Genomic DNA, 114,160 nt, shown 5'->3' on the forward strand with positions numbered 1-114,160 from the left:
AAAGTCCAGCGTGAACTTCAGCGGTGTCAGCGCCTTGCCCTGGGCGAAGGCCCCGGGCATCACGGCACTGGCAGCGGGAAGGGCGGCGGCGGCAAGGAAATGGCGGCGTTGCATGGTGGAACTCTCAGTCGCTATCAACATGGGGACCGGCCGCTGGCATGGGGCCGGGCGGCTGGCGTGACATGAGCAATTTCCGGGCAACGCGCACTGGGCGCGTGCTGAACGCTTCTACTCGTTCGTCCTTGTATGCAAAGTGCGTACCACCCCCTGAGTCGCTTCGCGCCTTCCCCCTCTCTCGCTGCGCGGGAGGGGGACGACACCCTCGGTGCGGGGCGGCCCTTCCTCGGCGTCACTGGGCTGGGCCGCGCCGGTTTTCGACGCGGCGGGCATGCATCAGATTGGTGCCAGATGGTTCCGATGCGGCGCGTGCACCAAGCTGCCCGGCCCTCTTGCACCACGATGGAACGCAGGCGGCCATGAACCGGCCTTCGCGGGCTGGCGCGCTGTTTGCTTGGGTGGTTGGCAAGAGTAGAAGCGTTCAGCTTGCCGGCCTGTGCCGGCGCGGGTCATTGCTCTTGAAGCGGGTGCGGGAGCGGCGTGGCTGCGACCTGTGCCCTGTCAGCCACTTCAAGAGCGACGGGCGGGACCGGTGTTTTTTTGCGCCGGCCGCTGCGTGCCTTGCCACTGCCTTTGCGGCAAAGGAAACAGACCATGAACATGCTTGCCAACTCCACCCTGCCTTCGGCACCGGCGTCAGATTACGCGCTGGGTGAACTCGCCAAGGAGGCCCGCATGGGCGGCCAGGGGCAGGAGACGCGCGCACGGGAGGTGCGCGTGATCGACATCTCCGACTTCGACCGCCGCAAGGCCGAGATCGCCGATGCGATCTGGCAGGCCTCGGTGGAGATCGGCTTCTTCCAGGTGTCGGGCCACGGTATTCCCCAGCCCGATATCGATGCGGCCTTCGGGCGTGCCGAGCAGTTGTTCGCGCTGCCGCGCGAGGTGAAGGCGCAGTGGCCGCTGTCGCGCAATGCGGGCTGGGAGCACAAGGCGCAGATCCGGCCTTCCACGCGCACGCCCGACCAGAAGGAGTCCTACCAGGTGACGCGCCCGCGCATGGCCGGCCTGTGGCCCACGCAGCAGGAGCTGCCGGGCTTTCAGCAGGCCACGCTGGACTTTGAGCGCCAGTGCTGGCAGGTGGGCATGCAGCTGCTGTCGTGCTTTGCGCACAAGCTGGGCTTTGATGCGGACTTCTTCACGCGCGCCCACGACCCTTCGGTGCCCGCCTACCAGAGCACGCTGCGCATGCTGCACTACTTCGCGGTCGATCCCGCGCTCAAGGATGAGCTGGGCCTGTGGCGCGCAGGCGCCCACACCGACTTCGACTGCCTGACCCTGCTGTTCCAGCGCGCGGGCCAGGGCGGCCTGCAGGTGCTGCCGGGCAAGGAGATGGAGGGCCAGCAATGGACGCCCGTGGACCCCGTGGAGGGCGTGATCACCTGCAACATCGGCGACATGCTCACGCGCTGGAGCGACGACCAGCTGCCCAGCAACTTCCACCGCGTGCGCAATCCCCTGCCCCATGAATACCAGGGCGCGCGCTACAGCCTGGCCTTCTTCTGCCAGGCCAACGAGGACGCGGTGATCGAGGGCCCGCAAAAGAAGTACCCGCCCATCACGGGCGCGGAGTACCTGCGCCAGCGCATCAGCGCGAACTTTTCCAACAAGTACTGAGCCCGGCCGGGGCCGTGGCCGTGGCCGGAAACGACAAGGCCCCGGAGTCCGGGGCCTTGCCTGTGTCTGCGATCGGTGGTGGTGTTGATCAGCGCAGCGATTCGATCAGGTCGATGTACTGCTGCTTGGCATCGTCGGCCGAGGTGTCCTTGAGCTTTTCCCAGGCGTCCCACTTGGCGCGGCCGACCATGTCGGTGAAGCTGGGCTTCTTGGCCTCGTTGTCGCCTTCGGTGGCCTGCTTGTACAGCGCGTAGAGCTTGAGCAGCGTGGCGTTGTCGGGGCGCTCGCTGATCGAGGTGGAGTTCTTGACGGCGGCCTCGAAGGCGGCGTTCAGATCGGACATGGCGGGTCTCCTGGTGGGCGTTTCGTGTAGCGGCACAGTGTAGCCAAAAAAGCAGGAATTTAGAACGACCGTGCTTTTTTCACTGTCATCCGAACCGAGACCGGCTACGCCCCTCCTATGCTGCGCTGCACAGGTGCCCGGCCATGGGCCATAGGTCTGCCTCGCAAGGCACGGGGGCCGGCGCCTGGCCCCGGGCGCTGTCCGGTTGCAGGATGCGGCCGTGCTCCATCACGACCACGCGGTCGGCGACGGCGAAGGACTGCTGGCGGTCTTGCGTCGCATAGACGGCCGTACAACCCAGGCTGCGCAGCAGCCGGGGAATTTCCTCGCACAGGCGCTCGCGCAGGTTGCCGTCGAGGCCGGACAGGGGTTCGTCCAGCAGCACCAGGCGCGGGCGCTCCACCACGGCGCAGGCCAGCGCCGCGCGCTGCTGCTGGCCGCCCGACAGGCTGCCGGGAAGGCGCTCGCCCATGCCCTGCAGCCCGACCAGGCCCAGGGTCTGCTGCACCCGCTCGTGGATCTGCGCGCGAGGCAAGCCGCGCATCTCCAATGGGAAGGCCACGTTGGCCTGCAGGCTCATATGGGGCCAGAGCGCATGGTCCTGGAGCACCAGGCCCAGGTCGCGCCGCTCGGGCGGCAGGGACTGCGAGGCGCTGGCCACGCACTGCCCGCCCATCCAGACTTCGCCGCGGCTGGGCTGCTCCAGCCCGGCCAGGATCTTGAGCAGGGCGGTCTTGCCGCAGCCCGAAGGACCCAGCAGGGCCAGCACCTCGCCGGGCGCGATCTTCAGGCTGATGTCCTGGAGCACGGCACGCCCGCCGTGGATGCGCTTGAGCTGCCGGGCTTGGACGGCCACGCCCTGCGCGGCGGCCGTGGAGGATTCGATGGAGGTCACAGGGACCGCATGCTAGGTGCGGTGTGTGACATGCCGGTGTCAGCGCTCTACCGCCTTGCACATCACTCACGGCCGTCGAAACTGGCGCCACCAAGCGAGGGACACCAAGGAAGGGCCGCCCCGCACCGAGGGTGTCGTCCCCCTCCCGCGAAGCGAGAGAGGGGGAAGGCGCAAAGCGCCTCAGGGGGTGTGTTGCGTAGCCTCGCTCAGCCAGCGCTGGGCCAGCTTCACCCAGAACGTGGCGCCCTGCGGGATCAGCTGGTCGTTGAAGTCGTAGCTGGGGTTGTGCAGCGTGCAGGGACCGCCGCCGTGGCCGATGGCGCGGTGGTCGCCGTCGCCATTGGCGATGAAGCAGTAGGCGCCGGGCTTTTCCAGCAGCATGAAGGCGAAGTCCTCGGCGCCCATGGACGGCTCCTGAGGCAGCACGTTGGCCTCGCCCACGACCTCGGCCATGACGCGGCGTGCGAACTCGGCCTCGGGGGCGGAGTTGATGGTGGGCGGGTAGTTGCGCACGAACTCGAACTCGCAGCGCGTGTCATGCGCCGCGCAGATGCTCTCGGCCAGGGTCTTCATGCGCCGCTCGATCAGGTCCAGCACCTCCAGCGTGAAGGTGCGCACCGTGCCCTGCAGCTCCACGCTGTCGGGCACCACGTTCGTGGCCTCGCCCGCATGGACCATGGTCACCGAGACCACGCCCGCCTCGATGGGCTTGACGTTGCGGCTGACGATGGTCTGCAGGCCCAGGATGAGCTGGGCCGCCACGGGCAGCGGGTCGATCACCATGTGCGGCATGGCCGCGTGGCCGCCCTTGCCGCGCACGACGATGCGGAACTCGTTGCTCGACGCCATGGCCGGGCCTGGGCCCACGGCCATGGTGCCGGCCTTCATGCCCGGCCAGTTGTGCATGCCGAACACGGCCTGCATGGGGAACTGGGTGAACAGGCCGTCCTCGACCATCTCGCGCGCCCCGCCGCCGCCCTCTTCGGCCGGCTGGAAGATCAGGTGCACCGTGCCCTCGAAGCTGTCGCGGTGCGCGGCCAGGTACTGCGCGGCGGCCAGCAGCATGGCCACGTGGCCGTCATGCCCGCAGGCATGCATTTTTCCGGCATGGCGGCTGGCGTGCTCGAAGGTGTTGAACTCCTGCATGGGCAGGGCGTCCATGTCGGCGCGCAGGCCGACGGCCCGGCCGCTGGCGCCGCCGTCACGGCCGTGGATGGTGCCCACCACGCCCGTGCGGCCCAGGCCGCGGTGCACGGCAATGCCCCAGCCTTCGAGCTGCCGGGCCACCAGGTCGGCGGTGCGCAGTTCCTCGAAGCACAGTTCGGGATGGGCATGTATGTCGCGGCGCAGCGCGGTGATCTCGGGTGCGTGGTCCAGCAGTTCCTGCAGCAAGGCCATGGGGTTCTCCTTCTAGAGCGTGTTATGCAGCAAGCCTAAACCCGGACCTTGCCGTCGCCGGTCAGCATGGACAACTCCACGAAGCGCGGCTTGGCCGATTGCGGCTTGAAGGCCAGCGGGAAGCCGGCCACTTGCTGGCCGTGCATGGCGTCGAGCGCGGCCACCAGGCCGTCGCGCGTGGGCTTGCCCGAGGCCGAGGCCTGGCGCAGCGCATCGGCGAACACGCGTGCCGCCAGATAGCCTTCCATGCTGGAGTAGTTGGGCGTCAGCTTGCCGCCGCCCTTCTGGATGGCCGCCAGGAAATCGCGCGTGATCTGGCGCGAGGTCTGGAAGGGCGAGGGCACGACCTGGGTGACGACCACCCCTTCGGCATCCTTGCCCAGCGTCTGCGCCAGTGCCTGCGAGCCGACGAAGGAGACGTTGTAGAACTGCCCGCCAAAGCCCGCCTGGCGCGCCGCGCGCACAAAGGCCGCGCTGGCCGAGTAGGTGACGATCTGCACGATCACATCGGCGCCCAGCGGCACCAGCGTCTTGACGGCCGCCGCCACATTGTTCGAGTTGCGCTCCACCGTGGCCGCGCCCACGGGCTCCAGCCCCTTGGCGGCCAGCGCCGCCTTGACGCCGGCCAGGCCCGATTCGCCATAGGCATCGTTCTGGTGCAGCACGGCCACCTTCTTCAGGCCCAGGCCCGTGAGGTGCCGCACCATCAGCGCCGTCTCGTCGGCATAGGAGGCGCGCACGTTGAAGACCAGTTGGGCCAGCTGGGGCTGGCGCAGCGCGTCGGCGCCCGTCAGCGGCGCGAACAGGGGCACGCGCGCCTTTTGCAGCAGCGGCAGCGCGGCCATGCTGGTGGAGGTGCCCACGTAGCCGAACAGCGCGAACACGTCGTCGGACAGGAAGCGCTGGGTATTGGCCGCGCAGCGCTCGGGCTCGTAGCCGTCGTCCATCACGCGCAGTTCGATGTTGCGCCGGGCAATGCCCCCCTGCGCGTTGAGCTGTTCGAAGTACAGCTTGGCGCCTTCATGGAAGGGCTGGCCGATCTGTGCCGCGGGGCCCGTCATCGGGCAGGACTGGCCCAGCACGATGGTGCCTCCCGCGTCCTGGGCGCGCACTGCGCCGGTCCAGGTGGCGGCAGCCGCCGTGCTGGCTGCGATGAACTGTCTGCGGCTGAACGCCGTCTTGGGTCGGAGCATGAACTTGCCTGTTTTTGTCACTGGAATCGGCGCCGTTGCTGCGTGCAGCCGGCTGCAAGGGTCCGCATAATAAAGACAAGCGGCGATTGCGGCATGCAAGACCGGCACCGCCCCTTGCCCGTGACGGCCTTTTTCTGTTTTTCCGGCTTTCACGGTTCTTTCGCAAAGTCCCCACCCTGTCCGAGACCGCTGCCACCATGTCCTCCGCCACGCCCCCACTCCAGGCCACCTCACAGGTCCTGGGCGCCTGCCCCCATGACTGCCCCGATACCTGCTCGCTGGTGACCACAGTCGAAGACGGCATCGCCAAAAGAGTCCAGGGCAACCCCGACCATCCGCACACGGGCGGCGTGCTCTGCGCCAAGGTCAGCAAATACACCGAGCGCAGCTACCACCCCGAGCGTGTGCTCACCCCGCTGCGCCGCGTGGGACCCAAGGGCTCCGGGCAGTTCGAGCCCGTGGGCTGGGACGAGGCGCTGGCCGACATCGCCGCCCGGCTGCACGCGCTGGCGGCGCGCGATCCCGAAACCATCCTGCCCTACAGCTACGCAGGCACCATGGGCCTGGTGCAGGGCGAGAGCATGGACCGGCGCTTCTTCCACCAGCTCGGCGCCTCGCTGCTGGACCGCACCATCTGCTCCAGCGCCGGGGGCGAGGCCCTGAACCTGACCTACGGCGGCAAGCTGGGCATGCGCGTGGAGCATTTCACCGAAAGCCGGCTCATCCTCATCTGGGGCAGCAACAGCATCGGCAGCAGCCTGCATTTCTGGCGCTATGCGCTGGAGGCCAAGCGCAACGGCGCGCGCCTGGTGTGCATAGACCCGCGCAAGACCGAGACCGCCGACAAATGCCACGAGCACCTGCAGCTGCTGCCCGGCACGGACGCGGCCCTGGCGCTGGCCCTGATGCACGAGCTGATCACGCACGGCTGGCTGGACCATGACTACATCGCGCGCCACACGCTGGGCTGGGAGGAACTCAAGGCCCGCGCCCTGCAGTGGCCGCCCGAGCGCGCGGCCCAGGTCTGCGGCCTGCCCGTGGAGCAGATCCGCCAGCTGGCGCGCGACTACGGCACCACCACGCCCGCCGCCATCCGCCTGAACTACGGCGTGCAGCGCGCGCGCGGCGGCGGCAATGCCGTGCGCGCCATCGCCTGCCTGCCGGCCCTGGTGGGCGCCTGGCGCCACCGTGCGGGCGGCCTGCTGCTGTCCGCCTCGGGCGCCCTGCCCGCGCAGCGCACCCGACTGCAGATGCCGCACCTGCTGGGCGAGCGCCGCCCGCGCACCATCAACATGAGCACCATCGGCGACGCCTTGCTGCACGAAGGCGGCAACGGCTTCGGCCCGCGCGTGGACGCCATCGTGGTCTACAACAGCAATCCCGTGGCCGTGGCGCCCGAGTCGGCCAAGGTCGTGGCCGGCTTTGCGCGCGAGAACCTTTTCACCGTGGTGCTGGAGCAGTTCATGACCGACACGGCCGACCTGGCCGACTACGTGCTGCCGGCCACCACGCAGATCGAGCACTGGGACATCCACGGCAGCTACGGCCATACCGACGTGCTGCTCAACCGCCCCGCCATCGCGCCGCTGGGCCAGGCGCGCAGCAACGGCCAGATCTTCCGCGACCTGGCCGCGCACATGGCGCGGCATGACGACGCCTTTGCCGCTGCCCATTTCCAGACGGGAGACGAGCAACTGTGCCGCGAGGCGTTCGAGGGCCGCGGCGTGGACTTCGACGAGCTGCTGGACAAGGGCTTTGCCACCCTGGCCCTGCCCGAGGCCCCCTTTGCCGAGGGCGGCTTCGCCACGCCCTCGGGCCGCTGCGAATTCACCAGCGCCGAGCTGGCGCGGCGCGGCATGGACCCGCTGCCCGACTACCTGCCCAACTACGAAACCGCCGAAACGGATGCGCGCTACCCGCTGGCCATGATCTCGCCGCCGGCACGCAACTTTCTCAACAGCAGCTTCGTCAACGTCAAGAGCCTGCGCACCATGGAAGGCCGCCCGCTGGTGGAGCTGCACCCCGACGACGCCGCCCCGCGCGGCGTGGCCGAGGGCGACCGCGTGCGCGTCTTCAACGACCGGGGCAGCTACGAATGCCACGCCACCCTCAACGGCCGCGCGCGCCGTGGCGTGGTCAACGGCCTGGGCATCTGGTGGCGCAAGCACGGCGACAACGGCACCAATGTCAACGAGCTCACCCACCAGCGCCTGACCGACCTGGGCCGCGCGCCCAGCTTCTACGACTGCGCGGTACAGGTGCAGCGGCTGGCCTGAGCCCCGCCCCGGAGGCGGGCGATTCCTGCGCAATGGCGTCTGGCGCATCGGCACAATGGACCGCATTGCCACCACCGACAGGAGATGCCCATGCTGCAAACCGCCGTGGTCGCCGTGCGCGACCGTGCCCGGCTGCAGGAAATCGTCGGCGTGCTGCTGCGCTTCGGGCTGGCCGACCTGGTCGACACGCTGGGCCTGGCCCGCTTCGCGCCGCGCGGCAGCCAGCCCCATCCCGAGCATCCGCTGGATGCCAGCCGCCCCGAGCGCCTGCGCATGGCCCTCGAACACCTGGGCCCCAGCTTCGTCAAGCTGGGCCAGATCATGGCCACGCGCTCGGACCTGCTCGCGCCCGAATGGACGGCCGCGCTGCAGCAACTGCACAGCCACGCCGCCCCGCTGCCCTGGGAGACGGCCCAGCCATTGATCGAGCAGTCGCTGGGCCTGCCCGTGGAGCAGGTGTTCACGCATTTCGATCCCGTGCCGCTGGCCTCGGCCTCCATGGCCCAGGTTTACCGTGCGCGGCTGCCTGCGGCCGAAGACCGGGATGACCGGGATGACCGGCAAGACCAGGAAGACTGCAGCGGCAGCGACAGCCCCCCTGCGGCCAGCGCTGCCGACATCGAAGTCGTGGTCAAGGTCCAGCGCCCCGGCCTGCGCCCCCAGATCGAAGCCGACCTGCGCCTGCTAGAGCACCTGGCGCTGCTGGCCCAGGAACAATGGCCGCAGCTGGCACGCTACCGCCCGCGCGAGGTCACGCGCCAGCTGGGCCAGGCGCTGCGCGAGGAACTGGATTTCACCGTCGAAGCCCACAATGGCGACGCCGTGGCACGGCACTTCGCGGCCCAGCCCGAGATCGTCGTGCCGGCCATCCACTGGGCATTGAGCGGGCCGCGCCTGCTGGTGCAGGACTTCGTGCCGGGCGTGCCGGCCTCGGCCGTGGGTGCGGACCCCTCGCTGGACGGCCCGCTGCTGGCGCGCCGTGGCGCCTGCGCGTTTTTGCAGATGGTGCTGCGCGACGGCCTGTTCCACGCCGACCCGCACCCCGGCAACCTGCTGGCCCTGCCCGGCAACCGCGTCGGCTTCATCGACTTCGGCATGGTCGGGCGGCTGTCGCCCCAGCGCCGCCGCCAGGTGCTGGGCCTGATGCGCGCCCTGGTCGAGGGCCAGGGCCGCAGCCTCTCGGGCGTGCTGCTGGAATGGGCGGCCGAAAGCGAAATGCCCGGCCGCGCCCCGCCCTCGGCCGCGCGCATCGAGGCCGCTGTGGACCGCTTCGTGACCCGCCATGGCCCCGGCGCCAGCAACGGCCGCCTGGTGATGTCCCGCGCCCTGCAGGACTTCATGGCCCTGGCCCGCGAAACCGGCGTGGCCCTGCCCGCCGACATGGCGCTGCTGCTCAAGGCCCTGATCACGGCCGACCAGGTGCTGCTGCAGCTGGACCCGCAATTCGACGTGGTGCAGACGGCCACGCCCCTGGTCAAGGCCCAGCTGCTGCAGCGCTACTCCCTGCGCAGCCTGGCGCGCCAGCGCCGCGCCGCCATGGCGCAGTGGCTGGAACTGGCCGACGACGCGCCGCACACCCTGCGGCTGGTGATGCAAAGACTGCGCTCGGGCCGGCTGCAGGCCGACCTGGACATACGCCACATCGACCGGCTTTCCCTGGCACTGGAACGCGCCGCTACCCGCCTGGCCCTGGCCGTGGTCTCCGGCGCCTTCATCCTGGGCCTGGCCCCCGGCCTGCTGACCATGGGCCCGCGCCTGTGGGGCATCCCCCTCTTCGCCGCCCTGGGCGTGGCCGGCGCCGCCGCCAGCCTGGCTGTTCTTTTCACCACCATGCGCAGGCAGAAGGCGCTGGATTGATCGCTGGATTGGCGATGAGCAACGCCCAAAGGCACCGCCAGCACACCAGCGCCCAAACCCGCCACGGCCCAACCCAGAGACACCGAGGAAGGGCATACGCCGGCCGCGCCGCCCCGCACCGAGGGTGTCGCCGGCTGCCCGTACGCCCCCTCCGCGAAGCGAGAAGGGGCGCCGTGCAACGGGAAGCGGCGCAGCCGCTCAGGGGGTCAGTCCAATTTGACGCCCGCGCTCTTGATGATCGCCCCCCAGCGCTTGGACTCCGCGCGCGACATGGCCAGGAACTGCTCGGGCGTGCCGGGCAGCGCCTCCATGCCGAAGTCCTGCATGCGCTTGACCACGGCGGGGTTGGCCAGGGCCTTGTTGAGCTCGGCGTTCAGGCGCTGCACCACGGCCGGGGGCATCTTGGCCGGGCCCAGGATGCCCTGGAAGGCATAGACCTCGGTGTCGGGCACGCCGACCTCGGCCAGCGTGGGCAGCTCGGGCAGGCTGGGCACGCGCTTGCCCGTGCCGATGGCCAGGGCGCGCACCTTGCCCGACTGGATCACGGGCAGGCCCGAGGCCAGGTCCAGGAACATGCAGGGCACCTGGCCACCCATCACGTCGGCCAGCGCAGGCGCCGCGCCACGGTAGGGGATGTGCGTCAGGAAGGTGCCCGTGCGGTTCTTGAACATCTCCATGGCCAGGTGGTGGGGCGAGCCGTTGCCGGGCGAGGCGTAGTTGACCTGGCCCGGATGCGCCTTCACGTAGGCCAGGAATTCCTTGAAGGTCTTGGCCTCGAAGTTCGGGTTCACCACCAGCGCCATCGGGAAGCGGCTGATGCCGCCGATGTAGGTGAAGTCCTTTTCGGGGTTGAAGGACAGCTTGCTGAACAGGTGCTCGTTGTAGGCCAGCACGGCGTTGTCGGCCGACATGATGGTGTAGCCGTCGGGCTTGGCCGTGGCCACGATCTGTGCGCCGATGTTGGTGGAGGCGCCGGGGCGGTTGTCCACCACGATGGTCTGGTTCAGCGTCTGGCGCATGGCCTCGGCCACGGTGCGCGCCAGCACGTCGGTGCCGCCGCCGGGCGGATAGGGCACGACCCAGCGGATGTTGCTGGCGGGCCAGTCCTGCGCCTGTGCAAAAGGCGCGGCCATGCCGGCGGATGAGGCCGCCACGGCGGCCAGGAATTGTCTACGGTCCATTGTTGTCTCCTGTGGGATGGGTGTGGATGGGTCCTGGCCGCGCCCTGTTGCTCTTGTTCATGGAGGCGGCGGCCGTGTGTTTCAGGGCGGGCTGGCTGCGGGGAACTCCACGCGCTGCACCTTGAAGCCCTGGGCCGCCAGCAGCGCCGGCAGGCCGTGCGTGCCCACCATGTGCAGGGCGCCCACGGCGGCGAACACGCTGCGGCCGGAACGGATCTGCCGCGCCACTTCGCGCGCCAGGCCGGGGTTGCGGCCATAGACCATGCGGTCGTAGTCGGCGCGCTCGGCGGCATTGGCCATGCAGTCGCACCAGTCGGGCAGGCTCTCCAGCAGGTGGATGCGGCCATCGGCCCAGACGCGTGCGATCAGTCCCAGCTTCTGGGAGGCGATGCCGCTTTCCAGCTGGCGCAGGCCGGACGCCACCGTCTCGGCCACGCGCGCGGGGTCGTCCGAGACCAGTTCGCGCAATTGCAGCTCGGGCGTCTCCAGGGACAGCACGGGCTTGTCCAGAGCGCGTGCCATCCCGGCCAGAGAGAAATCGATGCCATAGGACGCGTCCAGCCCCTCGCTGCGGCCGGCCAGCGACAACAGGGAGATCACCTGGGCGTCGGGGCGCAGCAGGGCCAGCTCGGGGCCGGCGCAGGCCAGGCGCCTTTGCTCCTCAAGCCGGCGCTGGAGATCGCCGCGCAGCGGCGGCGCTTCGGGCCGCGCCTGCATGCCTGCGAACAGGACCTTCATGACCTCGGGATCGAGGATGTTCAGCTCCAGCGCCAGGCTGTCGGAGGCGCGCAGCGCGTCCGCCACCGTGGGGCCGGGCACGCTCCAGTCGAGCTTGGCCGCATGCATGGTGCCGTAGAGCCAGCTGGTGCGGCCCCGGTGCTCGATGCGCCAAAGCAGCCCACGGTCCTGCGCCTTGCACTGCATGGCGCGGATCTCGTCCGGGCCGGGCATGCGCGCCTCGGGCGGGCAGGTGACGGGGGCTGCGGCCGGGGGCACCGCGAATGCCGCGGCCAGCGGCGACAGCGCCAGCGCGGCCAGGCCGGCGCGCAGCGACCTGCCCGCCAGGCGCCACCAGGGTGCGCAGACGCGGCTCATTCGGCAGGCTCGACGATGTTCTGGTCGATGGCGCCGAAGATGCTCTGGCCGTCCTTGCCCTTCATCTCGATGCGGATGGTGTCGCCAAAGCGCATGAACTCGGTCTTGGGCGCGCCGTCCTGGATGGTCTCTATGCAGCGCTTTTCGGCGATGCAGCTGTAGCCCTTGGGCCACTCCATGCGCCGGTTCTTGCCCTTGCCGCTTTCCACGCCCTTGTTGCTCACGGTGCCGCTGCCCACGATGGAGCCGGCGCGCACATTGCGCGTCTTGCAGATATGGGCGATGAGCTGGCCGAAGTGAAAGCTCATGTCCTCGCCCGCATCGCACATGCCGACCTTGCGGCCGTTCCAGGTGGACTGCAGCGTCAGGTGCAGGCGGCCGCCCTTCCAGGCGTCGCCCAGCTCGTCCAGCGTCACGGCCACGGGGCTGAAGGAGGTGGCGGGCTTGGACTGGAAGAAGCCGAAGCCCTTGGACAGCTCATTGGGGATCAGGTTGCGCAGGCTCACGTCGTTGGCCAGCATGACCAGGCGCACGCCGCCCAGCGCACGCTCGGGCGTGGCGCCCATGGGCACGTCGGCGGTGATGACGGCGATCTCGGCCTCGAAGTCGATGCCCATGGACTCGCTGGGCACCACCACGTCGTCGCAGGGGCCCAGGAAATCGTCGCTGCCGCCCTGGTACATCAGCGGGTCGGTGTAGAAATTGGCGGGCACCTCGGCGCCGCGCGCCTGGCGCACCAGCTCCACATGGTTGATGTAGGCCGAGCCGTCGGCCCACTGGTAGGCGCGCGGCAGCGGCGCCATGCACTGGCGCGGATCGAAGGCAAAGGCATGGACCGCCTTGCCGCTGTTGAGCAGGTGGTACAGGTCCTGAAGCTGGGGCGCCATGTAGCTCCAGTCGTCGAGCACCTGCTGCATGCGGCTCGCTATGCCGGTCGCATAATGGGCCTGGCTCAGGTCGCGTGACACCACGACCAGTTGCCCGTCCCGCGATCCGTCCTTGTATGTGGCAAGTTTCATGCTGCTCCCCCGTGCCGCCGCCGCGCGCCACGGCATCCGGGCAGCGGCCTGGATACCCATGGCGACGCAGCCACGAATTACGATAAGTTAAATTGATTTAACTAAACAAAACCAAATTCTATTGCAATGGACAAGGAACGCGCAGGGATTCAATCGGTCGAGGTCGGTTTTACATTGCTGGAGGCGCTGACGCGCGCCCGGGGCCCGCAGATGCTCAAGGACTTGGCGTCCGACGCCGGCATGAGCGCCGCCAAGGCGCACCGCTACCTCGTGAGCTTCCAGCGCATCGGCCTGGTCACCCAGGACGCGCGCACCTCCCGCTACGACCTGGGCCCGGCCTCGCTCAAGCTGGGCCTGGCCTCGCTGGCGCGGCTGGACCCCGTGCGGCTGGCGCGCGAACGCATGCCCGCGCTCATGGAGCGCATCCACCACACGGCGGCCATCGCCGTCTGGGGCAACCACGGGCCGACCATCGTGCACTGGGAGGAAAGCGCGCAGTCGGTCACCGCCAACCTGCGCCTGGGCGACGTCATGCCCATGCTGGCCTCGGCCACCGGGCGCTGCTTCGCGGCCTGGCTGCCGCGCGAGGTCACGGCCCCGCTGCTGGAGCCCGAGGTGGACAAGGCCCGCCGCATCCAGCGCAAGGACCTGCCGCTCACCCCCGAGGCCATAGATGCCATGCTGGCCGAGGTGCGCGAGCGCGGCACCGCCCGCGTGGTCGATACCGTGCTGCCCGGCATCGTGGCCTTTTGCACGCCGGTCTTCGACTCCTCGGGCCATATCGTGCTGGGCCTGACCACGCTGGGCTCGATTGCCACCTTCGACCCCGAATACGGCGGCGCCATCGATGCACCCCTGCGCGAGGCCTGCGTGCAGCTGTCCCAGGACCTGGGCTGGAATGCCTGAAATGCACCTGCGCCAGCGCGCCCTGCCCGCCCTCACCGCCGTGGTGCTGGGCGTGCACGCCCTGGCCCTGCTGGGCCTGCCGCTGTGGAGCCAGGTATCGGCGCCGCACACCGAGGTGGCGGCCATGCAGACGCGGGCGCTGTCCCTGCCCGAGCCACCCGCCCCCCCGCCTGCAGCGCCCGTACCCGCACCGAAGGCGCCTGCGCCCAAGCCGCAGCAGCCTCGCCCCAAGGTCCAGCGCCCGGCACCCGCCGCGCCCACCGCACCTGCGCCCGAGCCGCTGGACACGCCCATCCGCGAAACCGTGGAGCCCTTGCCGATGGCCGCAGCGCAGGAGCCTGCTGCATCGGAAGCCTCTGAAACCGCCGATGCCGGCAGCGGGGCAACCCCGGCCACGCCGCCGGCGCCGCCCGCTCCCAAGCCCGAACCCGAAACACCGCCCACTCCCTCGGCCGGCCCGGCCCAGGACATGGCCATCACCTCGCCCGACGGCACGCCGCTGGCCTCCGACGCCCCCGTTCCCGTGCAACTGCCCGATCCTGCGCGGCTGTCGTTCGCCGTCACCGGCCAGGCCAAGCGCTTCAACTATTCGGCCAATGCCGAGCTGGTCTGGCGCCATGCCAACGGCCAGTACCAGGCCAGCCAGGAAGTCAGCCTGTTCCTGCTGGGCTCGCGCTCGCAGACCAGCGAGGGCCGCATCACCGACAGGGGCCTGGAGCCCAGCCGCTTCAACGACAAGGCGCGCAAGGAGCAATCGGCGCAGCTGGCGTTCGACCAGAACCTGGCGCGCTTCAGCACGGGCGCGCCCGACGCGCCCATCGCGCCCGGCGCGCAGGACCGGCTCAGCGTGTTCCTGCAGCTGTCGGCCCTGCTGGCGGCGGCGCCGCAGCGCTACCCGGCGGGCACGCAGATCAGCTTCATCACCGTCAGCGCACGGCGCGCCGACCGCTGGACCTTCCGCGTGGGCGAGACCGAGACGCTGGACCTGCCCTCGGGCAGCACGCAGGCGCTGCGGCTGGACAAGATCGCGGCGGCCGGCGATGACCAGCAGGCCTCGCTGTGGCTGGCGCCGTCCATGCAATACCTGCCCGTGCGCATCCGGCTGGCGCAGGACAACGGCGACTTCGCCGATCTGCAGCTCAAGAGCCGCCAGGCGCCATGACACACGGGACACCGGTGGGACACCGGTGATTTCCCGGTAGTCCTGCACTTGCAGCCACCGCCACCGCCCGCCTACCACAGCGCGGCCTGCGGCACACGCCGCAGCGCATGCCAATCCGTGGAATACTGCATGCAAGTGCCTGCGATAGATCGGGACCCCCACGGTCCTTGAAATCCGGCGCTTCGCAGCCATGTAGGCTGTGCGACGCCCGGCAACGGGCCAGAAAGGGAACACCATGCAAATGCTTTACGACTCCGAATCTTTTGTGGTGCTCCATCTGCGTCCCGACATGGATCCGGATGCAGCGGCCGGCGAAGCTGAGGTCGATGCCGCCCGCCAGCTGCCACGCCACGGCTTCGAAATCGTGGACAAGCGCTCGGGCAAGGAGGTCTATCTGGACGGCTCCTGGGCCGAGATGTTCCAGAAGCAGATCATCGCCTGGCAGCAGGACGCCCCCACCGAGGAAGAGGTCGAGGACGCCCTGGAGCGCTACGCCGGCCTGGCCCAGCAGCCTGTCGTGGTCCACTGACAGCACACAGCGCACGGTCCCGTGAAGGGACTTCGCGCCAGGCCCGCCGCAGGTTCTCTGCGGCGGGCCTTTTCTTTGGGCGCGGCCATTGCGCGCACCCTGGTGCTTTCACCGATCCGCAGGCTGCGCCTGCTGCCTAGAATCGCCGCACAGGTTCAAGATTTGAAGACCATCTGTGAGATGGTCTTGTCGCGCCTGTACGGTTTGCCGGCCTCTTGCAGAAACACAGGAGGCCAGCATGCAGACCAGCATCCACAGGGTTCGCGGCGTTCAGGATGTCATCGCCTACATCGACGCACGCCAGGGCATTTCAGGCCGCGCCGGCACCATCTGGTGGCTGGCCCTCGGCGGACTTTTCCTCGACGCATTCTCCAACTCCGCACTCAGCGTGGGCCTGGGCCCCATGACGCGCGACCAGCAGCTGACGCCGGCCGAAGTGGCCTGGATGACGTCGCTGGCCTCCTGGGTGTCCATCGCCTTCAATCCCATCGGCGGCTGGATGGCCGACCGCTGGGGCCGCATGCGCCCGCTGGTCATCGCCAAGGTGCTGGCCGTGGCCGGCGCGCTGCTGGTCAGCATGGCGCCCGACTACGCCACCATCCTCTTCGGACGCTTCTTCGTGGGCGCGGCGTATGGCATCGACTTCGCCATCGCCATGGCGGTGCTGGCCGAATTCACGCCCGCCCGCCTCAAGAGCCGGCTCAATGTCTGGCAGGGCATGTGGTACATGGCCGTGTGCAGCAACCTGGTGCTGGCGCTGTGGTTCCATTCCTGGGATGTGGGCGATTCGCTGTGGCGCTATTCGGTGGCTGCCACGGCGGTGTTCGGCCTGTTCATCCTGGGCATGCAGGCCGCGCTGCTGGTGGAAAGCCCGACCTGGCTGGCACGCAAGGAGCGGCTGGATGACGCCGCCCGCGCCATGACGCGCATCTACGGCGCACACGGCCAGCGCTTCGAGGCCGCGCCGCCCGCCGAACGCCTTCCCGTGCTCAACCCGGCCCGGCGCGGGCTGGCCAATGTGCTGCTGATCTTTCGCGGCATCTACCTGCCGCGCACGCTGCTGGCGGCCACGGTGCAGATAGGCCAGTCCATCCAGTACTTTGCCGTGGGCTGGTACCTGCCGCTGATCAGCGCCTCGCTGTTCGGCAAGGACTTCCGCGAGGCCACGCTGGGCGCGCTGGTGTTCAACGTGTTCGGCATCGTCGGCGGCTTCCTGTCGCCCGTCATCGGGCGCAGGCTGGGCCTGCGGCGGGCCTCGGCCTTCGGCTTTGCGCTGGTGTTCCTGATGCTGCTGGTGCTGGGCCTGTTCAACGGCCGCATGCCGATCTGGCTGGCCGTGGCCGTGCCCTCGCTGTTCATCCTCTTTCATTCGGGCGGGCCCGGCGCCAACGGCAAGAGCCTGTCCACGCTGTCGTTCCGCAGCGAGCTTCGCGCGGGCGCCAACGGCGTGATCGGCGCGCTGGGCGCCATGGGCGCGGCGCTGGGGCTGCTGGTGTTCCCGCTGTTCCGCCAGCAGTACGGGCTGGAGAACACCTTCCTCATCCTGTCCGTGGTGCCGCTGCTGGCCAGCATCGTCTGCTTTTCCATCCGCTGGGACCCCACGCGCACCACGGTGAACCCCGACGACGAGCCCGGCGCGCCCCAGTTCGCGGACGGCGCCGCCCCGCCCGCCAAGATCGCTCAAACCACCGCCTGAAAGAGAACACTCCATGCACCATGAAGCCGTGATCCTTTGCATCGACGAAGGCACCTCGGGCACGCGCGCCGCCGTCGTGGGGCGCGACGGGCAGGTGTCCGCCCAGGACTATCTGCCGCTGGAAATCCACTGCCCGCGCCCCGGCGTGGTCGAGCAGGACGCCGACCTGCTGCTGGAGCGCACGCTGGACGTGTGCCGCCGCGCCATCGCCCGCGCCCAGGGCAGCGGCCAGCAGATCGTGGCCCTGGCCATTGCCAACCAGCGCTGCTCGGCCGTGCTCTGGGACACGGCCACGGGCCGTTCGCTGGCGCCCATCATGGTCTGGCAGGACTCGCGCCACCGCGACGAACTGGCCCTGCTGGCCGGCGACTGGGATGCCCGGCTGATCCGTCACGCGGGCCGGCCCGTGGGCGTGCGTTCGCCCTACCTGTGGGCCGCGCGCAAGCTGCGCGAATGCCCGGCCGTGGCCCAGGCCTGGCAGCAGCGCCGCTTGGCCTTCGGCACCATCGACTCCTGGCTGCTGTGGCATCTGTCGGATGCGCGCGCCGTGGTCACCACGCCCACCAATGTGACCTCGGGCAACGCCTATGCGCTGGGCGATCACCGCTACCTGCAGGACTGGCTGGACGCGCTGGAGTTTCCCGCCGAGTTGCTGCCCCGCCTGTGCGAGGACGTGCAGGACTTCGGCCGCACGCGCACCGAGCTGCTGGGCCTGGCCGTGCCCATCCTGGCCTGTGCGGGCGACCAGCATGCGGCCGCCGTGGGCCTGGGCTGCCTGGAGCGGGGCCAGGCGCTGTGCGTGCATGGCACGGGCAGCTTCGTCGATGTGCTCACGGGAACAAAGCTGCCCGCGCATGACGCGGCCCATGAAAGCTCGCTGACCATGACGGCGCGGCGCATGGACGGTGTCTCGCGCTATGCCATCGAGACCTATGTGCCCACCACGGGATCGGCGCTCAACTGGATCTGCGAGAAGCTGCAGTGGTTCGACAACCCGCAGCAGATCAGCACCCTGGCCCGCGAGGCCGAGACGCCGGCCGACCTGGTCTTCATCCCCGCGCTCACCGGCCTGCGCCTGCCGGCCATGGAGCCGGGCGCGCGGGCCTCGATCTCGGGCGTGTCCATGGCCACCTCGCGGCCGCAGCTGGCGCGCTCCATCCTCGAAGGCATTGCGCATTCCGTGGCCTCCTGCGTGCAGGCCGACGAGGCGGCCGCAGGCACCGAGGTGGGCGAGCTGCTGGTGGGCGGCGGCCTGTCGGGCAGCGATGCGCTGCTGCAGATCCAGGCCGACCTGGGCGGCCTGCCCGTGCGCCGCCTGGCCGATACCGACAAGGCCAGCCTGCGCGGCATCGCCTTCATGGCCGGCAGCGCAGGCCTGCTGTGGGACGGGCTGGAGCAGGCTTGCGCCACGCTGCGCACCGAAGCGGTCTTCACCCCGCGCATGGCCGCCGACGAGCGCGGCGAGCGCCGCCGCATCTGGCGCGCCCGCGTGGGCGACGAACTGGCCCGCGCCCGGGCCCCCGGCCGCAGCGCCGCCCTGGAGGGCTGCGCATGATGCAATGGCCCTTTGGCAAGGAGCGCAGGGACAGCGCCATGCTGACCCAGACCGCGCCGCTGCAGCTGCAGCGCGCGGACCAGCTGGCTCGGCTGGGCGACGAGGCCTTCGACCTGCTGGTCATCGGCGGCGGCATCACCGGCGCCTACGCGGCGCTGGACGCCAGCCTGCGCGGCCTGCGCGTGGCCCTGGTGGAGAAGGACGACTTCGCCTCGGGCACCTCGTCCAAGTCCTCCAAGATGGTGCACGGCGGCCTGCGCTACATCGAGCAGGGCAACCTGGGACTGGTGCGGCACTCGCTGCTGGAGCGCCAGCGCCTGCGCCGCAATGCGCGCCACCTGGTGCAGCGCCTGCCCTTCCTGTTTCCCGTGATGGAGCGCGACGGCGTCTTCGACGCCCGCCTGGCCAAGGCCTTCGGCAGCCTGCTGTGGACCTACGACCTGGCCGGCGGCTGGCGCGAAGGCATCCTGCACCGCAAGCTCGGCAAGGCCGAGGTGCTGTCGCACTGCCCGACCTTCCGCGAAGAGCAGCTCCTGGGCGGCTACATGTACTTCGACGCGCGCGTGGACGATGCGCGGCTCACGCTGGCCGTGGCGCGCACGGCGGCCTTCCATGGCGCGGCCGTGCTCAACCATGCCCGGGCCACCGCCATCACGCGCAACGCCCACGGCGGCGTGGACGGCGCCATCGTCCAGGCCGATGGCCGCGAGATCACGGTGCGCGCGCGCAGCGTGGTCATGGCCACGGGCGTCTGGCTGCGCGACTGGGATGGCCGCAGGCCCGACCAGCAGGCGCAGCTGCACGTGCGCCCCGCCAAGGGCGTGCACGTGGCCATTCCCTGGCTGCGCATACGCAACGACTGCACCGTCACCATCCCCGTGCCGGGCCGCAGCCGGCGCGCCACCATCACGCGCTGGGGCGATGTCTCCTACCTGGGCACCACCGACGAGGACTATGCGGGCAGCCTGGACGATGTGCACTGCACGCGCGCCGAGCTGGACTTCCTGCTCGAAGGCGCGCGATCGGCGCTCAAGGTGGACCTGTCGCCCGAGGACGTGGTCGGCTCCATCGCCGGCTGCCGCCCCCTGGTCGGCCCGCCCGGCGGCAAGACCGTGGAGATGAAGCGCAACCACGAGATCCATGTGGCAGCCGACGGCCTGGTCACCATCGTCGGCGGCAAGCTCACCACCTCGCGCCACATGGCCGAGCAGACCGTGGACGCCGTGGAGAAACTGCTGGGCCGGCGCACGCACTGCACCACCGCCTCCGCCTTCCTGCTGGGCGCGGCCGGCTACGACGCCCAGGCCATCACGGCCACGGGCGGACTGTCGGCCCACCTGGGCGAGCGCTACGGCACGGAAGCGCGCTTCGTCAGCGACATCCTCGACGCGCATCCCGCGCTGGCCCGGCCCATCGTCGAGGGACTGCCCCACACCGAGGCCGAAGTCCTCTACGCCGCGCGCCACGAAATGGCGCGCACGGTGGAAGACGTGCTCTCGCGCCGCATGCGCGCACGCCTCATGGCGCGCGATGCATCGGCCCGCGCCGCAGCGCGCGTGGGCGACATCCTGGCCCAGGAACTGGGGCTGGCACCTGCGCAGATAGCGCAGCAGATCCACGACTACCGCCGCGCCATGGAGCGCGAGAAACAGATTTTGATGGGAGACATCCAATGCTGAGCAAAGACGCAATCGCCCGCGGCTACAACCGCCGCAACTACGTGGTGGGCGCCCCCACGACCCCGGGCTGGGCGGCGCAGGCCGCACCCGCAGCCGACCGCCCTGCCTCCGAAGGTCCTGCCTGCGGCCTGCAGCACGAACCCGTGGCCGTGTCCGAGGCCGTGCTCGCCGCGCTGCGCGCCGCCTGCGACCGCGTGCAGACCGAGCGCGCCGACATCGTTGCCGGCACGCGCGACTGGTGGGCCCGCACCATGGTGGCCGAGACCTCGGGCCACCCGGCCACGCCGCAGGCCGTCATCGCCCATGCATCCACCGTGGAGCAGGTGCAGGCCGTGATGCGCATTGCCGACGCGCACGCCATTCCCGTCACCGTCTCGGCCGGGCGCAGCAACGTCACGGGCGCGGCCCTGCCCCTGCGCGGCGGCATCGTGCTGGACCTGTGCGAACTCAATCGCTTCATCGCCATGGACGAGCAAAGCCAGATCGTCGAGGTCGAGGCCGGCATGTTCGGCGACGTGTTCGAGGAAACCATCCAGCGCCGCCACGGCATGACCATGGGCCACTGGCCCTCGTCCTTCGGCATCAGCACCGTGGGCGGCTGGGTGGCCTGCCGGGGCGCGGGCCAGCTGTCCACGCGCTACGGAAAGATCGAGGACATGGTCCACGGCATGGACGTGGTGCTGGCCGATGGCCGCCTCGTCACCGTGGGCGGCTACGCGCGCGCGGCCATCGGGCCGGACCTGCAGCAGCTGTTCATCGGCTCGGAAGGCACGCTGGGCGTGATCGTGCGCATCCGCTTCAAGCTGCACCGCCTGCCCGACCACGGCCGCGCCATCGCCTATGGCTTCGCCAGCTTTGCCCAGGGCCTGGAAGCCTGCCGCCAGATCCTGCAGCAAGGCGCCAACCCCGCCGCGCTGCGGCTGTACGACGCGCTGGAAAGCGGCGTGCAATTCGGCCGCAGCGACCTCAACGTGCTGCTGATCGCCGACGAAGGCGCGCCCGAGATCGTCGATGCCGTCATGGCCATCTGCGAACGTGTGTGCGCACCCTTGGGAGAACGGCTGGACGGTGCCGCCACCCTGGAGCGCTGGCTGGACACGCGCTACCTGACCGGCAAGAGCGCCGAGGGCTTCAAGAAAGGCCCGGGCTTCGTCGCCGACACGCTGGAGATGTGCGGCCCCTGGAAAGACCTGCCGGCCATCTACGAGGAAGTGGTCTCCGCCCTGCAGGCCATCCCCGGCACCCTGGCCGGCTCGGCCCACCAGTCGCATGCCTATGTGGATGGCGCCTGCCTGTACTTTTCGCTGCGCGGCGAGGTGGCCGTGGACCAGCGCGCCCAGTGGTACCGCGCGGCCTGGGACGCGGCCAACGCCGTGCTGCTGCGCCACGGCGCCACGCTCAGCCACCACCACGGCGTGGGCCTGCTGCGCGCGCCCTACATGCGGCAGTCGCTGGGCCCGGCCTTTGCCCTGCTGGAGGCCACCAAGCGCATGCTGGACCCCAAGAACCTGCTCAACCCCGGCAAGCTGGGGCTGGACCTCTGACATGGGCCGCCCGGACAACTCCCTGGGCGCGCGGCTGGCGCGCCGCCCCGTCATCGCCACCCTGTACGGGGCCGAGCAGATGGACGCGCTGCTGGCCAGCCAGGCCGAGGTCGCCATCGTCGCCAACATCGAACTGCGCCGCCTGCGCTCGGTGATCTCCACCATCACCGGGGCGGGCAAGATCGCCATCGTCAATATCGACAGCTGCGACGGCATCTCGCCCGACAAGGGCGGCGTGGACTACCTTGTGGACCTGGGCGCCAGCAGCCTGCTGTCCACGCGCGTGGCCACCATCCAGCGCGCCAACAAGGCCGGGCTGCTGACCATGCAAAAAGTCTTCGTCACCGACCGCTCCACCTGGCCGCGCAGCATCAAGGCCGTGGAGCAGAGCGACCCCAACCTCGTGCAGATCATGCCCGCCCCCATGCTGGCCCATATCACCGAGGCCGAGCGCCGCATCCTGCCGCCGCTCGTGGCCTCGGGCTTCGTCTGCAGCCAGGAGCAGGTCCAGCAGGCGCTGGCCGGTGGTGCGATTGCGGTATCGACCAGCGACAGTGGGCTGTGGTGAGGTGGGCCCTAGGCCGTGCGCGACGCGGCCGGCCCGCGCGCCTCCACCCAGCGGAACAGCGGCGCCACCAGCAGCAGCACGGCGATCAGCCGGCAGACCTGGAAGGCCGTGACCACGGGCACGCCCAGCTGCAGCACCTTGGCGGTGATGGCCATCTCGGTGATGCCGCCCGGCGAGGTGCCCAGCAGCAGCGTGACCCAGGGCAGGTCCACGGCCAGGTGCAGCAGCCAGGCAAAGCCCGCGCAGATCGCCATGAGCCCCACGGTGCCCACGGCCACGGAGCCCAGCCAGCGCGGCGCGGTGTGCAGGAATTCGCGCTTGAAGCGCACGCCCAGGCTGATGCCGATCACCAGCTGCGCCGCATTGACCAGGGCCTGAGGCACGGCCGACAGTTCCTGGCCGCACATGGTCAGCAGCATGGACACCAGCAGCGCTCCCAGGAACCAGGGGTTGGCGCGCCTGAGCCGGTCCATGGCCCAGGCGCCCAGGCCCGTGAGCACGGCCAGCAGCGCCAGCCCCGGCCATTCGACGATGCGGATGCTGGGCGGCGTCAGCCCCTCCAGCCCGTGCAGGCCACTCCACTGCAGCGCGAATGGAATGCTCACGGTGACGATGACCAGGCGCAGGCTGTGGCTGGCCGCCACCAGGTCGGTGCGCGCGTTCTCGCGCTCGGCCAGCAGCGTCATTTCAGAGGCCGCACCAATGGCGCCAGCGAAATAGGTGGTGGCGCGCATCTCGCCCGCCGGTATCTGCGGCATGCGCGGCGCATGCACGCGGTACAGCCAGGCGCCGAAGCCCCAGCCCAGCAGCAGCGCCCAGACAATGGCCACGGCAATCGCCCACCACAGCCCCGCGATCAACTGCACCACGGCCGGCGTGAAGTACAGGCCCAGCGAGGCGCCGATGATCCACTGCCCGCCGTTGCGCAGCCGGCCCGAACTGGCCGTGGGCGCGCCCAGGATGGAGGCCAGCGAGGTGGCGATCAGCGGCCCCAGCATCCAGGGCAGCGGCGTGCGCAGCCACAGGCACAGCTGGGCGGCGGCAAGGGCGCCCAGCAGGGTCAGTGCGATGCGAAGCAGGAAAATGGGGCGGCGCTCGGGCATGGCAGGCGAGGCAGGGGCAGGTCCAAAGCCTGCGAGTATCGCCGCGCCGGCTCCCGCGCGCTGCCGGCGGCGCTATCTCCGTGACAGGTCAGCGCCCCGCCGCACCGCCATCTCGCGGCCCATGGCCGCCTGCGCTGCCTCTGGCAGCATGCCGCGCGCCTGCGGGTAGGCCAGCCGCTCTTCATTCTCGACATGGCTGGCATAGCAGGCCGCGAAGCGTTCGAACACCGCCTCGTCAGCCGCGCCAAAGCCCTGGCAACGGTCCTCGGCCATGTCCAGCAGCGGCTGGCGCGCCAGCGCCCAGTCGGCGCTCATCAGGCCATGCTCGTGCTGCAGGCGCTGCACCAGGGCCACGGTCTGCGCATCGCCCTGCTCCAGCAGCGGCGGGAAGACATGCAGCTCTTCGTCCTCATGGTGCAGCGGCGCCGCCTGGTCGAAGTAGCGCAGGATGTCGCGCGCCGCCTGGCGTGCGCTGTCGTCGCAACCTTTGGTCTGGAGATGCACGCGCAGCCGGTCCAGCAGCGCCAGCATGCGCAGCACGCGCTCGTGGCAGGCTTCGAGCATCTCGAAGGGCTGGTCGAAGCCCGTGCCGGGCGCGCGCCAGCCGGGCACGGCATCGCCCTGCGGGCGTGGGGCCACGGCAACTTTCACCCGCAACTCCCCAGATGGCCGCAGGCCGTGCAGTACTCGCAGCCGTCCTTCCGGATCACGGCATGGGCGCCGCATTCCTCGCATTTGCGGCCGGCCATGACCATGGGGTCGGTGGCCAGGGCCTCGGGCTCGGGCAGCGGCGATGGGGCGGGCGGCGCGCCGCTGCCGCGCCGGGCCAGGATGTTCTGCACCGCATAGGCGATGGCGGCCACCTCGGAGTCGTGCCACATGGGCACGCGTGTGCCGTCGTCGCGCTGGTGGGTGCCCAGGCGCACGGGGCCCCGGTCCCAGGCCACCTTGCGCATGTCGCTGAGGGCGCGCTCCAGGAAGCCGCCGCGCGCGGCCAGTGACAGCAGGCGCATGCTGGAGGTCACCCACTGCTGGGATTCGCCGCTCTGGCCCACGGGCATGAAGAATTCGATGGCGCGGTCCACCGTGCGGCCATCGGGCAGGACCACGGGCAGGAAGGAGACGACCAGGTACAGGCGCTTGGGGCCTTGCTGGGTCCAGTACTCGATCTTCTCGGCCACGGCGTCCAGCGCGCCCTGCGGGCGGCTTTCTATCACGGTGCGCAGCGGGTCGGGTGCGGAAGCCGCCGCTCCCGCCGGCGCGGGGGAGGCCGGCTGTTCAGCAGATTCGGGCGCATGGGTCTCGAGCACGGCGCCCAGGATGGTGTTGGGCCGGTAGGTGGCCAGGCCCTTGAGACCTGCCTTCCAGGCCTGGCGGTACAGGTCCTTGAAGTCCTCGTAGGGGTAGTCGGCCGCCACGTTGACGGTCTTGGAGATCGCCGTGTCCACGAAGGGCTGCACGGCCTGCATCATGGCGATGTGGCCGGCCGCAGGCATCTGCAGCGCGCTGACGAAGTACTCGGGCAGCTGCTGCACGTCGCCCCCCAGCGAGCGGTACAGGCGCCAGGCATGGTCCTCGACCGCGTACTCGGCGCTGCCGCCATCGGCCGTGCGTTTCTTGCGCTTGTAGGTCCAGGAGAACGGCGGCTCTATACCGTTGGAGGCGTTGTCGGCAAAGGCCAGGCTGACCGTGCCCGTAGGCGCGATGGACAGCAGGTGGCTGTTGCGTATGCCGTGCGTGCGTATGCGCTGGCGCAGCGCATCGGGCAGGCGGCTGGCGAAGGTGCCTTCGGCCAGGTAGCCATCGGCGTCGAACTTGGGGAAGGCCCCCTTCTCGCGCGCCAGCTCCACCGAGGCGCCATAGGCCGCATCGCGCATGCGCTCGGCAATGCGCGCGGCCATGGCCCGGCCCTCGGGCGCGTCGTAGCGCAGGCGCAGCATGGCCAGCGCATTGCCCATGCCGGTGAAGCCCACGCCGATGCGCCGCTTGGCCTCGCTTTCCTCGCGCTGCTGCGGCAGCGGCCACCAGGTCAGCTCCAGCACGTTGTCCAGCGCACGCACCTGCACGCCCACGGCGCGCTCGAAGGCCTCGAAGTCGAACGCAGGCTCGCCCGCGAAGCCGAACGGATGGCGCACGAAGCGCGTGAGGATGACGGGGCCGAGGTCGCAGCAGCCGTAGGAGGGAAGCGGCTGTTCGCCGCAAGGATTCGTCGCCGCGATCTCCTCGCAGTAGCGCAGGTTGTTGTCGTCGTTGATGTGGTCCAGAAAGAGGATGCCGGGCTCGGCGAAGTCGTAGGCCGAGCGCATGATGGTGTCCCACAGCGTGCGGGCGGGCAGGGTCTGGTAGACCCACTGGCCGTCGGTGCGCTGGTGGGCACCCTGCTCCAGCAGGGCGGTGCCGGGGCGGGCGCGGTGCACCAGGTGCCAAGGCTGGTCTTCGGCCACGGCCTGCATGAAGGCGTCGCTGACGCCGACCGAGACGTTGAAGTTGTTCCAGCGGCCCGGCGTGCGCTTGGCGGTGATGAATTCGAGCACGTCGGGGTGGTCGATGCGCAGCACGCCCATCTGGGCGCCGCGCCGCGCGCCCGCGCTTTCCACGGTGGCGCAGGACTGGTCGAAGACGTTGATGTAGCTGCACGGGCCCGAGGCCAGCGAGGCGGTGGCGCGCACCTCGGCGCCACGCGGGCGGATGCGCGAGAAGTCGTAGCCCACGCCGCCGCCGCGGCGCATGGTTTCGGCGGCTTCGCGCAGGGCTTCGTAGATGCCGGGGTAGCCGCCGTCGTCCACGCCCTGGATGCAGTCGCCCACGGGCTGCACGAAGCAGTTGATCAGCGTGGCCTGCAGGTCGGTGCCGGCCGCGCTCATGATGCGCCCCGCGCCTATGGCGCCGGCCTGCAGGTTGGCCAGGAACAGGGCCTCGCATTCGGCGCGGCGCGCCTCGGGCTCGACCGAGGCCAGGGCGCGGGCCACGCGGGCGTAGAGCTCACCCACACCGGTCTCGCCGTCCTTGAGGTATTTCTCGCGCAGCACATCGAGGCTGATGGGCTGCAGATCCGCCGCGTCCTGCGCGCGGCCCAGGTTTTCGCGATGCATTGGCATGGCTCCCGTGTTGACTTGCCTGCCGCCGTCCCTGGCACTTGCTCGGGCCTCAGTCGACAAGCACTTGTCCATCATGCTCCACGTAGGGCGGGTACGGCCCGGTGCCGCTGTGCGGAGCTTGAGATGCCGCAACAAAGCGGCCGGTCTGGACATCGAAGACATGGACTTCGCCGTCTTCGATGACATAGTGCCATCCGTGCAGGCTGAGCTGCCCGGCCTCTACCCGCGATCGCACCATGGGATAGTCCATCAGCCGTTCGAGCTGCAGCACGACGGCGCGCTGCTCGGTGCGGCGCAGCGCCTCGGGGCCGGCCTGCACGGGCAGCACGGCCTCGCGGCCCAGGTCCAGCCAGCGCTGCAGGTTGCGCGCCTCGGGCGAGACTTCTCCATACAGGGCCTTGATGGCTCCGCAGTGGCTGTGGCCGCAGACCACGATGCGGCTGACCTGCAGGTTGAGCACGGCGAATTCGATGGCCGCCGCCGTGCCGTGGTGGCCGTGCGATCCGTCGTACGGCGGCACGAAGGCGCCCACGTTGCGCACCAGGAACAGCTCGCCCGGCGGCGCCCCCGTGAGCAGGTAGGGCACGAGGCGCGAGTCCGAGCAGCCGATGAACAGCGTAGTGGGATGTCAGGGCCTGCCCGCCCTCATCTGGGGTCGCGAAGCTGCATGCCAGCGTGCCAATCAAGGCGCGCGACGCCGTGCGTGTGTCCACACGCACAAGGAGTGCAACGCGGAGTGGCGCGCTGGCATGCAGCTTCCCTTCGGGTTGCCCCGCTCCAGGGCCGTCTGCGGCGTTGCCCGCGCTTGCAAGGCACATGCCTTGCGGCGCACGTGCGCCTTGCATACGACCCTGGAGCGGGGCAACGCGATCCCCAGATGAGGGCGGGCAGGCCCTCGCCTCTTCGACCAGGGTGCGGAACTGCGCGCGGTACTGCGGGAAGGCGTGCTCGTGGAAGCGCCGCAGGCGCAGCAGCAGTTCGTCGTCGGGCATGGGCACTGCGCCTTTGCCCGGCTATTGCACCAGCGGCGAGTCGGCCGCAGCGATGCGCACGCCCACCACTTCGGACTGGCCGGCCAGCAGCTGCAGGTACTGGTGGAGCGCGCTCACCCAGGTCTGCTGGTGCAGGGCCTGGGCGACGGCCGGGCGCGCCTGCTGCCAGTCGGGCAGAACGCCCGCCTCGCGCGCGCAGACCTCGACCACGTGCAGGCCGAAGCGGCTGTGCACCAGGCGCGGCAGCACGCCGATTTCCTGGGAGGCAAAGACATCGCGCGCGAATTCGGGCGCGCAATCGCTGCGGCCCAGCCAGCCCAGTTCGCCGCCATGTTGGCCGCTGGGGCAGTTGGACCATTGGCGCGCGGCCTCGGCAAAGCGCAGGCCGGCGTCGTCGGCGCAGCGCAGCTCGATCAGCAGGGCCTCGGCCCGCTGGGTGAGGGCGCGCACGTCCACGCCGGGCGTGACGGCAAACAGCACGTGGCGCAGGCGCACGCGCTCGCCCTGGGCGAAGCGCGCGGGGTTGGCATCGAAGTGGCGGCGGCAGGCGTCCTCGCCGGGCTCGGGCAGGTGCAGCGATCGCTCCAGCAGCTGCTCTATGGCCTGGGAGGCGCGCTCGCTGATGACGCCGTCGTCGCCGGCCGCATCATCGGCGCCCAGCAGGCCTTCGCGCTGGGCCGCCTGGCGCAGCAGCTCGGTGCAGGCGCGCTGGCGCAGTTCGCGCTCGGGCGGGCGCTGTCCGGGTGCGTGCAGCGGCGTGGCGTTGATGCGGGCCACCTCGGCACCGGCCTCGCCCACGGGCTGGAAGGCCGGCACTTCGGGAATCGCCGGGAGATCCCCCATCGGGGCAGAAGAAGTAGAAGAAGAAGGGGTTGAAGACGCGCAGCCGCAGTGGCCGCCGCCCGATCCGTTGCATCCATGTTCCATGTCGATCTCCTCAATGGCCGGGCTTGGCGTCACGGCGTGCCGACGATGCGGGCAGGCCCAGGCGGCGCGAGCGCACCAGCTGGTAGGGACGCAGCAGGTAGACCAGGGTGCCGAAGCCGCTCCAGACGTGGACCAGGCGCGTGAAGGGGAAGACCAGGAAGATGCTCATGCCCAGGAACATGTGGGCCTTGAACACCCAGCCGGCCTCGGCCAGCAGTTCGGCCGCGCCGCCACGGAAGGTGACGATGCGCTGCGCCCATTCGGCCAGGGCCATCATCATGGAGCCGTCCATGTGCTTTGCAGACAGCGGGATGGTGGCCAGGCCCAGCAGCAGCTGCAGCCACAGCAGCCAGAGGATGGCGATGTCGCTGAACCTGGAGTGGGCGCGGATGCGCACGTCCGACAGCCGGCGGTGCAGCAAGATGGTGAGGCCGATGAAGCCCAGCGTGCCCGCGATGCCGCCGCTGACCATGGCCAGCAGCTGCTTGGCGCCTGCGGCCATGAAGGGCTCGTAGACGAAGTGCGGCGTGAGCATGCCCACGGTGTGGCCGAAGAACAGGAACAGCACGCCGATGTGGAACAGGTTGCTGCCCCAGCGCAGGCTGCCGCTGCGCAGCAGCTGCGAGGAGTCGCTCTTCCAGGTGTACTGGTCGCGGTCGAATCGCAGCCAGCTGCCGATGAAGAACACGGCCAGGCAGATGTAGGGGTAGAGGCCGAAGAGCAGGTGGTCTATCCAGGAGGGGGTCATGTCAGGCTCCTTTGGCGGGGTCCTTGGGCTTGGGGCGCCGCCGTGCGGCGCACGAAATGCACGGGCTGCTCGGCGCCGGGGCGCGATTGGCCCTGGCTGCTGCAGCCGTCGAAGGCGGCGGGTTCAGCCCAGGCCTCGTCCATGGCGGGCTCGGGGCGGATTTCCACGCGCTCGGCCCTGTGGCCGGTGATCTCCAGCACGGCCGCGATCACGCTGGCGTAGGGGCTGTCGCGCCGCGCCAGCGCCGTGAACAGGGCGTTGAGGATGTGGGCCATCTCGCCCAGGAATTCACGGGCGATGGCCGGCGGCTGGGTGGAGGCGAACTCCAGCACCACGGCCAGGTGGTCGGGCAGTTCGTCGGCCTCGAAGGCCAGGCCCGCGCGCTCGTAGGTCTGCTGCAGGTCGATCAGCGCCGGGCCCCGGTCGGCCGAGTCGCCGTGCACATGCTCGAACAGGTGCAGCGAGGTCTGGTGGCCCCGGTCGAAGGTGTCCACGTAGCGGGCCTCGGCCTCGAAGGGGTCCATGGCCTGCAGCTGCTCGGCCAGCTGCTGCAACTCGCGCAGCCGCGCCGGCGCCACGGATTGCTCCAGGCGCAGGGCGTCGATCAGGCCCGGCAGCAGGGCGCGCAGCTCGGCGCCCGGGTAGCCGATGAGGCAGGCCAGCGCGCGCAGCGTCAGGCGCACGGGGGTGGAGGTGTTGTGATTGAACATGGCGGCAGTCCTCACATTTGCGCGCGGATGGGGATGGTTCGCGGCTTCTTGCCGCCGAACAGGCTGGCGTCGGTGTTGCCGTCAGAACAGCCGTTGCCGAACGAGAAGCCGCAGCCGCCGCGCAAATCGAACGCGCTTTCGGCGTATTCGCGGTGGGCCGAGGGGATGACGAAGCGGTCCTCGTAGTTGGCGATCGCCATGGTCTGGTACATGTCCTCGACCTCGTGCACCGTCAGTCCCGCGTACTGGAGCACGGCCAGGTTCTGTTCCTGGTCCACGTGCTTGCTGCGCTGGTACGCGCGCATGGCCAGCATGCGCTCCAGCGCGCGCACCACGGGCGTGGTGTCGCCGGCGGTGAGCAGGTTGGCCAGGTACTGCACGGGGATGCGCAGCTGCGAGACATCGGGCAGGTCGCCATTGATGGGGCTGCGGCCGACACTGTCGAGATGCCCGGCGTTCGCCGCCGAGGTGATGGGCGACAGCGGCGGCACATACCAGACCATGGGCAGGGTGCGGTACTCGGGGTGCAGCGGCAGGGCCACCTTCCAGTCCACGGCCATCTTGTAGACGGGGCTGGACTGGGCGGCCTCGATCCAGGCGTCGGGGATGCCGTCGATGCGGGCCTGGCGGATGACCTCGGGGTCATTGGGGTCCAGGAAGATGTCCAGCTGCGCCTGGTAGAGGTCGCGGTCGCGCTCCACGCTGGCCGCTTCCTCGATGCGGTCGGCGTCGTACAGCAGCACGCCCAGGTAGCGGATGCGGCCCACGCAGGTTTCGGAGCAGACGGTGGGCTGGCCGGCCTCGATGCGCGGGTAGCAGAAGATGCATTTTTCGGCCTTGCCGCTTTGCCAGTTGTAGTAGATCTTCTTGTAGGGGCAGCCCGAGACGCACATGCGCCAGCCGCGGCACTTGTCCTGGTCGATGAGGACGATGCCGTCCTCCTCGCGCTTGTAGATCGAGCCCGAGGGGCAGGACGCCACGCAGGCCGGGTTCAGGCAGTGCTCGCACAGGCGCGGCAGGTACATCATGAAGGTGTTCTCGAACTGGCCGTAGATGTCCTTCTGGATCTGCTCGAAGTTCACGTCATGGCTGCGCTTGCTGAATTCGCCGCCCAGGATTTCCTCCCAGTTCGGACCCCATTCGATCTTCTCCATGCGCTGGCCCGAGATCAGGCTGCGTGCGCGCGCCGTGGGCGCGGCCTTGCTTTCCCTGGCCGACTGCAGGTGCTCGTAGTCGTAGGTGAAGGGTTCGTAGTAGTCGTCGATCTGGGGCAGGTTGGGGTTGGCGAAGATGCGCATCAACAGGCTCCACTTGCCGCCCTGGCGGGGCGCGATGGAGCCGTCCGTGCGGCGCATCCAGCCGCCGTTCCACTTGGCCTGGTTTTCCCACTCGCGCGGGTAGCCGATGCCGGGCTTGGTCTCGACGTTGTTGAACCAGGCGTATTCGACGCCGGGGCGGCTGGTCCAGACGTTCTTGCAGGTGACGGAGCAGGTGTGGCAGCCGATGCACTTGTCCAGGTTCAGCACCATGCCGATCTGTGCGCGGATTTTCATCGTGTTTCTCCTTGTTGTTCAGGCATGGGCGGCCGCGCCGGCCTCGGCTTCGTCATCCAGCCAGTCGATGCGGCGCATCTTTCGGACCAGGACGAACTCGTCGCGGTTGGTGCCGATGGTTCCGTAGTAGTTGAAGCCGTAGCTGTACTGCGCGTAGCCGCCGATCATGTGGGTGGGCTTGAGCACGATGCGCGTGACCGAGTTGTGGATGCCGCCGCGCGTGCCGGTGATCTCCGAGCCCGGCGTGTTGATGGTCTTCTCCTGCGCGTGGTACATCATCACCATGCCCGGCTTGACGCGCTGGCTGACCACGGCCCGCGCCGCGATGGCGCCGTTGGCGTTGTACAGCTCCACCCAGTCGTTGTCGGCGATGCCGGCGCTCTTGGCGTCGTCCTCGCTGAGCCAGACGATGGGGCCGCCACGCGCCAGCGTGAGCATCATCAGGTTGTCGCCGTAGGTGGAGTGGATGCCCCACTTCTGGTGCGGCGTGATGAAGTTCAGCGCGATCTCGGGGTGGCCGTTGGGCTTTTGGCCCTGCACTTCCTGCAGCGCCTTCATGTGCACGGGCGGGCGGTAGCTGACGAAGCCTTCGCCGAAGTCGCGCATCCACGGATGGTCCTGGTAGAACTGCTGGCGGCCGGTGAGGGTGCGCCATGGGATCAGCTCATGCACGTTGGTATAGCAGGCGTTGTAGCTGACCTTCTCGCTTTCCAGGCCCGACCAGGTGGGCGAGCTGATGATCTTGCGCGGCTGGGCCTGGATGTCGCGAAAGCGGATCTTCTCGTCCTCGCGGTGCAGGGCCAGGTGGGCGTGCTCGCGCCCCGTCTGCTTCGACAGCGCCTCCCAGGCCTTGACGGCCACGTGGCCGTTGGTCTCGGGCGCCAGCATCATCACCACCTCGGTGGCGTCGATGTCGGTGACGATGCGCGGGCGGCCCTGGCTCACGCCTTCCTCGCGCACCAGGCCGTTGAGCTCGCCCAGCTGCTCCACCTCGGTCTCGGTGTTCCAGGCTATGCCCTTGCCGCCGTTGCCCAGCCTGTCCATCAGCGGGCCCAGGGCCGTGAAGCGCTTGTAGAGGTTGGGATAGTCGCGCTCGACCACGGCAATCTGCGGCGCGGTCTTGCCGGGGATCAGGGCGCACTCGCCCTTCTTCCAGTCGCGCACGCCATCGGGCTGGGCCAGCTCGGCGGGGGTGTCGTGCATCAGCGGCGTGAGCACCACGTCCTTTTCCACGCCCAGGTGGCCCACGCAGACCTCGCTGAAGGACTTGGCGAAGCCCTTGTAGATCTCCCAGTCGCTCCTGGCCTGCCAGGCCGGGTCCACGGCCGCCGACAGCGGATGTATGAAGGGGTGCATGTCGCTGGTGTTGAGGTCGTTCTTCTCATACCAGGTGGCCGTGGGCAGGACGATGTCCGAGTACAGGCAGGTGGTGCTCATGCGGAAGTCCAGCGTGACCAGCAGGTCCAGCTTGCCCTCGGGTGCCTTGTCGTGCCAGCGCACCTCCTGCGGCTTGGCTTCATCGTGGCCGAGGTCCTTGCCCTGCACGCCGTGCGTGGTGCCCAGCAGGTGCTTGAGGAAGTACTCGTGGCCCTTGCCCGAGCTGCCCAGGATGTTGGAGCGCCACACGAACATGTTGCGCGGCCAGTTGGCCGGGTGGTCGGGGTCCTCGCAGCTCATGGACAGCGAGCCGTCCTGCAGGGACTGCACCACGTGGTCCTTCACGTCCAGGCCCTGGGCCTGGGCGTCGCGCACCAGCTGCAGCGGGTTGGCCTGCAGCTGCGGCGCGCTGGGCAGCCAGCCCATGCGCTCGGCGCGCACGTTGTAGTCGATCATGGCGCCGCCGTACTGGCTGCGGTCGGCCAGCGGGGACAGCACCTCCTCCACGCCCAGCTTCTCGTAGCGCCACTGGTCGGTGTGGGCGTAGAAGAAGCTGGTGGAGTTCATCTGGCGCGGCGGGCGCAGCCAGTCCAGCGCAAAGGCCAGCGCAGTCCAGCCGGTCTGCGGGCGCAGCTTTTCCTGGCCCACGTAGTGCGCCCAGCCGCCGCCGCTCTGGCCTATGCAGCCGCACAGCATCAGCATGTTGATGATGCCGCGGTAGTTCATGTCGCAGTGGTACCAGTGGTTCATGGCCGCGCCGATGATGACCATGGACTTGCCGCGCGTCTTCTCGGCGTTGTCGGCGAACTGGCGCGCAATGGCGATCACCTGGTCACGCGGCACGCCGGTGATCTTTTCCTGCCAGGCCGGGGTGTAGGGCGCATCGGCGTCATAGCCGCCATCAGCGCCCTCGGTGGCCTCACCCTCCAGGCCACGGTGGATGCCGTAGTTGCCCGCCAGCAGGTCGAACACGGTGGCCACGATGGCCTCCTCGCCGTCCAGCACCATGCGCGAGACGGGCACGCGGCGCAGCAGCACGTCCGTGCCCTGCTCGTTGGCGTCGAACCCCGGCGACTGCAGGCCGCCGAAGTAGGGGAAGGCCACGTCGGCCACTTCACTGTCCACGCCCTGGCCGTCCAGCACCGAGAGCTTGAGCTGCACGTCGTTGCCCGTGCGCGCCTCCTTGGATTCGAGGTTCCACAGGCCCTCGTCGGCACGGCCGGCCTCGCCCCAGCGAAAGCCGATGGAGCCGTTGGGCAGGGCCACGCCGCCGTCCTCGCCGTAGGCCACGGTCTTCCATTCGGGGTTGCTGTCCTGGCCCAGGTCGCCTTCGAAGTCGCTGGCGCGCACATAGCGCTCGGGAACCAGGGCCGTGCGGCCGTCGGGCAGTTGCTGGCGCTTGAGGCGGATCAGCAGCGGCAGGTCGGTGTAGCGGCGCGCATAGTCCTCGAAATAGGCCGGGCGGCCGCGCTCGCCGAAGTAGAACTCCTTGAGGATGACGTGGCCCATGGCCATGGCCACGGCCGCGTCCGTGCCCTGCTTGGGGTGCATCCACAGGTCGGCCAGCTTGGCGACCTCGGAGTAGTCGGGCGTGACGGCCACGACCTTGGCGCCCTTGTAGCGGACCTCGGTGAAGAAGTGGGCGTCGGGGGTGCGCGTCTGGGGCACGTTGGAGCCCCAGGCGATGATGAAGTTGGAGTTGTACCAGTCGGCGCTCTCTGGCACGTCGGTCTGCTCGCCCCATGTCTGGGGGCTGGCCGGCGGCAGGTCGCAGTACCAGTCGTAGAAGCTCATGCACACGCCGCCGATCAGGCTCAGGTAGCGGCTGCCTGCGGCATACGAGATCATGGACATGGCCGGAATCGGCGAGAAGCCGATGATGCGGTCCGGCCCGTGCTTCTTGATGGTGTAGACGTTGGCCGCCGCGATCATGCGGTTGACCTCGTCCCAGCTGCTGCGCACGAAGCCGCCCAGGCCGCGCTGCTTTTGCCACTCGCTGCGCGCATCCTCGTTCTCGACGATGGCGGCCCAGGCATCGACCGGGCTCCTGGCCACGGCCAGGGCAGCGCGCCAGTGCTTGAGCAGCCGGCCGCGCACCATGGGGTATTTGACGCGGTTGGCGCTGTACAGGTACCAGCTGTAGCTGGCGCCGCGCGCGCAGCCGCGCGGCTCGTGGTTGGGCAGGTCGGCGCGCGTGCGCGGGTAGTCGGTCTGCTGGGTCTCCCAGGTCACGATGCCGCCCTTGACGTAGATCTTCCACGAGCACGAGCCCGTGCAGTTCACGCCGTGCGTGGAGCGCACCACCTTGTCATGCGCCCAGCGGTCGCGGTAGGCGTCTTCCCAGGTGCGGTCCTCGCCCGTCACCTGGCCATGGCCGTTGGAGAATTCCTGCCGGGGCAGGGAGAAGTAGGAAAGCTTGTCCAGAAAATGGCTCATCGCGGGACTCCTTGTTGTTCGTTGCGGTGCGTTGCTGTTAGGTGCGGTAGTGCCTTAGGCGCGCAGCTCAGCAGGGCATCTCGGCGTTCCTGCGCGCGTAGTACCACCAGGTCACGCCCACGCACAGCACATAGAAGGCGGCAAACACCCACAGCGCCAGCTCGGGCCCGCCCGTGGCGGCGATGGAGCTGCCGTAGCTCTTGGGGATGAAGAAGCCGCCGTAGGCTCCCAGCGCGCCCGCAAAGCCCAGGGCGGCCGCGCCTTCGGTGTTGCCTTCCTTGAGGGCATGGGCCTGGGCTTCCTCGCTGGGATGGGCGCCGAGCTCGCGCTGCTTGAGCGCCAGGAAAATCGCCGGGATCATGCTGAAGGTCGATCCGTTGCCGATGCCCGTGGTCAGGAACAGCACCAGGAACATCAGGAAGAAGCCCATGAAGCTGCCCTCGGCAGGGCCGAAGCCCAGCGCGTAGCCGCCGCTGCCCTTGGGCAGGAAATACAGCACGCCCACCACGGCCACGGCCATGACCAGGAAGTTCCAGAACGTCACGCGCGCGCCGCCCGCCTTGTCGGCCAGCCAGCCGCCAAAGGGCCGCGACAGCGCGCCCAGCAGCGGGCCCAGCCAGGCATAGGCCAGCGGATTGACGGCCGGGAACTGGCTCTTGATCAGCAGCGGAAAGCCGGCGGCAAAGCCGATGAACGATCCGAAGGTGCCCAGGTACAGCAGGCACATCACCCAGTTGTGCTTGCGCCGGAAGATGGCGGCCTGGGCCGCGAAGCTGGCCTTGGCGTCGGCGATGTCGTTCATGCCGGACCAGGCGGCCAGCGAGGCGATGGCGATCCACGGCACCCAGATGAAGGCCGCGTTCTGCGCCCAGATCTTCGTGGCCTCGCCGGCCTTGGTGATGGTTTGCGCATCGCCGCCGAAGACACCGAAGATGCCGGCCGTGATCACCAGCGGGCTCAGGAACTGCACCACCGACACGCCCAGATTGCCCAGGCCCGCGTTCACGCCCAGCGCCGAGCCCTTGCGTTCCTTGGGAAAGAAGAAGCTGATGTTGGCCATGCTGGAGCTGAAATTGCCCCCGCCCAGGCCGCACAGCAGGGCCAGGATCAGCATGGTCGGATAGTCGGTCGCCGGGTCCTGCACCGCGTAGCCGATGCCGATGGCCGGGATCAGCAGCGAGGCCGTGGACAGCGCCGTCCAGCGGCGCCCGCCCATCAGCGGCACCATGAAGGAATAGAAGATGCGCAGCGTGGCGCCCGACAGCGCGGGCGCCGCCGCCAGCCAGAACAGCTGGTTGGTGGAGTAGGTGAAGCCCAGCGCGGGCAGGTTCACGGCCACCACGCTCCAGACCTGCCAGATGGCAAAGGCCAGGAACAGGGCGGGCACCGAGATCCAGAGGTTGATCCTGGCGATGGCCTCGCCCTCGCGCTCCCAGAACTGCCTGTCCTCGGGGCGCCAGAGGGTCAGCACGCTGCCGGGGCGGCTGCGGCGGGGCGCGTTGGTTGGGGTGTTCGCATGCATGTGCAACTCCTGCGGTTCAGCGCGCGGCCGGCTGCACATCGCTGCGGCCGCCGTGGCTGTTGAGCACGTCGGTGCGGCGCACCTCGGTGAAATACATCCAGATCAGCGACACCCAGACCACGCCGTACAGCAGCATGAAGGCGCTGGAGCGTATGCCCGTCCAGTCCAGCAGCACGCCGAACAGGATGGGCAGGATGAAGCCGCCCATGCCGCCGGCCAGGCCCACGATGCCGCTGATGGCGCCGATGTTTGCGGGGTAGTCGTCGCTGATGTACTTGAAGACGCTGGCCTTGCCGAAGGCCATGGCAATGCCCAGCAAGAACATCAGCGCGGTGAAGGCATGGACGTTCAGGCCCAGGTGCAGCGTTGTGCTGCCGTCCACCGTGGAGATGGTGAAATCCGTCTGCGGATAGGACAGCAGGAACAGGCAGATCCAGCACACCCACAGCACCCACCAGGTCACGCTGTGCGCGCCGTACCTGTCCGACAGCCAGCCGCCGATGGCGCGCAACACGCCGCCCGGCAGCGAAAAGCAGGCCGCCAGCAGGGCCGCCACGCGGATGTCCAGGCCGTACTCGCCCACGTAGTACTGCACCATCCACAGGCTCAGCGCCACATAGCCGCCGAAGACGATGCTGTAGTACTGGCAGTACTTGAGCACGCGCGGGTCCTTGAGCGCCTTCAACTGATCGCTGAAGCGCACATTGCTGGGCACCCGATGGGCCGGGTCGCTGTGGCTGAACAGCCAGAACAGCACCAGCGCGCCCAGCATGATGGCCGCGTAGGCATGCGGCACGGCGGCCCAGCCGAAGGCCACCAGGATCACCGGCGCCACGAACTTGTTGACCGCCGCACCCGAGTTGCCCGCGCCGTAGATGCCCATGGCCATGCCCTGGCGCTCCTTGGGAAACCAGCGCGCCACATAGGGCGTGCCCACCGAGAACGAGCCGCCCGACAGGCCCACGAACAGGCCGATGGTCAGGAAGTGCCAGTACTCGGTGGCATAGCCCATCATCCAGATCGCGGGCACGGTGACGGCCATCAGCACCGCCATCACGATGCGCCCGCCGTAGCGGTCGGTCCAGATACCCAACGGCACGCGCACCAGCGAGCCCGTGAGCACGGGCATGGCCGTGAGCAGGCCGAACTGCGTGGCGTTCAGATCCAGCATCTTCTTGATGGGGATGCCGATGATGCCGAACATCATCCAGACCATGAAGCAGACGGTGAAGGCCAGGGTGCTGACGGCCAGGACCGACCAGGCCTGGCGGTCGCGGCGTGTGCTTGTTCCCGGACTTTTTCGGGGATGGCCCTGTGCGGCGGGCGCTTGGTTTGCCATTTTGTTTTCCTCGTGGGGGCTATGGTTCCCATGGTCCCGCGCGAGGGCCGCGCCGCACATCCGCCAGCCGTACGCTCGGACAATGCGGAAGAACTAGGCGCGCGCAGGCAGGCCTAGTTCCAAAGAACTATGGCCGTTGCAATTCCACGGGAATGCACCCCGGCTACGCAGAGGGTCTGCCCACCCTTCGGATAGGCTTGCCGCATGCGACGCTTTCTCACCTTCAGGTTCTGGCGCTGGCCCCTGGCAGTGGCCCTGGCTTTGCCGTTGCTTGGCGTGCTGGTGCTGTGGGTGGCCAACCGGCATGACGACGAGCTGCTGCCCGAGGCCGCCGAGGCCCGGCGCTTCGTACCGCCTGACGCACAGGCCATGCGGCGCAACAGTTACTTCCTCCTGCTGGGGCTGGGTGCGCCTGCTGGCGAAGACCCGCAGCAGGCCGGAGAACAGGTCTTCATGCGTGATCTGGAGCGCTATCACCACCGCTTCGAGCACGACCAGGAATGGGCAGACCACGTGCAGGCAGCCTTCCAGACGGACGACCGCAAAAAACTGCGCTGTCCCGCTGCCGCGAACTGCATGGAACACTACGACGCAAGGCGCACGGCCATCGAAGAGGCTCTACGACGCCATTCGGAGACCCTCTCACGCTACCGGGCCTTGGGGGAGTCACCTGCATATGAAGAGGTTCCGGTGCCCTACGCGGGCTTTCAAATGCCCCGCTACGACGACCTGTTCTTCGCTTCCGAACTGGTGGGCATGCAAGCGGCGCTGCTGCTTCAATCGAATCAACCGCGTGAAGCGCTCGAATGCATGCGGCGCAACACCCAACTGCACCAGCGTCTGCTGGAGGGATCCCGCACCCTGATCGGCGCCATGGTCGTGCTGGCAGCAGCCTACAGGCATCAGCGGCTGCTCAGCGAGATGGCCCGTGCTTTTCCCGCGCTGGTAGCCCGCGACCACGACGCCTGGGAAACCGCGCTGGGCTCCTGGCCGCTGTCGCTGGCCCCTGCTGCTGAAGGAGAGATACGCTGGAGCATGGCCCTGGGTGCAGGCATGGTGGAGGCGTCGCCCTCCCTCATTCCTGCCTTCCGTGGCACATGGTCCGAGTTCATCGAGGAGTGGCTGAGCAATGCACTGGTGCGGCTGGCCTATCTGCCCCATCAGAGAGCCAATCTGGTTTGGCAACGCTGGGAGGACATGTCAGTCCTCGCACGCCTGCCCGCCCATGCGCTTGATGCAGCCATCGCGCAGCCGCAGCAACGCGTCTCGGACCTGGAGGGCCGGTGGACCTACTGGCCGCGCAATCTGATGGGCAGGAGCATGCTGGGTCTCGCGCAAGACATTGCGCTGCCCGCCAGACGGAAATACTTCCAGCGCACCCACGATATCGAAGGCCACCGACGTCTGGTGCGCCTGCAGTTGCAGGCCTATCGCCAGGGCATCACCTCGGCCGACATGGCCCATTGGCTGGAGCAGAGCCCTCAGGCATTGCGCTCGCCCTACACCCCGCAGCAGCCCATGCTGTGGGACAAGGAGCAGCAATCCCTGGTGTTCCAAGGCCGTGAACCACAGCCGCAAAACGCAGAGCCAAACAATGTCTACAGGGCGCGGCTGTTCTGAGTGCGCCGAGCGTTCCTCTTGGAACGGCAGCTTGCACGGGCTCAGGCCCATACGGAGCACCTCAAGCATGCACTCATCCCGTTGCAGACCAACCCAATCCACCGAAAGCCTCTTCTTACGAACGACGCCCGAAGACTGATTTCGGGCTGCGTCCGTAGAACCGCGTGAACGCGGCACTGAAGTTCGACGGATGGGCATAGCCCACCTGCCAGCCGGCCTGGGCGACCTGGCAGCCGGTCTCCAGCAGCGCCCAGGCGCGGCGCATGCGCAGCTCCAGCAGCAGGGCCTGGGGCGTGGTGCCGAAGACGGCGCGAAAGCCCTGCTTGAGCCGGTGCTCGCCCAGGCCCACGGCGGCGCTCAGGTAGGTCAGGGTCAGCGCGCGGTCCATCTGGGTGGACAGCAGTTCGCGCGCCTGCTCCAGCCGGGCCAGTTCGTCGGCCGACCAGCGCAGTGCCGCCTTGGCCGGCTGCGGCGCAGGCGCGAGATGCCGCAGCTCCAGCGCCGCCAGGCTCAGCATGGCGATGTGGCGGTCCAGCGCATCGGTGGGCTGGTGCCCGGGCGGCTGGGCCAGGCGCCGCGCCAGCGCCAGGCTGGCCGGCAGGCTGGCGCGGTGGTCCAAGGGCCGCACGCCGGCCGCGCCGTCCACCTGCGTCAGGCGCTGTGAGAGTTCAGGCCCCAGATAGCGGTCCAGCGCCGCGCCCGACAGCAGCAGGCGCAACTGGCGCACGGTCTGCCCGGCCGCATAGCGGCGCTCGCCCTGGCTGCCGCGAAAGGCTGCCAGCGTGGTCTGCCCCGCGCCGAAGCGCAGTGCCGCACCCGTACGCGCCACAAAGCCCGATTGCCCGGCCAGCCCCAGCGTGATGACCAGGGTGCGGCCCTGGTCCGAGGCATCGGCCTGCACGCTGTCCTCCACCAGGTCGTGCAGCGGGCAGTAGTGCGAGCGCGCCAGCACGATGCCGTCGCCCAGCGTGAAGCGCTCCGCATGGCAGTCGCCCAGCTCGGCGGGCAGGGCATGCCGCGTCCAGCCCGGCGCACAGGGCTGGGGCAAGGCAAGCGAGGAAGGGATGCGGGAGGTCATGGGAGAGGAATGGATGCGCGCTTCGCATAGGAAATGCTCCGGCGCGCATACGTTTTCAAATGATAGCGATTCTCATCTTCCCTAGCATCGGTCTCCAACGAGATTCCCTTTTGGAGAGGACGAGAAAACCATGGCATTCCCCCTTCGCTGGCCGGCCGCGCTGGCCCTGGCCCCCTTCACGGTGGCGGCCCAGGGCCAGGCGCCCGAAGCCACCCTGCCCGAGATCACGGTCACGGTGAACAAGCAGGCCGAGAGCCTGGACGCCGTGCCCGCCAGCGTCTCCGTTTTCGACGGCGCGGCGCTGGAGGCGGCTGGCGTGCGCGGGCTGGACGCGCTGTCCGCCCAGGTGCCGGGCTTTGTGTTCCAGGCCTTCGGCCAGTCAGGCGTGCAGCCGCCCGTGATGCGGGGGCTGACGGCCAACTTCGTGTCGTTCTCCTCGTCCACGCTGCTGCTGGTCGATGGCGTGCCCACGCTGATGGCCCAGGGCTTCGAGCACAACCTGCAGGGCGTGGACCGCGTGGAAGTGCTGCGCGGCCCGCAATCGACGCTGTACGGCCGCAATGCCGAAGCGGGCGTGGTCAGCATCGTCACGCGCCAGCCCGGCGACACGCCCTATGCATCGATCAGCGCCGAGGCCGGCAACCACGGCCAGCGCGCGGGCAGCTTCGAGCTGGGCCGCGCGCTGGTGCCGGGCCAGCTCTATATCGGCCTGTCGGGCGAGTGGCGCGCGCAGGACGGTTTCATACGCCAGCAGGCGACGGGAGCGCGCGTGGACGACCGCGAGCGCGCCAGCGGCCGCCTGGCCCTGCGCTGGACGCCCACGGCCGAGACCGAGGCCACGCTGCGCTACGCCCAGCAGCGCTGGGACGACGGCGCCGCGCAATGGGGCAGCATTGCCGCGCCGCGCGCCACGGTGAACTCGGGCACGGACAGCTGGAACCGCTCGCGCGGGCAGACGCTGTCGCTCGATGTCTCGCACCGCTTTGCCTCGGGCCTGCGGCTGCGCTCCATCACCGCGCGCAATGTCTTCGACGACCGCGTGCTGCAGGACACGGACTTCCAGCGCGCCGACCTGCTCCATGTGCGGCGCGACTACCGCCTGGCCACGACCTCGCAGGAACTGCGCCTGGAGGGCGAGGCCGCAGGCCTGTGGAACGCGCGCTGGCTGGCCGGCCTGTACCTGGACCGCGACGACCATGACCTGCGCTACGAGCAAAAGCTGCCCGCCGCGCTGATGCGGCCCACGGCCGGACTCAAGGGCAGCACGGCGGCGCTGTTCACGCACTGGACCGTCCCGCTGTCCGAGCGCTGGACGCTGGCGGCCGGCGCGCGCGTGGAGCGCAACCGCGTGGAACTGGCCCCCGTGGGCGCGGCGGCGCGCAGCGACGACTGGTCGCGCTTGAGCCCCAAGCTCTCGCTGCAATACCAGTGGTCGCCCCAGGGCCAGGTCTACACCAGCCTCAGCGAGGGCTACCGCGCGGGCGGCTTCAACGTGTTCTCTCCGGCCATGGGCTATGCGGCCTACGAGCCAGAGACCGTGCGCGCCTGGGAGATCGGCACCAAGGGCCGGCTGCTGGGGCAGCGCCTGCGCTATGCGGCCTCGGTCTACACCCAGCAGGTGCGCGACATGCAGGTGCAGCAGATGGGCCTGCCGGGCGTGGTCTACATCACCAATGCGGCGCGGGCGCGCTCCACGGGTGCGGACTTCGAGCTGGACTATGTGTTCGGCGGCGGCTGGCAACTGCAGACCGCCCTGGGCCTGAACCGCACGCGCTTCGGCACGTTCCGCGACGGCGGCGCCGTCTACGACGGCCACCGCAACCCGTTTGCGCCCGACATGACGGCCCATGTGGCGCTGCGCTACGACGCGCCCGGCCGCTGGTGGGCGCAGGCCGCCGTGCAGGGCACGGGCAAGGTCTACCTGGACGCCGCCAACGCCTACCGCCGCCCCGGCTACGGGCTGCTCAACCTGTCGGCCGGCTATGCCCAGGGGTCCTGGGAAATCGCCGCCTACCTGCGCAACGCCGCCAACCGCCGCTACGACGCCGTGGGCTACCTCAACGGCCAGGTCGTGGTCTACAGCCCGCCGCGCGAGTTCGGCGTGCGGCTGACCTGGCGCATGTGACTCCCTTTCGTGAAAAGGACCTTCCGATGAATACACCCCGCTGTGAATCCCCTACCCACGCCCCCTCCCACGCCCTGCAGCCGCTGTGGGACCTGGCCGCCGCCCAGGTCCAGGCCGAGGCCCTGGTGCTGGCGCTCGAATCGGGGGCACTGGACCGGCTGGCCACGCCACAGACGCCGGCCGAGCTGGCCCAGGCCCAGGGCTGGAACGAGGCCAATACCTCCCATTGGCTGGAATTGCTGTGGAGCATGCGCCTGCTGCGGCGCGGCCAGCACGCGCCCGTGAGCTACCTGCTGGCCACCGATGCGCTGCGCTACCTGCACAGCGCATCGCCCGAGTCCTGCGGCGCGGCCTGGCTGTTCCGCCTGCGCTCGCTGCGCCACTCCGCCACGCTGCTGCGCGGCCTGGTCGAGCACGGCCCAGCGGGCGACGGCACGGCCTCCAGCGCGCCCATGGCCACGGGCAATGCCGAAGGCTGGGCCGCCGCCGCGCGCGCCCAGATCGGCCAGGAGCAGCGCGCCGTCAGCGTGCCCGCCGCGCTGCAGGTGCTGGGCCAGGTGCCTGAAGCCAGTGCCGCGCGCCGCATGCTGGACCTGGGCGGCGGCCCCGGCTGGATCGCGCTGGCCCTGCTGCGCCGGCAGCCCGCGCTGCAGGCCAGCGTCTTCGACTGGCCCGAGGCCGTGGCCGTGGCGGCAGACAACGCCCGCCAGTCCCGCCTGTCCGACCGCTTCACCGCCCTGGGCGGCAACCTGGCCACGGACGGCATAGGCAGCGGCTACGACCTGGTCTGGTGCTCGTCCGTGCTGCACTTCGTGCCCGATGCGGCAGCCGTGGTCGCCAAGGTGTTCGACGCGCTGGCGCCCGGCGGCGTCTTCGTCTGCGCCCATGCCGAGGTGGATGAGACGCCCGAAGCCGCCCTGCGCACCCTGCCCTACTACCTGCCCATGCGCCTGCTGGGCCGCAGCGTGACCCGGCGCGGCGAGCTGCAGGCGCTGCTGGCGCAGGCGGGTTTCGAGCGCATCGAACGCATCGAGTCGCGCGAGTTTCCGATGGCACCGCTGGCCGTGCTCATTGCCCGCAAGGCCGCGCCATGAAGGCCGCAGCTCCCCGCCCTGTCTGGCTGCTCCAGGCACTTTTCGGCTGGCTGCACCTGGCGCTCACCGCGCCCAGCGTCTACCTCTGGCTGGGCCTGCCCCTGGTCATGCGCCAGCATGGCTGGTCGGGCACGGCCATCGGCCTGTTCCAGCTGGCGGGCCTGCCCGCGCTGATCAAGTTCGCGCTGGCCGCGCCCGTGGAAGCGCGCAGCGCGAACGGCCGGCCGCGCTACCGCGCCTGGGCGCTGGCCCTGTGCCTGGCTTATGCGGCCGTGCTGCTGGCCCTGGGCTGGCAGCAGTTGCTGGCCGAGCGCCTGTGGCTGTTCGGCCTGGCCTTCGCGGCCGCGCTGGCCGCCACCTGGGCCGACATTCCCGTCAGCGCCCTGGCCATCCGCCTGCTGCCCGCGTCCGAGCGCATGCGCGCCGGGGGCGTGCGCGCAGCGGCGCTGTCGCTGGGCGCCATCGTGGGCGGCGGGATGATGCTGCTCATGCAGGCGAAATGGGGCTGGCACGCGCCCTTCCTCTGCCTGGCCGGCGCGCTGGCCCTGGGCGCCCTGCTGCTGGCCTGGGTGGTGCGCCATGAGCCGGGGGATGCGCCCTCACCCCTGCTGCTGCCTGCGCCCAAAGCTGGACTGGCCGCCATGGTCCGCGGCTATGGCGCCCAGCCCGGCGCCTGGCGCTGGACCCTGGTGCTGGTCAGCTACTTCCCCTTCATCGGCGCGGCCTGGTTCTACCTCAAGCCGCTGATGCTGGACCATGGCTTCGCGCCCGCCCAGGCCGCCCTGCTGGCCGGCATGGGCGGCGGCGTGGTGGCTGCGCTGGCGGGCGCGGCCTCGCCCCTGCTCACGCACCGCCTGGGCACCCGGCGCGCCCTGCCCCTGTATGCGGGCGGCAACGTGGCGGCGCTGGCGCTGCTGGCGGCCGTCATCGCAGCCGGCGCCCCGGCCCCGGGCCTGGTCGCGGCCGTGGCCTGCGTGGCAGCAGCCATGGGCGCCTCCTCGGCCTGCGTCTTCGGACTGATGATGCAATTCGCCCGCCCGCGCTGGCAGGCCTTCGACTACGGCCTGCAGGCCAGCCTGTTCGCCGCCAGCCGCATGCTGGTGCCGCTGGCCGCCGGCGTGGCGCTGGACGCCGTGGGCGCGGCAGCCATGCTCACCGGGCTGACCGTAGCGGCCGCGCTGGCCTGGGTGTGGGCGATGCGGTGTGCGGGGGATGGTTGGGCTTCAGCCACAGCGTAGGCCGCTAATCCCGCTGCCGCTCCGACGCATACACCGCCGCCTGCACGCGCGAGCTCAGGCCCAGCTTGCGCAGGATGTGTTGCACATGGATCTTGACCGTGGTCTCGGCAATGTCCAGCGTGCGGGCGATTTCCTTGTTGCTGGCGCCTCGGGCGATCTGGACCAGCACCTCTTCCTCGCGCGGGGACAGCGGCGAGGCCGGGGCCTCGTCCGGCTCGGGCGCCTGGGGCTCGGGCGCGCCCTGGGACTGGAAGGCGGCCACCAGCTTGCCCATCATCTCGGGGCTGACCACAGGCTCGCCGCGCGCGGCGCGGCGCAGGGCCTCGGACAGCAGGTCGCCGTCGATGGTCTTGAGCAGATAGCCCTGGGCGCCGTTGCGCAGCGCGGCCGCCAGGTCCTGGCCGTCCTCGCTCACGGTGAGCATGACGACGCGGCTGCCGGGCGATGCGGCCCGCAGGCCCGCGATGGCATCGACGCCCGGCACGCCGGGCAGGTGGTTGTCCAGCAGGATGACCTGGGGCGCAAGCGCGGGTACCAGGCGCAGGGCCTCGCCCGCGTCGCCGGCCTCGCCGACCACGCGCAGGCCTGCGTCCTGGGCGATGAGGGCGATCAGGCCGCGGCGGAACAGCGTGTGGTCGTCGATGACGAAGACGGAGATGGGGCTGGAGAAGGACATGGGGCGGTCTTTTTCTTGCGGGAGCGTGTCACGCGTTCGAGGGGAGGGCCTGCGCCGGCGCCCCGGCCGAGGCCGACGGCGGCAGCTCGATGAGCACGCGCGTGCCCTCGCCGGGGCGGGAGTGGACATGGACCAGCGCCTGCGCCAGCAGGGCGCGCTCGCGCATGATGCCCAGGCCCACATGCAGCGAGTCCGGCGCCACGTCGGCGGGGACGAAGCCGCAGCCGTCGTCGCAGACTTCGAAGCGCCAGGGGTGGCGCCCCACGCGCAGCTCCACATGCCTGGCACCCGCGTGCTTGCGCACGTTGGACAGCGCCTCCTGCACCATGTGCAGCACCTGGATCTGCACGTCGGGCGCCAGCGGCAGGCCCTGGCCCGACATGCTCAGCGAGGTGGCAATGCCCGTCTGGTGCTCGAACTTGGACAGCGTGGCGCGCAGCGCGGCCTCGATGTCCTCGGCGCTGGTGCGCGTGCGGAAATGCACCAGCAGCTCGCGCACGTCGGCATAGCATTCGCGCACGCCCACTTCCAGCTCGCCCAGGCTGCGGTCGCGCGCCTCGTCGCGGCCCTTGGCCACGGCGTCGCGCAGCAGCTGGGTCTGTATCTTGAGAAAGGCCAGCGACTGGGCAATGGAGTCATGCAGCTCGCGCGCGATCAGGCCGCGCTCCTCGGCCACGGCGGCCTCCCTCTCCAGCGCCGTGGCGCGCAGGCTTTCCATGGCGCTGGCCAGGTGGCGCGCCATGGCGGACAGCAGGTCGCGCATGTCGTCCGTGAGCACCACGGTGGAGCGAAAGAACAGGTTGACCTCGCCCAGCAGGCGCTGCTGCAGTTGCACGGGGATGCTGACCACGGTCTCGAAGCCGGCCTCGCGGCAGTGGGGCAGCTGCAGGTCGCTGGCCGGGGTGATGGGGATCACGCGCAGCCGCGCCTGCTCGCGCGGCTGGCCGCACAGGCAGGCGCCCGTGTGCAGGCAGTGCTCCTGCACCGACATGGACTGGGGCAGGCCGTCGCCGGCCAGCAGCACGTAGCGCTCGTTGGCCTCGTCGGACCAGCGCACCGTGGCCGCATCGGCCTGGGCTGCCACACGGATCTGGCGCACGAACCCTTCGGCCAGGGCCTGGAGGCAGGCCGCCTCGGAGGCCTGCACGCTGACCGCGTACAGCGCCTGCAGCTGCTGGTGCTGCACGTTGAGGCTGGCGGTCTTCTCGCGCACCTTGTCTTCCAATTCGGCGTGCGAGCTCTGCAGCGACTGGGCCATCAGGTTGAAGCCTGCGGCCAGCTGGCCGAACTCGTCGTCCACCTCCACGCTCATGCGCGTGTCCAGGTGTCCGCGCCGCATGCGCTCCAGCGCCGAGCGCAACTGGCCCACGGGATGCAGCACCAGCCAGTAGCTGGTGGCCATGAAGCTCACGGCCGCGATGATGGCCAGCGCCATCAGACACATCTGAAACAGGTGCAGGATGGCCGTCCAGCGCGAGAGCCGGTCCTCGATGGCTTCGACAAAGCCGTCCACCTCGCGCACGAAGGCGTCGGCGCTGCCCATGATGGCCTGCGCATCAGCCTGGTCCTCGGCCTGCCAGCGCGCGTGCAGCGCGCTCCAGTCGCGGCGTATGCGCTCGTAGCGCGCCCTGACCTCGTCGCTCCAGGGCACGAACAGCGGGCGCGACATGTCGCCGCTGCGCAGCAGGTCCAGGCTGGCGTCGAACTGCTGCGCGCGCGCCTGCCACTGCGCAGGCGCCTCGTTCTGGCGCGCCATGGCCATGCGCACCATGCTCATGCGCAGCCGCCCGGCCTCGTTCACGGCGGCCGCGCCGCCTTCCAGCTGCCAGGCCACCCACAGCGTGAAGCCGATCGATGCCACGGCCGCCAGCAGGCAGGCCGCGCCCATGAGCAGCAGCTTGGTCGAAAGCGAGGGCTTGCCATGCATGGTTGCACTGTAGCCACGGCACATTTGCGCGTCTTGACCTGAATCAAGCGCCGCCCGTTTGCGCCGTGCCCCGCCCCGATTCCTAGGATCCTTTCAACTGCCCCCAATGCCCACAGGGCCTATGGGGCCCCCGGGCGAGGCCAGTGTTTAGCATGGGGCCATGCAAGTCCGCTCCCACCTCCGCCCCTTCATCCGCACCCCGCGCCTTGCCGGCCTGGCTGCGGCCGCATGGCTGGCGGCAGCCCTTGCCGGCTGCGCCAGCTCCTCCACACCGGCGCGGGACTGGACGCAGCAGCTGCAGCGCTGGTCCGACGCGCCCATCGTGCTGCTGGGCGAGCAGCACGATGCGGCGGCCCACCAGGCCTGGCAGCAGGCCACGGTGGAGCAGTTGGCAAAACAGGAGCGCCTGGCCGCGCTGGTGATCGAGATGGCGCCGCGCACGGGCTCCACGGCCAGCCTGGCGCGCGACGCCTCCGAGGACGCTGTGCAGCAGGCCCTGCAATGGCAGGACGCCGCCTGGCCCTGGCCGCGCTACCGCGGCGTGGTCATGGCCGCCGTGCGCGCAGGCGTGCCCGTGCTGGGCGGCAACCTGCCCCGCGCCGACATGAAGCAGGCCATGCGCAACCAGAACCTGGACACCCACCTGCCGCCCGAAGCCTGGCAGCGCCAGCTCGACGCCATCCGCGAAGGCCACTGCGGCCTGCTGCCCGACACACAGCTGCCGCCCATGGCCCGCATCCAGCTGGCCCGCGATGCCAGCATGGCCGAGGTGGCCAAGGCGGCGATCAGGCCCGGCAAGACCGTGGTGCTGGTGGCCGGGCGGGGCCATGTCCTGCGCGGGGTGGGCATCCCGACCTGGCTGCCGGAGTCCGCAGCAGCCAAAGTGGCCGTGGCGCAGGCAGGCGAGACATCGGTGGCGCACGAATCCGATGTGGACTGGCTGCAGAAGACGGACGCCTTGCCGGCCAAGGACCACTGCGCAGAGCTGCGCGAGAAGTTCAGGAACCCGCCGGCACCGCGGGCGGATGCGGGTCGGGTGGACTGAGCTTCACCCCTGCACGGCCCACATTCCCTCGTTGCCCGAGACCCACTCGCCGAACGCCTGCGCAGGCATGGGCTTGCTGCACAGATAGCCCTGGAAGAAGTCGCACCCCTTGCCGCGCAGGAATGCCAGCTGCTCGGCCGTCTCCACGCCCTCGGCCAGCACCTTCAGCCCCATGGCATGCCCCAGCGCGATCACCGACCCGCTGATGGCCATGTCGTCGGCGCTGTGCGGGATGTCGCGGATGAAGCCCTGGTCGATCTTGAGCAGGTCCAGCGGGAAGCGCTTGAGGTGGGCCAGCGAGGAATAACCGGTGCCGAAGTCGTCGATGGCCAGCCGCAGGCCCTGGGCGCGCAGACGGCGCATGACGGCCAGGGCCTCCTCGGGGCGCTCGGCCAGGGCGCTTTCGGTGATCTCCAGCTCCAGGCAGTGCGGGGCGAAGCCCGTGGCGGCCAGCGCGTCGGCGGTGGCACCGGCGATGTCGGTCAGCAGGAACTGGTGCAGCGAGACATTGACCGCGATGGTCATCTCGGGCAGGCCCTGATCGCGCCAGCGCTGGCCCTGGGCGCAGGCCTCGCGCAGCACCCACAGGCCCAGCGCGCCGATGACGCCCGAGCTTTCGGCCACAGGGATGAAGCGGGCCGGGGAGATGAGGCCCTCGTCCGGGTCCAGCCAGCGCACCAGGGCCTCGGCGCCCACCAGGCGGCCAGTGGCCAGGTCGATCTGGGGCTGGAAGTACAGGCGCAGGTGGCCCAGGTCTATGGCCTGCCGCAGCCGTGCCTCCATGGCCAGGCGCTCGCGCGCGGCCGAGGTCATGTCTTCCTCGAAGAAGCACCAGGCACGGCCGCTGCGCGACTTGGCGCCGTAGACGGCCGCATGCGCGCCCTGCAGCAGGTCCTGGGCATTGCCGGCATGGGAGGGGTACATGCAGATGCCCACGCTGACGCCGGCCATGACGGACAGGCCGTCCGGCGAGCTCCAGGGCTGGCCGGCCGCCGCGATCAGTTGCCGTGCGCGGGCGATGGCGTCGCCGCGCTCGCTCATGCCCTTGCACAGCACGGCCAGTTCGTCACCGGCCATGCGACCTATGAGGTCCTGGGGGCCCAGGGAATCGTGCACACGGGCGGCGATGTGGCGCAGTACCTGGTCGCCGATGGCGTGGCCGTAGCTGTCGTTGACGTCCTTGAAGCGATCGATGTTCAGCAGCATCACGGCCAGCGTGCCCTGCTCGGCGGCCGCCTCGGCCACGGCGTCTTCCAGCAGCGCTGTGAAGCGCACGCTGTTGGGCAGGCCGGTGAGCATGTCGCGGTGGGCCAGGAATTCGAGCTGGGCCTCGCGCGCCTTCTCGGCCGAGATGTCGGTGAACATGCACACGTAGTGCGTGACCTTGCCTTGTGCGTCCTTGACAGCGCTGAGCGACATGCGCTCGGGAAAGACCTCGCCGTTCTTGCGGCGGTTCCAGATTTCGCCCTGCCAGTGGCCCGTGGCCTGCATGCTGTCCCACATGGCCTCGTAGAAGGCCTTGTCGTGGCGGCCGGACTTGAACATGCGCGGGGTCTTGCCCAGCATCTCCTGCTCGGTATAGCCCAGCAGCCGCGTGAAGGCGCTGTTGACCGAGAGGATGCGGCTGCGCGCATCGGTGACGACCACGCCCTCCATGGTGTTGTCCACCACGGCGGCGGCCAGGCGCTGGCGTTCGTCGGCCTCCCGCCCGGCAGCCATCGCGGCATGGGCAGTGCGCTCTCCACGGCGCATGCGCCACAGCAGCCAGCCGCCGCCCACGGCCGTGACCAGCACCAGGGCCACCGAGGACAGCATGCGCCGCTGCGCTGCCGGCCCGGGCGGTATCTGCAGGTGCGCCAGCAGCCATTCCACGCCCCAGAGCCACAGCAGACCTGCGCACACATACAGGGTCAATGCGCCCCAGAGCGGTATTCGGGGCTGCTCTCCCTGATCTTGCATGTGGTTCCTCAGAACGTTCCCAGAACGTGTGACTTGCGCAGGGTCGTGTGCATGCTGCGACAATTGCGCCGCTATGACCCAAGCCTATATTCTTACCCTTTCGTGCCCCGACCGGCTCGGTCTGGTACATGCCGTCTCGGGCTTTCTGCTCGAGCAAGGCGGCAACATCGAAGAGGCCGCGCAGTATAACGACCCGGCCACCGGACTGTTCTTCATGCGCGTGCAATTTGCCTGCAACGGCTGCGATCCCGCGGCTCTGAGGGCGGCCCTGGCCGACCTGGGCGGCCAGTACCAGATGAAGTGGCGCCTGCACACCAAGGCCGAAGCCATGAAGACCGTGCTCATGGTCAGCAAGGAAGGCCACTGCCTCAACGACCTGCTGTTTCGCTGGAAGAGCGGCCTGCTGCCGGTGGACATCCGCGCCATCATCAGCAACCACCGCGAGTTCTACCAGCTGGCGGCCAGCTACAACATCCCCTTCCACCACATCCCCGTCACGGCTGCCACCAAGGCCCAGGCCGAGGCAAAGCAGTTCGAGATCATCGAGGCCGAAGGCGCCGAACTCGTGGTGCTGGCACGCTACATGCAGGTGCTGTCCAACGACCTGTGCACCAAGCTGGCCGGCCGCGCGATCAACATCCACCACAGCTTCCTGCCCAGCTTCAAGGGCGCCAAGCCCTACTACCAGGCCCATGACCGCGGCGTGAAGCTGATCGGCGCCACGGCCCACTATGTGACGGCCGACCTGGACGAAGGCCCGATCATCGAGCAGGACGTGGCCCGCGCCGACCACACCGACACCGTGGAAGACCTCACGGCCCGCGGCCGCGACACCGAGAGCCAGGTGCTGGCCCGCGCCGTCAAGTGGCACAGCGAGCACCGCGTCATCCTCAACGGCCACAAGACCGTGGTCTTCCGCTGAAGCCGGCTCCCGGCCGCCCATGGCGAACGTGACCCTTGCCGCCGGCAGCGGCTTTGCCCCGCCCGGCAGCGGCGCCCGCCGCATCCCGCCCATACAGTGCCTGCTCACTTTCGAGGCGCTGGCGCGGCTGCGCAGCGTGACGCAGACGGCCGAGGAGCTGTGCGTCACGCCCAGCGCCGTCAGCCACCGCGTGCGCCAGCTCGAGCAGATCCTGGGCACGCGGCTGTTCGGCCGCTCGGACTTTTCGCTCACCACCGAAGGCAGCGCCTACCTGTCCCACGTGCGCGAGGGCCTGGGCGCGCTGCAGCGCTTTCCGGGCGAGGTCACGGCACCGGGCCGCCGCAGGCTCAAGCTCGCCGTCACGCCCACCTTTGCGCGCGTGATCCTGATCCCGCGCCTGCGCCAGTTCACGGAAACCTATCCCGAGATCGACATCGCCCTGCAGGTCTCCATCCCGCTGCTGGACGTGGTGGCCGAGGATGCCGACCTGATGGTGCGCTTCGGCCCCGGCCACTACGCCGACGTGGAGCACATCGAACTGGCGCGCGACGTGGTCACGCCGCTGGCCTCGCCGGCCTTCATCCGCGAGCATGGCCCCTTCGAGCAGCCCCAGGACCTGGAAGGCATGCCCCTGCTGCGCAGCCCGCTGGAGCCCTGGCGCACCTGGTTCGGCGCCACCGGCCTGGACTGGCCCGAGCCGCACGAGGGCTCGCAGTTCAACGACATCGGCCTGATGTGCGACGCGGCCTCGGCCGGCATGGGCATTGCCCTGGTGCGCCACAAGCTGGGCGCACCCTGGATGGACAACGGCACCCTGGTGCGCCTGTTCGACATGGACACGGCCAGCCCCCATGCCCACTACCTGTGCTGGCGCACCGGCACCATGGACCGCTGGGAATGCGCGGCCTTTGCTGAATGGTTGAAGAGGGCGATGGCCTGCTGAGGCGCCCACAACGGAATTCACGGATTTCGCGGATTTCACGCGCCGTTGCAATAAACATCAGCGCAGTCCCGCTGCACAAAGACGGCGGCATCGCCTAAAGTCAGGCCCCATGACTTCCGCCAGCTCCCCAGCCAGCCCTGCCCCCGGCGCCATGGCGTCGGCCGCCGCCGATGCCGCCCACCAGCAGCCCACGGCCTCCGAACGCGCACGGCGCCAGGCCGAGGTCGTGGCCGCGCTGGCCCGCCATGTGCCCGCGCATGCCCTGCTGTGGAACGCCGAGGACACCACCCCCTATGAATGCGACGGACTCACTGCCTACCGCCAGCGCCCCCTGGTGGTCTGCCTGCCCGAGACCGAGGCCCAGGTCCAGGCCGTGCTGCGCGCCTGCCACGCCATCCAGGTGCCCGTGATCGCACGCGGCGCAGGCACCGGGCTGTCGGGCGGCGCCCTGCCCCATCCCATGGGCGTGACGCTGTCGCTGGCCAAGTTCAACAAGATCCTCCAGGTCGATGCCGCCAGCCGCACGGCCGTGGTGCAGTGCGGCGTGCGCAACCTGGCCATCAGCGAGGCCGCCGCGCCCCTGGGCCTGTACTACGCGCCCGATCCCAGCAGCCAGATCGCCTGCACCATCGGTGGCAACGTGGCCGAGAACTCGGGCGGCGTGCACTGCCTCAAGTACGGGCTGACCGTACACAACGTGCTGAAGGTGCGCGGCTTCACGGTGGAGGGCGAGCCGGTGGAGTTCGGCTCCACGGCACTGGACACGCCGGGCTTCGACCTGCTGGCCATCCTGGTCGGCAGCGAAGGCATGCTGGCCGTGACCACCGAAGTCACCGTGCGCCTGATCCCCAAGCCCCAGCTGGCGCGCTGCATCATGGCCAGCTTCGACGACGTGCGCAAGGCCGGCGACGCCGTGGCCGCCGTGATCGCGGCCGGCATCATCCCGGCCGGGCTGGAGATGATGGACAAGCCCATGACGGCCGCCGTCGAGGACTTCGTCAAGGCCGGCTACGACCTCACGGCCGAGGCCATCCTGCTGTGCGAGAGCGACGGCACGCCCGAGGAAGTCGAGGAAGAGATCGCCCACATGAGCGAGGTGCTGCGCGGCGCCGGGGCCACGGCCATCACGGTGAGTGAAAGCGAGGCCGAGCGCCTGCGCTTCTGGAGCGGGCGCAAGAACGCCTTTCCCGCCAGCGGGCGCATCAGCCCCGACTACATGTGCATGGACTCCACCATCCCGCGCAAGCGCCTGGCCGACATCCTGCTGGCCATCCAGGAGATGGAAAAGAAATACGGCCTGCGCTGCGCCAACGTCTTCCACGCGGGCGACGGCAACCTGCACCCGCTGATCCTGTTCGATGCCAACGACCCCGACGAGCTGCACCGCTGCGAGCTGTTCGGCGCCGACATCCTGGAGACCAGCGTGGCCATGGGCGGCACGGTCACGGGCGAGCATGGCGTGGGCGTGGAAAAGCTCAACTCCATGTGCACCCAGTTCACCACGGCCGAGAACGACCAGATGTTCGCACTCAAGGCCGCCTTCGACCCGCAGGCCCTGCTCAACCCCGGCAAGGTGATTCCCACGCTCAACCGCTGTGCCGAATACGGAAAGATGCTGGTGCGCGGCGGCCAGATCTCCCACCCGGACCTGCCGAGATTCTGAGGCGTGGTGCAACCGGCGTGGTGCAACGGGCGCGGTGCAACCGGCGACGTGCGGCGTGCAACAGGCGCCGTGCAGTCCTTCCCGCCCTCAGGGCTGCTGCAGGCAGCGCGCCCACAGTCCGTCAAGCGCCCGGGCCAATGCGCCTCCCTGGCGGGGCACGGCCTGGCCCTCGCCCAGGTCTTCGACCAGGGTGTCCAGCGGCATGGCTTCGGTCAGCGTGCGCACGCCGCACTCCATGGCCAGGGCCGTGTCCAGGTAGACCACGCGTGCGCCGGCCACGCTCCAGCGCGTGAACTCGCGCACGCGGCCCACCTGGCCCAGCCGCAGGCGCATGGCCTCCATGCGCGCGGCCAATGAGCGGCGTATGCGCTCGCCCGCCTCGGGGCGGTCTTCCTCCAGCCGGCGCAGCGCCGCCTCCTGCTGCTCCAGGGTGCGGTCCATCGCCTGCAAGGCCGCCTCGCGGCCCAGCCGGGCCTCGTCGTAGCGCGGCAGGGCCGCGCGCAGCCGCACCAGCGTCCGCTCCCGCTCGCGCGCATAGACATGCCCGGCCGCGCGCCCGGCCTGCGCACAGGCCTGGGCTGCCAGCACCAGGCGCTGCGGCGCGGCCTCGGCACTGAGGCTTTGCGGGCGGAAGCTGCCGCACTCCTTCATGTCCCCCAGCACACGCAGATCCTCCAGGTGCCGCTGCCTGTGGTCGGCATCCCTTTGCGCCTCCTGCGCGTGGCGCCGCAGCATCTCCTGCCGCTGCCGCTCCAGCAAGAGCAGCTCACGCCATTCGCCACGCAACCGCGCCTCGAACCGGGCCTGTTCGCTTTCGGCGGCGCGCTGCAGTGGCCCGACCTCCTGGCGCAGACTGGCCTGCAGGTAGTCACGCACGCCTGCGCGCTCGCAGGCGTACTCGACGATGCGCCCGCCGCTGCCGTCTCCCACGCTGCGCCAGCTGCTGCGCGCGCAGGCCGACCTGTCCTGCAGCACCTGCCCTATCGACACGCCCGAGGCGGCGCCCCAGGGCGCAGCCCGCACGGTCAGCACCTCGCCATCGTCACCGCCGCAACCGCCCAGCAGCAGGGCCAGGCCCGCAGGCAGCAGCCACACTCCTTGCCAGCGCATGGGCCCTCCTGTGCTTGTGATTTCTGGTTGAGTCCTTGATGTTAACTATCAATCACATCGGATATGTGATTTTTCACAATACTCACTGCACAATCAGACTTATCCCATAGCGTGCCCGCATGCAGGATGCGAAGCAGCGGTTTGCGCAGAAATTACGTGATTCCCTGGAGGCCCGTGGCTATGAAGCCAAGCCCTCGGTGCTGGAGCGCGAATTCAACACACGCTTCTGGGGCAAGCCCATGTCGCAGCACGGCGTGCGTCTGTGGCTGCTGGGCAAGACCATGCCCAACACCAAGAAACTTGCTGCGCTGGCCGACTGGCTGCAGGTGCCGCTGGAGGAGTTCCTGCGCGCGCCGCAGCCGGCGCGCGAGGTGCGTGAGCCCAAGGGCAGCTGGTCCGCCGGCCTGGGCTACGAGGACAACGAGCTGTTCAAGATCTACCTGCGCCTTCCCGTACCCAAGCGCCGCCTGGCGCGCGACGTGATCCTGGCCATCGCACGCGCCCATGAGGCCGAGGAAGCGGAACGCGCCGCAGGCTCGTAGCCGCGCGGCGCGTCGATCATCCCTTGATACGGCTGCTGCGGGGCAGCACTGCATCGCCCCGCACGTGCATCAACCACCCATGGCACGCTGGCGTGCATCGCGCTGGGCAGGCGTTTCGTTGATCAGTTCATTGATCACTTCCTGCCGCGTCTTGCCGCCACCGGTCTGCGGTGCAGGCGCCGGGTAGACGCCGGCATTGAAGCGCGAGGTGCCGCCCTGGCGCACGGCCGCCTCGGCCTCGGCCGTCACCTGGGCGCGCGTCTTGCTGCTCTTGAAATGTTCGGGATGGACGACGGCACCCGCCTCGTTGTTGGCCGGGTGGATGTACCCGGCCGCCGATGCCATGCCCGGCAGCAGCAGCGCTGCCGATGCGACCAGGCCGGCGATCAGGGTAGCGGGGGTGAAACGACGTTGCGACATGGTGTGATTCCTTTCAGGGCACGTTGGTGATTCGTTCTCCCCACGCCCCGCGAAGCGGAACGCCGGGGAGAGGACTCCAATGTAGAAATCGCGCCCCCACACCAGCCCCACAGGATGGTGACATTGCTGTCATACAACCGACACAGATGACCGCGCCACGGTGGCGCCTCGGCGCTCGTCAGCCCCGGTACTGCGCACGCGCGCGGCCGGGCGCCAGAGGGTCCAGGCGCACGTCCAGCAGGCCCTCGGCATCGCCCGCGATGCGCGCCAGCGTCTGGCCGAAGGGATCGGCGAACTGACTGCCTCCGCTGAAAGCGTAGCTGTCGCCAGGGCCCACGCGGTTGGCCATGGCGATGTAGCACTGGTTGTCCATCGCACGCACGGGCACGGCATGGCGATGGATGTGGCCGTGGGGGTGCATCATCCCGTCCATCAGCACGATCAGGTCCACGCCCTGCGCACCCAGCGCGCGGGCCGGTGCCGCAAACTCGATGTCGAAGCAGATCAGCATTCCCAGCCGCAGGCCGCGCCATTCGCAGGTGGGCCAGCGGTCGCCTGCATCGAACACGCCCTGGTCCGAGTCGTAGAGCATGGTCTTGCGGTAGTGCAGCAGCACCTGTCCATCGGCATCGATCAGCAGGCCGGCATTGAAGTGGCGGCCCTGGTCCGCCTCGGCCAGGCCGATGGCGACGGCCACGCCGGCTTGCCGCGCGGCCTCGCGCAGCGCGGTGGTCGAGGGGCCGTCCAGCGGCTCGGCCAGCTGCGCCACGTTGTCGGGCCGGGGAAATCCGCTGATGCAGGTTTCGGGAAAGACCAGCAGGTCGGCCTGCCCCGCGCTGGCCCTGATCGTCTTCAGCGTCATCGCCAGGTTGCCGGCAATGTCGCCGTCACGCAGACGGGGCTGGATGATGCGGATGCGGTGCTCCGTCATGGTGTGCGCTCCTTGGGATGCAAAGGGTGGCTGTCCTGCCGCGGCTGGCAACGGGCTGCCTCCTCGGCCTGCAGATCCAGGGTGCGGGCCAGCCCCCAGTAAAGGCTGCCGGCGACGAGAATGCCCGGCAGCCAGGCGAAGTCCACGCCGCCCAGCCGCTGCGCAGCCCAGCCGACGAAGACCGCATGGCCGTCCGTGGCGTCGTGGATGTGGAAGAAGGGCACCATGGCCGCAAAGCCGCCCAGATAGGCGCAGATGCCGCGCCAGCCCCAGGCGCCGTAGATGCCCTGTGGCGTGAAGAAATCGGCGATGGCGTAGCGGCCCTTGCGCACCAGGAAGTAGTCCACGAGGTTGACCGCCGTCCATGGCACCAGGAAGTACAGCAGCAGCGCCAGGAAGGAGTGCAGCAGTGCCACGCCGCTGCCCTGGATGGACAGCACGCACGCGAGGATGCCGACGCTGATCGCCGCGATGGCAAAAATACGGGCGGCGCGCGTGGGCCGCATGCCGCCCAGCGAATCCGCCGCCGTGAGCACGGTCAGCGCCGCGCTGTACGTGTTCAACGCGATGATGGGCAGGAAGGCCACGACGGCCAGGGCAGGCAGCAGCCGGTCCGCGCCCGGGAACAGGCCGGTGCCGATCCGTCCCAGCGCCGCCAGCGCGTCCCCGGCCTGCAGCCGCTGCGCCATCCATGCGCCCAGCCCGATCATCCAGGCCCCGGACAGCGAGGCGCCCAGGAAGATGGCCGCGATCAGGCGCCGGGGCGCAGTGTGGCGCGGCAGGTAGCGCGAATAGTCGGACACATAGGGCGCATAGGAGATGTTGTAGCTGGCCGCGATGGTGAACTGCGCGGCAAAGGCGCTCCATGCGAATCCTGGCAATGGCTCCGACCGACCGTGCAAGGCGGGCTCGCCCACGCCTGCCAGCAACGCCAGCGTGGCCAGCGCATACAGGGGCAGCGCCAGCATCAGCGCGCAGCGGAAGGCCCTGTGCATCACATCGTGGCCGCAGACCGCCAGCAGCGCGCCCACGGCCACGGCCACGCACGCGGTGGGCACGGGCGGCAGGCCGAACACGGCCTGCATGCCCTGCATGATGAGCGAGACGTTGACGACGTTGAACCCCGTGAACACCAGCAGCGTGGCGCACAGCGGCAGGGTGACGCCGCGAAAGCCGAACTGCGCGCGCGACTGGATCATCTGCGGCAGCCCCAGCTGCGGCCCCTGCGCGCCGTGCAACGCCATGAACAGCGTGCCGAACATGATGCCCAGCGTCCCGGCCAGGGCGCTCCAGGGCGCCGAAAGCCCCAGCGACGGGCCGACGAAGCCGATGGAAAGCGTGAAGAAGTGGAAGTTGCCCAGGAACCAGAACGGGCCCTGGTCGGCGAGCCGCGCGTGGCGCTCGCTGTCGGGAATGCAGTCGATGGACCGGCTCTCCACGGCGATGCGGGCACGGCCGTGCTGTCCGCTGGCGGGGCTGTTCATGGCCTTGTCCCTCCCGTTGTCCTTGCTGTTGTGGGACGAATTCTAGGCAGGGGTTCGCAGCCGCTCCATGCCAAATGCGCGAGGTTCACATCGATGGGCAAAGATGTGTGGCCCGGGATATCCCGGGCAGGAAGAAACCCGCTGCAGCCAGGCTGCAGCGGGTTCCAAAGTGGCTGCCCGGGTGCTGCCCGGGCGCCGCGTCACACGGCAGGTGCCGGCGCGGCGGGCACGGGGTCTGTGCCGCTGGCCTCCGACGGATCGTTGCGATGCACCAGGCGGTACAGCAGCGGCAGCACCAGCAGGGTCAGCAGCGTGGATGACAGGATGCCGCCGATCACCACCGTGGCCAGCGGCCGCTGCACCTCGGCACCCGTGCCCGTGGCAATGGCCATGGGAACGAAGCCCAGCGAGGCCACCAGGGCCGTCATCAGCACGGGGCGCAGGCGGGTGAGCGCGCCCTCGGTCACGGCGTCGGGCACGCTGGCGCCCTGTTCGCGCAGGCTCCTGATCCAGGAAATCATGACCAGGCCGTTGAGCACGGCCACGCCCGACAGCGCGATGAAGCCCACCGCCGCCGAGATGGACAGCGGTATGTCGCGCAGCCACAGCGCCAGGATGCCGCCCGTGAGCGCGAACGGAATGCCCGTGAAGACCACCAGCCCGTCGCGCACATTGCCGAACATGGCGAACAGCAGCACGAAGACCATGAGCAGGGCCACGGGAACCACGATCTGCAGGCGGCGCGTGGCCGACTCCAGGTTCTCGAAGGTGCCGCCCCAGCGCGTCCAGTAGCCGGGCGGCAGCGACAGGCCCTGCAGCTTCTGCTGTGCCTCGCCCACGAAGGAGCCCATGTCGCGCCCGCGCACATTGGCGCTGACCACGATGCGGCGCTTGCCGTCTTCGCGGCTGACCTGGTTGGGGCCGGGCGCGGTCTCGAACGTGGCCACGGCCGACAGCGGCACGAAGCCGATGCGCCCGTCCGCCCCGCGCGGCAGGGCGATGGGCAGGCGGCTCAGGGCCTGCAGGTCGTTGCGCACGGCGTCCGGCAGGCGCACCTGGATGTCGAAGCGCCGGTCGCCCTGGAATACCGTGCCGGCCTCGGTGCCGCCCATGGCGGTGCTGATGGCGTCCTGCACATCGCCCATGTTCAGACCGTAGCGCGAGGCCTTTTCGCGGTCGATCTGCACGGTGAGCATGGGCAGGCCCGTGGTCTGCTCGACCTTGACCTCGGAGGCGCCCGCGATCTGCTGCAGCATGCCGGCCACGGTCTGGGCGCTTTTCTCCAGCACGGCCATGTCGTCGCCGAAGATCTTCACGGCCACGTCGCTGCGCACGCCCGAGATCAGCTCGTTGAAGCGCAGCTGGATCGGCTGGGAGAACTCGTAGTTGTTGCCCGGGATGCGGTCCACCGACGCCTGCACGGCGGCCAGCAGCTCATCGCGCGGGCGCGCCGGGTCGGGCCACTCGCTGCGGGCTTTCAGCATGATGTAGCCGTCGGAGATGTTGGGCGGCATGGGGTCGGAGGCGATCTCGGCCGTGCCGGTGCGCGCGAACACGCGGTCGATCTCGGGGAACTCCTTCTTGAGCGCCTTCTCGATCTGCATCTGCATTTCCAGCGACTGCGTGAGGCTGGTGCCGGGGATGCGCAGCGCCTGGATGGCGAAGTCCCCCTCGTTGAGGTTGGGCGCGAACTCGCTGCCCAGGCGCGTGGCCAGCAGCAGGCTCAGCGCCACGGCCACGGCGGCGGCCGTGAGCACCACGGCGGGCGCGGCCATGACGCGCGCCAGCACGGGCGCATAGGCGCGGCGCGCCCAGCCCATGAGGCGGTTTTCCTTCTCGGCCACCTTGTCGCCCATGAACAGCGCAATCGCCGCCGGGATGAAGGTGATGGACAGCAGCATGGCGCCGGCCAGCGCGATGACCACCGTGAGCGCCATGGGGTGGAACATCTTGCCCTCCACACCCGTGAGCGCGAAGATGGGCAGGTAGACCACCATGATGATGAGCTGGCCGAACAGCAGCGGGCGGCGCGCTTCCTTCGCGGCGGCGAAGACTTCATGGAAGCGTTCGCTGCGCGTCAGCGACCGTCCGCGCGCCTCCTGCGCATGCGCCAGGCGGCGCACGCAGTTCTCCACGATGACCACGGCGCCGTCGATGATGATGCCGAAGTCCAGCGCCCCCAGGCTCATGAGGTTGGCGCTGACCTTGTAGTGCACCATGCCCGTGAAGGTGAACAGCATGGACAGCGGGATGATCAGCGCCGTGATCAGCGCCGCGCGCAGATTGCCCAGGAACAGGAAGAGGATGACCACCACCAGGGCCGCGCCCTCCACCAGGTTCTTCTTGACCGTGGCGATGGCCTTGTCCACCAGGTTGGTGCGGTCGTAGACGGTGATGGCCTTGACGCCCGGGGGCAGGCCCCGGTTGATCTCGGCCATGCGCTGGTCCACGGCGCGCGAGACGGTTCGGCTGTTCTCGCCGATCAGCATGAACACCGTGCCCAGCACCACCTCGCGGCCGTTGTCGGTGGCCGCGCCCGTGCGCAGCTCCTGGCCCAGGCCGACCTCGGCCAGATCGCGGATGCGGATGGGCTGGCCCTGGGCCGAGCCCACGATGACCTCGCGGATGTCGGCGATGCCGCCGACCTGGCCCGGCGCGCGGATCAGGTACTGCTCGCCCTGGCGCTCGATGTAGCCCGCACCCACATTGGCGTTGTTGCGCTGCAGGGCGGTGACGATGTCGGCCAGCGTGAAGCCGTAGGCGGCCAGCTTCTCGGGCGCGGGCGCCACCAGGTACTCCTTGGCGTAGCCGCCGATGGAGTTGATCTCGGTGACGCCGGGCACGTTGCGCAGCTGCGGCTTGATGACCCAGTCCTGGATCTCGCGCAGGTCCATGGGCGTGTAGGGCGTGCCGTCGGGCTTTTTCGCACCGTCCTCGGCCTCCACGGTCCACAGGTAGATCTCGCCCAGGCCCGTGGAGATGGGGCCCAGCGTGGGCGTGATGCCCGCAGGCAGGCTGTCGCGCGCCTGCTGTATGCGCTCGCCCACCAGTTGCCGTGCGAAGTAGATGTCCGTGCCGTCCTTGAACACCACGGTGACCTGGGACAGGCCGTAGCGCGACAGCGAGCGCGTCTGCTCCAGGTGGGGCAGGCCGGCCATCACCGTCTCTATGGGATAGGTGACGCGCTGCTCGGTCTCCAGCGGCGAGTAGCCGCTGGCCTGGGTGTTGATCTGCACCTGGACATTGGTGATGTCGGGCACGGCGTCGATGGGCAGGCGCTGGTAGTTGTAGATGCCCAGCCCGGCCATGGCCAGCACGGCCAGCAGGACCAGCCAGCGCTGCTCTATGGCGAATCGGATGATGCGTTCAAACATGGACTCTCCGATCAGTGGCTGTGTTCGGCGCTGGCCTTGCCCAGCTCGGCCTTGAGCATGAAGCTGCCCTCGGCCACGTAGGATTGGCCGGGCTTGAGGCCTTCGAGCACCTCGGTGGCCTTGCCATCGCTGCGGCCCACGCGCACGGGCTGGGCGCGGAAACCGCCCTGCACGGGCACGAAGACCACGGTCTGCTGCTCCATCTTCTGCAGTGCCTGCGTGGCCACGGCCAGCGGCGCCTGCCGGGACGATGCCGTCAGCTCCACATTCACGAACAGGCCCGGGCGCCACACGCCGTCGGGGTTGGGCAGGGTGATGCGCGCGGGGGCCGTGCGCGTGTCCTGGCCGATCAGGGCGCCCACATAGGCCACCTCGCCCGTGGCCGAGGAGTCGAAGGCCGTGGCGCGCACCGTGGCCTTCTCGCCCACGCGCACGGCGGGCAGGTCGGGCGCGGCCACGCGCATCTCGGCCCAGACGCTGCGCAGGTCGGAGATGGTGAAGACCTGGGTGGTGTCCTGCACGGCCTCGCCCACGGACAGGTGCTTTTCCACGATCACGCCGTCAAACGGCGCGCGCAGCTCGAAGCGGTTGAGCCCGCCCGCACCACCGCCGGCACCGGCGCCCGTGGCGGCCAGCTTCTGCTGGGCGTTGGAGACGGCGATCTCGGCCTCGCGCAGCGCCTGGCGCGCCTGCAGGTAGTCCTGCTCGGCCGAGACCTTTTCCTCCCACAGCTGCTTTTCACGTGCGTAGGTGGTGCGGGCCAGCTCCAGGCGCTTGCTGGCGGCCAGCAGTTCGCTGCGCTGCTCGGAGACGGCGGCGCTGCTGAGCACGGCCAGCAGCTGGCCCTTCTTCACGTTCTGGCCCAGGTTGGCGGGAACGCTCTCGGCAATGCCGGCCACGCGCGGCACGACGTGGGCCGTGCGGTCTTCGTTGAAGCGGATCTCCCCGGGCAGCTGCAGCACGGAGCGCACGGTGGCCGGGCCGGCCTCGGCCAGGCGCACGCCGGCCGCCTGCATGCGCTGGGCGTCCATGGCGATCAGGCCTTCGTCGTCGCCATGGCCGGCTTCTGCAGCCGGTTTGGCGGCAGGTTGGGCGGCAGGCTTGGCCTCGGCTTTTTCCGCCTTGGAATCTTCATGGTGTTCATCGTCGGCATGGCCTTCATCGTGCTTGTGGCCATCTCCGGCTGCAGCGCCGTGGTGCTCGCCATCGGCATGGCCTGCGGCCTCGCTGTGGCCGTGGCCATGGCTGTCGGCCTTGGCGGCACCCGGCGGGCCGCTGCGCAGGATCAGCGTAGCGGCCAGCGCACCCACGGCCAGGATGACGGCAATGGCCACAAGGGTGCGGCGCGGTGCCAGGGGGGAGGAGGAGGGCTTGTTGTTCATGGTCTGGATGCAATCAGGTGGCTATCGGGGTCAGAGGCCGGCTTCTGTGCCGAGCAGGCGGTCGATGTCGGCGGCGGCGCGGTGCGTGGCCAGCAGCTGGTCCAGGTACTGGCTACGCGCCTCGGACCAGGTGCGTTGTGCGTCCAGCACGTCGAGGTAGCCGAACTTGCCCAGCGCAAAGCCGCGCGAGGCCAGCTCGTAGGCCGTGCGCGCCGTGGGCAGCACCTCCTCGGCCAGCTGGCGCGCCTGCTCGCGGCTGGACTGCAGCAGCTCGCGCGCCTCGAACAGCTGGGCCTGCAGCTGAACGCGCGTGGCCAGCAACTGCTCCTCGGCCTGGTCGGCCAGGCGCAGGGCCTGCAGCTGGTTGCCCCGGTTGCTGTCGAGCACGGGCAGGGGCACGGAGACGCCGACCACGAGCTGGTTGCGCCCGACCTCGGTGGCGCGCTTGACGCCCAGGCTGACGGTGGGATCGGGCAGGCGGCGCGCACGCTCCAGGTCGGCCGTGGCGCGGCTTTGCTCCAGCGCCTGGCGCGCACGCAGCACGGCGGGAGCCTGTTCGATGCGCTGCTGCAGGGCTGCCAGTTCCGGCAGCTGGGGCAGCGCGTCCACGGCGCCCTCGGCCTGGCCGAAGGGGCGTACGCTCTCGCCCCACAGCGCCTGCAGTTGGCCGCGCGCCACGCGCAGGGCAGAGCGGGCCCGGGCCTGCTCCAGCAGGGCGCCGGACTCGGCCACGCGGGCCCGGGTCTCCTCCAGCGGCGCCACCTTGCCGGCCGCCACGCGCCGGGCCGCCGCTTCGCGCGCGCTGCTGGCGATCTCCAGCGTCTGCCCGGCCAGGACCACGCGCTGCTGCGCGGCCAGCACGCCGAAAAAGGCCGCGCCCACATCGGCGCGCAGCGCGGCCTCGGCCCCTGCCAGTTCGGCGCGGGCCAGGTCGCGGCCGCGCTCGGCCACGCGCATGCGGGCCTCGCGCTTGCCGCCCACTTCCAGGGTCTGGTTCAGCTGCACGGTCAGCGTGCGGGTGCTGCGGCGCGTGTCCTCCTGCGACCAGGCCAGCTCGGGATTGGGCCGGGCCTGGCTTTGCAGCACGGCCCCCTCCGTGGCGGCCAGCGCCTGGCGGGCCGCGCGCAGGCCGGGATTGCCGTCCAGCGCCAGGGCCAGTGCCTGCTGCAGGTCCAGCGGCGGGCCATCAGGAAGGGATGCGCCTGCAAAGGCGGGTGGCGCCACGGAATCGGCCGGTGGCTCGGCGGCCTGCACGACGCCGCAGGCGGCCAGCGCCGCCAGCACCCACGGTGCGAAGGCTGTCCTCGACGGAAAGGACGAAGGAAAAGACATACACGGGCTCCTTGCCCGCAGCGCGGATCAGGCGTGATCGCTTGGTCGATCAGGCCCCACGCCACAGGGCGCGCACGGACGAGGGCCGCTGCGCGCGAAGGGATTTCTGGAAAATGCCGGTCCGGGGCGAAACAGGGCGATGAACGCCGAATGCCCGGCCGGCGGCTGCAGGAGCGTCAGCCCTGCCAGCGGGGCCGGTCGGGGCGCAGCAGCACGGCCGAGGCATGCCGGCGCAGCGGCTCGGCGAATTGCGCGGGCGGCGGGGCCGCCGGCGCCGCCTGCCAGTGCTGTGTGGCAGCGGCCACCCAGGCGTGGCACATGGAGCAGTCCACGCTGAGCGAGGACTGCAGGCCCTGGTCGGCCTTTTGCGCAGGCGGGCCGGACTCGGCATCCGTGCCCGTGCCCGCATGGCGCTCGGCGCCCATGCCGTGCAGGCTCACGCCATGGACATGGTGGCCGAAGTGCCGGGTCTCATGCCCGTCGTGGCGGCACAGCGCAGCGGCCGCCATCCAGGTCCACTGGAACAGCAGCGCGATCACGAGGATGGCAAGGGCGGCAAGACGGGGCCGGGTCATGGAAGAGGGCATGGCAGAAGTGCGGGATTGTCGGGCATGGCGTTTGACCCCAATCGCGACTGCCCCATGCCGGCGAGTCTAGGGCGGCGCAGCGACCCGGCGCTGTCGGGCACATGACAAATTTGTCATCTCCGGAAACCCTTGCCTGCCCCGACAATGCTCGGCATGAAAGTCCTGGTCATCGAAGACGAAACCAAGCTGGCCGACTACCTCCGCAAGGGCCTGACCGAGGAGGGGTTCGTGGTCGATGTCGCGCACAACGGCATCGACGGCCTGCACCTGGCCACCGAGCTGGCCTACGACCTCATCGTGCTCGACGGCATGCTGCCCGGCATCGACGGCCTGGCCGTGCTGGCGGCGCTGCGCCAATCGCGCCAGACGCCGGTGCTGATGCTGACGGCGCGCGGCCAGGTGGAGGACCGCGTGCGCGGCCTGCAAGGCGGCGCCGACGACTACCTGGTCAAGCCCTTCGCGTTCTCCGAGCTGGTGGCGCGCATGCATGTGCTGCTGCGCCGCGGCGGCGGCACGGCCCAGCCTGCGGCCGAGGCCACCACGCTGCGCATGGCCGACCTGGAGCTGGACCTGATACGCCGCCGCGCCACGCGCGCCGGCCAGCGCCTGGACCTGACGGCCAAGGAATTCAACCTGCTGAGCCTGCTTCTGCGCCGCCAGGGCGAGGTGCTGTCGCGCACCGAGCTGGCCTCCCAGGTCTGGGACATGAATTTCGACAGCGAGACCAATGTGGTCGAGGTGGCCGTGCGCCGCCTGCGCCTGAAGCTGGACCAGCCCTTCGCGCAGCCCCTGCTGCACACGGTGCGCGGCATGGGCTATGTGCTGGAGTCGCGCGCACCGTGAGCGTTGCCCCTGCCGACATTCCCCACCTGGGCCGGCGCCTGTCGCGCTGGCTGGCCCTGCAGACCATGCTGGGCCTGGGCCTGGTGTGCGCGGCCGTCTACGGGGTGGCATCGATGACGCTGGAGCAGCACCAGCACGAGACGCTGGACCTCAAGCAGCAGGCCGTGCTGCACCTGATGACCGAAAGCCGCAGCGCCCACAACGAAGCCGGGCTGGCCCACATGCTGGACGACTTTCTCACGGGCCTGGACGAGATGTCGCTGCGCATCACCGACCTGCAGGGCCGCGTGCTCTACGAACGCCTGCGCACGCCCAAGAATCCCGGCCGCACGCTGCAGCGCAGCTTCGAGGTCGTGCTGGCCGACTCCGGCCAGCAGGCCCGTGCCCAGCTCACGCTGGACCGGGCCGAAGACGACCGGCAACTGTCCCTGCTGGCCTGGACGCTGGCCCTGGCTGCCGTGGGCGGCGCCCTGCTGGTGTCGCTGACCGGCATCTGGCTGGTGCGCCTGGGCCTGGCGCCGCTGCGACAGCTGACCGAGCAGACGCGCCAGCTGTCGGCCCAGGACCTGCAGCGGCGCCTGGACGACAGCGGGCAGCCGCAGGAGCTGCGGCCGCTGATCGCACAGTTCAACGCCCTGCTGGAGCGGCTGTCCGTGGCCTACCGGCAGATGGAGGCCTTCAACGCCGACGTGGCCCATGAGCTGAACACGCCGCTGACCACGCTGATCAGCAGCTGCGAGCTGGCCCTGCGCAAGCCGCGCAGCGAGGCCGAGCTGCGCGAGGTGCTGGCTTCCAACCTGGAGGACCTGCGGCGCATGGCCGGCATCGTGGCCGACATGCTGTTTCTCTCCCAGGCCGACCGCGGCCAGGGCGCGCGCCTGGCGCCCTGGGCCAGCCTGGCCGCGCTGGCCCATGAGGTCATCGACTTCCACGAGGCCGCGCTGCAGGAGGCCGACCTGCAGGTCGTCGTCCAGGGCGACGCGGCCGCCGAGGTCGATGCGCGGCTGCTGCGCCGGGCGCTGTCCAACCTGCTGGGCAATGCCACACGCTATGCACAGCGCGGCTCCACCATCACCGTGCAGATCGGCGCCCGGCCCTGTACCCACCACGGGGGCGCCGGCGATGTGGCGCTGGCGGTGCTCAACCGGGGCCCGGCCATCGATCCCGTCCACCTGCCACGCCTGTTCGACCGCTTCTACCGCGCCGACGCCGCGCGCAGCCAGGCCGACCGCAACCATGGCCTGGGCCTGGCCATCGTGGCCGCCATCGCGCGCATGCACGGCGGGCGCTGCTTTGCCGAGTCCGAGGGCGGCTTCACGCGCATCGGCCTGGAACTGCCCGACAGCCCGAGCCCGCCGCGCGATTCCCCGGCCTGAACACAGGCACCGGAGCGGCGGCACAATGGCGCCCCATGACGCAAGACGCCCCCTCCTCCTACGCAACGCTGCTGGCCGAAGGCAATGCCCTGGTGGCCCAGGCGCAGCGGGCCGCCACCCAGGATTTCGCCCAGGCCCGGGCGCTGTGGCAGCAGGCCGGCAAGCATTTCTATCTGGCCCACAAGGCCGACCCGGACCAGGCGGAAGCCGCGTTTCGCCTGGCCCAGGCCTGGATGGCCGAAGCCCATGCGCTGCAAAAGGAAGACTCGCCAGACGCCGTGGTGATGTGGCGCAACGCCGCCGCGCAATGCGAGCTGGCGTTCGACCTGGAGCCCGAGAACGGCCGCCTGGCCATGACGGCCGCCAGCTGCCACATGTTCGGCGGCCAGCATGACGCGGCCAAGGCCTGGCAGCAGATCGGCCAGCATCTGCTGCCGCCGGCGCCCGAAGGCGACGGCGCCTGAAGCCAGGCTACAGCGCGATCAGCTTGAACACGGCCCGCGCCGTGCACACGGCCTGGCCCGCGCTGTCCAGCACATCGCCCTCGCAGAACACGGTGCGCGCGCCTGCGCGCAGCACGCGGGCCTCGATCAGCAGGTCGGTGGTGGCCGATGCCAGGAAATGCGTGCTCATCTCGATGGTCACCACGCCCAGCCGCAGCGGGTTGGACGAGCGCGCGGCCGCGCTCAGCGTGAAGTCCAGCGCGCTCATCAGCGCGCCGCCATGGCCATGCCCCCGGCTGTTGGCCAGGTGCGGGCGCATGGGCAGCCGCGTGCGCGCCAGGCCGGGCGCCAGGCTCACGGGCTCCAGGCCGATATGGGACATGAAGGGCACGTCGATGCCGAAGTAGCCGCGCGCCAGCGCGGCGGCCTCCAGGTCCGGGGTGGTGGAGATTCCAACGGCGTTCATCCGATCTCCGCAATCGCCTGGCCTTCGGCCACCAGCTCGCCCACGGCCACGAGCATGCGGCGCACGACGCCTGCCACCTCGCTTTCCACGGGAATCTCCATCTTCATGGACTCCACGATGATGAGGGTGTCGCCCAGGGCGACGGTGCCGCCTTCGGCGGCTTCCACAGCGGCCACGAGGCCGGCGATGGGGCTTGTGATCATGTTCGGGATGGTGGTCATGGGTAGGGCTTTCAAAGGGGGGCCAGTACGCGCTGGGCGATGCCGGTGTCGATGCGCAGGTCCAGGAAATCGGCGTGGCCCAGGATGCGTTCGATGAAGGGGATGTTGGTCTTCACGCCCTCGATGCGGGTCTGCGCCAGCGCCTGGCGCAGCCGTGCGATGGCCTGGGCGCGGTCGCTGCCATGGGCCACGAGCTTGGCGACCATGGGGTCGTAGAAGGGCGTGACGCTGCAGCCCTGGGCATAGCCGGTCTCCACGCGCAGGCCTTCGCCCTGGGGCATCTCGAATCGGTCCAGGCGCCCCGGCGAGGGCAGGAAGCGCACGGGGTCCTCGGCATAGATGCGCGCCTCGATGGCATGGCCGCGGGCCACGGGTTCGGCGGGCAGCACCTCCCGCATGCGCTCGCCGGCGGCCAGGCGGATCTGGGCCTCGACGATGTCGATGCCCGTGATCTCCTCGGTCACCGCATGCTCGACCTGCAGCCGCGTGTTCATCTCCAGGAAGACAAAGCCGTGCTGCGGCGTGTAGAGCATCTCCACGGTGCCGATCACGTCATAGCCCGTGCGCGCCAGCAGGCCAGCCAGCAGTTGCCGCATGTCGGCCAGGGCCTGCGCGGGAATGCCTGCGGGGCGGGCCTCTTCCACCACCTTCTGGTGGCGGCGCTGCACCGAGCAGTCGCGCTCGAACAGCACGCGCACCTCGCCATGGCGGTCGGCCAGCACCTGGAACTCGATGTGGCGCGGCGCCTCGATCAGCTTTTCCAGGTACAGCTCGGCCGTGCCGAAGTACTTGGCGGCCATGCCGCTGGCCTTGGACCAGGCGGCCTCCAGCTGCGGTGCATCGTGCGCGGGCAGCATGCCGATGCCGCCGCCCCCGCCTGCGGGCTTGACCAGCACGGGAAAGCCGATGCGCGCCGCCTCGGCCTGCGCCTCCTGCACGCTGTGCAGCACGGCCGAGCTGGCCGCCTGCGGCATGCCCTGGGCGGCCATGAAGGCCCGCGCCTGGGTCTTGTGGCCCAGCGCGCGTATCCAGTGCGGCGAGGGGCCGATGAAGCACAGGCCCTGGCGCTGCACGGCCTCGGCGAACTCCGCGTTCTCGGAGAGAAAGCCGTAGCCCGGGTGCACGGCATCGGCGCCGGTCTCGCGCGCCACCTGCAGCAGCCGCGCCTGGTCCAGATAGCTTTGCGCGGCGGGCGCAGGGCCTATGCACACGGACTGGTCGGCCGCGCGCACATAGGGCAGGCCGGCATCGGCCTCGGAGTACACGGCCACGGATTCAAGGCCCATGCGCCGCAGCGTCCGGATCACGCGTGCGGCCACGGCGCCCCGGTTGGCGACCAGCACGCGGCGGATGGGGTGCGGGGCGCCGCTCATGCCGCCTCCGAGGACGCCGCTGGCGCGGCGGCCACGGCCACCACCGCATCGACGATCACCGGCGCCTGCGCGCCGCGCGCCACGAGCACGGGATTGGCGTCGACCGACTGCACGCGCCCGCCCTGGGCCAGCATCCAGTCGCCCAGCCGCACCATCATGGCGGCCACGGCATCCAGCTCCACGGCCGGCATGCCGCGCACGGCCGCAAAGGCCGGGGCGATGGACAGGCGCGCAAGGGCATCCAGCGCCTGCCGCGCACTGAAGGGGGCGACAAGGAACTGCACGTCCCTGAGCGCCTCCACCAGCACGCCGCCCTGGCCGACCATGACCACCACGCCGAACTCGGCATCGACATGGGCACCCAGCGCCAGCTCGAAGTCGGCCCTGTGCTGGGCGCCCAGCAGCAGGCCGCCATCGGCCGCACCCAGGCGGGCCAGCGTGGCGGCGAAGTCGCCAAAGGCCTGCAGCGCCTGCTCCGCCTCGCGGATGTTGAGCCGCACCAGGCCATGCTCGGACTTGTGCGAGAGATCGGCGGACACGCCCTTGGCCACCAGGGGCAGCGGCAGGGATTCGAGGGCGGCGCGCACCTCGTCCCCGCTCCTGCAGACCAGATGGCGCATCACCGGCAGGCCTGCGCGGGCGAGTTCGGACAGGCTGGAGGGCTCGTCCAGCGTAACCAGCGTGATGGAGCGGGAGGCCGCCACCGGCACCGATGCCTCGGCAGACGGCGCCTGTACCTGCCTGCCGCCGGCCTGCTCGGCCAGCAGCGCCAGGCCGCGCATGGCGGCGCGTTCGCTCCAGAAGGTGGGCACGCCCTGGTCCTGGAAGGCCTGGGCCACCCAGTCCTGGTTGACGCTGACCGCAATGGGCACGCCGGTGTCGCGCGCAAAGCGGCTGGCCTGGCCCGCGAAGTCGGCAAAGTCATAGCCCTCGCCACCGATAGGGAAGCCCACGTGAACGAGGTCCGCCGCACCGCTGCCCGACAAGGCCCGCAGCGTGTCGCCAAAGGTCTGCGGCCTGCCCAGCAGGGCCGTGGTCATGTCGATGGGATTGCGCGCCGTGACATAGGACGGCAGGGCCTGGGACAGGCCGTCCAGCGTGGCGGCATCGAACGGCTCCAGGGCCAGGCCGTATTCCTCGGCCGCGTCGGCCGACAGCACGCAGGTGGCGCCCGAATTGCTGATGCTGACCACGCGGCGACCGCGCGGCGCAGGCTGGGACAGGAACAGCGGCGCGTAGTCGATCAGCTCGCGGAAGTCGGCCAGGCGCGGTATGCCGTGCTGGCGCAGGAAGGCATCGGCCAGCGCGTCCTCGGCCGCCAGCGCGCCCGTGTGCGAGCTGGCCGTGGCCTGGCCTGCGCGCGTGCGGCCGGCCTTCACGGCCAGGATGGTGATGCCGCGCGCATGCGCCAGGCGTGCGGCCTCGGCCAGCCAGGCGCTTTGCCGCAGCGTCTCGATGTAGAGCACGACCAGGCGGATGCCTTCGTCCTCGACCACGGCGCGCACGGCCTCGGCTGCGCAGACATCGGCCTCGTTGCCCGTGGACAGCATGTAGCGCACGCCGATGCCCGCGCGGCGCAGGCCGCCGTAGAGAATGGCCGCGCCCGCACCGCTCTGGCTGACGATGGCCACGGGGCCGTCGGCCGGCGCGTTCTCGTTGATCATGGTCGAGAAGTTGAGGATGGCGCCCGTGGCGAAGTTGGCCACGCCCTGGCAATTGGGGCCGAACAGGCGCAGCCCGCCGCCTGGCGCCCTGCGCGCCCGCGCCACCAGGTCGGCCTGCTGCCGGCGGCCTTCCTCGCCCAGCTCCGCAAAGCCCGAGGAATAGATCACGGCCAGGCGCGCGCCCACGGCCACGCAGTCGTCGATGGCGGCGGCCACGTCCTCGCCGGGCAGGCTGATGACCACGGCGTCGGGCGCCTCGGGCAGCGCGCGCAGCGAGGGGTAGGCGGCCAGGCCCTGGACCTCGGCGCGCTTGGGATTGACGGGCAGGATGCGGCCCGCGAAACCATGGCGCCGCAGGTAGTCGATGGGCCGGCCACCGGCCTTGATGGGGTTGTCGGATGCGCCAAGGATGGCGACGGAGCGGGGGTTCAGTGCTTGCAACAGAGACATGCGTACCTCATCAATCCAAAGACAAGGCTTCGCGCTGGATGACTTGGCCCCAGTCGGCCACTTCCTTGGCGATGCGCTGGCCGAACGGCGCGGGCGGCATCATCACGGGCTCGCCCTGGCTGCTGAGCACGGCGCGGATGCGTGCGTCCTGCAGCACGCCCCTGGAGGCCTCGTAGAGCCGGTTGACGATGGCCGGCGGCGTGCCTGCGGGCGCCAGCAGGCCGGCCCAGAAGGTGACGTCGAAATCGGCATAGCCGGCCTCGGCCATGGTGGGCACCTCGGGCAGCTGCTGCATGCGCCGGGGCGCGGTGACGGCCAGCGCCACGAGCTTGCCGCTGGCGATGTGGGGCAGCGCGCTCCAGGTGTCGAACTGCGTGTCCAGCTCGCCGCTGAGCACGGCCATCTGGGCCTGCGACGCGCTCTTGTAGGGCACATGCGTGGTCTTCACGCCCGTGCGGTTGCTCCAGGCCGCATAGGCCAGGTGGGCGATGTTGCCGGGGCCGGCAGAGCCGTAGCTGAGCTTGTCGGGATGGCCCTTGGCGAAGGCGATCACATCCTTGGCCGAGCGGATCTGGTGCTTCTGCGCCCACTCGGGGTTGACGGTGAGGATGAAGGGCGCATCCAGCACCATGGTGATGGGCGCGAAGTCCTTGGCGCGGTAGGTGATCTTCTTGTAGATCTGGGGGTTGATGGTGATGCTGCTGGAGTTGGTGACCAGCAGGGTGTAGCCGTCGGGCGCGGCGCGCGCCACCTCGCCCACGCCGATGGCGCCGTTGGCGCCGGGCTTGTTCTCCACCACCACGGGCTGGCCCAGCGACTTGCTCAGCGGCTCGGACAGCGCGCGTGCAATGGTGTCGGTGAACGAGCCTGCAGGGAAGCCGACCACGATGCGCACGGGGCGCGTGGGCCACTTGTCCTCCTGGGGGGCCTGGGCCTGGGCCGCCGTCGCGGCGCAGATGGTCAGGCAGGGCGCCAGGCACAGGGCCAGGGCGGTGCGGCGCGAGGGCGCGCGCGGTTGTCTGGTTGCCATTGCTTTGTCTCCTTGGGTTTTTATGCGTTCAGGGCCGCAGGCCGAACTGCGGCGCTCCGGCCTCGCGCAGCGGCGCGGCCAGTTCCACGAATTCGCTGAGCAGGGCGCGCGTGTCGCGCGGATCGATCACCTCGTCGATGCCGAAGGCCTCGGCCGTGCGGAAGGGCGAGGTCAGGCTGCGCACGCGCTGCTCGATCTCAGCGCGCTTTTGCACGGGGTCGTCGGCGCCTTCGATCTCGGCCTTGTAGGCCACCTCCAGCCCGCCCTCGATGGGCAGCGAGCCCCAGTTGGCCGAGGGCCAGGCATAGCGGAAGTTGAAGCGGCCCATGTGCTGGTGGCCGGCCGCCGCCACGCCGTAGGCGCGGCGGATGAGGATGCTGCACCAGGGCACGGTGGCCTGGTAGACGGCGGCCAGGGCGCGCACGCCGTAGCGCATGACGCCGGCCTTCTCGGCCTCCACGCCGATCTGGAAGCCCGCGATGTCCACCAGGTTGACCACGGGCAGGTGGAAGGTCTGGGCCATGTCCACGAAGCGCGTGAACTTCTCGGCCGAGGGGCCGTCCCAGCCGCCGCCGTAGAAGTACGGGTCGCTGGCCACCACGGCCACGGGCCAGCCGTCGATGCGCGCCAGCCCGGTGACGATGGCCCGGCCCCAGTGGCGGCCCGTCTCCAGGAAGGAGCCCTCATCGACCAGGCATTCGACGATGGGCCGGATCTTGTAGACCTTGCGGCCATCGCGCGGAATGGCCGACAGCAGCCATTCGTCGCGCCGCCGCGGATCGTCCTGCGGCGCGGTGCGCGCAGGCAGCTCGTACACCGACGATGGCAGGTAGGACAGGAAGCGGCGCACGCGCTCGAAGGCCTCCTGCTCGGTGGCCACCTCGTCATCGACCACGCCGTTGCGCGTGTGCACCTGGCTGCCGCCCAGCTCGTTCTTGGTCACGTTCTGGCCGATGCGCGCCACCACGGGCGGGCCGGCATTGAACAGCTGGGCGGTCTCCTTGACCATCACCGAGTAGTGGCTGGAGGCCACGCGCGCCGCGCCCATGCCGGCCACCGAGCCCAGGGCCAGCGAGACCACGGGCACGGTGGACAGGTTCTGCACCACCTGGCTCCAGACCTTCATGGTGGGCACGCTGGTGTAGCCCTTGGTCTCGATGTTGCGCACCGAGCCGCCGCCGCCCGTGCCGTCCACCAGGCGCACCATGGGCAGGCGCAGGTCGTGCGCCATCTTCTCGGCAAAGATCAGCTTGTCGCCCACGGCGCCGTCGTTGGCGCCGCCGCGCACCGTGAAATCGTCGCCCACCACGACCACGGGCCGCCCGCCCACGCGCGCCCGGCCCATGATGAGGTTGGAGGGCGTGAAGTCCGTCAGCCTGCCCAGGCTGTCGTACTGGCCCGAGCCGGTGAGCGAGCCCACCTCCACGAAGGACTGCGCGTCCGTGCAGGCATCGATGCGCTCGCGCACCGTGAGCTTGCCCGCGGCCTTGTGCCGCGCCACCTTGTCCTCTCCGCCCAGTTTGGCCGCCAGTGCGCGGCGGTATGCGATCTCGTCCACTTCGGGTTGCCAGCTCATGTCGTCGTGTCTCCTTTTGCCTGTGGAGATGCACAAGGCGTGCCAGAACGCAGTGCGTTGAATTCAAAGGATTTTTTCCACAGTCGATCTCCGTGTGTCCACATCAAGGACAACCTCGAAGACACGGGTTGGGTACTGTCTTCAATGGAGACACCACGGGGACAGGCCCGTGGCCTGCGCGCCGCTAGAGTGCGTTCAATCCCAGCCACTGCCCGCCATGCCCATGCCCAGCTCCCCCGACCACCGATTCGGCGTTCTCGTCTGGCGGCGCGACTCGCCCGAGCCCGTGGCGCGGCTGGGCCTGGCGCAGGAGCCGCTCCTGCATGCAGCCGTCACCGAGGCCCTGGCCCGCGCGCACGGCGACGGGCACAACCCCATCGGCCATGGCCAGTTGCTGCACGTGGAAACACCGGGCCCGCGCGGCACGGTGGCCCGCCATGTGGCCGTGGTGCTGGCCGATGCCGAGGGCGAGGTCGCCCTGCTGCGCCCGGCCGACGAGGCGGCGGCGCTGTTCGACATGGTGGCCAGCGTGCCCTTCGCCTTCGCCATCCTCAACATGTTCCTGACCAACCCGTACCAGGCGATCACGGTGGCCGACCATGAAGGGCTGATGCGCTACATCAGCCCCGTGCACGAGAAGTTCTTCGGCCTGGCGCCCGGCACGGCCGCAGGCCGGCGCGCCGAGGACGTGATCCCCAACTCGCGCCTGCCCCATGTGGCACGCAGCGGCCGCGCCGAGATCGGCGACCTGCAGCAGCTGGGGCCGGGCGTGAGCCGCATCGTCAACCGCGTGCCGGTCTACGAGGGCGGCGCCGTGGTGGGCGCCGTGGGCCAGGTCAGCTTCAGCGGCGTGGAGGCACTCAACCGCATGCAGCAGCGGCTGAACCAGCTGCATGACGAGGTGCAGCACTACAAGCGCGAACTGAGCCAGTTGCGCGGCGGCACGCCCACGGCGCAGATGGTGGGCGCCAGTGCCCCCATGCAAAGGCTTGCACGCGAGATCGACGCCGTGGCGCGGCTGGACGTGCCCGTGCTCATCCTGGGCGAGAGCGGCAGCGGCAAGGAACTGGTGGCCCAAGCCCTGCATGCGCGCGGGCGCGATGCCGAAGCGCCCCTGGTCAGCCTCAACCTCGCGGCCCTGCCGGCCACGCTGATCGAGTCCGAGCTGTTCGGCTACGAGGCCGGCGCCTTCACGGGCGGGCGCAGGCAGGGCCAGCCCGGCAAGCTGGAGCAGGCCGAGGGCGGCACGCTCTTCCTCGACGAAGTGGCCGACATTCCCATGGAGATCCAGGTCAAGCTGCTGCGCGTGCTGGAGGACCGCCAGGTGCAGCGCCTGGGCGCGCACAGCGGCCGGCAGGTGAACTTCCGCATCGTGGCCGCCACGCACCGCGACCTGCGCGGCCTCATCGACAGCGGGCGCTTCCGGCTGGACCTGTTCTACCGCCTCAGCGGCGTGGTGCTGCATGTGCCGGCCCTGCGCCAGCGCCTGGAGGACATCCCGGCCCTGGTGCAGCGCTTTGCCCAGTCGTTCTGCGAGCGCAACGGCATTGCGCTGCCCCGTATCGCGCCCGGCGTCATGCCTTACCTGGCCCGCCAGGCCTGGCCCGGCAATGTGCGCCAGCTGCGCCAGCGCGTGGAAGAGGCCCTGGTGTTCTGCGACGGCCACCTGCTGGGCGTGGACAACTTCGCGCGCCACGAGGACCCGCTGGCCGGCGCACGGCCTTCGCCCGTTGCCGAGCCCGGCCTGCCCGCCACCGGCGCCGTGGCCCCGCTCAAGGACCAGGAGCGCAATGCCATCCTCGACGCCATCGCACGCTGCGGCGGCAACAAGAAGCTGGCCGCGCAGGAGCTGGGCATCTCGCGCTCCTACCTCTACAAGGTGCTGGGCGCGGCATCGCCCGGCTGAGCCTGTCGGGCCGAGGGCAGGGAATTCGAGACAGCGGCTGGCCGCACCGTTGCCATACTAGGCACCCCGTACCCACTGCCGCCCCTGCCGCACCCGGCGCCCCGAATGCAAGACACCCGAGACGCGCTCGAACAGCGCCAGATCCCCATCTACTTCGCCGCCGTGGCCCTGGCCGCGGCCGCCGCCTGGGCGCTGCCCGGCACGGGCGTGCTGGAGCGCGCCATCAACCCCGCGCTGGCGCTGATGCTCTATGTGACCTTCTTGCAGGTGCCCGTGGCCGAGCTGCGGCGCGCCTTCGGCCAGGTGCGCTTCCTGACCGCGCTGATGACGGCCAACTTCATCGTGGTGCCGGTGCTGGTCTGGGCCCTGCTGCAGTTCCTGCCCGCCGACCCCCTGCTGCGCCTGGGCGCGCTGCTGGTGCTGCTGGCGCCCTGCATCGACTACGTGGTCACCTTCTCCCACCTGGGGCGCGCCGATGCGCGCCTGCTGCTGGCGGCCACGCCGGCCCTGCTGATCGCGCAGATGCTGGCCCTGCCCGGCTACCTGGGCCTGTTCCTGGGCGACGATGCGGCGCGGCTCGTGCAGGCAGGGCCTTTCCTGCATGCGTTCGTGTGGCTGATCGCCGTGCCGCTGGCCCTGGCCGCTGCCACGCAGCTGTGGGCGGCCCGCAGCCGGCGCGGCGCCAGCGCCTCGGCATGGCTGGGCCTGCTGCCCGTGCCGGCCACCGCGCTGGTGCTGTTCGTGGTGATCGCCTCCGTGCTGCCCCAATTGGGCCCGGCCACGCAGGCCGCCTGGAGCATGGTGCCCGTCTATGCGGCCTTTGCGGTGGCGGCACCCGCACTGGGCTGGCTGGTGGCGCGCGCCTTCCGGCTTCCAGCGCCCGCAGGCCGAGCGGTCGCGTTCAGCGCGGGCACGCGCAACTCCCTGGTCGTGCTGCCGCTGGCCCTGGCCGTGCCCGGCGCCATTCCCGTGCTGCCGGCCGTCATCGTCACGCAGACGCTGGTGGAGCTGCTGGCCGAGCTGGCCTATGTGCGCGTGATTGCGCTGTGGGGCCAGGACCGGGAGCCGGCCCTGGCCCGCGGTCAACGCGATGACGCCGCGCCATAGGCCTGGCGCAGCTGCGCCATGTTGTCCAGCAGCGCCGTCGGCCCGGCGCTGCCCATCAGGTACCAGCCCTTGGGATCGAGGAAGACGACCTGCCCCTTGCGGCCGGCCGCCGTGGCGTGGATCTGCGCGTTGTCGAACACCTTGCGCGAAGCCAAGATCTCGCCGCCGCCTGCCGCCTGGCCCGTGGCCGTGTTGCGGTCGATGACGTAGATCCACTCGGGGTCCAGCCGCGCCACATCATCGAAGCCGTAGGCGGTGCCGCGGGCTGGCAGTTGCGCAGCCGATAGCGCCGAGCGCGCGCCGAACACATCGAACAGAAAGCCGAAGCGCGATCCCGGCGCCTGCGGCAGGAGCTTGTCGTTCACGGCCATCAGCAGAAGGCCCGGCGCGGCCTGCGAGGCCTGGGCACGCAGGCCCTGCAGCTCGGCGTGGATGCGCTGCACCAGCGCACGGCCCTGCGCCTGGCGGCCGAACAGCAGCGCCAGCGTGGCGATGTTGCGTTCGATATCGGCCAGCATGTGCTTGCCGCTGACGCTCAGGTCCAGCGTGGGCGCGATGCGTCCCAGCACCTCGGCCTTGCCGGCCGAGCGCCCGCCCACGATGATCAGGTCGGGCGCCAGGCGGCTCAGCGCCTCGTAGTCGGGCTCGAACAGCCCGCCCGCCGCAGGCCGCTGCGCGAAGCTGTCCAGGTACCGGGGCAGCTGCGCCCGGGGCACGCCTGCGACCGCCGACGCGGGCACGCCCAGCGCATGCAGTGCATCCAGCGCCCCCAGGTCATAAACCACCGCGCGCCGGGGTGCGCCGGGCAGGCTGGCCGCTCCCCCGGCATGCCGCACGGACAGCGGGGCCGCCGCCGCAGTCCCCAGGAACAAGGCCGGCAGGGCCAGCGCCGCCGCGCGGCGCGTGATATCGAAGGTCATGGCAAAGAATCCCAGGAAAAAATGAAAGGAGTTCCGGCCTCCGGAGGCGGGTGCCGCGCCGGGAAGCGGCGCGGCCTGATCCGCAGGCCACGGGCAGCGGCCGCCCTTGCGGCCGGGATGCCTAGAACTTCACGTTCATGCCGATCCAGTAGCGCCGGCCGTCCTGCACCGTGGCGTAGTCCTCGTAGTACACGTCCTTGTCGAACAGGTTGTAGATGCCTGCGTAGAAGGTCACGTCCTTGCTGTAGTTGTAGGAGCCGCCCATGTCGAACATGGCATAGCTGCCGGCCACCCAGGTGCGTGCCGAACGGCCGCCCGTGGGCTGGCTTTCCTTGCCCCGGTAGGACAGCTTGGCCCAGCCCGCCCATTGCTGCGAAGGCTTCCAGTTCAGCGCCAGGTTGAGCATGTGGCGCGGCAGCTGGCTCAGCGGCTGCCCCGCGAACTCGCCGCTCTTTTGCTCGGACTTGGTGAAGGTGTAGCTGCTGCTCAGGTCCAGCGTGCGCGCCAGCGGGGCCTTGAACGTGGCTTCGACGCCGCGCGTGATGGCCTTGTCGATATTGACGTTGGTGGTGGGCGTGTTGCCCGAGGAATTGGCCGGTCCGCACTCGGGGCAGGCGATGCGCGTGATCTTGTCGTTGAACTCGTTGTCGAACACCGTCAGGCCTGCCGACAGGCCGGCGCCGTTGTTGTAGAGCACGCCCAGTTCCTTGCTCAGCGAGGTTTCGGGCTTCAGGTCGGGGTTGCCGTAGATGTTGCCGCCGCGGCTGGACTGGCCCCAGTCGCCCAGGGTCTGGCGCAGCGAGGGCGCGCGAAAGCCGGTGGACACGCCGCCCTTGACGGTCCATTGCGAGTCGAGGTTCCACACGCCGTACAGGCGCGGGCTCCATTGCGATCCGCCCTTGCTGTCGTGGTCGTAGCGCAGGCCGCCGGTCAGGGCGAAGTTATCGCGCAGGCGCCACTCGTCCTCGGCGAACCAGGCGTACTGCGTGCGATCGGCCGTGGTGCGCGCCGAGCCCGGCAGCGTATTGGTCGTCGTGTCGCGCAGGTCCTGCTGGTTGTAGTACACGCCCGTGGTCAGCAGGTGCTGGCGGCCCAGCGGCGCCACCCAGCTGCTGTTGAACACCGTGTTCCTGATGGTCATGTCGCGCGACAGGTTGCGCGTTTCCTCGCGCTGCAGATAGGTGTCGGAGGAAGCCCAGCCCCAGCGGCCCTTGTGCTGCAGCGAGTAGTTCTCGCGCTCGAACTTGCGGTCGCTGGGCGCATCGGTGGGCAGCAGGGTCATGCCAGGCGACGAAACGAAGTGCTGGCGCGAAGTGCCGATCTCGGCGATCAGGTCGTGGTCCTTGCTGGGGGTCAGCGCCAGGCGCAGGTTCAGCGAACGGTTGTCGCTCTTGTTGTAGCCCTGGTAGATGCGGTCCTGGTCGCGCTTGCTGTAGTTGCCGTACAGGCTCAGGCCCAGCAGGTCGGTCTTGATCGGGCCTGACAGGTAGAAGTTGGTCTGGTAGGCATCGCCCGAGGTGGAGCGCTCCTGCAGCGTGGCGTCGGCGCGCACCGAGCCATGCCAGTTCTTCGCCACCTTGCGCGTGATGACGTTGATCACGCCGCCCATGGCGTCCGAGCCGTACAGCGAGGACATGGGGCCGCGCACCACCTCGATGCGCTCGATGGCCTCCAGCGGCGGAATCCAGCTCTGGTCCGTGCCCGTGCTGCCGTTGGTCTGGGTCTCGCGCGTGCTCATGCGCTTGCCGTCCACCAGGATCAGGGTGTAGTTGGCGCCCATGCCGCGCAACGAGATGTCGTTGGAGTTGTTGTCCGAGGGCGTGAGGATCACGCCGGGCACATCGCGCAGGGCATCGTGCAGGTTGCGGTAGGCGCCCTGCTCCAGTTCCTGGCGCGTGATCACCGAGATCGAGGCCGGCGCCTGGCTGATCTCCTGCTCGAAGCCGCTGGCCGTCACGACCAGGGTTTCCAGCGTCGCCCCGCCTGCTGCCTGGGCCAGCGCGCTGCCCGAGGCCAGCAGGCCCAGGCAGGCGCCCAGCGCGGTGCGGCGCAGGGGAGCGACGGTGGAGGGAAACGAAGCACGCAGGGAGGTGCAAAGGGCGGACAGGGCAAAGCCACGGCCCGCCGCGGGGGCTGTGCAGTTGTGCATGGGAAAGCTCGCAAGAAGAATCACGGACGGTCGAACGACCGGGGTGCGCATCCGCTCTGTTGTTTTTGATGAGTGCGAATCGTTCTTATTTTATTTTCCCGCCGACAACGGCCTGGCCGACAGCAGCGCAGCTGCTGTTTTTCTTTACAAGCGGGCCGATCTGTGAGCAATTCATTCAGGATGCTGAATGTTGCCTTGTTCATCAATGACATGCAGGGCCGCCAGTGCCCGGGCGCGTGCAGCGCCCGGCCCGATTCACGGCGTTCCGGCGAACACGGCGGCTTTGTAAAGTTGGCCCGATGTGGCCGGCAGGCAACATCCTGATACGAAGATCAGGACCACAGCCGCCCCGCATTGGAGACCAGGAACAGCAGCAGCCCCACGGCACCGCCGACCACGGTGCCATTGATGCGGATGTACTGCAGGTCCTTGCCGATGTGCAGCTCGATCAGCTCGGACAGCTCGCGCGCATCCCAGCGCCGCACGGTGTCGGCGATGTGCTGGGCCAGGAACTGCGAGACATCGGGCGCCAGCGCCTGGGCCCAGCGCTTGAGGCGTTCGTTCATGGAGTGGCGCAGCGCCTCGTCATGCGCCAGCGACTGGCCCAGCCAGCGGCCCATGGCCGCGGTCTTGCGCGCCACCTGCGAATGCTCGTTGGCCAGGTCGGCCTGCAGCCTGGCGCGCAGGCCCAGCCACAGCGAACGCAGGTAGCCGGCCAGCTTCTCGTCGTGCAGCAGGTAGTCGCGCAGGCGCTCGGCGCGATCGGCCATGGCCGGGTCGGACTGCAGCCGGTCAATCAGCCGCTGCACGGAGGCATCGAACGCCTTGCGCATGTGGTGCCCGGGATCGCTGGCGATGTCCTGCAGCAGGCTGTCCAGCGCCCCGGCGATGGCCGTGGCACCCTTGTCGCCGAGCCAGTCCGTAGGCAGCATCTTTTCCTTGAGCGGATGCTCGCGCTTGAGCCACAGCACGATGGTCCGGGCGATCAGCACATGGGTCTCGGATTCGCGCAGCACGCCGCTGACGCGCGCCAGCACATCGTCGAGCACGGCCTGGTGGCGCCCGTCCTGGGTCAGGCCCGACAGCAGGTCCGCCGCCGCGCGGGGCAGGTCCAGATGCTCCAGCAAGGCCTTGAACGAGTGCGAGAGAAAGCGCTCCACCTGCCGGTCCTGCACCATCTCCAGCGCCGCCAGCGCCAGCCGCGCCACCTGCCGCCCCAGCAGCGTGCTGTTGGCCGGTGAGGTCAGCCAGCCCGCCAGCACGCGCGCGGGATCGTGGCGCTCGATCAGCGCCACCAGCGAAGGCCCGTCCAGGAACTTGTCGCGCACGAAATTCGCCAGGTTCAGCCCGATGCGGTCCTTGTTGCGCGGAATGATGGCCGTGTGGCGCCCGACCACGGGCAGCGGAATGTGCCGGAACAGGGCAGACACTGCAAACCAGTCGGCCAGCGCGCCGACCAGCGAGGCCTCGGTCACGGCCTTGATGCAGGCCAGCCACAGCGGCACCTGCTGCCAGTGCGCTGCCGCCACCGACGAGGCCACGAAGCCCAGCGCCATGAGCAGCAGCAACGCCAGCGGCAGGCGCTTGGCCGACTTCAGTGTTTGACGTTGCTCTGGCGACAGCATGGAGCGCAGCATACGACGCCCGCCGGGCCCCGCGTGGCGATGCCTGCCGCCAATGCCTGTCAGCCAGCGCCTGACCCCGGATTGCGCGGACAATACCGGCTTTCTTCAGAACCCTCTTGCGAGAACAAGACCATGACCGACGCCAACGCATCCGCCGAGCGCCCCGCCCTGCCCGACCACCTGTCCATCGACCCGCGCAGCCCGCACCACGTGGCGGCCGTGTTCGAGCACGACATCGGCATCCGCTTCAACGGCAAGGAGCGGTTCGACGTGGAGGAGTATTGCGTGAGCGAGGGATGGATCAAGGTGCCCGCGGGCAAGACGGTGGATCGCAAGGGCAGGCCCTTGCTGATCAAGCTCAAGGGCACCGTGCAAGCCTTCTACCGCTGAGCCTTCGGACCTTGTCGCGCCTCTTGCCACAGAGGTGCTACAAGGGGCGCGACAAGGACGCGACAAAGGCATGCCCGGGGTGCGGCAGAGCCAGGAACCACCCAGGGCAGGCTCCGGCAAAGCCTACTGGAGCGCCTCGGCCGGCCCAAAAAACTCATACCGCACCTGCTCCTGCGGCACCCCCAGGGCCTTCAACGATTCCTTCACCGACCGCATGAACGGCCGAGGCCCCAGGAAGTAGACATCGGCATCCACGGCGGGCAGCCATTCACCCAGCTGGCGGGCGGTCAGCAGGCCCTGCGCATCGACCCCATCGCCCTCCTCTGCCCGGTCATAGCAGTAGTAACGGGTGAGCTGCGGATGCACGGCAGCCAGCGCATCCACATGCTCGCGGAAGGCATGCACCCCGCGCTCGCGTGCGCAGTGGATGAAGACCACGGGCCGCCGGGTCGGCAAGGCCGCGTCCAGCATGGGCAGGGTCGGCGTGATGCCCACGCCGCCGCTGATCAGCACCAGCGGGCGCTCGCCGGGCTGCAGCGTGAAGTGGCCTGCGGGCGGGAACAGCTGCAGCGTGTCGCCGACCCGGACCCGGTCGTGCAGGAAGTTGGAGACCTTGCCACCCGCCTCGCGCTTGACGCTGATGCGCAGGCTGCGCCCGTCTGCGGGTGCGGACAGGGAGTAGTTGCGCCGCTGCTCCTGGCCGTCCACCACCAGGCGCAGGCCGATGTACTGCCCGGGCTGGTGGGCGATCACGGGGCCGCCGTCGGCGGGCACCAGGTAGAAGGACGTGATCTCGGCGCTTTCCTGCACCTTGTCCTGCACCACGAAGGCGCGCTCGCCGCGCCAGCCGCCTTCGGCCGCCGCCGTGCGGTCATAGGCCTGGCGCTCGGCGCCGATCAGGATGTCGGCCAGCTGCTGGTAGGCGGCGCCCCAGGCGGCTATGACCTCGTCGGTGGCGATCTCGGCGCCCAGCACTTCGCGGATGGCGCGCAGCAGGCAGGTGCCGACGATGGGGTAGTGCTCGGGCTGCACCTGCAGCGCAACGTGCTTGTTGATGATCTGCGCGGGCAGGTCGCCCAGGGCGTCCAGCCGGTCGATGTGCCTGGCGTACATGAGCACGCTGTAGGCCAGGGCACGCGGCTGGGCGCCGCTTTGCTGGTGGGCCATGTTGAACAGGGCGCGCACCTCGGGGTACTCGCCCAGCATGGTTTGGTAGAAATGCGTGATCAGCGCTTCGCCGCCGGTTTCAAGCAGCGGAACGGTGGATTGGACGATGGCACGTTGGCGGTCGGTCAGCACGGGAAACTCCTTGGGTACGGGGACGGACATGCCCGGTGCGATGCCGGACATGCCTTGGCAAAGGCAAGGGCCGTGCCAGTCCCGCGACCCTTGAAGAACAAGGGCTTGGCGTTTCATGCGTCAATATGACTCCCGTCAAATCGAGTCCTTTTGACAGCCATCGCAGTCTTTATGACCACATCCACCGCCCTGCACGCCCTCACCCCTCTGGTGGCCGACCTGGCCCAGGACCTGCCTGAGCGCGAGCGCTTTCGCCGCCTGCTGGCAGCCCTGCGCGCCGTGCTGCCGGCCGATGCCGCCGCCCTGCTGCGCCTGGAAGGCGAGTGGCTGCGGCCCGTGGCCATCGACGGCCTGGTGCCCGATGCGCTGGGCCGGCGCTTTCGCATTGCCGAGCACCCGCGCTTCGCCCAGCTGCTGGCCGCGGGCCAGGCCATGCGCTTTGCGCCAGACAGCCCGCTGCCCGATCCCTATGACGGCCTGGTGGCCCAGGGCCACGGGCCGCTGGAGGTGCACGACTGCATGGGCTGCGTGCTGCAGACGGGCGGCCTGCCCTGGGGCCTTCTCACGCTGGACGCGCTGGACCCGGGGCGCTTTGCCGACCCGGCCGCGCTGGCGGCGCTGCAGGCCTTCAGCAACCTGGCGGCGGCCACCGTGACCACGGCCGAGCGGCTGCGCCGGTTGGCACGCAGTGCGCGCGCCCTGCCCGCACCCGGCGCCGCCCCGGGGGGCGATTCATCGCGTCCGCTGATCGGCCAGAGCCCGGCCATGCGCGCGCTGCAAAAGGACATCGCCCTGGTCGCGGCCAGCGACCTCAATGTGCTGATCACGGGCGAGACCGGCACGGGCAAGGAACTGGTGGCCCAGGCCGTGCATGCGCAGTCGGCGCGTGCAGGCCGGGCGCTGGTCAGCATCAACTGCGCGGCCCTGCCCGACAACCTGGTCGAAAGCGAGCTGTTCGGCCATGTGCGCGGCGCCTTCACGGGCGCGCTGTCCGAGCGCAGCGGCAAGTTCGAGCAGGCCGACCAGGGCACGCTGTTCCTGGACGAAGTGGGCGAGCTGTCCCTGCCCGTGCAGGCCAAGCTGCTGCGCGTGCTGCAAAGCGGCCAGCTGCAGCGCCTGGGTTCGGACCGCGAGCACCATGTGGACGTGCGCGTGATCGCCGCCACCAACCGCGACCTGGCCGCCGAGGTGGCGGCCGGCCGCATGCGCGCCGATTTCTTCCACCGCCTGAGCGTCTACCCGTTGCGCGTGCCCGCTCTGCGCGAGCGCGACAGCGACGTGCTGATGCTGGCCGGCTTCTTCCTCGAGGAAAACCGTTCCCGCCTGGGCCTGGGCGGACTGCGCCTGCACCCCGCTGCGCAATCGGCCTTGCTCGCCCAGGACTGGCCCGGCAATGTCCGGGAACTGGAGCACCTCATCAGCCGCGGCGTGCTGCGGGCGCTCAGCCGTGCGCCCTCCGGCACTCCGGCCGGTGGCCGGGCACGCATGGTCACGCTGGGGCAGGCCGATCTCCGGGATGACGCGCAGCCCTCGGCGACGGCCACCCCGACCCTGCCCGTCCCACAGGTCGCATCACCCGGCGCCAGCCCCCAAGGCCTGCGCAATGCCGTCGAAAGCTACGAACGCCAGCTGATCAAGGCCAGCCTGCAGCGCCACCACGGCAGCTGGGCCGCCGCCGCACGCGAGCTGCAGATGGACCGCGCCAACCTGCAGCGGCTGGCGCGGCGACTGGGACTGGCATGAGGGGTCATGCGGCCGGCCCGCCGCCTTGAGACGAAGGCTTATTTAAGTCAGCTTAACTTGGCGCTCTCGTTATTTAAGAAAAACCGCATTTGCTTAAATAAGCGTCCAAAGCCATAGTCAGCCCCATGCCCGATTCCCCTACCAGCCAGCGGCTTGGCCGCTTCATCGAGACATCCGCAGCAGGCGAAAAGGTGCGCGCCTTCGTGCCGCCACCGCTGCCGCCGGAGCCGGCCATCGATGTGCTCGTCCTCCTGGAAAAGCTCAGCCTTGCCGAGCGTGCGCTGGGACGGCTCGATGGCATCACCATGCTGCTGCCCCGCCAGGAGCTGTTCCTCTACATGTACGTGCGCAAGGAGGCCGTGCTTTCTTCGCAGATCGAGGGCACGCAATCGACGCTGTCGGACCTGCTGCGCTTCGAAGCCGAGGCCCAGGCGGGCCAGCCCATCGACGACATCCGCGAAGTTTCGAACTATGTGGACGCGATGATGTACGGACTGGAGCGCCTGCGGGACCTGCCGCTGTCACTGCACCTGATCCGCGAGATGCATGGCCGGCTGCTGCAAAGCGGACGCGGCGGCACCAAGAGCCCCGGCGAGTTCCGGCGCTCGCAGAACTGGATTGGCGGCACGCGTCCAGGCAATGCCTTGTTTGTGCCGCCGCCTGTCAACGAGCTCGGCCCCTGCCTCGACGCCTTTGAACGCTTCATGCACGAAGATGCCTCCCGCCTGCCCGCCCTCATCAAGGCCGGCCTGCTGCACGTGCAATTCGAGACACTGCATCCGTTCCTCGATGGCAATGGCCGTATCGGCCGCCTGCTGGTCACGCTGTACCTCTGCATCAACGGCGTGCTGAACAAGCCGCTGCTCTACCTCAGCCTATTTCTCAAGACGCATCGGGCCGAGTACTACCGGCTGCTGCAGGAAGTGCGCGAGAACGGCAACTGGGAAGCCTGGCTCGACTTCTTTCTCACCGGCGTGGCACAGACCGCGAACCAGGCCTTCGAGGCCGCCACGCATATCGTCGATCTGTTCAGGCAGGACCGCGAACGCATCGCGACCGAAGGCGAACGCGCCAGCTCCACGCTGCGCATCCACGACCTGTTCCAGCTCAACCCCTTCCTGACGTCAAACCAGCTGGTCCGGCAGACGGGACTGTCCTCGCCTACCGTCAACACGGCGCTCGCCGACTTGCAGCGCCTGGGCATCATCGAGGAAGTGACCGGCCGCAAGCGAGGCCGGGTCTTCAGCTATCAGCGCTATCTTTCCGTGCTCAACGAGGGCACGGATCCGCTACCCCGGCCGGCCTGATCCCTGGCCTCACCGCCTGAGCGACTTCAGCCACCCATACCCGCTCACCAGCAGCACCCCTGCCAGCACCATCAGCGCCCCCGCCAGGAAGTTGGGCTCGATGGGCTCGCTCAGCAGCCAGGCACCGAAGACCACGCCGAAGATGGGCGTCATGAACGAGAACACGCCCAGGCGCGAGGCCAGGTATTGCGTGAGCAGCCAGAACCAGACCAGGAAGCTCACGAAGCAGACCAGCACGGACTGGAAGGCCAGGCCCGCCCAGGCCAGGGGCGTGGGCTCGAAGCGGGTCTGGCCCAGCAGGAAGGCGGCGGGCAGCAGCAGCGCAAAGCCGGTGGCCAGCTGGTAGAGCAGGGTCTGCGCGGCGGGCAGCGATGCCAGCCGCGTGGTGCGGATGGCCACCGTGGTGGCGCCCCAGGCCACGCCGGCGGCCAGCGCCAGCAGGTCGCCCAGCAGCATGGCGGCGCCGGCTGCCTTCGAAGGCTTGCCGCCGCCAAGGAAGGCCAGCGCAATGCCGGCAAAGGCCAGCACGATGCCCAGCCATTGCAGCGGCGCCAGGCGCTCCGAGGGCAGCTTCCAGTGCAGGCCCAGCGCCGCGAACACGGGAGCGGAATACAGGAAGACCACCACATGGGCGGCCGAGGTGTGGTTGATGCTCTCGCCCACCAGCAGGAATTCCAGCGCAAACAGCGTGCCCACGGCCAGGCCCGGGCGCCAGCTGCCGTCGCCCCACTGCACGCGCATGCCGCGCCAGCGCATGAACAGCCACACCAGCACGGCGCCCGCGCCCGAGCGCAGCGCGATCTGCAGCGTGGGCGCGATGGCATCGGCCGTGGCCTTGAGCAGGATCTGCTGCAGGCTCCAGATCAGGCACAGCATGAGCATCAGCGCGGCGGCGCGCGCGTCCAGCGGTTTGCGAGGGTCCACGACGTCTTCCTTTCAGCGACCGTGAAAAAGCCGGCCCGCAGGCCGGCTTCGCATCAGGCGGGGGATGGCCCGGCCAGCGGGCCGGCCATCACTTGATGCCCAGCAGTTCCACCTCGAAGTTCAGCGTGGCGTTGGGCGGGATCACGCTGCCCGCGCCACGGCTGCCGTAGGCGATGGAGGGCGGGCAGGTCAGCTTGGCCTTGCCGCCGACCTTCATCTTCTGCACGCCTTCGGTCCAGCAGGGAATCACGCCGGTCAGGGGGAACTCGATGGGCTGGCCGCGCGTGATGGAGCTGTCGAAGTCCTTGCCCGTGTCGGGGAAGTAGCCGCGGTAGTGCACGCGCACCGTGTCGCTGGCCTTGGGGCTGGCGCCCGTGCCTTCCTTGAGGCTTTCATAGACCAGGCCGCTGGCCGTGGTGACGGGCTCGGCCGCATGGGCCGCCACGCCGGTGAATGCGGCGAGCATCAGGCCGCAGGAGGCGGCCAGGGTGGTGAGGGTCTTGTTCATGAGGGCTCTTTCAATGCAATGTTTGCAGCGGGTTCGGTTCACGCCTTGGCGGGGACACCGATGTCGTCCAGCGCTTTGGCGATGTGGCCGACGGTGCGGTCCACGTTGTGCCATTTTTCCAGGCCGAACAGGCCGATGCGGAAGGTCTTGAAGTCCGGGCCTTCGTCGCACTGCAGGGGCACGCCCGAGGCGGTCTGCAGGCCGGCTTCCATGAACTTCTTGCCGCTCTGGATGCCGGGGTCGGTGGTGTAGCTGACGACCACGCCGGGGGCCTTCCAGCCTTCGGCCGCCACGCTGGGAAAGCCGCGCGACTCCAGCAGTGCGCGCACCTTGGCGCCCAGGGCGATCTGCTCGTCGCGCACCTTGGCGAAGCCGTAGGCACGCGTCTCCAGCATCACGTCGCGCAGGCGGACCAGGGCGTCGGTGGGCATGGTGGTGTGGTAGGCGTGCTGGCCTTTTTCGTAGCCCTCGGCGATCTGCATCCACTTCTTGAGGTCGCAGGAGAAGCTGGAGCTTTGCGTGTGCTCGATGGCTTCGCGCGCGCGCTGCGAGAGCATGACCATGGCGCAGCACGGCGAGCTGCTCCAGCCCTTTTGCGGCGCGCTGATCAGCACGTCCACGCCGGTCTTTTCCATGTCCACCCACATGGCGCCCGAGGCCACGCAGTCCAGCACGAAGAGCGCACCCACCTCGTGCGCGGCATCGGCCACGGCGCGCAGGTAGCTGTCGCTGAGGATGATGCCGCTGGCCGTCTCCACATGGGGCGCGAACACGACCTTGGGTTTTTCAGTGCGGATGGCGGCGGCCACGTCCTCGGCCGCGCAGGGCGCCCAGGGGTCCTGGCTGCCCGGGCCCTGGCGGCGCGCCTTGCAGACCACGGCGCCACCGCCCAGTCCGCCTTCCTCGAAGATCTGGGTCCAGCGGTAGCTGAACCAGCCGTTGCGCACGATGAGCACCTTTTCGCGATTGGCGAACTGGCGCGCCACGGCCTCCATGCCGAAGGTGCCGCTGCCCGGCACCAGCACGGCCGTGTGGGCGTGGTAGACCTCCTGCAGCGTGGTGAGGATGTCCTGCATCACGCCCGCGAAGCGCTTGGACATGTGGTTGAGCGCGCGGTCGGTGTAGACCACCGAGAATTCGAGCAGGCCGTCGGGATCGATATCGGGCAGAAGTCCGGGCATGGGAAGGTCTCCAGAGGCAGCGGGGCCCGCTTGAGCGGGCCCGCCATCGTGTTCGTCGAAAAGAGGATCAGCTTAGCACGCCGCCTGCAGCGTTTTCAGGGCCTACCAGGTGTCCACGAAGCCCGCCTGGGCGGGTGCCACGCGCGCCCCCGCCAGGCCGCGCGACAGCCAGGCGCGCGTGTCGGCGGGGTCGATGACGGCGTCGATCTCCAGCGTGCCGGCCATGTGCATGGCCTCGCCGTGGGCGTACTGCTGGGCCAGCAGCCGGTCGAACAGAGCGTTGCGTTCGGCGCCCTCGGGCAGGGCCTGCAGTTCCTTGCGAAAGCCCAGGCGCACGGCGCCTTCCAGACCCATGGCGCCGAACTCGCCCGTGGGCCAGGCCACGTTGAACACCGGCGCATGGAAGCTGCCCGCCGTCATGCCCATGGCCCCCAGGCCGTAGCCCTTGCGCAGCACCACGCTGAAATACGGCACGCGCAGCTTGGCCGCCGTGACGAACAGGCGGCTGACATGGCGCACCTGGGCGGTCTTCTCGATCTCGGGGCCGACCATGAAGCCCGGCGTGTCCACCAGGCTCACGATGGGCAGGCCATGGGCGTTGCACAGCTGCATGAAGCGCGCGGCCTTGTCGGCCGCATCGGCGTCGATGGCGCCGCCCAGGTGGGAGGGGTTGTTGGCCATCAGCCCCACGGGCCGGCCTTCGATGCGCGCCAGCCCGGTGTGGATGCCTGCGCCAAAGCCCGTGCGCAGCAGCAGCAGGCTGCCTTCGTCCACCAGATGCGCCATGGCCGCACGCGTGTCATAGGCACGCAGCCGGTTCTCGGGCACCACATGGCGCAGGGCGCGCGTGTCGGGCGCGGTCCAGTCCGTGGTGCGGCCCTGGAAGAACGAAAGATAGTGGCGCGCTGCAGCCACGGCCTGGGCCTCGTCCTCGACCAGTACGTCGATCACGCCATTGGCATGCTGCACGCTGCTGGGACCGATCTGCTCGGGCCGGAAGACGCCCAGCCCGCCGCCCTCGATCATGGCCGGCCCGCCCATGCCGATGCAGCTGGCGCGCGTGGCGATGATCACGTCGCTGCAGCCCAGCAGGGCTGCATTGCCCGCAAAGCAGCGGCCGTGTGCAATGCCGATCACCGGCACCTGGCCCGACAGGGCCGCATAGGCGGCGAAGGTGTGCACATGCAGGCCCGCGACCACGGGCGTGTCGGTATCGCCGGGCCGCCCGCCGCCGCCTTCGGCGAACAGCACCACGGGCAGCTTCTGGGCCAGCGCAATGCCCAGCATGCGGTCGGTCTTGGCATGGTTGCGCGCGCCCTGGGTGCCGGCCAGCACGGTGGCGTCATAGGCCATGACGACGGCGCGCGAGCGCTCCTGGCCGAACTGCGCGCCGTTGATGGAGCCCATGCCCGTGACCATGCCGTCGGCCGGCGTGTTGGCGATCAGGTCGTCCATGCTGCGTCGGCGCGTCTGCGCGGCAATGGCCAGCGCGCCGTACTCGATGAAGCTGCCCTCATCGCAAAGATCGGCGATGTTCTCGCGCGCGCTGCGGCCGCCCTGGGCATGGCGTTTGGCCATGGCCTCGGGCCGGGCGGTGTCCAGCGTGAAGGCATGGCGGTCGATGACGCGGCGCAGGTCGGCGCGGATGTGGTCCGGGTCCTGGGCGATCTGCTGCGCGCGTGCGTCGGCCTGCACGCCTTCGGCGGCGGCCAGCACCAGCAGGGGCTGGTCCTGGGCCACATAGGCACCGGCCTCGGCCAGCCGTTGGGTGATGGTGCCGGCCTGCGGCGCCAGCAGCACATGCTCCATCTTCATGGCTTCGAGCACGCCCAGTTCGGTGCCTGCGGCTACGACATCGCCCACGGCCACGCTCCACTGCACGATGCGCGCGGGCATGGGGGCCGTGATGGCGCCTTCGGGGACGGGCGCGCCAGCAGCCTCGTCCGCCACCGGAACATCGGCGGCCACAGCCGTGCGTTGCGCGCCTTCGGCCAGCGCCTGGGCGTCCGCCACCAATTCGGGAAGGGCCTCTTCGAGCCAGCGTGTGTGCACGGCCTGCGATGCCATCTCGGGCCGCCGGGCCAGCGCCTGCAGCAGCGGCAGGTTGGTGGCCAGCCCGTCGATGCGGCATTCGTCCAGCGCGCGACGTGCGCGTCGAAGCACGTCTTCAAAGCGCGACCCGCTGCTGTGCACGATGAGCTTGGCCAGCAGCGTGTCGTAGTGCGGCGAGGGGCTGGCGCCCGCCACCGCATGCGTGTCGATGCGGATGCCGGGGCCGGCCGGCCACTGCAATGCGCCTATGCGTCCGCTGCCGGGGCGCGAATGGCCTGCGGCATCCAGCGTCTCGGCATTGATGCGCCACTGCATGGCATAGCCGCGCGGCGCGGGGGGTGTCCTGGCATCCAGGCCCAGCTCGCCCAGGTGATCGCCCGCCGCAATGCGGATCTGGGCCTGCACCAGGTCGATGCCGAAGACTTCCTCGGTGATGGTGTGCTCCACCTGCAGGCGCGGGTTGGCCTCGATGAACACATAGGGCAGGGAGTCGGAGGCGGCATCGACCAGGAATTCGAAGGTGCCCAGGCTCTCGTAGCCGATCTCGGCGGCCATGCGCAGCGCGTCGCGCGTGATGCGCTCGCGCAGCGGCTGCGCCAGGCTGGGGCTGGGCGCGATCTCCACCAGCTTCTGGAAGCGCCGCTGCAGCGTGCATTCGCGCTCGCCCAGCGCGATGGGGCCTGCGCCGCCGTCGCCCAGGATCTGTACCTCGATATGGCGCGCGCCCGTCATCAGACGCTCCACATAGACACCGTCCACGCCGAAGGCGGCGCGCGCCTCGCTGCGGCAGCGCTCGTAGGCAGCGGGCAGGTCCTCGGCGCGCGCCACGGCGCGCATGCCGCGCCCGCCGCCGCCGCCGATGGCCTTGACCATGATGCCGCTGGCGCCCCCGGCCTGCTGCGCCTCGAAGAAGGTCTGGGCCTGTTCCAGCGTGACGGCCTCGCTGCTGCCCGGCATCAGCGGCACGCCGCAGCGGCGCGCCAGATCGCGTGCGCGGGCCTTGTCGCCCAGCAGCGCCAGGTGCTCCGGCGCGGGACCGATGAAGCGCAGTCCCGCATCGGCACAGGCCTGGGCAAAGCCGGCGTTCTCGCTGAGAAAGCCGTAGCCCGGATGGATGCCGTCGCAGCCGTGCTCGCGCGCAATGCGCAGCAGGTGGGCGCCGTCCAGGTAGGCCGAGGGGCCGCTGGCGTCCAGGGGCACGGCTGCATCGGCAGCGGATACATGGGGCGCCTGCGCATCGTCTGCGGCATGGACGGCCAGGCTGGGCACACCCAGCTCGCGCAGCGCGCGCACGATGCGCAGCGCGATCTCGCCGCGGTTGGCTATCAGTATCTTCTGGAACATGGGTAAAAGGTCCGGTATCAATGGTCAACAGCGTTTGCAACTGGCGCCCTCAAATGCAAGGGGCACCGAGGAAGGGCCGCCCCGCACCGAAGGTGTCGTCCCCCTCCCCCGCGAAGCGGGTAGAGAGGGGGAAGGCGCGAAGCGACTCAGGGGGTGTCTTTCAACATCCTGCGCAGCACCTTGCCCGCGCCGGTGGCAGGCAGCGCCTCGATGAAACGCACCTCGCGCGGCGCCTTGTAGCTGGCCATGTTCTCGCGCGACCACTGCACCAGGTCCTCGGCCGCGATCTGCTGGCCCGGCCGCGTGACGATGAAGGCGCGCACGACCTCGCCCTTTTGCGGGTCGGGCACACCGATCACGGCGGCCTGGGCCACGGCCGGGTGCTTGATGAGGATGGCCTCCACCTCCTCGGGGAAGACGCTGTAGCCCGAGACCTTGATCATTTCCTTGAAGCGGCCGATGAAGGTCAGGTAGCCCTCGGCGTCCATGCGGCCCATGTCGCCCGTGTGCACCCAGCCGTTCTTCAGGGTTCTGGCCGTGGCCTCGGGCTTGTTCCAGTAGCCCTTGAAGTTGCCGGGGCCGCGGATGGTGATCTCGCCCACTTCGCCGGCCGGCAGCGGCTCGCCGGTCTCGGGGTCGATGATGCGCACCTCGTTGCCGGGCAGCGGCTTGCCGTGCGTGCCCCAGCGGATGGCATCGCCGGGCATGGTGGTGTCCATGGTGTGGGTCTCGCTGAGGCCGTAGGCCGCCTCGCTGGAGATGCAGTTCGGGGTGAAGCGCCTCCACTGCCGCGCCAGCTCCTCGGTGTAGGCAATGCCGAAGCTGGTCACCGTGTTGCGGCGCAGCGCGGAAAAGTCCATGGCCTCCACGCCCGGCAGCTGCATCACGGCCACGTTCATAGGCGCGATGCTGTACCACCAGGTCACGCGGTAGCGCTCCAGCGCCTGGGCCACGGCCAGCGGGTCGAAGCGGTGCAGCAGCACGCAGGTGGCGCCGCTGTGCACGGGCATGTTCACGCCCATGGACATGCCGGCAATGTGATAGAGCGGCGCCACGGCCAGCAGCATGTCGCCGGCGTTCACGCCCGTGGCGCTGGAGGCGCCGGCCGTCTTGCTGGCCGCGTTGCCGTAGCTGAGCATGGCGCCCTTGGGCAGGCCCGTCGTGCCCGAGGTATAGGTCATCAGCGAGACATCGTCCATGGCGACATCGACGGGCACGGGCTTGGCGCCGCTGTGCATGACATCCCAGAACGATTCCACGCCCTCGGGCAGCGGCTGCACGGGGGCCTGCAGTTCGGGCGGCAGCGCCAGCGTGGCCGATTCAGGAAGCCAGTCGCCATAGCGCACGGCCAGCACATGCCTGAGCGCCGTGCTGGCGCGCACCTTGTCCACCACGGGCAGCAGCACATCGGCCGCGACGATGACGCGGGCCTGGAGGTCATCGAGCTGGTACTGCAGCTCATGCTCCTTGTTCAGCGGCCCGCAGGGGCAGACGATGGCGCCGATCTTCTGGATGCCGTAGTGCGCCACGATGTACTGCGGGCAGTTGTTCATGAACAGCGCCACGGGCTCGCCCCGGCCCACGCCCAGCGCCTGCAGCCGCGCGGCAAAGGCGTCGCTGGCCGCATCCATCTCGGCCCAGCTGATGTGGCGGCCATACCAGATGTAGGCGTCGCGGCCGGGGTGGTTGCGCGCATTGCGGCGCAGGGCCTCATGCAGGGGAATGAGGGTCTCGGAATCCGCCATGCTTGTCTCCTGGGTGTCTGGCCATCCCGGAACCAGTCCTAAGGGATAGCCTTGATTTGTTTTGGGGTCCAGCGGCTTGCCAATATATACCCGCTGGTAGAACATTGCTACCCACCGGTATAACCATCGCAGCCACCGACGCGACACGAGATTTCCCGCATGCCCAAGCCCCCTGTCACCCCGCGCGGCCGCCAGCGCCTTCCCACGGCCGGCTCCGATGAAAAGCGCGAACGCATCCTCAAGGCGGCCGAGGCCCTGTTCGACCGCAACGGCTACGCCAACACCACGATGGAGCAGATCGTCCAGGCCCTGGGCGTGACCAAGCCCTTCGTCTACTACTACTTCCGCAACAAGCAGGAGATCTTCGAGACCCTGTGCTGGGCACCCACCGAGGCCTGCTTCACGGTGCTGGACTTCGCGGCCGACGATCCGCGCGCCGCGCACGAGAAGGCCGTGGACGGCCTGCAGCGCCTGATCGCGGCCACCATTGCCCACTATCCGGCGGCCTTCTTTCCCTACCGCGAGCCCCAGGCCTTCAGTCCGGCGTACATGAAGGCCTCGCGCACGCTGGCGCGCCAGTTCTACCGCCAGTTCTGCGCGCTGCTCGAAGAAGGCCGCGCCAGCGGCCACCTGGACTTTCGCGAGACACGCATCACCGCCCAGGCCGCCTGCAGCCTGCCGGGCTTTCTCTACAACTGGTACCGGCCCGGCGGCCGCCTGGGCACGGCCGAGATGGTGGCCGAGCTGACCGAGCTGGCCAGCCGCGTGCTGGGCCTGCGCACGGCGCCAGCCACCGCGCCCGAAGCCATTGCCGCATCCCCCGCGAAAAAGACGCCTGCACGGCGCAGCCGGCCCCGGGCCGAGCCGCCCGGCAAGGACTGACGACCATTCCTTCGAGGAGACAAGACATGCCGATCCGCCGCCATTGCATCCGACGATATTCCCAGCCATCCATGGCACTCGCCGCCGCCCTGCTGTGCGCCACGGCCGCCCACGCCCAGGGCGGCGAGACCTTCAAGATCGCCTTCATCGATCCGCTGTCCGGCCCCTTCGTCAGCACGGGCGAGCTGATGCGCGACCACGTGCAGTACGCGGTCGAGGACGTGAACGCCAAGGGAGGTCTGTTCAACGGGGCGAAGCTGCAGCTGCTGCAGTTCGACAGCAAGCTCTCGGCCCAGGAAAGCCAGGCCGCGCTGCAGGCAGCCCTAGACCAGGGCGCGCGCGTGGTGGTGACCGGGGGATCGGGCTCGTCGGTGGTGGCAGCCCTGGTGCAGGCGGCCTCGCGCCACAACCAGCGCAATCCGGGCAAGGAGGTGCTGGTGCTCAACCACTCCTCCATCGACCCCGAGCTGACGGGCAAGGCCTGCAGCTTCTGGCATTTCATGTTCGATGCCAACACCGCCATGCGCATGCAGGCGATTGCCAGCTACATCAAGACCCAGCCGGGCATCCGCAAGGTCTACCTGCTCAACCAGGACTACGCCCACGGCAAGCAGTGGGCGGCCTACGGGCGCCAGATGGTGAGCGCGGCCCGGCCCGATATCCAGTTCACGGGCGAGATGCTGCACCCCATAGGCCGCGTCAAGGACTTCGCGCCCTACGTGGCCAAGATCAAGGAAACGGGTGCGGACTCGGTGATCACGGGCAACTGGGGGCAGGACCTGACCCTGCTGCTCAAGTCGGCGGCCGACTCGGGCTATGACCTGCGCTACTTCAACCACAGCGCCGGCGGCATGCCGGGCACGGTGACATCCTTCGCCCAGACCCGCATCGGCCAGCTGACCTGGGTGGCCGAATGGCACCCGGGCCAGGCCGGCCGCCCGCTGGCCAACGCCCGCGCCCAGGAATACAAGGCCCGCATGGGCAAGGACTTCCTGGCCCCGCGCATGGACCTGGTGCCGCGCATGCTGGCCGCCGCCATGGCCAAGGCACAGTCCACCGAACCCGTGAAGATCGCGCTGGCCCTGGAGGACCTGCAGATGGACACCGTGGTCGGCCCCGTGCGCATGCGCGGCAAGGACCACCAGCTGCTGCTGCCCCAGGTGGTCAACACCATCGCGCCCATGGATGGCAAGCTGGTCAAGACCGGCTGGGAAGGCACGAACTACGGCTTTCGCACCGACGCCGTCTACACGCCCGAGCAGGTGGAGCTGCCCACGGACTGCCAGATGAAGCGGCCCGGCGGGCGCTGAGGCGGCCTGCCCCGCCAGCCAAGCCAGCTACGCCCCGCTCAATGCGGGGCGTAGTTTCGTTGGCCGAAGATGCCGCTGCCCACGCGCACCATGGTCGATCCGGCGGCCACGGCCGCTTCCAGGTCGCCCGTCATCCCCATGGATACCGTGTCGAAGCGCTCCAGCCCCGGCAGGCCGCTGGTGCGGATCTGCGTGAACACGGCCGTGGCGCGGGCATGCACCTCGCGCTGGGCCTCGAAGCCCGGCACATCGTCGGGAATGCTCATCACGCCGCGCAGCACCAGGCGCGGCAGCTGCACGATGGCGGCGGCCAGCTCCAGCGCCTGCTGGGGCGCCACGCCGGCCTTGGTCTCGCCGCCATCCACGTTCAGCTGGATGCAGACCTGCAGCGGCGCCAGGCCCTCGGGGCGCTGGGCCGACAGGCGCTCGGCGATCTTCAGGCGGTCCACGGTCTGGGCCCAGTCGAAATGCTCGGCCACCAGGCGCGTCTTGTTGCTCTGGATGGGGCCTATGCAATGCCATTGCAGGGCCTCGCCGCCCGGCAGGCCCATGGCGCGCACGGCGGCGATCTTGTCCACGCCTTCCTGGATGTAGTTCTCGCCAAAGCTGCGCTCGCCGGCCAGCACGGCCTGGCGCACGGCGTCGGGGCCGAAGGTCTTGGAGACGGACAGCAACTGCACCGAGCCGGCCGCCCGGCCCGCCTGCGCGCAGGCCGAGGCAATCCGTTCGTGAATCTGTTGAAGCTTGTTTTCAATCGTCGTCATAATTGCCGCCAGCGTACCAAACGAGGGAGCGAACTCCGTGGACATCACCCAATTGCTGGCTTTCAGCGTCAAGAACAAGGCCTCCGACCTGCACCTGTCCGCGGGGCTTCCGCCGATGATCCGCGTGCACGGCGATGTGCGCCGCATCAATGTCGATCCGCTGGACCACAAGACCGTCCACGCCATGGTCTACGACATCATGAGCGACTCCCAGCGCAAGGCCTACGAGGAGTTCCTGGAGGTGGACTTCTCGTTCGAGATCGAGGGCCTGGCGCGCTTTCGTGTCAACGCCTTCAACCAGTACCGGGGCGCGGCCGCCGTCTTCCGTACCATTCCCAGCAAGATCCTGACGCTGGAGCAGCTCAACGCGCCGCGCATCTTCGCCGACCTGGCCCTGAAGCCGCGCGGCCTGGTGCTGGTGACCGGCCCCACGGGCTCGGGCAAGTCCACCACGCTGGCCGGCATGGTCAACCACCTCAACGAGACCGAGTACGGCCACATCCTGACGGTGGAGGACCCCATCGAATTCGTGCACGACTCCAAGAAGTGCCTGATCAACCAGCGCGAGGTCGGGCCGATGACGCAGTCGTTCTCGGCCGCCCTGCGCTCGGCGCTGCGCGAGGACCCGGACGCCATCCTGGTGGGCGAAATGCGTGACCTCGAAACCATCCGCCTGGCCATGACCGCGGCCGAGACGGGCCACCTGGTCTTCGGCACCCTGCACACCTCCAGCGCCGCCAAGACCATCGACCGCATCATCGACGTCTTCCCGGCCGAGGAAAAGGAGATGGTGCGCGCCATGCTTTCCGAATCGCTGCAGGCCGTGATCTCGCAGACGCTGTGCAAGACCAAGGACGGCCAGGGCCGCATCGCGGCCCACGAGATCATGCTGGGCACCAGCGCCATCCGCAACCTGATCCGCGAGGCCAAGGTGGCCCAGATGTACTCCACCATCCAGACGAGTCAGAATGTGGGCATGCAGACGCTGGACCAGAACCTGACCGATCTGGTGCGGCGCAACCTGATCAGCCCGGCCGAAGCGCGCGCCAAGGCCAAGATACCGGACAACTTCCCGGGCTGACCGCCTCCGGCCCAGCCTCTCGCCACGCGCCATGAAAAGCATTTTCCGCAAGCTGCGAAGCGGCCAGGACCCTTCGGCCCCGGCCTCCGAGTCGGCCTTCTTCACGACCACGCTGGCGGCGCATGGCTTCATGGACCCGCACACGCCTCCCGTTCCCTGGGAGGCGCGCGCCATCGAGGTGGGCGCCACGCGGCTGCCGCGCGGCAGCGTCACCCAGCTGGAGCAGCTGTGGTCGCGCGACCGCTACCTGGGCCAGCTTGACGCCGCCAGCCTGCACCGGCTGAGCGAATACTTCATCTACGCGGCCGTGGCGCCGCAGCGCGACGTGATCCGCCAGGAGGAGAACGGCAGCTTCATGGCGGTGGTGCTGTCCGGCCAGATCGCCGTGGAGCGCCAGCAGCCCTGGGGCGAGCGCATGCGCCTGGCGCAGACACGGCCCGGCGACATCCTCGGCGAGATGTCGCTGCTCGACGGCGGGCCGCGCTTTTCCAGCTGCACCACGCTGACCGACTGCGAGATCGGCGTGCTCAGCGCAGAGGCGCTGGACGAAATGATGGTCAAGGATGCCGCGCTGGCCGCCAAGCTGATGGCGCTGCTGGCGCGCAAGCTCTCGTTCCGGCTGCGTGCCATCAGCGTGCGCCTGGGCGAGGAGCAGCACACTTAGATGGCGAATGAGTCGGCGAATGAGTCGAATATGAGGACGCCTGGCCCATCCGGGCCGGACCGGACCACCTGCACATAACAAAACAACCTGCGCGCCACGACGGTGCGCAATGCCCGGGGGAATACGGCAATGGAAAGAGATCAGGCCACCAAGTTCATCAACGACCTGCTCAAGCTCATGGTCAGCCGCAACGGCAGCGACTTGTTCATCACGGCGGAATTCCCGCCGGCGATCAAGATCGACGGGCGCATCACCAAGGTGTCGCCGCAGCCGCTGTCGCCGGTGCACACGCTGACGCTGGCGCGCTCCGTCATGAGCGACAAGCAGATCGCCGATTTCGAGCGCACCAAGGAGTGCAACTTCGCCATCTCGCCGCCGGGCATCGGGCGCTTTCGCGTCAACGCCTTCATCCAGCAGGGCCGCGTGGGCATGGTGATGCGGACGATTCCGCTGGCCCTGCCCACCATCGACAGCCTGGGCGTGCCCCAGGTGCTCAAGGAAGTGACCATGACCAAGCGCGGCCTGTGCATCCTGGTCGGCGCCACGGGCTCGGGCAAGTCCACCACGCTGGCCGCCATGGTGGACTGGCGCAACGAGAATTCCTACGGCCACATCGTGACCATCGAGGACCCCATCGAATTCGTGCACCCGCACAAGAACTGCGTGGTCACGCAGCGCGAGGTGGGCCTGGACACGGACAGCTGGGAAGCAGCGCTCAAGAACTCCCTGCGCCAGGCACCGGACGTGATCCTCATGGGCGAAATCCGGGACCGCGAGACCATGGAGCACGCCATCGCCTTCTCGGAAACCGGCCACCTGTGCCTGGCCACGCTGCACGCCAACAGCGCCAACCAGGCGCTGGACCGCATCGTCAACTTCTTCCCCGAAGAGCGCCGCCCGCAACTGCTGATGGACCTGTCGCTGAACCTGCGCGCCATGGTCTCCCAGCGCCTGCTGCCCAAGCAGGACAGCAAGGGGCGCGTGGCCGCCATCGAGGTGATGCTCAACTCGCCGCTGATCTCCGACCTGATCTTCAAGGGCGAAGTCACCGAGATCAAGGAGATCATGAAGAAAAGCCGCAACCTGGGCATGCAGACCTTCGACCAGGCGCTGTTCGACCTGTTCGAGTCCAACCTCATCACCTACGAGGATGCCCTGCGCAATGCGGACTCGGTCAACGACCTGCGGCTGCAGATCAAGCTGGGCAGCCAGCGCGCCAAGTCGCTGGACCTGGCGGCGGGCACCGAGCATTTCGCCATCGTCTGAACGCGCCTTCAGCGCGCCGAGCCGGGACACCGGCTCCTTCCAGGGCCGCACACCGCGCGCCCCTGCGCCACCCGCTCCCACCACCTCTCAGGAATCCCCCATGTCCGACTCCTCCATCGCCGCCCGCAGCTATGCGGCCATCGCTCCCCTCTCCGTAGCCTTCCTGGGGCTGGGCGTCATGGGCTATCCCATGGCCGGCCACCTGGCCACGGCAGGCCACCGCGTCACGGTCTACAACCGCACGCAGGCCAAGGCCCGCGCCTGGTGCGAGGAGTTCAACGGCGGCCATGCGGCCACGCCGCGCGAGGCCGTGGCCGACGCCGACATCGTGTTCAGCTGCGTGGGCAATGACGATGACCTGCGCTCGGTCGTGCTGGGGCCGGACGGCGCCTTCGCGGGCATGCGCCGCGGCGCCATATTTGCCGACCACACGACGGCATCGGCCGAAGTGGCGCGCGAGCTGCATGCGGCCGGGCTGGAGCTGGGCCTGCAGTTCATCGACGCGCCCGTCTCGGGCGGCCAGGCGGGCGCCCAGAACGGCCAGCTCACCGTGATGTGCGGCGGTGACGAGGCCGCCTTCGCCACCATGCAGCCCGTGGCCATGGCCTTCTCGCGCGCCTGCACGCTGATGGGCGACAGCGGCGCCGGCCAGCTCACCAAGATGGTCAACCAGATCTGCATCGCCGGCCTGGTCCAGGGCCTGTCCGAGGCCATCGCCTTCGGCCAGCACGCGGGCCTGGACATTCCCGCCGTGCTCGACGTCATCGGCAAGGGCGCAGCCCAGAGCTGGCAGATGGACAATCGCGGCCGCACCATGGCCGAAGGCAAGTTCGACTTCGGCTTTGCCGTGGACTGGATGCGCAAGGACCTGGGCCTGGTGCTGGCCGAGGCCCAGCGCAACGGCGCCCGCCTGCCCGTCACGGCCCTGGTGGACCAGTTCTATGCCGATGTGCAGCAGATGGGGGGCAGGCGCTGGGATACCTCCAGCCTCATCAAGAGGCTCACCCCCTGAGCGGCTTACGCCGCTTCCCCCTCGTTGCACGGCGCCTCTCTACTTGCTTCGCAAGGGAGGGGGACGACACCATCGCTGCGGGGCGGCGCGGCCGGCGTAGGCCCTTGCTTGGTGTCCCTGGCTTTAGGCCCTGCCAGATTCAAGTGCTATGCCCTGAGGAACGAGATCTTCCTATGTCCAAAACAAAAAGCCGGAACATGTTCCGGCTTTTGCTTTCAGGCGGCGGTGATCACTTCACCGGGGTGGCGGTGGCGCCTGCGGGGGTGGACAGGCTGCTTTCCGAGAGGCTGGTGGGGGCGCTGGCTGCGGCGGCCTTGCCGGAGTCGTCGGTGACCACGGGGGCGGACTGCGGCTGCATGCGGGCCAGTTCGTCCTCGGAGATGACTTCCACCACGCGCACGACCTTGGTCACGTCGTTGATGCCGCGGGCGATCTCGGCGCCGCGCTTGGCTTCGCGCGGGGTGACGATGCCCATCAGGAAGACGACCTTGTTCTCGGTCACGACCTTGAAGGCCGAGGCCTGGATGTCCTTGGCGTCCAGCAGGCTGGCCTTGACCTGGGTGGTGATCAGGGTGTCCTTGGAGCGCTGGCTCAGCGTGGAAGTGAAGGGCGCCACCACCACTTCGTTGAAGACATTGCGCACCGTGGGCTGCTCGCGCACGAGCTTCTCGATGGTCTGGCGGTCGGCCTCGTTGCCGGCCTCGCCGGTCAGCAGCACCTGGCGGTTGTAGCTGGTGACGTTGACATGGGCCTTGTCGCCCAGCACTTCGGAGATGCGGTTGTTGGCGCGCAGCTCGATGCCCTGGTCTTCCACCTGGGTGCCGGTGGTGCGGCGGTCCGCCACCGACATGCCGGCCATCACGGCGCTGCCGCCCACCAGGGCGACGCAGCCCGACAGGGCGGCGCCCAGGGACGCAACGGCGAGCACACCGCAGGCGGCGCGGGACCAACGGAACTTCATAGAGGCATCTCCTGTTCACCAAGTAACTGGGCATCCACGCCGTCGCACAGGCAGTGCAGCACCAGCGTATGGGTTTCGCGCACGCGCGCCGCACGGTCGTGCGGCACGCAGATCAGAACATCGGTCTCGCGCACGCGGCCGGCCAGGGAGCCGCCCGTGCGGCCGGTCAGCACCACGGCCATCATGTCGCGCTCATGGGCGGCATCCAGGGCCTCCAGCACGGCCACGTCGTTGCCCGTGGCGGACAGCACCAGCAGCAGGTCGCCGGGCTGGCCCAGGGCGCGTATCTGGCGCGCCAGGTACTGGGTGGCGTTGCCGCCCGAGCCCGTGGCGCCCACGGTGCCCAGCAGGCCGCCGTCGGACACCAGGGCCACGGCGGCCAGCTCGGGCCGGTCGCGCTCGAAACCGGCCACGCACAGGGCGGCGAAGAGCTGGGCGTCGCTGGCCGAGGCGCCAGCGCCGCAGGCCAGGACCTTGCCGCCGCTGGTCACGCAGGCCAGCATGGCCTGTACCGCTGACGCAATGGGCTGGCTCAGCGCCTGGGCGGCCTGGTATTTCAGGTCGGCGCTGTCGATGAAATGCTGTTGGATACGTTGCTCAAGCATGGAGGCCCGATGATAACTGCCGCCCCTGAAGTCTTTCGTAGCCAGGCGTTATTTGTGCTGCAGCGGTAACGGATCAGGCGCCTTCGGCGTCAAAGGCGGCCTGCAGCCACTGCACGGCAGGCCCGGCGCCAGGCTCGACCAGCACCACGTCGAAGCGGCACGGCGGCGGCGCGGCCCATCGCATCAGGTAGTGGCGCGCGGCAAACACGATGCGCCGCTGCTTGGTGGCGCCTATGCTGGCGCCGGCACCGCCGAAGGCGCGCGTGCCACGGCTGCGCACCTCGACGAAGACCACGGTGCCGTCGCGCGCCTGCACTATGAGGTCGATCTCGCCGCCGCCGCGCCCCGGCGTCCGATAATTGCGCTCGACCAGACGCAGGCCGGCCGCCTGCAGATGGGCCAGCGCCGCATCCTCGGCCTGCTGGCCCCGGTGCCGGGTCGTGAGGGCAGACGGCCCCGCGCCTGCCGGCTTTTTCGCAAGGAAACCCATTGACTACCTCTTTCGCCACCGCGCTGGGCGCAGCCAAGGATGCTGCGGCATCCCAGCATTATCCGCAGGGCGCCCTCTACGTGGTGGCCACCCCCATAGGCAACCTGGCCGACATCAGCCTGCGCGCCCTGCATGTGCTGCAGCTGGTGGACTGCGTGGCCTGCGAGGACACGCGCCACACCCAGGGCCTGCTGCGCTCCTATGGACTGGACCGCCCCGGCAGCCAGCTGCTGGCCGTGCACCAGCACAACGAGGCCGAGGCGGCCCAGCAGATCGTGGCGCGGCTGCAGCAGGGCCAGCGCATCGCCTATGTCAGCGATGCCGGCACACCCGGCGTCAGCGACCCCGGCGCGCGCCTGTGCGCGGCCGTGCAGGCGGCAGGCCTGCGCTGCATTCCGCTGCCCGGCGCCAGCAGCATCACGGCCGCCATCAGCGTGGCCGGCGCGGTCACGCCTTCGCAGGGCGAGGGAGGTTTCGTCTTCGCGGGCTTTCTGCCCACCAAGTCGGCCGAGCGCCTGGCCGCCGTGCAGCAACTGGCGCTGCAGCCGCGCTGCACCGTGCTGCTGGAGGCGCCGCACCGCATCGCCGACCTGGCCGCCGCCCTGGCCACGCTGGGCGAGCGCCCGGTGACGCTGGCGCGCGAGATCACCAAGCAGTTCGAGGACATTGCCACCATGCCCGCCAGCGCGCTGCCGGCCTGGCTGCAGGCCGTGCCCCAGCGCAGCAAGGGCGAGTTCGCCGTGGTGCTGCACCCGGTGGCCCTGGGTGGCGATGAGGCCGACGCCGACGCCCTGCGCGTGCTGCGCCTGCTGCTGGCCGAGCTGCCCACCAAGACGGCCGTGCGCCTGGCCGCCGAGATCACGGGCGCACCGCGCAACCGCCTCTATGACGCCGCGCTGGCGATCAAGCAGGCCGCCGAGGAGGACCCGATAGAGGATTAAGCCCAAGGCGGCAGCACCACAGTGGCCTTCACCCTCAGGGACACCGAGCAAGGGCCTACGCCGGCCGCGCCGCCCCGCCGCGAGGGTGTCGCCGGTTGCCCGTACGCCCCCCGCGTAGCGAGAGGGGGCGCCGTGCAACGGGAAGCGGCGCAGCCGCTCAGGGGGACTTATGCATACGCCAGGCCGGTGGCCACGCCACCGAACAGGTCGCCCTCGACCTGCGGCACGCCGGGGAAGGCCTCTCGCAGCGCATCGCGCAGCGTGCGCAGGGCCGACGAGCCGCCCGTGAGGTAGATGGCGTCCAGCGCCTGGGGCGCCACGCCGGCCAGGCGCAGGCAATCCTGGGCACAGGCCACGACCTGCTGCAGCGGGCCCTGCAGCTGCTCGTGCAGCACCTCGGGCGAGATGGCGGCGGACAGGCCCGATTCCAGCCAGCCCAGTTCGATGGGCGACTCGGCATGGCGCGTGGAAGCCTCGATCTTGGCCTGCTCCACCACGGCGGCCAGGCGGTGGCCTTCGCGCAGTTCCAGCACGTCCATCAGGCGCTTGTGCAGGCGCTGGTCGCTGTAGTCGGTGCGCAGGTTGCGCGCCTCGGCCAGGGCCTTGGGCGAGTACAGCCACTGGATCAGGTGCCAGGTCGAGAGGTCGAAGAACACGCGGCTGGGCACTTCGCGGCCGCTGGGGCCGGTGTGGCGGTAGCCCAGCAGCGGCATGATCTGGGCCAGGTTGAGCCGGTGGTCGAAGTCCGTGCCGCCGATGTGCACGCCGCTGGTGGCCAGGATGTCGTCGCGGCGGTCGCGGCGGCCGGCCTGCTCGGGCCCCAGGCGCACGACGGTGAAGTCGGAGGTACCGCCGCCGATGTCCACCACCAGCACCACGGATTCCTGCGTGAGGCGCTGCTCGTAGTCCAGCGCGGCGGCGATGGGCTCCATCTGGAAATCCACTTCGCCCAGGCCGGCGGCGCGCGCGGCGTCGGCCAGGGCCTGCTGGGCCTGGCGGTCGCGCTCGGGATGGTCATCCACGAAGTGCACGGGCCGGCCCAGCACCACGCGCTCGGGCAGGCGCCCGTCCAGCGAGGCACGCGCCCGGTCGGCTACGCGGCGAAGGAACAGTCCGATCACATCCTGGTAGCTGACCAGCTGGTCGTGCACGGCCGTCTTTTCCTGCAGCAGCGCGCTGCCCAGCAGGCTCTTGAGCGAGCGCATGAGCCGGCCCGGCTCGCCATCCAGGTACTGGGCCATGGCGTCGCGCCCGAAATGCGTGCTGTGCTCATCCGTATGGAAGAACAGCGCCGTGGGCATGCCGCAGGCATCGCCTTCCAGCGGCAGCAGGCGTGCGGGCTGGCCGGGCGCGCGCCAGGCCATGGCGGAGTTGGAGGTACCGAAATCTATGCCCAGCGTGGCAGGAGAGGAAGCAGTCGTCATGGCAAGCGGCGCCGCGCCACGGCAGCCTGCGAAGGCTGCAGCGGCTGCAACGAAAACGCCCACCGGAGTGGGCATGGGTGTCAGCGGGGCGCCATTCTAGCGCCCACGCATTTCGCCTAGGCGGCAGCGGTTTCCCGGGGCAGGGAATCCTGGGCGAGCACGATGCGCACGCCATGCGTGGCGGCCTCGTCCAGTGCCCGTGCAGGCGCAGTCCGCCGCACGTCCAGCCCGATCGCATAAGGGCCTTCGCCGCGCGTGGCCAGCCGGTGGCCCAGGGCGCCCGTGGCCACGCCCTGGGCTGGGGCAGACAGCACCAGCTCGGTGGCGCCCGGCCCCGTGCCCCCCAGCTTCAGCGAGGCGCGGTAGGCGCCGCCATCGGCCGACAGGCGGGCCTCGCCGATGTCGGCGCCCTCGCCCAGCAGCGCGCGCCAGCGCGCCAGGCTGGCCCGCAGGTCATGCACGGCCACGTGCAGCCGGGCCACGCCGGTGGCGCCGTTGGCATGCACGCGCGCATCGCCCTCAGGCACGCGCAGGGCGCGCGGTGTGAGGTCGCCGCAGAGAAAGGGCAGGTCCTGGCTGCGGGCGCGTGCATTGCGCCAGCGCAGCTGCGCGCCGTCGGGGCGCAGCCGGCCGCCTTCGTAGGGCGCCTCGTAGTCCAGCCCGCGCGCCTGGGCGGCAGAAACCACGGCGCCGGTCTCGGTGGGCAGCAGCGCGAAATCGACAATGCCCTCGCCATGGCGCTGCAGCTGCTGCCACCAGCGTTCCTCGGGCGCGGGCGCGCGCCAGGCGATGAGTTCGAAGTAGGCGCCGTCGGCAAACACCACCAGGGCGTTGTGCGTGGAGCGGCCCGGATGCTCGCCGCCGCGCAGCACGTTGAAGCCCAGCGCGGTGTAGTCGGCAATGGTGCGTTCCAGGTCCTGGACCGCGATGACGATGTGGTCGAGTGGCAAGGTCATGGCAGGGGTGCTTCGCACGGTGTTCAGGCCGCCAGGCGCGCGGCGGCGCTGGAGTCGGTGTGGCGCACTTCGGCGCGGATGTTCTGCGGATTGCGCAGCAGGTTGAGGATGGGGCAGGTGCGCTCCACGGCCTCGAACAGCGCATCGATCTCGGCGCGGCTGGCGGGCGAGTCGATGTGCACGGTGTAGCCGATCTCATGCGGCCAGATGGGCGTGGCCTCGTGGCCGGGCTTGCCGCCGCGCGGGTCGATGATGCCCGTGACCTCGACCTCCAGGCTCTCCACGGGCACCTGGCGCTCGGCCGCCTGGATCAGAAAGATGTGGGTGACGCAGGTGCCCAGCACGCCCAGCTGCAGCTCGGGCGAGCTGGGGCCGAGGTTGTAGCCCGCGAAGTCGGGTGGGCTGTCGCTGATGACCTGGTGCTCGCGGATGCGCAGGCGGCGCACGCCGCTGCGGCCCTCGGCACGCACATGGGCCTTGAGGTGGGCGGGCTGGGCCGTGCCGGCCGCGACGGCGGCGCTGCGGGCGAGCACGGCGGCGCGCTTTTCGGCGAGGTATTCGTTGAGATGGCTCATGGACGGGCTTTCGGTGAAGGAAGTACCAGCCCATTGTTGGGACCGCCGCATGCGCGGCAAACAAACGAATCCGTCTGCGCTTATGCACTGGGCAGATATGCGGGGCCCCATCCCTTAGTCGTTTTCCAAATAACGATGCAACTCGATATATGAACGCAAATATTTGCCATCGATAGCATGAAAAACATGGAGCCGGTCCTGTGGCCGGCAGTCTTGTTTTTCAGCGCCCCAGCGGCGGCGAGGTACGAACGTGTTTTCCCAATCGAAGGCGGGTCAGGCGGCATGGAAGGCCGCGATAGCGGTATTGGCGGGCAGCAGCCTGCTGCTGGCGGCGTGCTCCAGGCAGGCCGATACGGCCCAGGCGGGCGCGGCTGCTGGCCCCGTGGAAGGCGGCACCCTGGTCTACCTGGAGCAGCAGGCCCATACCAACCTCTATCCGCCGGCCGGGGGCTTCTATCCCAATGGCGGCGTGCTCAACCAGATCACCGACAAGCTGACCTACCAGGACCCGAAGACGCTGGAGATCCAGCCCTGGATCGCCGAGTCCTGGACCGTGAATGCCGACGCCACCGAGTACCGCTTCAAGCTGCGGCCCGGCGTCACCTTCTCCGACGGCACGCCGCTGGACGCAGCGGCCGTGGCGCGCAACTTCGACACCTACGGCCTGGGCAACAAGGCGCTCAAGCAGCCCGTGTCCGAGGTGATCAACAACTACGAGCGCAGCGAAGTGGTCGACCCACTGACGGTGAAGTTCTTCTTCAGGAAGCCTTCGCCGGGCTTCCTGCAGGGCACCTCGGTGATCGGTTCGGGCCTGGTCTCGCCGGCCACGCTGGACCGCCCCTTCGAGGAGCTGGGCGACGCCACGCGCATCATCGGCTCCGGCCCCTTCGTGGTGGCCAGCGAGACGCTGGGCAAGGAGCTGGTGCTCAAGGTGCGCAAGGACTACGCCTGGGGTCCCGCCAAGCTGGCCCACCAGGGCCGCGCGCGGCTGGACGAGGTGAAGTTCATCGTCACGCCCGAGGACAGCGTGCGCATCGGCGCGCTGCTGGCCGGCCAGGCCGGGCTGATCCGCCAGATCCAGGCCTATGACGAAAAGCGCGTCGAGGACCAGAAGTTCAGCATCTACGCCCCGCCCACGCGCGGCGTGAACAACAGCGTGGCCATCCGCCCCGACAACGCCCTGGTGGCCGACCTCAGGGTACGCCAGGCCCTGCTGCATGGCACCAACGCCAAGGAGATCGTGGAGACGCTGTTCTCGCCGCGCTATCCGCAGGCGCGCTCGGTGATTGCCTCCACGGCGGCCGGCTTCGTGGACCTGTCGGCCAAGCTGGCCTATGACGAGGCCAAGGCGAAACAGCTGCTGGACGAGGCCGGCTGGACGCTGGGCGCCAACGGCCTGCGCCAGAAGGACGGCCGCGATTTCGTGCTCTCCACCTACGAGTCCCTGCCCCAGCCGCAGAACAAGGAGACGCTGCAGCTCGTGGCCCAGCAGTGGGCCCGCCTGGGCATCAAGCTCAACGTGCTGTCGGGCGACGCGGGCAGCCGCGCGGTGGACACGCTGGACCCCGACAAGACCGGCGTGCTGCCCGGCATGGTGGGCCGCGCCGATCCCGACGTGATCAAGAGCAACTACTACCCGACCAACCGCAACGTGCTGCTGCAAAAGGGCGGCGTGAGCCAGAAGGTCAAGTCCTTCGAGGACGCCAGGCTCAACGGCCTGTTCGACGCCATCGCGGCCGAGACCGATGCCGCCAGGCGCCTGGCGCTGGCCGGCGAGGTGCAGAACTACCTGATCGACCAGGCCTATGTGATCCCCATCTTCGAGGAACCCCAGGCCTTTGCGGGCGCAGGCTGGGTGCGCGACGTGGGCTTCGAGGCCGTGGGCCGGCCCAGCTTCTACAGCACCTGGCTGGCCAGGCGCTGACCGGATCGCACCCTGAGGAACCGCTCCCATGCCGCGCCGCTATCTGCTCAGCCGCATCGCCCAGGCCGCCCTGGTGCTGTGGGCGGCCTTCACGGTCTCGTTCATCCTGCTGCAGCTGCTGCCGGGCGATGCCGTGCTGATCAAGTTCCTGAACCCCGAGCTGGGCCTGGGCCCGCAGGAGATTGCCGACATCCGCGCCGCCTACGGCTCGGACCAGCCCGTGTGGCAGCAGTACCTGCACACGCTGGGCCAGTTCCTCACGGGCCATTTCGGCTATTCGCTGCAGGCCGGCGTGCCGGTGAGCCAGGGCCTGGCCACCAGCCTGCCGCCCACGCTCAAGCTCGCGGCTCTGGGCTTTGCCGCAGCCGCGCTGCTGGCCGTGGCGCTGGCGGCGGCTGCCAGCCTGGCGCCCTTTGTCTGGCTGCGCAACGCGCTGTATTCGCTGCCCTCGGTCTTTGTCTCGGTACCCGTGTTCTGGCTGGGGATCATGCTGATCCAGGTGGTGTCGTTCCGCCTGGGCTGGATCGCCGTGATCAATCCCGGCCCCTGGGAAGGACTGGTGCTGCCCACGCTGACCCTGGCCGTGCCGATCTCGGCGCCGCTGGCCCAAGTGCTGCTGCGCAATATCGACGCCGTGCTGGCCCAACCCTTCGTGGCCGTGGCACGGGCCAAGGGCGCCTCGCGCCGCTGGGTGCTGCTGCGCCATGTGGCACGCAATGCCCTGCTGCCCACGCTGACCATTGCCGGCGTGCTGTTCGGCGAGCTGCTGGCCGGCGCCGTGGTGACGGAGGCCGTGTTCGGCCTCAATGGCCTGGGCACGCTGACCCAGCAGGCCGTGGGCAACCAGGACACGGCCGTGCTCCAGGCCGTGGTGGTCGTCTCGGCCGCCGCCTTCGTACTCATCAACCTCGCCGTGGACCTGCTGTACCCGCTGCTTGATCCGCGCCTGCGCCATTCCGTGGAGAACCGGCCATGAACACTGCCGTCTCAAGCGCTCTTTCCCCGGCCCTGGATGCCCAGGCCGCGCCCGCCACTCCTACTCCCATTCCCACGGCGCTGCCAGCGCCGTCCCTGGCCCCTGCGCCAGCCGCCCCGCGCCGCAGCTTCGCCTTGCCGGCCCGCCTGCAACCCCTGAAACGCCTGCCACCCACGCTGGCCCTGGCCTGGCTGGTGATTGCCGTGGCCGCACTGTGGGCGCTGGCGCCCGGCTGGTTTGCCCACCAGAACCCGATCGCGGGCCAGGCCGGCCAGCAGCTGCTGGCGCCCGGCGCCGCGCACTGGCTGGGCACGGACGCGCTGGGGCGCGACCTGTGGGCGCGCGTGGTGCATGGCGCCGTGCATTCGCTGTCGGGCGCCTTCGTGGCCGTGGGCGTGGGCCTGGCCGTGGGCACGCTGATCGGCCTGCTGGCCGGGGCCACGGGCGGGCGCACGGAAGATGCGCTGATGCGCCTGGTCGATGTGCTGCTGGCCGTGCCTTCGCTGCTGCTGTCGCTGACCATCATCATCGTGCTGGGCTTTGGCACCATCAACGCGGCCATTGCCGTGGGCGTGGTCTCGGTGGCCAGCTTCGCGCGCCTGGTTCGCTCGGAGGTGGTGCGCGTGCGCCGCTCCGACTACGTGGAGGCCGCTTTCGGCAGCGGCGGGCGCTTTGCCGCCGTGCTGTGGCGCCATGTGCTGCCCAACTCGCCGACCTCGGTCATCGCCATGGCGGCGCTGCAGTTCGGCTCGGCGATCCTTGCGATTTCCACGCTGGGTTTTCTGGGCTACGGCGCGCCGCCGCCCACGCCCGAATGGGGGCTGCTGATCGCCGAGGGCCGCAACTACATCGCCACCGCCTGGTGGCTGACCACAGCGCCGGGCCTGATCGTGGTGGCCGTGGTGCTGGCGGCCAACCGCATCGCCACGGCCTTCGCACGGAGGCCTGCATGAGCGCCGCCATCGAGGAACGCATCCACGCCGCACCAGCGGTGGCAACCACCGCCCCCGTGCTCGAAGTGCAGGACCTGGCCGTGGCCTACCGCGATGCCGCAGGCCAGGCACAGCGCGTGGTGCACGGCGTGTCGTTTTCCGTGGCGCAGGGCGAGGTGGTCGCCCTGGTCGGCGAATCGGGTTCGGGCAAGACCACCACGGCCCAGGCCGTGATCGGCCTTTTGGCCGACAACGGCCACCGCGAGCACGGCAGCATCCGCCTGCAGGGCACCGAGGTCTCGGGCTGGCCGGCCGCACGCTGGAACGCCATCCGCGGCCGCGTGGTCAGCCTGGTGCCGCAAGACCCCACCATGTCGCTGAACCCCGTGCGCACGGTGGGCGACCAGGTGGGCGAGATCCTGCGTATCCACGGACTGCGCGACCGCACGGCCGTGGAGGCACGCGTGCTGGAGCTGCTGGCCCGCGTGGGCCTGTCCCAGCCCGCGCTGCGCGCACGCCAGTATCCGCACGAACTGTCGGGCGGCATGCGCCAGCGCGTGCTGATCGCCATCGCCATCGCGCTGCGGCCCGCCCTCATCATTGCCGACGAGCCCACCAGCGCGCTGGACGTGACCGTGCAGCGGCGCATCCTGGACCTGATCGACGCGCTGCGCCGCGAGACCGGCACGGCCGTGCTGCTGGTCACGCATGACCTGGGCGTGGCGGCCGACCGCTCGCACCGCCTGGTCGTCATGCAGGGCGGCCGCATCCAGGAGCAGGGCCCCACGCTGGAGCTGCTGCGCAATCCGCAAAGCGCCTATACGCGGCGGCTGCTGGCCGATGCGCCTTCGCTGGCGCCCGCGCCGCGCCGCACGCCCAGGCCCGCCACGGCCGATGACTGGGCCATCGAGGTCGAGGACCTGGTGCACGAGTTCGCGGCGCCTGGCCATGCCTCCGCCCACGGGCGCGGCATCTTCCGCGCCGTGGACGGCGTGTCGCTGCGCGTGCGCCGGGGCAGCACGCATGCCATCGTGGGCGAGTCGGGCTCGGGCAAGACCACCACCATCCGCGCCATCGTGGGCCTGGGCCGGCCCACGGCGGGCCGCATCCGCATCGAAGGCACCGAGGTCACGGGCCTGCGCGGCGAGGCCCTGCGCCAGCTGCGCCGCCGCGTGCAGCTGGTCTACCAGAACCCGTTCAGTTCGCTGGACCCGCGCCAGAGCGTGTTCGACATCATCGAGGAGCCCCTGCTGAACTTCGACCCGCTGCCGGCCGATGAGCGCCGCCGGCGCGTGCACGACATGCTGGAGCGCGTGGGCCTGCCGGCCGCCGTGCTGCCGCGGCGCCCGCATGCGCTGTCGGGCGGCCAGCGCCAGCGCGTGGCGATTGCGCGCGCCCTGGTGCTGCAGCCGCAGGTGCTGGTGCTGGACGAGGCCGTATCGGCCCTGGACGTGACCGTGCAGGCGCAGATCCTGGCCCTGCTCGCCCAGCTGCAGCAGGACCTGGGGCTGACCTATCTCTTCATCTCGCACGACCTTGCCGTGGTGCGCCAGATTGCCGACACGGTATCGGTGCTGCGCGCGGGCCGGGTGGTGGACGCGGGCAGCGTGGAGGAGGTGTTCCAGCGCCCCACCAGCGACTACACACGCGAACTCATGGACGCCATTCCCGGCAAAAGGAGCATTGATTTTGTCCCTCACCCCGCCTGATACCAACCGTGGCCACGGCTCCCGCACCGGCCCGCGCCTGGGCTTCTTCAGCCGCCTGCTCGACGATGTGCCGGCCGGCGAGCGCTACCGCCTGGTGGCCGAGCAGATCGCCCATGCCGAGGCCCAGGGCTTCGACTCGGCCTGGGTAGCCCAGCACCA

Annotated in this window: 93 protein-coding genes and 1 pseudogene (2 of these 94 cut by a window edge); 41 read left to right on the plus strand and 53 right to left on the minus strand. The window is 69.7% G+C overall.

From position 1 onward, the window contains the following. Positions 1-114 carry the beginning of an ABC transporter substrate-binding protein gene (locus tag PO605_RS03820; RefSeq protein ID WP_047468389.1) on the minus strand. It extends 915 nt beyond the left edge of the window, so only the first 114 of its 1,029 coding nucleotides appear in the window; its start codon is at positions 112-114; the stop codon falls past the left edge of the window. A 597-nt stretch (positions 115-711) separates the two neighbouring features. Between PO605_RS03820 and PO605_RS03825 the strand changes: the two genes are divergently transcribed. Continuing rightward, positions 712-1,734 (plus strand): isopenicillin N synthase family dioxygenase, encoded by a 1,023-nt coding sequence (locus tag PO605_RS03825; protein WP_047468388.1) that lies wholly within the window; start codon positions 712-714, stop codon positions 1,732-1,734. A gap of 88 nt (positions 1,735-1,822) precedes the next feature. Here PO605_RS03825 and PO605_RS03830 read toward each other — a convergent pair whose 3' ends face one another. The 4 genes from PO605_RS03830 to PO605_RS03845 all read right to left on the minus strand — a co-directional run bounded on the left by PO605_RS03830 (position 1,823) and on the right by PO605_RS03845 (position 5,563). Continuing rightward, positions 1,823-2,077 (minus strand): acyl-CoA-binding protein, encoded by a 255-nt coding sequence (locus tag PO605_RS03830; protein ID WP_012203065.1) that lies wholly within the window; start codon positions 2,075-2,077, stop codon positions 1,823-1,825. Between the two features lie 115 nt (positions 2,078-2,192). Next, positions 2,193-2,972, minus strand: coding sequence for an ABC transporter ATP-binding protein (locus PO605_RS03835; protein WP_047468382.1), 780 nt, complete (start codon positions 2,970-2,972; stop codon positions 2,193-2,195). Positions 2,973-3,152: 180 nt separating this feature from the next. After that, a complete protein-coding gene (locus PO605_RS03840) occupies positions 3,153-4,370 on the minus strand; it encodes a M20 aminoacylase family protein (protein ID WP_272206112.1) in 1,218 nt (405 codons plus the stop codon). Between the two features lie 35 nt (positions 4,371-4,405). Then, complete coding sequence (locus tag PO605_RS03845) at positions 4,406-5,563, minus strand: ABC transporter substrate-binding protein (protein ID WP_016446617.1); 1,158 nt, start codon at positions 5,561-5,563, stop codon at positions 4,406-4,408. 197 nt (positions 5,564-5,760) lie between these two features. Between PO605_RS03845 and PO605_RS03850 the strand changes: the two genes are divergently transcribed. Next, positions 5,761-7,839 (plus strand): molybdopterin-containing oxidoreductase family protein, encoded by a 2,079-nt coding sequence (locus tag PO605_RS03850; protein WP_272206113.1) that lies wholly within the window; start codon positions 5,761-5,763, stop codon positions 7,837-7,839. Positions 7,840-7,929: 90 nt separating this feature from the next. Beyond that, positions 7,930-9,696, plus strand: coding sequence for an ABC1 kinase family protein (locus PO605_RS03855; RefSeq protein ID WP_272206114.1), 1,767 nt, complete (start codon positions 7,930-7,932; stop codon positions 9,694-9,696). A gap of 206 nt (positions 9,697-9,902) precedes the next feature. On the opposite strand, the gene PO605_RS03860 is transcribed toward PO605_RS03855, so the two are convergent. The 3 genes from PO605_RS03860 to PO605_RS03870 form a co-directional block, all read right to left on the minus strand. Next, the gene (locus tag PO605_RS03860; protein WP_016446620.1) at positions 9,903-10,877 is read right to left on the minus strand and encodes a Bug family tripartite tricarboxylate transporter substrate binding protein; all 975 of its coding nucleotides are present in this window, start codon (positions 10,875-10,877) and stop codon (positions 9,903-9,905) included. Between the two features lie 81 nt (positions 10,878-10,958). Next, positions 10,959-11,972 (minus strand): TraB/GumN family protein, encoded by a 1,014-nt coding sequence (locus PO605_RS03865; protein WP_272206116.1) that lies wholly within the window; start codon positions 11,970-11,972, stop codon positions 10,959-10,961. Beyond that, positions 11,969-12,991, minus strand: a complete 1,023-nt coding sequence (locus PO605_RS03870) for a fumarylacetoacetate hydrolase family protein (RefSeq protein ID WP_026062874.1) — start codon at positions 12,989-12,991, stop codon at positions 11,969-11,971. The genes PO605_RS03865 and PO605_RS03870 overlap by 4 nt, the downstream gene beginning before the upstream one ends. Positions 12,992-13,117: 126 nt before the next feature. Here PO605_RS03870 and PO605_RS03875 point away from each other — a divergent pair, with 126 nt between their 5' ends. The 8 genes from PO605_RS03875 to PO605_RS03910 all read left to right on the plus strand — a co-directional run bounded on the left by PO605_RS03875 (position 13,118) and on the right by PO605_RS03910 (position 22,630). Continuing rightward, the gene (locus tag PO605_RS03875) at positions 13,118-13,897 is read left to right on the plus strand and encodes an IclR family transcriptional regulator (protein WP_012203056.1); all 780 of its coding nucleotides are present in this window, start codon (positions 13,118-13,120) and stop codon (positions 13,895-13,897) included. Continuing rightward, the gene (locus PO605_RS03880; protein WP_272206117.1) at positions 13,890-15,059 is read left to right on the plus strand and encodes a DUF3108 domain-containing protein; all 1,170 of its coding nucleotides are present in this window, start codon (positions 13,890-13,892) and stop codon (positions 15,057-15,059) included. The genes PO605_RS03875 and PO605_RS03880 overlap by 8 nt, the downstream gene beginning before the upstream one ends. 235 nt (positions 15,060-15,294) lie before the next feature. Continuing rightward, positions 15,295-15,588 (plus strand): BTH_I0359 family protein, encoded by a 294-nt coding sequence (locus PO605_RS03885; protein WP_047473859.1) that lies wholly within the window; start codon positions 15,295-15,297, stop codon positions 15,586-15,588. 238 nt (positions 15,589-15,826) lie between these two features. After that, the gene (locus PO605_RS03890) at positions 15,827-17,284 is read left to right on the plus strand and encodes an MFS transporter (protein ID WP_047473860.1); all 1,458 of its coding nucleotides are present in this window, start codon (positions 15,827-15,829) and stop codon (positions 17,282-17,284) included. A gap of 13 nt (positions 17,285-17,297) precedes the next feature. Beyond that, positions 17,298-18,839 (plus strand): FGGY family carbohydrate kinase, encoded by a 1,542-nt coding sequence (locus PO605_RS03895; protein ID WP_272206118.1) that lies wholly within the window; start codon positions 17,298-17,300, stop codon positions 18,837-18,839. Continuing rightward, positions 18,836-20,518 (plus strand): glycerol-3-phosphate dehydrogenase/oxidase, encoded by a 1,683-nt coding sequence (locus PO605_RS03900; protein WP_047470356.1) that lies wholly within the window; start codon positions 18,836-18,838, stop codon positions 20,516-20,518. Before PO605_RS03895 ends, PO605_RS03900 begins: the two co-directional genes overlap by 4 nt. Beyond that, the gene (locus PO605_RS03905; RefSeq protein WP_272206119.1) at positions 20,512-22,062 is read left to right on the plus strand and encodes an FAD-binding oxidoreductase; all 1,551 of its coding nucleotides are present in this window, start codon (positions 20,512-20,514) and stop codon (positions 22,060-22,062) included. Before PO605_RS03900 ends, PO605_RS03905 begins: the two co-directional genes overlap by 7 nt. A gap of 1 nt (position 22,063) precedes the next feature. Continuing rightward, complete coding sequence (locus PO605_RS03910; RefSeq protein WP_012203049.1) at positions 22,064-22,630, plus strand: glycerol-3-phosphate responsive antiterminator; 567 nt, start codon at positions 22,064-22,066, stop codon at positions 22,628-22,630. Positions 22,631-22,638: 8 nt separating this feature from the next. Here the strand turns inward: PO605_RS03910 and PO605_RS03915 are convergent, their stop codons facing one another. The 11 genes and pseudogenes from PO605_RS03915 to PO605_RS03970 all read right to left on the minus strand — a co-directional run bounded on the left by PO605_RS03915 (position 22,639) and on the right by PO605_RS03970 (position 38,435). Continuing rightward, positions 22,639-23,733 carry an AbrB family transcriptional regulator gene (locus PO605_RS03915; protein ID WP_046239402.1) on the minus strand — a complete coding sequence of 365 codons (1,095 nt, stop codon included), beginning with the start codon at positions 23,731-23,733 and terminating at the stop codon, positions 22,639-22,641. 72 nt (positions 23,734-23,805) lie between these two features. Next, positions 23,806-24,384 carry a hemerythrin domain-containing protein gene (locus PO605_RS03920; RefSeq protein WP_052195763.1) on the minus strand — a complete coding sequence of 193 codons (579 nt, stop codon included), beginning with the start codon at positions 24,382-24,384 and terminating at the stop codon, positions 23,806-23,808. Continuing rightward, positions 24,381-26,825, minus strand: coding sequence for an adenosylcobalamin-dependent ribonucleoside-diphosphate reductase (locus tag PO605_RS03925; RefSeq protein ID WP_047470362.1), 2,445 nt, complete (start codon positions 26,823-26,825; stop codon positions 24,381-24,383). Before PO605_RS03925 ends, PO605_RS03920 begins: the two co-directional genes overlap by 4 nt. A gap of 55 nt (positions 26,826-26,880) precedes the next feature. Then, a pseudogene (locus PO605_RS03930) lies at positions 26,881-27,459 on the minus strand (carbonic anhydrase); the annotation flags it as partial. Between the two features lie 385 nt (positions 27,460-27,844). Next, positions 27,845-28,666 carry a peptidylprolyl isomerase gene (locus tag PO605_RS03940; RefSeq protein ID WP_047470365.1) on the minus strand — a complete coding sequence of 274 codons (822 nt, stop codon included), beginning with the start codon at positions 28,664-28,666 and terminating at the stop codon, positions 27,845-27,847. 94 nt (positions 28,667-28,760) lie between these two features. Further along, a complete protein-coding gene (gene narI / locus PO605_RS03945) occupies positions 28,761-29,498 on the minus strand; it encodes a respiratory nitrate reductase subunit gamma (protein WP_012203043.1) in 738 nt (245 codons plus the stop codon). Beyond that, the gene (gene narJ, locus PO605_RS03950; protein ID WP_013804386.1) at positions 29,495-30,208 is read right to left on the minus strand and encodes a nitrate reductase molybdenum cofactor assembly chaperone; all 714 of its coding nucleotides are present in this window, start codon (positions 30,206-30,208) and stop codon (positions 29,495-29,497) included. The genes narI and narJ overlap by 4 nt, the downstream gene beginning before the upstream one ends. An 11-nt stretch (positions 30,209-30,219) precedes the next feature. Then, positions 30,220-31,761, minus strand: a complete 1,542-nt coding sequence (narH, locus tag PO605_RS03955) for a nitrate reductase subunit beta (RefSeq protein ID WP_043820333.1) — start codon at positions 31,759-31,761, stop codon at positions 30,220-30,222. A gap of 18 nt (positions 31,762-31,779) precedes the next feature. Further along, complete coding sequence (locus PO605_RS03960) at positions 31,780-35,574, minus strand: nitrate reductase subunit alpha (protein WP_047472643.1); 3,795 nt, start codon at positions 35,572-35,574, stop codon at positions 31,780-31,782. Between the two features lie 67 nt (positions 35,575-35,641). After that, the gene (locus PO605_RS03965; protein ID WP_047472647.1) at positions 35,642-37,096 is read right to left on the minus strand and encodes an MFS transporter; all 1,455 of its coding nucleotides are present in this window, start codon (positions 37,094-37,096) and stop codon (positions 35,642-35,644) included. A 16-nt stretch (positions 37,097-37,112) separates the two neighbouring features. Then, positions 37,113-38,435, minus strand: coding sequence for an MFS transporter (locus PO605_RS03970; protein WP_047472644.1), 1,323 nt, complete (start codon positions 38,433-38,435; stop codon positions 37,113-37,115). Between the two features lie 204 nt (positions 38,436-38,639). On the opposite strand from PO605_RS03970, the gene PO605_RS03975 reads away from it, so the two are divergent. Continuing rightward, positions 38,640-40,055, plus strand: a complete 1,416-nt coding sequence (locus PO605_RS03975; protein ID WP_047472645.1) for a hypothetical protein — start codon at positions 38,640-38,642, stop codon at positions 40,053-40,055. 115 nt (positions 40,056-40,170) lie between these two features. On the opposite strand, the gene PO605_RS03980 is transcribed toward PO605_RS03975, so the two are convergent. Next, positions 40,171-41,133: a helix-turn-helix transcriptional regulator gene (locus PO605_RS03980; RefSeq protein WP_272206120.1), complete on the minus strand. Its 963-nt coding sequence runs from the start codon at positions 41,131-41,133 to the stop codon at positions 40,171-40,173. 130 nt (positions 41,134-41,263) lie between these two features. On the opposite strand from PO605_RS03980, the gene PO605_RS03985 reads away from it, so the two are divergent. Genes PO605_RS03985 through PO605_RS03995 form a run of 3 tightly spaced genes read left to right on the plus strand, consistent with a single transcriptional unit; the run spans position 41,264 to position 45,590 of the window. Then, positions 41,264-43,258, plus strand: coding sequence for a TonB-dependent receptor (locus PO605_RS03985; protein ID WP_047473078.1), 1,995 nt, complete (start codon positions 41,264-41,266; stop codon positions 43,256-43,258). 26 nt (positions 43,259-43,284) lie between these two features. Beyond that, positions 43,285-44,352 carry a class I SAM-dependent methyltransferase gene (locus tag PO605_RS03990; RefSeq protein WP_272206121.1) on the plus strand — a complete coding sequence of 356 codons (1,068 nt, stop codon included), beginning with the start codon at positions 43,285-43,287 and terminating at the stop codon, positions 44,350-44,352. Next, on the plus strand, positions 44,349-45,590 hold the full coding sequence (locus PO605_RS03995) for an MFS transporter (RefSeq protein ID WP_272206122.1): 1,242 nt from the start codon (positions 44,349-44,351) through the stop codon (positions 45,588-45,590). Before PO605_RS03990 ends, PO605_RS03995 begins: the two co-directional genes overlap by 4 nt. Positions 45,591-45,594: 4 nt before the next feature. Here PO605_RS03995 and PO605_RS04000 read toward each other — a convergent pair whose 3' ends face one another. Together PO605_RS04000 and PO605_RS04005 are read right to left on the minus strand one after the other, a co-directional pair. Then, a complete protein-coding gene (locus tag PO605_RS04000; RefSeq protein ID WP_016446642.1) occupies positions 45,595-46,266 on the minus strand; it encodes a response regulator in 672 nt (223 codons plus the stop codon). Between the two features lie 28 nt (positions 46,267-46,294). After that, positions 46,295-48,193: a type IV pili methyl-accepting chemotaxis transducer N-terminal domain-containing protein gene (locus PO605_RS04005; protein WP_272206123.1), complete on the minus strand. Its 1,899-nt coding sequence runs from the start codon at positions 48,191-48,193 to the stop codon at positions 46,295-46,297. Positions 48,194-48,353: 160 nt separating this feature from the next. Here PO605_RS04005 and PO605_RS04010 point away from each other — a divergent pair, with 160 nt between their 5' ends. Further along, positions 48,354-49,238 carry a ChaN family lipoprotein gene (locus PO605_RS04010; RefSeq protein ID WP_047473039.1) on the plus strand — a complete coding sequence of 295 codons (885 nt, stop codon included), beginning with the start codon at positions 48,354-48,356 and terminating at the stop codon, positions 49,236-49,238. 3 nt (positions 49,239-49,241) lie between these two features. On the opposite strand, the gene PO605_RS04015 is transcribed toward PO605_RS04010, so the two are convergent. Then, positions 49,242-51,197: a putative bifunctional diguanylate cyclase/phosphodiesterase gene (locus tag PO605_RS04015; protein WP_016451962.1), complete on the minus strand. Its 1,956-nt coding sequence runs from the start codon at positions 51,195-51,197 to the stop codon at positions 49,242-49,244. Positions 51,198-51,270: 73 nt separating this feature from the next. Between PO605_RS04015 and purU the strand changes: the two genes are divergently transcribed. The 3 genes from purU (at position 51,271) to PO605_RS04030 (ending at position 54,725) form a co-directional block, all read left to right on the plus strand. Continuing rightward, positions 51,271-52,119, plus strand: a complete 849-nt coding sequence (gene purU / locus PO605_RS04020) for a formyltetrahydrofolate deformylase (RefSeq protein ID WP_013804418.1) — start codon at positions 51,271-51,273, stop codon at positions 52,117-52,119. A 19-nt stretch (positions 52,120-52,138) separates the two neighbouring features. Beyond that, positions 52,139-53,062, plus strand: coding sequence for a LysR substrate-binding domain-containing protein (locus PO605_RS04025; protein ID WP_017405258.1), 924 nt, complete (start codon positions 52,139-52,141; stop codon positions 53,060-53,062). A 151-nt stretch (positions 53,063-53,213) separates the two neighbouring features. Beyond that, positions 53,214-54,725, plus strand: coding sequence for an FAD-linked oxidase C-terminal domain-containing protein (locus tag PO605_RS04030; protein ID WP_016446647.1), 1,512 nt, complete (start codon positions 53,214-53,216; stop codon positions 54,723-54,725). 87 nt (positions 54,726-54,812) lie between these two features. Here the strand turns inward: PO605_RS04030 and PO605_RS04035 are convergent, their stop codons facing one another. After that, positions 54,813-55,835: a hypothetical protein gene (locus tag PO605_RS04035; RefSeq protein ID WP_272206124.1), complete on the minus strand. Its 1,023-nt coding sequence runs from the start codon at positions 55,833-55,835 to the stop codon at positions 54,813-54,815. 119 nt (positions 55,836-55,954) lie between these two features. Here PO605_RS04035 and PO605_RS04040 point away from each other — a divergent pair, with 119 nt between their 5' ends. Beyond that, on the plus strand, positions 55,955-56,377 hold the full coding sequence (locus PO605_RS04040) for a hypothetical protein (RefSeq protein ID WP_016446649.1): 423 nt from the start codon (positions 55,955-55,957) through the stop codon (positions 56,375-56,377). Between the two features lie 69 nt (positions 56,378-56,446). Here the strand turns inward: PO605_RS04040 and PO605_RS04045 are convergent, their stop codons facing one another. The 7 genes from PO605_RS04045 to PO605_RS04075 form a co-directional block, all read right to left on the minus strand. Next, entirely contained in the window at positions 56,447-56,797 is a 351-nt protein-coding gene (locus tag PO605_RS04045) for a DUF4148 domain-containing protein (protein ID WP_016446650.1), read from the minus strand. 178 nt (positions 56,798-56,975) lie between these two features. Next, positions 56,976-57,728: a carbon-nitrogen hydrolase family protein gene (locus tag PO605_RS04050; RefSeq protein ID WP_047468409.1), complete on the minus strand. Its 753-nt coding sequence runs from the start codon at positions 57,726-57,728 to the stop codon at positions 56,976-56,978. Beyond that, positions 57,725-59,212, minus strand: a complete 1,488-nt coding sequence (locus tag PO605_RS04055) for a purine-cytosine permease family protein (protein ID WP_047468411.1) — start codon at positions 59,210-59,212, stop codon at positions 57,725-57,727. Before PO605_RS04055 ends, PO605_RS04050 begins: the two co-directional genes overlap by 4 nt. Before the next feature lie 200 nt (positions 59,213-59,412). After that, positions 59,413-62,586 (minus strand): CusA/CzcA family heavy metal efflux RND transporter, encoded by a 3,174-nt coding sequence (locus PO605_RS04060; protein ID WP_272206125.1) that lies wholly within the window; start codon positions 62,584-62,586, stop codon positions 59,413-59,415. An 11-nt stretch (positions 62,587-62,597) separates the two neighbouring features. Next, on the minus strand, positions 62,598-63,968 hold the full coding sequence (locus PO605_RS04065) for an efflux RND transporter periplasmic adaptor subunit (protein WP_047473734.1): 1,371 nt from the start codon (positions 63,966-63,968) through the stop codon (positions 62,598-62,600). Positions 63,969-63,998: 30 nt separating this feature from the next. Next, on the minus strand, positions 63,999-65,300 hold the full coding sequence (locus PO605_RS04070) for a TolC family protein (RefSeq protein WP_047326297.1): 1,302 nt from the start codon (positions 65,298-65,300) through the stop codon (positions 63,999-64,001). A 176-nt stretch (positions 65,301-65,476) separates the two neighbouring features. Further along, positions 65,477-65,887: a hypothetical protein gene (locus tag PO605_RS04075; RefSeq protein ID WP_272206126.1), complete on the minus strand. Its 411-nt coding sequence runs from the start codon at positions 65,885-65,887 to the stop codon at positions 65,477-65,479. A gap of 153 nt (positions 65,888-66,040) precedes the next feature. On the opposite strand from PO605_RS04075, the gene PO605_RS04080 reads away from it, so the two are divergent. Genes PO605_RS04080 through PO605_RS04090 form a run of 3 tightly spaced genes read left to right on the plus strand, consistent with a single transcriptional unit; the run spans position 66,041 to position 68,570 of the window. After that, the gene (locus PO605_RS04080) at positions 66,041-66,730 is read left to right on the plus strand and encodes a heavy metal response regulator transcription factor (protein ID WP_026062596.1); all 690 of its coding nucleotides are present in this window, start codon (positions 66,041-66,043) and stop codon (positions 66,728-66,730) included. Continuing rightward, on the plus strand, positions 66,727-68,106 hold the full coding sequence (locus PO605_RS04085) for a heavy metal sensor histidine kinase (protein ID WP_043789226.1): 1,380 nt from the start codon (positions 66,727-66,729) through the stop codon (positions 68,104-68,106). Before PO605_RS04080 ends, PO605_RS04085 begins: the two co-directional genes overlap by 4 nt. 35 nt (positions 68,107-68,141) lie before the next feature. Further along, positions 68,142-68,570: a hypothetical protein gene (locus PO605_RS04090; RefSeq protein ID WP_043789224.1), complete on the plus strand. Its 429-nt coding sequence runs from the start codon at positions 68,142-68,144 to the stop codon at positions 68,568-68,570. A gap of 7 nt (positions 68,571-68,577) precedes the next feature. Here PO605_RS04090 and PO605_RS04095 read toward each other — a convergent pair whose 3' ends face one another. The 6 genes from PO605_RS04095 to PO605_RS04120 are packed head-to-tail and all read right to left on the minus strand — an operon-like array spanning position 68,578 to position 75,329. Further along, on the minus strand, positions 68,578-69,015 hold the full coding sequence (locus PO605_RS04095) for a PaaI family thioesterase (protein ID WP_047471106.1): 438 nt from the start codon (positions 69,013-69,015) through the stop codon (positions 68,578-68,580). Beyond that, positions 69,012-69,236: an acetyl-CoA carboxylase biotin carboxyl carrier protein subunit gene (locus PO605_RS04100; RefSeq protein ID WP_047471104.1), complete on the minus strand. Its 225-nt coding sequence runs from the start codon at positions 69,234-69,236 to the stop codon at positions 69,012-69,014. Before PO605_RS04100 ends, PO605_RS04095 begins: the two co-directional genes overlap by 4 nt. 11 nt (positions 69,237-69,247) lie before the next feature. Then, a complete protein-coding gene (locus PO605_RS04105) occupies positions 69,248-70,609 on the minus strand; it encodes an acetyl-CoA carboxylase biotin carboxylase subunit (protein WP_047471109.1) in 1,362 nt (453 codons plus the stop codon). Continuing rightward, on the minus strand, positions 70,606-72,723 hold the full coding sequence (locus PO605_RS04110; protein ID WP_272206127.1) for an acetate--CoA ligase family protein: 2,118 nt from the start codon (positions 72,721-72,723) through the stop codon (positions 70,606-70,608). The genes PO605_RS04105 and PO605_RS04110 overlap by 4 nt, the downstream gene beginning before the upstream one ends. 10 nt (positions 72,724-72,733) lie before the next feature. Next, entirely contained in the window at positions 72,734-73,753 is a 1,020-nt protein-coding gene (locus PO605_RS04115) for a tripartite tricarboxylate transporter substrate binding protein (protein WP_016451976.1), read from the minus strand. A 28-nt stretch (positions 73,754-73,781) separates the two neighbouring features. Beyond that, the gene (locus PO605_RS04120) at positions 73,782-75,329 is read right to left on the minus strand and encodes an acyl-CoA carboxylase subunit beta (protein WP_046241328.1); all 1,548 of its coding nucleotides are present in this window, start codon (positions 75,327-75,329) and stop codon (positions 73,782-73,784) included. A gap of 223 nt (positions 75,330-75,552) precedes the next feature. Between PO605_RS04120 and PO605_RS04125 the strand changes: the two genes are divergently transcribed. Then, positions 75,553-77,235 (plus strand): sigma-54 interaction domain-containing protein, encoded by a 1,683-nt coding sequence (locus PO605_RS04125; protein ID WP_047475170.1) that lies wholly within the window; start codon positions 75,553-75,555, stop codon positions 77,233-77,235. A gap of 105 nt (positions 77,236-77,340) precedes the next feature. Continuing rightward, the gene (locus tag PO605_RS04130; protein ID WP_272206128.1) at positions 77,341-78,342 is read left to right on the plus strand and encodes an arsenic resistance protein; all 1,002 of its coding nucleotides are present in this window, start codon (positions 77,341-77,343) and stop codon (positions 78,340-78,342) included. Here the strand turns inward: PO605_RS04130 and PO605_RS04135 are convergent. Both PO605_RS04135 and PO605_RS04140 read right to left on the minus strand, forming a co-directional pair. Continuing rightward, positions 78,318-79,262, minus strand: coding sequence for a siderophore ABC transporter substrate-binding protein (locus PO605_RS04135; protein ID WP_272206129.1), 945 nt, complete (start codon positions 79,260-79,262; stop codon positions 78,318-78,320). The two genes, PO605_RS04130 and PO605_RS04135, sit on opposite strands and share 25 nt — an antisense overlap. A 121-nt stretch (positions 79,263-79,383) precedes the next feature. Next, positions 79,384-81,411, minus strand: coding sequence for a ligand-gated channel protein (locus PO605_RS04140; RefSeq protein WP_272206130.1), 2,028 nt, complete (start codon positions 81,409-81,411; stop codon positions 79,384-79,386). Here PO605_RS04140 and PO605_RS04145 point away from each other — a divergent pair. Then, the gene (locus PO605_RS04145; RefSeq protein ID WP_156136101.1) at positions 81,410-81,577 is read left to right on the plus strand and encodes a hypothetical protein; all 168 of its coding nucleotides are present in this window, start codon (positions 81,410-81,412) and stop codon (positions 81,575-81,577) included. The two genes, PO605_RS04140 and PO605_RS04145, sit on opposite strands and share 2 nt — an antisense overlap. A 166-nt stretch (positions 81,578-81,743) precedes the next feature. Here PO605_RS04145 and PO605_RS04150 read toward each other — a convergent pair whose 3' ends face one another. Beyond that, positions 81,744-83,048 (minus strand): DUF445 domain-containing protein, encoded by a 1,305-nt coding sequence (locus PO605_RS04150; protein ID WP_016446669.1) that lies wholly within the window; start codon positions 83,046-83,048, stop codon positions 81,744-81,746. A gap of 120 nt (positions 83,049-83,168) precedes the next feature. On the opposite strand from PO605_RS04150, the gene PO605_RS04155 reads away from it, so the two are divergent. After that, on the plus strand, positions 83,169-83,426 hold the full coding sequence (locus PO605_RS04155; protein WP_016446670.1) for a DUF3297 family protein: 258 nt from the start codon (positions 83,169-83,171) through the stop codon (positions 83,424-83,426). Between the two features lie 123 nt (positions 83,427-83,549). On the opposite strand, the gene hmpA is transcribed toward PO605_RS04155, so the two are convergent. Continuing rightward, complete coding sequence (gene hmpA, locus PO605_RS04160; RefSeq protein ID WP_047473003.1) at positions 83,550-84,776, minus strand: NO-inducible flavohemoprotein; 1,227 nt, start codon at positions 84,774-84,776, stop codon at positions 83,550-83,552. A gap of 120 nt (positions 84,777-84,896) precedes the next feature. On the opposite strand from hmpA, the gene norR reads away from it, so the two are divergent. Both norR and PO605_RS04170 read left to right on the plus strand, forming a co-directional pair. Next, the gene (gene norR / locus PO605_RS04165) at positions 84,897-86,468 is read left to right on the plus strand and encodes a nitric oxide reductase transcriptional regulator NorR (RefSeq protein ID WP_272206131.1); all 1,572 of its coding nucleotides are present in this window, start codon (positions 84,897-84,899) and stop codon (positions 86,466-86,468) included. Positions 86,469-86,593: 125 nt separating this feature from the next. Next, positions 86,594-87,775 (plus strand): Fic family protein, encoded by a 1,182-nt coding sequence (locus PO605_RS04170; protein ID WP_047475004.1) that lies wholly within the window; start codon positions 86,594-86,596, stop codon positions 87,773-87,775. 9 nt (positions 87,776-87,784) lie between these two features. Here PO605_RS04170 and PO605_RS04175 read toward each other — a convergent pair whose 3' ends face one another. The 5 genes from PO605_RS04175 to PO605_RS04195 all read right to left on the minus strand — a co-directional run bounded on the left by PO605_RS04175 (position 87,785) and on the right by PO605_RS04195 (position 95,529). Then, complete coding sequence (locus tag PO605_RS04175; protein WP_047219585.1) at positions 87,785-88,699, minus strand: DMT family transporter; 915 nt, start codon at positions 88,697-88,699, stop codon at positions 87,785-87,787. 88 nt (positions 88,700-88,787) lie between these two features. Further along, the gene (locus PO605_RS04180) at positions 88,788-89,207 is read right to left on the minus strand and encodes an FKBP-type peptidyl-prolyl cis-trans isomerase (RefSeq protein WP_017407873.1); all 420 of its coding nucleotides are present in this window, start codon (positions 89,205-89,207) and stop codon (positions 88,788-88,790) included. Positions 89,208-89,245: 38 nt separating this feature from the next. Further along, a complete protein-coding gene (locus tag PO605_RS04185) occupies positions 89,246-90,388 on the minus strand; it encodes a pyridoxal-phosphate-dependent aminotransferase family protein (RefSeq protein WP_012203005.1) in 1,143 nt (380 codons plus the stop codon). Positions 90,389-90,490: 102 nt separating this feature from the next. Then, the gene (locus PO605_RS04190; protein ID WP_272206132.1) at positions 90,491-93,784 is read right to left on the minus strand and encodes a carboxyl transferase domain-containing protein; all 3,294 of its coding nucleotides are present in this window, start codon (positions 93,782-93,784) and stop codon (positions 90,491-90,493) included. A gap of 146 nt (positions 93,785-93,930) precedes the next feature. Then, positions 93,931-95,529 carry an AMP-binding protein gene (locus PO605_RS04195; RefSeq protein WP_047471054.1) on the minus strand — a complete coding sequence of 533 codons (1,599 nt, stop codon included), beginning with the start codon at positions 95,527-95,529 and terminating at the stop codon, positions 93,931-93,933. A gap of 159 nt (positions 95,530-95,688) precedes the next feature. Between PO605_RS04195 and PO605_RS04200 the strand changes: the two genes are divergently transcribed. Next, positions 95,689-96,411 (plus strand): TetR/AcrR family transcriptional regulator, encoded by a 723-nt coding sequence (locus PO605_RS04200; RefSeq protein ID WP_016446678.1) that lies wholly within the window; start codon positions 95,689-95,691, stop codon positions 96,409-96,411. A gap of 26 nt (positions 96,412-96,437) precedes the next feature. Next, positions 96,438-97,721 carry a branched-chain amino acid ABC transporter substrate-binding protein gene (locus PO605_RS04205; protein ID WP_047471052.1) on the plus strand — a complete coding sequence of 428 codons (1,284 nt, stop codon included), beginning with the start codon at positions 96,438-96,440 and terminating at the stop codon, positions 97,719-97,721. A gap of 38 nt (positions 97,722-97,759) precedes the next feature. On the opposite strand, the gene PO605_RS04210 is transcribed toward PO605_RS04205, so the two are convergent. Further along, positions 97,760-98,485: a YggS family pyridoxal phosphate-dependent enzyme gene (locus PO605_RS04210; RefSeq protein WP_047471050.1), complete on the minus strand. Its 726-nt coding sequence runs from the start codon at positions 98,483-98,485 to the stop codon at positions 97,760-97,762. 37 nt (positions 98,486-98,522) lie between these two features. Here PO605_RS04210 and PO605_RS04215 point away from each other — a divergent pair, with 37 nt between their 5' ends. From PO605_RS04215 to PO605_RS04230, 4 genes are all read left to right on the plus strand, one after another. Continuing rightward, entirely contained in the window at positions 98,523-99,566 is a 1,044-nt protein-coding gene (locus PO605_RS04215) for a type IV pilus twitching motility protein PilT (RefSeq protein ID WP_016450723.1), read from the plus strand. Positions 99,567-99,597: 31 nt separating this feature from the next. Then, complete coding sequence (locus tag PO605_RS04220) at positions 99,598-100,230, plus strand: cyclic nucleotide-binding domain-containing protein (protein WP_016450724.1); 633 nt, start codon at positions 99,598-99,600, stop codon at positions 100,228-100,230. A 129-nt stretch (positions 100,231-100,359) separates the two neighbouring features. After that, positions 100,360-101,496 carry a PilT/PilU family type 4a pilus ATPase gene (locus PO605_RS04225; protein WP_016450725.1) on the plus strand — a complete coding sequence of 379 codons (1,137 nt, stop codon included), beginning with the start codon at positions 100,360-100,362 and terminating at the stop codon, positions 101,494-101,496. A gap of 100 nt (positions 101,497-101,596) precedes the next feature. After that, positions 101,597-102,508, plus strand: coding sequence for an NAD(P)-dependent oxidoreductase (locus tag PO605_RS04230; protein WP_047471048.1), 912 nt, complete (start codon positions 101,597-101,599; stop codon positions 102,506-102,508). Between the two features lie 229 nt (positions 102,509-102,737). On the opposite strand, the gene PO605_RS04235 is transcribed toward PO605_RS04230, so the two are convergent. From PO605_RS04235 to PO605_RS04245, 3 genes are all read right to left on the minus strand, one after another. Further along, a complete protein-coding gene (locus tag PO605_RS04235) occupies positions 102,738-103,469 on the minus strand; it encodes a BON domain-containing protein (protein WP_016451991.1) in 732 nt (243 codons plus the stop codon). Continuing rightward, on the minus strand, positions 103,466-104,074 hold the full coding sequence (locus PO605_RS04240; protein ID WP_016451992.1) for an SIS domain-containing protein: 609 nt from the start codon (positions 104,072-104,074) through the stop codon (positions 103,466-103,468). Before PO605_RS04240 ends, PO605_RS04235 begins: the two co-directional genes overlap by 4 nt. Before the next feature lie 73 nt (positions 104,075-104,147). Continuing rightward, complete coding sequence (locus PO605_RS04245; protein WP_016450729.1) at positions 104,148-104,564, minus strand: YraN family protein; 417 nt, start codon at positions 104,562-104,564, stop codon at positions 104,148-104,150. Between PO605_RS04245 and rsmI the strand changes: the two genes are divergently transcribed. Further along, positions 104,564-105,505 (plus strand): 16S rRNA (cytidine(1402)-2'-O)-methyltransferase, encoded by a 942-nt coding sequence (gene rsmI / locus PO605_RS04250; protein ID WP_012202992.1) that lies wholly within the window; start codon positions 104,564-104,566, stop codon positions 105,503-105,505. The two genes, PO605_RS04245 and rsmI, sit on opposite strands and share 1 nt — an antisense overlap. 167 nt (positions 105,506-105,672) lie before the next feature. On the opposite strand, the gene PO605_RS04255 is transcribed toward rsmI, so the two are convergent. From PO605_RS04255 to PO605_RS04265, 3 genes are all read right to left on the minus strand, one after another. Beyond that, a complete protein-coding gene (locus PO605_RS04255) occupies positions 105,673-106,929 on the minus strand; it encodes an Hsp70 family protein (protein WP_016450731.1) in 1,257 nt (418 codons plus the stop codon). A 116-nt stretch (positions 106,930-107,045) separates the two neighbouring features. Beyond that, positions 107,046-107,885 carry a VOC family protein gene (locus tag PO605_RS04260; protein WP_160851578.1) on the minus strand — a complete coding sequence of 280 codons (840 nt, stop codon included), beginning with the start codon at positions 107,883-107,885 and terminating at the stop codon, positions 107,046-107,048. Between the two features lie 23 nt (positions 107,886-107,908). Next, complete coding sequence (locus PO605_RS04265; protein ID WP_013804436.1) at positions 107,909-108,460, minus strand: OsmC family protein; 552 nt, start codon at positions 108,458-108,460, stop codon at positions 107,909-107,911. 250 nt (positions 108,461-108,710) lie between these two features. Here PO605_RS04265 and PO605_RS04270 point away from each other — a divergent pair, with 250 nt between their 5' ends. The 5 genes in view from PO605_RS04270 to PO605_RS04290 are tightly spaced (at most 28 nt apart) and all read left to right on the plus strand, a layout consistent with a single transcriptional unit that may run on beyond the window. After that, the gene (locus PO605_RS04270) at positions 108,711-110,384 is read left to right on the plus strand and encodes a TIGR04028 family ABC transporter substrate-binding protein (RefSeq protein ID WP_043789191.1); all 1,674 of its coding nucleotides are present in this window, start codon (positions 108,711-108,713) and stop codon (positions 110,382-110,384) included. A gap of 28 nt (positions 110,385-110,412) precedes the next feature. Continuing rightward, on the plus strand, positions 110,413-111,360 hold the full coding sequence (locus PO605_RS04275) for an ABC transporter permease (protein WP_047473056.1): 948 nt from the start codon (positions 110,413-110,415) through the stop codon (positions 111,358-111,360). Next, positions 111,357-112,313 carry an ABC transporter permease gene (locus PO605_RS04280; protein WP_272206133.1) on the plus strand — a complete coding sequence of 319 codons (957 nt, stop codon included), beginning with the start codon at positions 111,357-111,359 and terminating at the stop codon, positions 112,311-112,313. Before PO605_RS04275 ends, PO605_RS04280 begins: the two co-directional genes overlap by 4 nt. Further along, on the plus strand, positions 112,310-114,001 hold the full coding sequence (locus tag PO605_RS04285) for a dipeptide ABC transporter ATP-binding protein (protein ID WP_272206134.1): 1,692 nt from the start codon (positions 112,310-112,312) through the stop codon (positions 113,999-114,001). The genes PO605_RS04280 and PO605_RS04285 overlap by 4 nt, the downstream gene beginning before the upstream one ends. After that, a protein-coding gene (locus tag PO605_RS04290) for a putative FMN-dependent luciferase-like monooxygenase (protein WP_272206135.1) crosses the window boundary here: on the plus strand, positions 113,982-114,160 show its start. The gene runs 934 nt beyond the window's last position; the window shows 179 of its 1,113 coding nt (coding positions 1-179); its start codon is at positions 113,982-113,984; its stop codon lies beyond the right edge, outside the window. The genes PO605_RS04285 and PO605_RS04290 overlap by 20 nt, the downstream gene beginning before the upstream one ends.

Origin of the sequence: Delftia sp. DT-2, assembly GCF_028401915.1 — a bacterium.
GTDB classification, from domain to species: Bacteria; Pseudomonadota; Gammaproteobacteria; order Burkholderiales; family Burkholderiaceae_C; genus Comamonas; species Comamonas tsuruhatensis.

Bases quoted from the DNA above. Each gene is read 5' to 3' on its own strand.
- PO605_RS03825 (WP_047468388.1), top strand. From the start codon at position 712: ATGAACATGCTTGCCAACTCCACCCTGCCTTCGGCACCGGCGTCAGAT.
- PO605_RS03830 (WP_012203065.1), bottom strand. From the start codon at position 2,077: ATGTCCGATCTGAACGCCGCCTTCGAGGCCGCCGTCAAGAACTCCACC.
- PO605_RS03840 (WP_272206112.1), bottom strand. From the start codon at position 4,370: ATGGCCTTGCTGCAGGAACTGCTGGACCACGCACCCGAGATCACCGCG.
- PO605_RS03845 (WP_016446617.1), bottom strand. From the start codon at position 5,563: ATGCTCCGACCCAAGACGGCGTTCAGCCGCAGACAGTTCATCGCAGCC.
- PO605_RS03850 (WP_272206113.1), top strand. From the start codon at position 5,761: ATGTCCTCCGCCACGCCCCCACTCCAGGCCACCTCACAGGTCCTGGGC.
- PO605_RS03855 (WP_272206114.1), top strand. From the start codon at position 7,930: ATGCTGCAAACCGCCGTGGTCGCCGTGCGCGACCGTGCCCGGCTGCAG.
- PO605_RS03860 (WP_016446620.1), bottom strand. From the start codon at position 10,877: ATGGACCGTAGACAATTCCTGGCCGCCGTGGCGGCCTCATCCGCCGGC.
- PO605_RS03865 (WP_272206116.1), bottom strand. From the start codon at position 11,972: ATGAGCCGCGTCTGCGCACCCTGGTGGCGCCTGGCGGGCAGGTCGCTG.
- PO605_RS03870 (WP_026062874.1), bottom strand. From the start codon at position 12,991: ATGAAACTTGCCACATACAAGGACGGATCGCGGGACGGGCAACTGGTC.
- PO605_RS03875 (WP_012203056.1), top strand. From the start codon at position 13,118: ATGGACAAGGAACGCGCAGGGATTCAATCGGTCGAGGTCGGTTTTACA.
- PO605_RS03880 (WP_272206117.1), top strand. From the start codon at position 13,890: ATGCCTGAAATGCACCTGCGCCAGCGCGCCCTGCCCGCCCTCACCGCC.
- PO605_RS03885 (WP_047473859.1), top strand. From the start codon at position 15,295: ATGCAAATGCTTTACGACTCCGAATCTTTTGTGGTGCTCCATCTGCGT.
- PO605_RS03890 (WP_047473860.1), top strand. From the start codon at position 15,827: ATGCAGACCAGCATCCACAGGGTTCGCGGCGTTCAGGATGTCATCGCC.
- PO605_RS03895 (WP_272206118.1), top strand. From the start codon at position 17,298: ATGCACCATGAAGCCGTGATCCTTTGCATCGACGAAGGCACCTCGGGC.
- PO605_RS03900 (WP_047470356.1), top strand. From the start codon at position 18,836: ATGATGCAATGGCCCTTTGGCAAGGAGCGCAGGGACAGCGCCATGCTG.
- PO605_RS03905 (WP_272206119.1), top strand. From the start codon at position 20,512: ATGCTGAGCAAAGACGCAATCGCCCGCGGCTACAACCGCCGCAACTAC.
- PO605_RS03910 (WP_012203049.1), top strand. From the start codon at position 22,064: ATGGGCCGCCCGGACAACTCCCTGGGCGCGCGGCTGGCGCGCCGCCCC.
- PO605_RS03915 (WP_046239402.1), bottom strand. From the start codon at position 23,733: ATGCCCGAGCGCCGCCCCATTTTCCTGCTTCGCATCGCACTGACCCTG.
- PO605_RS03925 (WP_047470362.1), bottom strand. From the start codon at position 26,825: ATGCATCGCGAAAACCTGGGCCGCGCGCAGGACGCGGCGGATCTGCAG.
- PO605_RS03940 (WP_047470365.1), bottom strand. From the start codon at position 28,666: ATGGGGGATCTCCCGGCGATTCCCGAAGTGCCGGCCTTCCAGCCCGTG.
- narI (WP_012203043.1), bottom strand. From the start codon at position 29,498: ATGACCCCCTCCTGGATAGACCACCTGCTCTTCGGCCTCTACCCCTAC.
- narJ (WP_013804386.1), bottom strand. From the start codon at position 30,208: ATGTTCAATCACAACACCTCCACCCCCGTGCGCCTGACGCTGCGCGCG.
- narH (WP_043820333.1), bottom strand. From the start codon at position 31,761: ATGAAAATCCGCGCACAGATCGGCATGGTGCTGAACCTGGACAAGTGC.
- PO605_RS03960 (WP_047472643.1), bottom strand. From the start codon at position 35,574: ATGAGCCATTTTCTGGACAAGCTTTCCTACTTCTCCCTGCCCCGGCAG.
- PO605_RS03965 (WP_047472647.1), bottom strand. From the start codon at position 37,096: ATGCATGCGAACACCCCAACCAACGCGCCCCGCCGCAGCCGCCCCGGC.
- PO605_RS03970 (WP_047472644.1), bottom strand. From the start codon at position 38,435: ATGGCAAACCAAGCGCCCGCCGCACAGGGCCATCCCCGAAAAAGTCCG.
- PO605_RS03975 (WP_047472645.1), top strand. From the start codon at position 38,640: ATGCGACGCTTTCTCACCTTCAGGTTCTGGCGCTGGCCCCTGGCAGTG.
- PO605_RS03980 (WP_272206120.1), bottom strand. From the start codon at position 41,133: ATGACCTCCCGCATCCCTTCCTCGCTTGCCTTGCCCCAGCCCTGTGCG.
- PO605_RS03985 (WP_047473078.1), top strand. From the start codon at position 41,264: ATGGCATTCCCCCTTCGCTGGCCGGCCGCGCTGGCCCTGGCCCCCTTC.
- PO605_RS03990 (WP_272206121.1), top strand. From the start codon at position 43,285: ATGAATACACCCCGCTGTGAATCCCCTACCCACGCCCCCTCCCACGCC.
- PO605_RS03995 (WP_272206122.1), top strand. From the start codon at position 44,349: ATGAAGGCCGCAGCTCCCCGCCCTGTCTGGCTGCTCCAGGCACTTTTC.
- PO605_RS04000 (WP_016446642.1), bottom strand. From the start codon at position 46,266: ATGTCCTTCTCCAGCCCCATCTCCGTCTTCGTCATCGACGACCACACG.
- PO605_RS04005 (WP_272206123.1), bottom strand. From the start codon at position 48,193: ATGCATGGCAAGCCCTCGCTTTCGACCAAGCTGCTGCTCATGGGCGCG.
- PO605_RS04010 (WP_047473039.1), top strand. From the start codon at position 48,354: ATGCAAGTCCGCTCCCACCTCCGCCCCTTCATCCGCACCCCGCGCCTT.
- PO605_RS04015 (WP_016451962.1), bottom strand. From the start codon at position 51,197: ATGCAAGATCAGGGAGAGCAGCCCCGAATACCGCTCTGGGGCGCATTG.
- purU (WP_013804418.1), top strand. From the start codon at position 51,271: ATGACCCAAGCCTATATTCTTACCCTTTCGTGCCCCGACCGGCTCGGT.
- PO605_RS04025 (WP_017405258.1), top strand. From the start codon at position 52,139: ATGGCGAACGTGACCCTTGCCGCCGGCAGCGGCTTTGCCCCGCCCGGC.
- PO605_RS04030 (WP_016446647.1), top strand. From the start codon at position 53,214: ATGGCGTCGGCCGCCGCCGATGCCGCCCACCAGCAGCCCACGGCCTCC.
- PO605_RS04035 (WP_272206124.1), bottom strand. From the start codon at position 55,835: ATGCGCTGGCAAGGAGTGTGGCTGCTGCCTGCGGGCCTGGCCCTGCTG.
- PO605_RS04040 (WP_016446649.1), top strand. From the start codon at position 55,955: ATGCAGGATGCGAAGCAGCGGTTTGCGCAGAAATTACGTGATTCCCTG.
- PO605_RS04045 (WP_016446650.1), bottom strand. From the start codon at position 56,797: ATGTCGCAACGTCGTTTCACCCCCGCTACCCTGATCGCCGGCCTGGTC.
- PO605_RS04050 (WP_047468409.1), bottom strand. From the start codon at position 57,728: ATGACGGAGCACCGCATCCGCATCATCCAGCCCCGTCTGCGTGACGGC.
- PO605_RS04055 (WP_047468411.1), bottom strand. From the start codon at position 59,212: ATGAACAGCCCCGCCAGCGGACAGCACGGCCGTGCCCGCATCGCCGTG.
- PO605_RS04060 (WP_272206125.1), bottom strand. From the start codon at position 62,586: ATGTTTGAACGCATCATCCGATTCGCCATAGAGCAGCGCTGGCTGGTC.
- PO605_RS04065 (WP_047473734.1), bottom strand. From the start codon at position 63,968: ATGAACAACAAGCCCTCCTCCTCCCCCCTGGCACCGCGCCGCACCCTT.
- PO605_RS04070 (WP_047326297.1), bottom strand. From the start codon at position 65,300: ATGTCTTTTCCTTCGTCCTTTCCGTCGAGGACAGCCTTCGCACCGTGG.
- PO605_RS04075 (WP_272206126.1), bottom strand. From the start codon at position 65,887: ATGCCCTCTTCCATGACCCGGCCCCGTCTTGCCGCCCTTGCCATCCTC.
- PO605_RS04080 (WP_026062596.1), top strand. From the start codon at position 66,041: ATGAAAGTCCTGGTCATCGAAGACGAAACCAAGCTGGCCGACTACCTC.
- PO605_RS04090 (WP_043789224.1), top strand. From the start codon at position 68,142: ATGACGCAAGACGCCCCCTCCTCCTACGCAACGCTGCTGGCCGAAGGC.
- PO605_RS04095 (WP_047471106.1), bottom strand. From the start codon at position 69,015: ATGAACGCCGTTGGAATCTCCACCACCCCGGACCTGGAGGCCGCCGCG.
- PO605_RS04100 (WP_047471104.1), bottom strand. From the start codon at position 69,236: ATGACCACCATCCCGAACATGATCACAAGCCCCATCGCCGGCCTCGTG.
- PO605_RS04105 (WP_047471109.1), bottom strand. From the start codon at position 70,609: ATGAGCGGCGCCCCGCACCCCATCCGCCGCGTGCTGGTCGCCAACCGG.
- PO605_RS04110 (WP_272206127.1), bottom strand. From the start codon at position 72,723: ATGTCTCTGTTGCAAGCACTGAACCCCCGCTCCGTCGCCATCCTTGGC.
- PO605_RS04115 (WP_016451976.1), bottom strand. From the start codon at position 73,753: ATGGCAACCAGACAACCGCGCGCGCCCTCGCGCCGCACCGCCCTGGCC.
- PO605_RS04120 (WP_046241328.1), bottom strand. From the start codon at position 75,329: ATGAGCTGGCAACCCGAAGTGGACGAGATCGCATACCGCCGCGCACTG.
- PO605_RS04125 (WP_047475170.1), top strand. From the start codon at position 75,553: ATGCCCAGCTCCCCCGACCACCGATTCGGCGTTCTCGTCTGGCGGCGC.
- PO605_RS04130 (WP_272206128.1), top strand. From the start codon at position 77,341: ATGCAAGACACCCGAGACGCGCTCGAACAGCGCCAGATCCCCATCTAC.
- PO605_RS04135 (WP_272206129.1), bottom strand. From the start codon at position 79,262: ATGACCTTCGATATCACGCGCCGCGCGGCGGCGCTGGCCCTGCCGGCC.
- PO605_RS04145 (WP_156136101.1), top strand. From the start codon at position 81,410: ATGGGAAAGCTCGCAAGAAGAATCACGGACGGTCGAACGACCGGGGTG.
- PO605_RS04140 (WP_272206130.1), bottom strand. From the start codon at position 81,411: ATGCACAACTGCACAGCCCCCGCGGCGGGCCGTGGCTTTGCCCTGTCC.
- PO605_RS04150 (WP_016446669.1), bottom strand. From the start codon at position 83,048: ATGCTGCGCTCCATGCTGTCGCCAGAGCAACGTCAAACACTGAAGTCG.
- PO605_RS04155 (WP_016446670.1), top strand. From the start codon at position 83,169: ATGACCGACGCCAACGCATCCGCCGAGCGCCCCGCCCTGCCCGACCAC.
- hmpA (WP_047473003.1), bottom strand. From the start codon at position 84,776: ATGTCCGGCATCGCACCGGGCATGTCCGTCCCCGTACCCAAGGAGTTT.
- norR (WP_272206131.1), top strand. From the start codon at position 84,897: ATGACCACATCCACCGCCCTGCACGCCCTCACCCCTCTGGTGGCCGAC.
- PO605_RS04170 (WP_047475004.1), top strand. From the start codon at position 86,594: ATGCCCGATTCCCCTACCAGCCAGCGGCTTGGCCGCTTCATCGAGACA.
- PO605_RS04180 (WP_017407873.1), bottom strand. From the start codon at position 89,207: ATGAACAAGACCCTCACCACCCTGGCCGCCTCCTGCGGCCTGATGCTC.
- PO605_RS04185 (WP_012203005.1), bottom strand. From the start codon at position 90,388: ATGCCCGGACTTCTGCCCGATATCGATCCCGACGGCCTGCTCGAATTC.
- PO605_RS04190 (WP_272206132.1), bottom strand. From the start codon at position 93,784: ATGTTCCAGAAGATACTGATAGCCAACCGCGGCGAGATCGCGCTGCGC.
- PO605_RS04195 (WP_047471054.1), bottom strand. From the start codon at position 95,529: ATGGCGGATTCCGAGACCCTCATTCCCCTGCATGAGGCCCTGCGCCGC.
- PO605_RS04200 (WP_016446678.1), top strand. From the start codon at position 95,689: ATGCCCAAGCCCCCTGTCACCCCGCGCGGCCGCCAGCGCCTTCCCACG.
- PO605_RS04205 (WP_047471052.1), top strand. From the start codon at position 96,438: ATGCCGATCCGCCGCCATTGCATCCGACGATATTCCCAGCCATCCATG.
- PO605_RS04210 (WP_047471050.1), bottom strand. From the start codon at position 98,485: ATGACGACGATTGAAAACAAGCTTCAACAGATTCACGAACGGATTGCC.
- PO605_RS04220 (WP_016450724.1), top strand. From the start codon at position 99,598: ATGAAAAGCATTTTCCGCAAGCTGCGAAGCGGCCAGGACCCTTCGGCC.
- PO605_RS04225 (WP_016450725.1), top strand. From the start codon at position 100,360: ATGGAAAGAGATCAGGCCACCAAGTTCATCAACGACCTGCTCAAGCTC.
- PO605_RS04230 (WP_047471048.1), top strand. From the start codon at position 101,597: ATGTCCGACTCCTCCATCGCCGCCCGCAGCTATGCGGCCATCGCTCCC.
- PO605_RS04235 (WP_016451991.1), bottom strand. From the start codon at position 103,469: ATGAAGTTCCGTTGGTCCCGCGCCGCCTGCGGTGTGCTCGCCGTTGCG.
- PO605_RS04240 (WP_016451992.1), bottom strand. From the start codon at position 104,074: ATGCTTGAGCAACGTATCCAACAGCATTTCATCGACAGCGCCGACCTG.
- PO605_RS04245 (WP_016450729.1), bottom strand. From the start codon at position 104,564: ATGGGTTTCCTTGCGAAAAAGCCGGCAGGCGCGGGGCCGTCTGCCCTC.
- PO605_RS04255 (WP_016450731.1), bottom strand. From the start codon at position 106,929: ATGACGACTGCTTCCTCTCCTGCCACGCTGGGCATAGATTTCGGTACC.
- PO605_RS04260 (WP_160851578.1), bottom strand. From the start codon at position 107,885: ATGACCTTGCCACTCGACCACATCGTCATCGCGGTCCAGGACCTGGAA.
- PO605_RS04265 (WP_013804436.1), bottom strand. From the start codon at position 108,460: ATGAGCCATCTCAACGAATACCTCGCCGAAAAGCGCGCCGCCGTGCTC.
- PO605_RS04275 (WP_047473056.1), top strand. From the start codon at position 110,413: ATGCCGCGCCGCTATCTGCTCAGCCGCATCGCCCAGGCCGCCCTGGTG.
- PO605_RS04280 (WP_272206133.1), top strand. From the start codon at position 111,357: ATGAACACTGCCGTCTCAAGCGCTCTTTCCCCGGCCCTGGATGCCCAG.
- PO605_RS04285 (WP_272206134.1), top strand. From the start codon at position 112,310: ATGAGCGCCGCCATCGAGGAACGCATCCACGCCGCACCAGCGGTGGCA.